General features: G+C 71.9%; 95 protein-coding genes and 3 pseudogenes (2 of these 98 cut by a window edge). 39 read left to right on the top strand and 59 right to left on the bottom strand.

Annotated elements, in window-relative coordinates:
- From BLV72_RS27535 to BLV72_RS27520, 4 genes are all read right to left on the bottom strand, one after another.
- Window positions 1-398: the 5' portion of a class I SAM-dependent methyltransferase gene (locus tag BLV72_RS27535; protein WP_093465570.1), read on the bottom strand. It extends 322 nt beyond the left edge of the window; 398 of the gene's 720 nt are visible here — the first part of the coding sequence; it begins with the start codon at window positions 396-398; its stop codon lies off the left edge, out of view.
- Window positions 395-2,881, bottom strand: coding sequence for a SpoIIE family protein phosphatase (locus BLV72_RS27530; RefSeq protein ID WP_208905747.1), 2,487 nt, complete (start codon window positions 2,879-2,881; stop codon window positions 395-397). The genes BLV72_RS27535 and BLV72_RS27530 overlap by 4 nt, the downstream gene beginning before the upstream one ends.
- Before the next feature lie 166 nt (window positions 2,882-3,047).
- Window positions 3,048-5,387, bottom strand: a complete 2,340-nt coding sequence (locus BLV72_RS27525; protein ID WP_425288534.1) for an MFS transporter — start codon at window positions 5,385-5,387, stop codon at window positions 3,048-3,050.
- Window positions 5,388-5,799: 412 nt separating this feature from the next.
- Window positions 5,800-6,243, bottom strand: a complete 444-nt coding sequence (locus tag BLV72_RS27520; RefSeq protein ID WP_093465567.1) for an SRPBCC family protein — start codon at window positions 6,241-6,243, stop codon at window positions 5,800-5,802.
- Window positions 6,244-6,401: 158 nt separating this feature from the next.
- Here BLV72_RS27520 and BLV72_RS27515 point away from each other — a divergent pair, with 158 nt between their 5' ends.
- On the top strand, window positions 6,402-7,445 hold the full coding sequence (locus tag BLV72_RS27515; RefSeq protein WP_093465565.1) for an Rv2578c family radical SAM protein: 1,044 nt from the start codon (window positions 6,402-6,404) through the stop codon (window positions 7,443-7,445).
- A gap of 115 nt (window positions 7,446-7,560) precedes the next feature.
- On the opposite strand, the gene BLV72_RS27510 is transcribed toward BLV72_RS27515, so the two are convergent.
- Entirely contained in the window at window positions 7,561-8,241 is a 681-nt protein-coding gene (locus tag BLV72_RS27510; RefSeq protein WP_093465564.1) for a HEAT repeat domain-containing protein, read from the bottom strand.
- 391 nt (window positions 8,242-8,632) lie between these two features.
- On the opposite strand from BLV72_RS27510, the gene BLV72_RS27505 reads away from it, so the two are divergent.
- Together BLV72_RS27505 and BLV72_RS27500 are read left to right on the top strand one after the other, a co-directional pair.
- The gene (locus BLV72_RS27505) at window positions 8,633-10,471 is read left to right on the top strand and encodes a 3-hydroxyacyl-CoA dehydrogenase family protein (protein ID WP_093465562.1); all 1,839 of its coding nucleotides are present in this window, start codon (window positions 8,633-8,635) and stop codon (window positions 10,469-10,471) included.
- A gap of 115 nt (window positions 10,472-10,586) precedes the next feature.
- On the top strand, window positions 10,587-11,411 hold the full coding sequence (locus BLV72_RS27500) for a TetR family transcriptional regulator (protein WP_059141918.1): 825 nt from the start codon (window positions 10,587-10,589) through the stop codon (window positions 11,409-11,411).
- A 288-nt stretch (window positions 11,412-11,699) separates the two neighbouring features.
- Here BLV72_RS27500 and BLV72_RS27495 read toward each other — a convergent pair whose 3' ends face one another.
- Window positions 11,700-13,550: a glycoside hydrolase family 97 protein gene (locus tag BLV72_RS27495; protein WP_093465561.1), complete on the bottom strand. Its 1,851-nt coding sequence runs from the start codon at window positions 13,548-13,550 to the stop codon at window positions 11,700-11,702.
- Window positions 13,551-13,698: 148 nt separating this feature from the next.
- On the opposite strand from BLV72_RS27495, the gene BLV72_RS27490 reads away from it, so the two are divergent.
- The 8 genes from BLV72_RS27490 to pssA all read left to right on the top strand — a co-directional run bounded on the left by BLV72_RS27490 (window position 13,699) and on the right by pssA (window position 24,808).
- A complete protein-coding gene (locus BLV72_RS27490; RefSeq protein ID WP_093465560.1) occupies window positions 13,699-16,566 on the top strand; it encodes a glycosyl hydrolase family 95 catalytic domain-containing protein in 2,868 nt (955 codons plus the stop codon).
- Window positions 16,567-16,933: 367 nt separating this feature from the next.
- Window positions 16,934-18,415 carry a crotonyl-CoA carboxylase/reductase gene (gene ccrA, locus BLV72_RS27485; RefSeq protein ID WP_093465558.1) on the top strand — a complete coding sequence of 494 codons (1,482 nt, stop codon included), beginning with the start codon at window positions 16,934-16,936 and terminating at the stop codon, window positions 18,413-18,415.
- Window positions 18,415-20,433, top strand: coding sequence for a protein meaA (locus tag BLV72_RS27480; RefSeq protein WP_093465557.1), 2,019 nt, complete (start codon window positions 18,415-18,417; stop codon window positions 20,431-20,433). Before ccrA ends, BLV72_RS27480 begins: the two co-directional genes overlap by 1 nt.
- Window positions 20,430-21,410, top strand: a complete 981-nt coding sequence (locus tag BLV72_RS27475; protein WP_093465555.1) for an HpcH/HpaI aldolase/citrate lyase family protein — start codon at window positions 20,430-20,432, stop codon at window positions 21,408-21,410. The genes BLV72_RS27480 and BLV72_RS27475 overlap by 4 nt, the downstream gene beginning before the upstream one ends.
- Window positions 21,411-21,413: 3 nt before the next feature.
- Entirely contained in the window at window positions 21,414-21,920 is a 507-nt protein-coding gene (locus BLV72_RS27470; RefSeq protein WP_014055723.1) for a MaoC family dehydratase, read from the top strand.
- A gap of 1 nt (window position 21,921) precedes the next feature.
- A complete protein-coding gene (locus tag BLV72_RS27465; RefSeq protein WP_093465554.1) occupies window positions 21,922-23,124 on the top strand; it encodes an acyl-CoA dehydrogenase family protein in 1,203 nt (400 codons plus the stop codon).
- A 180-nt stretch (window positions 23,125-23,304) separates the two neighbouring features.
- Complete coding sequence (locus BLV72_RS27460; protein WP_059141911.1) at window positions 23,305-23,961, top strand: phosphatidylserine decarboxylase; 657 nt, start codon at window positions 23,305-23,307, stop codon at window positions 23,959-23,961.
- Window positions 23,948-24,808, top strand: coding sequence for a CDP-diacylglycerol--serine O-phosphatidyltransferase (gene pssA / locus BLV72_RS27455; RefSeq protein WP_185929962.1), 861 nt, complete (start codon window positions 23,948-23,950; stop codon window positions 24,806-24,808). The genes BLV72_RS27460 and pssA overlap by 14 nt, the downstream gene beginning before the upstream one ends.
- A gap of 233 nt (window positions 24,809-25,041) precedes the next feature.
- On the opposite strand, the gene BLV72_RS27450 is transcribed toward pssA, so the two are convergent.
- Window positions 25,042-26,175: a glycerate kinase gene (locus BLV72_RS27450; protein WP_093465553.1), complete on the bottom strand. Its 1,134-nt coding sequence runs from the start codon at window positions 26,173-26,175 to the stop codon at window positions 25,042-25,044.
- 243 nt (window positions 26,176-26,418) lie between these two features.
- On the opposite strand from BLV72_RS27450, the gene BLV72_RS27445 reads away from it, so the two are divergent.
- On the top strand, window positions 26,419-27,537 hold the full coding sequence (locus BLV72_RS27445) for an ADP-ribosylglycohydrolase family protein (RefSeq protein ID WP_093465552.1): 1,119 nt from the start codon (window positions 26,419-26,421) through the stop codon (window positions 27,535-27,537).
- 147 nt (window positions 27,538-27,684) lie between these two features.
- On the opposite strand, the gene BLV72_RS27440 is transcribed toward BLV72_RS27445, so the two are convergent.
- A complete protein-coding gene (locus BLV72_RS27440; RefSeq protein ID WP_093465551.1) occupies window positions 27,685-28,533 on the bottom strand; it encodes a TetR/AcrR family transcriptional regulator in 849 nt (282 codons plus the stop codon).
- 92 nt (window positions 28,534-28,625) lie between these two features.
- On the opposite strand from BLV72_RS27440, the gene BLV72_RS27435 reads away from it, so the two are divergent.
- A complete protein-coding gene (locus BLV72_RS27435) occupies window positions 28,626-29,489 on the top strand; it encodes an NAD(P)H-binding protein (protein ID WP_093465549.1) in 864 nt (287 codons plus the stop codon).
- A gap of 45 nt (window positions 29,490-29,534) precedes the next feature.
- Here the strand turns inward: BLV72_RS27435 and BLV72_RS27430 are convergent, their stop codons facing one another.
- Window positions 29,535-30,326, bottom strand: a complete 792-nt coding sequence (locus BLV72_RS27430; RefSeq protein ID WP_244320993.1) for a hypothetical protein — start codon at window positions 30,324-30,326, stop codon at window positions 29,535-29,537.
- Between the two features lie 106 nt (window positions 30,327-30,432).
- Here BLV72_RS27430 and BLV72_RS27425 point away from each other — a divergent pair, with 106 nt between their 5' ends.
- Window positions 30,433-31,176: an SIR2 family NAD-dependent protein deacylase gene (locus BLV72_RS27425; RefSeq protein WP_093465548.1), complete on the top strand. Its 744-nt coding sequence runs from the start codon at window positions 30,433-30,435 to the stop codon at window positions 31,174-31,176.
- 38 nt (window positions 31,177-31,214) lie between these two features.
- On the opposite strand, the gene BLV72_RS27420 is transcribed toward BLV72_RS27425, so the two are convergent.
- Together BLV72_RS27420 and BLV72_RS27415 are read right to left on the bottom strand one after the other, a co-directional pair.
- Window positions 31,215-31,718, bottom strand: a complete 504-nt coding sequence (locus BLV72_RS27420) for a methylated-DNA--[protein]-cysteine S-methyltransferase (protein ID WP_093465546.1) — start codon at window positions 31,716-31,718, stop codon at window positions 31,215-31,217.
- Between the two features lie 161 nt (window positions 31,719-31,879).
- Window positions 31,880-33,355: a DNA-3-methyladenine glycosylase 2 family protein gene (locus tag BLV72_RS27415; protein WP_093465545.1), complete on the bottom strand. Its 1,476-nt coding sequence runs from the start codon at window positions 33,353-33,355 to the stop codon at window positions 31,880-31,882.
- A 152-nt stretch (window positions 33,356-33,507) separates the two neighbouring features.
- Here BLV72_RS27415 and BLV72_RS27410 point away from each other — a divergent pair, with 152 nt between their 5' ends.
- The 5 genes from BLV72_RS27410 to hemC all read left to right on the top strand — a co-directional run bounded on the left by BLV72_RS27410 (window position 33,508) and on the right by hemC (window position 42,726).
- A complete protein-coding gene (locus BLV72_RS27410) occupies window positions 33,508-33,942 on the top strand; it encodes a CU044_2847 family protein (RefSeq protein WP_244320992.1) in 435 nt (144 codons plus the stop codon).
- Window positions 33,943-33,944: 2 nt separating this feature from the next.
- Complete coding sequence (locus BLV72_RS27405) at window positions 33,945-36,137, top strand: VMAP-C domain-containing protein (RefSeq protein ID WP_093465542.1); 2,193 nt, start codon at window positions 33,945-33,947, stop codon at window positions 36,135-36,137.
- A gap of 64 nt (window positions 36,138-36,201) precedes the next feature.
- Entirely contained in the window at window positions 36,202-37,233 is a 1,032-nt protein-coding gene (locus tag BLV72_RS27400; protein WP_093465540.1) for an AAA family ATPase, read from the top strand.
- 24 nt (window positions 37,234-37,257) lie between these two features.
- Complete coding sequence (locus tag BLV72_RS27395) at window positions 37,258-41,763, top strand: SAV_2336 N-terminal domain-related protein (RefSeq protein WP_244320988.1); 4,506 nt, start codon at window positions 37,258-37,260, stop codon at window positions 41,761-41,763.
- Between the two features lie 30 nt (window positions 41,764-41,793).
- A complete protein-coding gene (hemC, locus tag BLV72_RS27390; RefSeq protein WP_093465539.1) occupies window positions 41,794-42,726 on the top strand; it encodes a hydroxymethylbilane synthase in 933 nt (310 codons plus the stop codon).
- Window positions 42,727-42,776: 50 nt separating this feature from the next.
- Here the strand turns inward: hemC and BLV72_RS27385 are convergent, their stop codons facing one another.
- The 10 genes from BLV72_RS27385 to BLV72_RS27340 form a co-directional block, all read right to left on the bottom strand.
- Complete coding sequence (locus tag BLV72_RS27385) at window positions 42,777-44,189, bottom strand: phytoene desaturase family protein (protein WP_208905745.1); 1,413 nt, start codon at window positions 44,187-44,189, stop codon at window positions 42,777-42,779.
- Window positions 44,190-44,234: 45 nt separating this feature from the next.
- Window positions 44,235-45,062 carry an inositol monophosphatase family protein gene (locus tag BLV72_RS27380; RefSeq protein WP_093465536.1) on the bottom strand — a complete coding sequence of 276 codons (828 nt, stop codon included), beginning with the start codon at window positions 45,060-45,062 and terminating at the stop codon, window positions 44,235-44,237.
- Between the two features lie 271 nt (window positions 45,063-45,333).
- Complete coding sequence (locus BLV72_RS27375; protein WP_093465534.1) at window positions 45,334-46,830, bottom strand: MFS transporter; 1,497 nt, start codon at window positions 46,828-46,830, stop codon at window positions 45,334-45,336.
- 103 nt (window positions 46,831-46,933) lie between these two features.
- A complete protein-coding gene (locus BLV72_RS27370; protein WP_093465532.1) occupies window positions 46,934-47,971 on the bottom strand; it encodes a methyltransferase in 1,038 nt (345 codons plus the stop codon).
- A gap of 87 nt (window positions 47,972-48,058) precedes the next feature.
- Window positions 48,059-49,609 (bottom strand): NCS1 family nucleobase:cation symporter-1, encoded by a 1,551-nt coding sequence (locus BLV72_RS27365; protein WP_093465531.1) that lies wholly within the window; start codon window positions 49,607-49,609, stop codon window positions 48,059-48,061.
- Between the two features lie 141 nt (window positions 49,610-49,750).
- The gene (locus tag BLV72_RS27360; RefSeq protein WP_093465530.1) at window positions 49,751-50,752 is read right to left on the bottom strand and encodes a TIGR03842 family LLM class F420-dependent oxidoreductase; all 1,002 of its coding nucleotides are present in this window, start codon (window positions 50,750-50,752) and stop codon (window positions 49,751-49,753) included.
- 14 nt (window positions 50,753-50,766) lie between these two features.
- Window positions 50,767-52,170, bottom strand: coding sequence for a dihydropyrimidinase (gene hydA, locus BLV72_RS27355; RefSeq protein WP_093465528.1), 1,404 nt, complete (start codon window positions 52,168-52,170; stop codon window positions 50,767-50,769).
- The gene (locus tag BLV72_RS27350; RefSeq protein WP_093465527.1) at window positions 52,167-53,516 is read right to left on the bottom strand and encodes an aspartate aminotransferase family protein; all 1,350 of its coding nucleotides are present in this window, start codon (window positions 53,514-53,516) and stop codon (window positions 52,167-52,169) included. The genes hydA and BLV72_RS27350 overlap by 4 nt, the downstream gene beginning before the upstream one ends.
- 17 nt (window positions 53,517-53,533) lie before the next feature.
- A complete protein-coding gene (locus BLV72_RS27345) occupies window positions 53,534-54,376 on the bottom strand; it encodes a nitrilase-related carbon-nitrogen hydrolase (RefSeq protein ID WP_093465525.1) in 843 nt (280 codons plus the stop codon).
- A gap of 591 nt (window positions 54,377-54,967) precedes the next feature.
- Window positions 54,968-56,485 (bottom strand): hypothetical protein, encoded by a 1,518-nt coding sequence (locus BLV72_RS27340; RefSeq protein ID WP_093465524.1) that lies wholly within the window; start codon window positions 56,483-56,485, stop codon window positions 54,968-54,970.
- Between the two features lie 161 nt (window positions 56,486-56,646).
- Between BLV72_RS27340 and BLV72_RS27335 the strand changes: the two genes are divergently transcribed.
- From BLV72_RS27335 to BLV72_RS27325, 3 genes are all read left to right on the top strand, one after another.
- The gene (locus BLV72_RS27335; protein ID WP_208905743.1) at window positions 56,647-57,216 is read left to right on the top strand and encodes a MarR family winged helix-turn-helix transcriptional regulator; all 570 of its coding nucleotides are present in this window, start codon (window positions 56,647-56,649) and stop codon (window positions 57,214-57,216) included.
- On the top strand, window positions 57,213-58,685 hold the full coding sequence (locus tag BLV72_RS27330; RefSeq protein WP_093465522.1) for an MFS transporter: 1,473 nt from the start codon (window positions 57,213-57,215) through the stop codon (window positions 58,683-58,685). The genes BLV72_RS27335 and BLV72_RS27330 overlap by 4 nt, the downstream gene beginning before the upstream one ends.
- A gap of 91 nt (window positions 58,686-58,776) precedes the next feature.
- Entirely contained in the window at window positions 58,777-59,334 is a 558-nt protein-coding gene (locus tag BLV72_RS27325) for an isochorismatase family protein (protein WP_093465521.1), read from the top strand.
- 83 nt (window positions 59,335-59,417) lie between these two features.
- On the opposite strand, the gene ggt is transcribed toward BLV72_RS27325, so the two are convergent.
- Window positions 59,418-61,199 carry a gamma-glutamyltransferase gene (gene ggt, locus BLV72_RS27320; RefSeq protein ID WP_093465519.1) on the bottom strand — a complete coding sequence of 594 codons (1,782 nt, stop codon included), beginning with the start codon at window positions 61,197-61,199 and terminating at the stop codon, window positions 59,418-59,420.
- Between the two features lie 276 nt (window positions 61,200-61,475).
- On the opposite strand from ggt, the gene BLV72_RS27315 reads away from it, so the two are divergent.
- Window positions 61,476-62,231: a hypothetical protein gene (locus BLV72_RS27315; protein ID WP_093465518.1), complete on the top strand. Its 756-nt coding sequence runs from the start codon at window positions 61,476-61,478 to the stop codon at window positions 62,229-62,231.
- Between the two features lie 20 nt (window positions 62,232-62,251).
- Here the strand turns inward: BLV72_RS27315 and BLV72_RS27310 are convergent, their stop codons facing one another.
- Window positions 62,252-63,004, bottom strand: coding sequence for an ABC transporter permease (locus BLV72_RS27310; protein WP_093465516.1), 753 nt, complete (start codon window positions 63,002-63,004; stop codon window positions 62,252-62,254).
- A gap of 55 nt (window positions 63,005-63,059) precedes the next feature.
- Window positions 63,060-63,839: an ABC transporter ATP-binding protein gene (locus BLV72_RS27305; RefSeq protein ID WP_093465515.1), complete on the bottom strand. Its 780-nt coding sequence runs from the start codon at window positions 63,837-63,839 to the stop codon at window positions 63,060-63,062.
- Between the two features lie 91 nt (window positions 63,840-63,930).
- Here BLV72_RS27305 and BLV72_RS27300 point away from each other — a divergent pair, with 91 nt between their 5' ends.
- The 3 genes from BLV72_RS27300 to BLV72_RS27290 all read left to right on the top strand — a co-directional run bounded on the left by BLV72_RS27300 (window position 63,931) and on the right by BLV72_RS27290 (window position 66,938).
- Window positions 63,931-64,584, top strand: coding sequence for a TetR/AcrR family transcriptional regulator (locus tag BLV72_RS27300; protein ID WP_093465513.1), 654 nt, complete (start codon window positions 63,931-63,933; stop codon window positions 64,582-64,584).
- Window positions 64,572-64,877 carry a DUF6204 family protein gene (locus BLV72_RS27295; protein WP_093465512.1) on the top strand — a complete coding sequence of 102 codons (306 nt, stop codon included), beginning with the start codon at window positions 64,572-64,574 and terminating at the stop codon, window positions 64,875-64,877. The genes BLV72_RS27300 and BLV72_RS27295 overlap by 13 nt, the downstream gene beginning before the upstream one ends.
- 435 nt (window positions 64,878-65,312) lie before the next feature.
- Window positions 65,313-66,938 (top strand): alpha/beta fold hydrolase, encoded by a 1,626-nt coding sequence (locus BLV72_RS27290; protein WP_425288401.1) that lies wholly within the window; start codon window positions 65,313-65,315, stop codon window positions 66,936-66,938.
- Window positions 66,939-66,975: 37 nt separating this feature from the next.
- On the opposite strand, the gene BLV72_RS27285 is transcribed toward BLV72_RS27290, so the two are convergent.
- The 5 genes and pseudogenes from BLV72_RS27285 to BLV72_RS27265 all read right to left on the bottom strand — a co-directional run bounded on the left by BLV72_RS27285 (window position 66,976) and on the right by BLV72_RS27265 (window position 70,799).
- Window positions 66,976-67,845: an amino acid ABC transporter permease gene (locus BLV72_RS27285; RefSeq protein WP_093465510.1), complete on the bottom strand. Its 870-nt coding sequence runs from the start codon at window positions 67,843-67,845 to the stop codon at window positions 66,976-66,978.
- Entirely contained in the window at window positions 67,842-68,486 is a 645-nt protein-coding gene (locus BLV72_RS27280; protein WP_093465508.1) for an amino acid ABC transporter permease, read from the bottom strand. Before BLV72_RS27280 ends, BLV72_RS27285 begins: the two co-directional genes overlap by 4 nt.
- A gap of 10 nt (window positions 68,487-68,496) precedes the next feature.
- Window positions 68,497-69,410: pseudogene (locus tag BLV72_RS27275) on the bottom strand (glutamate ABC transporter substrate-binding protein).
- 16 nt (window positions 69,411-69,426) lie between these two features.
- Complete coding sequence (locus BLV72_RS27270; RefSeq protein ID WP_093465506.1) at window positions 69,427-70,173, bottom strand: amino acid ABC transporter ATP-binding protein; 747 nt, start codon at window positions 70,171-70,173, stop codon at window positions 69,427-69,429.
- A gap of 185 nt (window positions 70,174-70,358) precedes the next feature.
- Window positions 70,359-70,799, bottom strand: coding sequence for a DUF6278 family protein (locus tag BLV72_RS27265; RefSeq protein ID WP_093465503.1), 441 nt, complete (start codon window positions 70,797-70,799; stop codon window positions 70,359-70,361).
- Window positions 70,800-71,005: 206 nt separating this feature from the next.
- Here BLV72_RS27265 and BLV72_RS27260 point away from each other — a divergent pair, with 206 nt between their 5' ends.
- Window positions 71,006-72,832: an SGNH/GDSL hydrolase family protein gene (locus BLV72_RS27260; RefSeq protein WP_093465502.1), complete on the top strand. Its 1,827-nt coding sequence runs from the start codon at window positions 71,006-71,008 to the stop codon at window positions 72,830-72,832.
- A gap of 84 nt (window positions 72,833-72,916) precedes the next feature.
- On the opposite strand, the gene BLV72_RS27255 is transcribed toward BLV72_RS27260, so the two are convergent.
- From BLV72_RS27255 to BLV72_RS27185, 15 genes are all read right to left on the bottom strand, one after another.
- A complete protein-coding gene (locus BLV72_RS27255; protein ID WP_093465500.1) occupies window positions 72,917-73,696 on the bottom strand; it encodes an exodeoxyribonuclease III in 780 nt (259 codons plus the stop codon).
- Between the two features lie 76 nt (window positions 73,697-73,772).
- The gene (locus BLV72_RS27250; RefSeq protein WP_093470571.1) at window positions 73,773-74,420 is read right to left on the bottom strand and encodes an MBL fold metallo-hydrolase; all 648 of its coding nucleotides are present in this window, start codon (window positions 74,418-74,420) and stop codon (window positions 73,773-73,775) included.
- An 87-nt stretch (window positions 74,421-74,507) separates the two neighbouring features.
- Window positions 74,508-75,794, bottom strand: coding sequence for a bifunctional 3-oxoadipate enol-lactonase/4-carboxymuconolactone decarboxylase PcaDC (gene pcaDC / locus BLV72_RS27245; RefSeq protein ID WP_093465499.1), 1,287 nt, complete (start codon window positions 75,792-75,794; stop codon window positions 74,508-74,510).
- 65 nt (window positions 75,795-75,859) lie between these two features.
- Complete coding sequence (locus BLV72_RS27240) at window positions 75,860-76,489, bottom strand: hypothetical protein (protein WP_244320987.1); 630 nt, start codon at window positions 76,487-76,489, stop codon at window positions 75,860-75,862.
- Complete coding sequence (locus tag BLV72_RS27235; RefSeq protein ID WP_059141815.1) at window positions 76,486-77,640, bottom strand: ROK family glucokinase; 1,155 nt, start codon at window positions 77,638-77,640, stop codon at window positions 76,486-76,488. The genes BLV72_RS27240 and BLV72_RS27235 overlap by 4 nt, the downstream gene beginning before the upstream one ends.
- 226 nt (window positions 77,641-77,866) lie before the next feature.
- On the bottom strand, window positions 77,867-78,706 hold the full coding sequence (locus tag BLV72_RS27230; protein WP_093465497.1) for an ATP-binding cassette domain-containing protein: 840 nt from the start codon (window positions 78,704-78,706) through the stop codon (window positions 77,867-77,869).
- Complete coding sequence (locus BLV72_RS27225) at window positions 78,703-79,752, bottom strand: ABC transporter permease (protein ID WP_093465496.1); 1,050 nt, start codon at window positions 79,750-79,752, stop codon at window positions 78,703-78,705. Before BLV72_RS27225 ends, BLV72_RS27230 begins: the two co-directional genes overlap by 4 nt.
- Window positions 79,749-80,738, bottom strand: coding sequence for a sugar ABC transporter substrate-binding protein (locus tag BLV72_RS27220; protein WP_093465494.1), 990 nt, complete (start codon window positions 80,736-80,738; stop codon window positions 79,749-79,751). The genes BLV72_RS27225 and BLV72_RS27220 overlap by 4 nt, the downstream gene beginning before the upstream one ends.
- A 286-nt stretch (window positions 80,739-81,024) precedes the next feature.
- Window positions 81,025-81,792, bottom strand: coding sequence for a GntR family transcriptional regulator (locus BLV72_RS27215; protein ID WP_093465492.1), 768 nt, complete (start codon window positions 81,790-81,792; stop codon window positions 81,025-81,027).
- 140 nt (window positions 81,793-81,932) lie between these two features.
- Complete coding sequence (locus BLV72_RS27210; protein ID WP_093465491.1) at window positions 81,933-82,535, bottom strand: HAAS signaling domain-containing protein; 603 nt, start codon at window positions 82,533-82,535, stop codon at window positions 81,933-81,935.
- Window positions 82,536-82,690: 155 nt separating this feature from the next.
- The gene (locus tag BLV72_RS27205; RefSeq protein ID WP_093465489.1) at window positions 82,691-83,380 is read right to left on the bottom strand and encodes a TetR/AcrR family transcriptional regulator; all 690 of its coding nucleotides are present in this window, start codon (window positions 83,378-83,380) and stop codon (window positions 82,691-82,693) included.
- A 141-nt stretch (window positions 83,381-83,521) separates the two neighbouring features.
- Complete coding sequence (locus BLV72_RS27200) at window positions 83,522-84,370, bottom strand: transporter substrate-binding domain-containing protein (RefSeq protein WP_208905741.1); 849 nt, start codon at window positions 84,368-84,370, stop codon at window positions 83,522-83,524.
- A 206-nt stretch (window positions 84,371-84,576) separates the two neighbouring features.
- Complete coding sequence (locus BLV72_RS27195; protein ID WP_093465487.1) at window positions 84,577-85,230, bottom strand: bifunctional 4-hydroxy-2-oxoglutarate aldolase/2-dehydro-3-deoxy-phosphogluconate aldolase; 654 nt, start codon at window positions 85,228-85,230, stop codon at window positions 84,577-84,579.
- A 216-nt stretch (window positions 85,231-85,446) separates the two neighbouring features.
- Window positions 85,447-86,415, bottom strand: a complete 969-nt coding sequence (locus tag BLV72_RS27190) for a sugar kinase (RefSeq protein WP_093465485.1) — start codon at window positions 86,413-86,415, stop codon at window positions 85,447-85,449.
- 229 nt (window positions 86,416-86,644) lie between these two features.
- A complete protein-coding gene (locus BLV72_RS27185) occupies window positions 86,645-87,073 on the bottom strand; it encodes a ribonuclease (protein WP_093465484.1) in 429 nt (142 codons plus the stop codon).
- A 192-nt stretch (window positions 87,074-87,265) separates the two neighbouring features.
- On the opposite strand from BLV72_RS27185, the gene BLV72_RS27180 reads away from it, so the two are divergent.
- Window positions 87,266-87,943: a helix-turn-helix domain-containing protein gene (locus BLV72_RS27180; protein WP_244320986.1), complete on the top strand. Its 678-nt coding sequence runs from the start codon at window positions 87,266-87,268 to the stop codon at window positions 87,941-87,943.
- A gap of 17 nt (window positions 87,944-87,960) precedes the next feature.
- Window positions 87,961-88,143, top strand: coding sequence for a DUF6126 family protein (locus tag BLV72_RS27175; protein WP_244320984.1), 183 nt, complete (start codon window positions 87,961-87,963; stop codon window positions 88,141-88,143).
- A 27-nt stretch (window positions 88,144-88,170) separates the two neighbouring features.
- Here the strand turns inward: BLV72_RS27175 and BLV72_RS27170 are convergent, their stop codons facing one another.
- Window positions 88,171-89,001, bottom strand: a complete 831-nt coding sequence (locus tag BLV72_RS27170; protein ID WP_093465481.1) for an AIM24 family protein — start codon at window positions 88,999-89,001, stop codon at window positions 88,171-88,173.
- 241 nt (window positions 89,002-89,242) lie between these two features.
- Here BLV72_RS27170 and BLV72_RS27165 point away from each other — a divergent pair, with 241 nt between their 5' ends.
- A complete protein-coding gene (locus BLV72_RS27165; protein ID WP_093465479.1) occupies window positions 89,243-90,100 on the top strand; it encodes an SCO6745 family protein in 858 nt (285 codons plus the stop codon).
- Between the two features lie 138 nt (window positions 90,101-90,238).
- Here BLV72_RS27165 and BLV72_RS27160 read toward each other — a convergent pair whose 3' ends face one another.
- Window positions 90,239-90,454, bottom strand: a complete 216-nt coding sequence (locus BLV72_RS27160; RefSeq protein WP_425288533.1) for an EF-hand domain-containing protein — start codon at window positions 90,452-90,454, stop codon at window positions 90,239-90,241.
- A 153-nt stretch (window positions 90,455-90,607) separates the two neighbouring features.
- Between BLV72_RS27160 and BLV72_RS52085 the strand changes: the two are divergent.
- A pseudogene (locus BLV72_RS52085) lies at window positions 90,608-91,141 on the top strand (MerR family transcriptional regulator).
- On the opposite strand, the gene alc reads toward BLV72_RS52085, so the two are convergent.
- On the bottom strand, window positions 91,138-92,283 hold the full coding sequence (gene alc, locus BLV72_RS27150) for an allantoicase (RefSeq protein WP_093465476.1): 1,146 nt from the start codon (window positions 92,281-92,283) through the stop codon (window positions 91,138-91,140). The pseudogene BLV72_RS52085 and the gene alc overlap by 4 nt on opposite strands.
- Window positions 92,280-93,641 carry an allantoinase AllB gene (gene allB, locus BLV72_RS27145; RefSeq protein WP_208905739.1) on the bottom strand — a complete coding sequence of 454 codons (1,362 nt, stop codon included), beginning with the start codon at window positions 93,639-93,641 and terminating at the stop codon, window positions 92,280-92,282. Before allB ends, alc begins: the two co-directional genes overlap by 4 nt.
- A gap of 294 nt (window positions 93,642-93,935) precedes the next feature.
- Here allB and BLV72_RS27140 point away from each other — a divergent pair, with 294 nt between their 5' ends.
- The gene (locus tag BLV72_RS27140) at window positions 93,936-94,727 is read left to right on the top strand and encodes an IclR family transcriptional regulator (protein WP_093465473.1); all 792 of its coding nucleotides are present in this window, start codon (window positions 93,936-93,938) and stop codon (window positions 94,725-94,727) included.
- Window positions 94,728-94,772: 45 nt separating this feature from the next.
- On the opposite strand, the gene BLV72_RS27135 is transcribed toward BLV72_RS27140, so the two are convergent.
- The gene (locus BLV72_RS27135) at window positions 94,773-95,090 is read right to left on the bottom strand and encodes a DUF5955 family protein (RefSeq protein WP_093465471.1); all 318 of its coding nucleotides are present in this window, start codon (window positions 95,088-95,090) and stop codon (window positions 94,773-94,775) included.
- A gap of 274 nt (window positions 95,091-95,364) precedes the next feature.
- Here BLV72_RS27135 and BLV72_RS27130 point away from each other — a divergent pair, with 274 nt between their 5' ends.
- Together BLV72_RS27130 and aceB are read left to right on the top strand one after the other, a co-directional pair.
- Entirely contained in the window at window positions 95,365-95,973 is a 609-nt protein-coding gene (locus BLV72_RS27130) for a nucleotidyltransferase family protein (RefSeq protein WP_093465470.1), read from the top strand.
- Between the two features lie 126 nt (window positions 95,974-96,099).
- Window positions 96,100-97,719: a malate synthase A gene (gene aceB / locus BLV72_RS27125; protein WP_093465468.1), complete on the top strand. Its 1,620-nt coding sequence runs from the start codon at window positions 96,100-96,102 to the stop codon at window positions 97,717-97,719.
- A gap of 63 nt (window positions 97,720-97,782) precedes the next feature.
- Here the strand turns inward: aceB and BLV72_RS27120 are convergent, their stop codons facing one another.
- The 7 genes from BLV72_RS27120 to BLV72_RS27090 form a co-directional block, all read right to left on the bottom strand.
- On the bottom strand, window positions 97,783-99,624 hold the full coding sequence (locus BLV72_RS27120; protein WP_093465466.1) for an alpha-L-fucosidase: 1,842 nt from the start codon (window positions 99,622-99,624) through the stop codon (window positions 97,783-97,785).
- Window positions 99,625-99,793: 169 nt separating this feature from the next.
- Window positions 99,794-101,164 carry an 8-oxoguanine deaminase gene (locus BLV72_RS27115; protein ID WP_093465465.1) on the bottom strand — a complete coding sequence of 457 codons (1,371 nt, stop codon included), beginning with the start codon at window positions 101,162-101,164 and terminating at the stop codon, window positions 99,794-99,796.
- A 76-nt stretch (window positions 101,165-101,240) separates the two neighbouring features.
- A complete protein-coding gene (gene pucL, locus BLV72_RS27110; RefSeq protein WP_093465463.1) occupies window positions 101,241-102,122 on the bottom strand; it encodes a factor-independent urate hydroxylase in 882 nt (293 codons plus the stop codon).
- Window positions 102,123-102,127: 5 nt separating this feature from the next.
- Entirely contained in the window at window positions 102,128-102,466 is a 339-nt protein-coding gene (gene uraH, locus BLV72_RS27105; RefSeq protein WP_093465462.1) for a hydroxyisourate hydrolase, read from the bottom strand.
- Window positions 102,466-102,996, bottom strand: coding sequence for a 2-oxo-4-hydroxy-4-carboxy-5-ureidoimidazoline decarboxylase (uraD, locus tag BLV72_RS27100; RefSeq protein WP_093465460.1), 531 nt, complete (start codon window positions 102,994-102,996; stop codon window positions 102,466-102,468). Before uraD ends, uraH begins: the two co-directional genes overlap by 1 nt.
- A 73-nt stretch (window positions 102,997-103,069) precedes the next feature.
- Entirely contained in the window at window positions 103,070-103,441 is a 372-nt protein-coding gene (locus BLV72_RS27095; protein WP_093465458.1) for a helix-turn-helix domain-containing protein, read from the bottom strand.
- A complete protein-coding gene (locus BLV72_RS27090; RefSeq protein ID WP_014055635.1) occupies window positions 103,438-103,689 on the bottom strand; it encodes a hypothetical protein in 252 nt (83 codons plus the stop codon). Before BLV72_RS27090 ends, BLV72_RS27095 begins: the two co-directional genes overlap by 4 nt.
- A 136-nt stretch (window positions 103,690-103,825) precedes the next feature.
- On the opposite strand from BLV72_RS27090, the gene BLV72_RS27085 reads away from it, so the two are divergent.
- Both BLV72_RS27085 and BLV72_RS27080 read left to right on the top strand, forming a co-directional pair.
- Complete coding sequence (locus BLV72_RS27085; RefSeq protein ID WP_093465456.1) at window positions 103,826-104,530, top strand: hypothetical protein; 705 nt, start codon at window positions 103,826-103,828, stop codon at window positions 104,528-104,530.
- Window positions 104,531-104,634: 104 nt separating this feature from the next.
- Window positions 104,635-105,396, top strand: a complete 762-nt coding sequence (locus BLV72_RS27080; protein WP_093465455.1) for a neutral zinc metallopeptidase — start codon at window positions 104,635-104,637, stop codon at window positions 105,394-105,396.
- Window positions 105,397-105,535: 139 nt separating this feature from the next.
- On the opposite strand, the gene BLV72_RS27075 is transcribed toward BLV72_RS27080, so the two are convergent.
- Both BLV72_RS27075 and BLV72_RS27070 read right to left on the bottom strand, forming a co-directional pair.
- Window positions 105,536-107,260, bottom strand: coding sequence for an AMP-binding protein (locus BLV72_RS27075; protein WP_093465453.1), 1,725 nt, complete (start codon window positions 107,258-107,260; stop codon window positions 105,536-105,538).
- Window positions 107,261-107,333: 73 nt separating this feature from the next.
- Window positions 107,334-109,031 carry an AMP-binding protein gene (locus BLV72_RS27070; RefSeq protein ID WP_093465451.1) on the bottom strand — a complete coding sequence of 566 codons (1,698 nt, stop codon included), beginning with the start codon at window positions 109,029-109,031 and terminating at the stop codon, window positions 107,334-107,336.
- 94 nt (window positions 109,032-109,125) lie between these two features.
- On the opposite strand from BLV72_RS27070, the gene BLV72_RS27065 reads away from it, so the two are divergent.
- The 3 genes and pseudogenes from BLV72_RS27065 to BLV72_RS27055 all read left to right on the top strand — a co-directional run bounded on the left by BLV72_RS27065 (window position 109,126) and on the right by BLV72_RS27055 (window position 112,591).
- Complete coding sequence (locus BLV72_RS27065) at window positions 109,126-110,055, top strand: helix-turn-helix transcriptional regulator (RefSeq protein ID WP_093465450.1); 930 nt, start codon at window positions 109,126-109,128, stop codon at window positions 110,053-110,055.
- A 306-nt stretch (window positions 110,056-110,361) separates the two neighbouring features.
- Window positions 110,362-111,548, top strand: a pseudogene (locus BLV72_RS27060) (magnesium and cobalt transport protein CorA).
- 149 nt (window positions 111,549-111,697) lie between these two features.
- Window positions 111,698-112,591: a phosphatidylinositol-specific phospholipase C gene (locus BLV72_RS27055; protein WP_093465448.1), complete on the top strand. Its 894-nt coding sequence runs from the start codon at window positions 111,698-111,700 to the stop codon at window positions 112,589-112,591.
- Between the two features lie 10 nt (window positions 112,592-112,601).
- Here the strand turns inward: BLV72_RS27055 and BLV72_RS52080 are convergent, their stop codons facing one another.
- A protein-coding gene (locus BLV72_RS52080) for a glycoside hydrolase family 6 protein (RefSeq protein ID WP_425288400.1) crosses the window boundary here: on the bottom strand, window positions 112,602-114,117 show its 3' portion. 137 nt of this gene lie beyond the right edge of the window; the window shows 1,516 of its 1,653 coding nt (coding positions 138-1,653); the start codon falls outside the window, past its right edge; the stop codon is at window positions 112,602-112,604.

Raw genomic sequence — 114,117 nt, 5'->3', positions numbered from 1 at the left:
TCGGCGGCGTCGCTCTGGTGGATGACGGCGCGCATATACACATTGGCGTCGCCGAGCCGCCGGGCCAGCTCCGCCACCCCGGCCGCGTCGGTCAGGCTCAGGTGCCGGTACTCCGCCGCGCCCGCCGGATCGGCGCGCCGCGCGTGCTCCACCGCGGCGCGGGACAGGTCGACACCCACCGCCTGCCCGAAGCGGGAGGCCAGATAGCGGGTCTGGGTGCCGTTGCCGCAGCCCAGGTCGACGATCGGCAGCGAGGGGTCGGCGTACGGCGCCAGCAGGTCCAGATGCGGGGCGGCGCTCAGCGAGGGGTCCGCGTCCCAGATGGCGTCCCCCGGGGCATCCGAGGTCTGCTGCCAGTAGCTCTCCCACGCCTGCCGGTAGCGCTCCGAGACGCTCATCGCCGCTCCCCTGAGTGTGCCAACGCCTGCTCGAACCACACCGTTTTACCGCGCCCCGTGCGACTCGTACCCCACTCGCGGGCCAGTTTGCTGATCACCCGCAGCCCACGCCCGCTCTCGTCGTCGCGGTCCGCGCTCAGCAGCGCCGGCAGTCCATGGTCGTCGTCGGTGACCTCGCACAGCAGGGCGTCGGCGCGGACCAGGCGCAGCCGCACATGGTGGGTGTGGGCATGCCGTATCGCGTTGGTCACCGCCTCGCTCACCAGAAGCTCGGCGGTCTCCACGGACTCCGGCAGCCCCCACCGCAGCAGCCGCTCGCGGACGAGCCGGCGGGCCCGCCCGACCTCGCTGGGGTCCAGCGCCAGCCGCCACTGGGCGACCTGCTCGGCCGGTATGCCGCCCAGCCGGGCCATCAGCAGCGCCACGTCGTCCTTACGGCCGCCACGGCCGTCCTTGTCGCGGGAGGCTGCGGCCAGCGCCCGGATGATGGTGTCGCACGCGTCGTCCATGGACGCCGCCGGATGCGCCGCGGACTCGCACAGCGCGGCGATCCCGGCGCCGATGTCCTGGCCGCGCACCTCGACCAGGCCGTCCGTGCACAGCACCAGCCGGTCCCCGGGCTCCACCCGCACCGTCACCGTCTCGAAGGGCACCCCGCCCACGCCGATCGGCGCCCCGGTCGGCAGGTCCAGCAGTTCGCTGCGGCCGTCCTGGGCCCGTACCAGCACGGGCGGGATATGGCCCGCGTTGGAGAGCACCAGCTCGGAGCTGACGGGGTCGTAGACGGCGTACAGACAGGTGGCCAGATAGTGCTCGCCGAGCCGCTGGGCCAGGTCGTCGAGGGCGCGCAGCAGCTGGGCGGGCGGCAGATCGAGCGCGGCCATGGTCTGCACGGCGGTGCGCAACTGCCCCATCATCGCCGCCGAGGTGAGCCCGTGCCCCATGACGTCGCCGACCACCAGTGCGGTGCGCGACCCGGGCAGCTTGATGGTGTCGAACCAGTCTCCGCCGACCCGGCCGAGCCGGGTCCCGGGCAGATAGCGGGTCGCGGTGTCGCAGCCCGCCATGCGCGGGGTCACCTGGGGCAGCATGCTGTCCTGGAGCGTCTCGGCGACGTTCTCCTGGTAGGTGTACATCCGGGCGTTGTCGAGGACGAGCCCCGCGCGGGCGGCCAGTTCGGCGCCGGTCGTGCGGTCCATGTCGTCGAACGGCTCACGCCCGGGGCGCCGCAGCAGCACCATGAAGCCCAGCACCACATCGCGCGCCTTGAGCGGCACGATCAGGATCGACCGGCCGTTGATCAGCGGTCTCAGGTCGCGCTTCTCGAACTGCCCGGCGATCCGGTCGCCCACCTCGTCGCTGATGGAGGGGATCAGCACCGGCTCGCCCGTGACCATGCACTGGAAGAACGGGGTGTGCTCGGGAAACGCGATGCTCTCGCCGACCGGCACGGTGTCGTCCCAGCGGCCCGGTTCGTCGTTGTGCTCGACCCAGACGCGGTGCCAGACGGTGGTGACGTCGGGCGGGCCGTCGGGGAACCCCTCGCCCGCCAGGACCTGGGCGCGCAGATGGGTACCGGCGAAGTCGGCGAAGCGCGGCACGGCGGCGCTGGTCACCTCGCGGATGGTGCGGGCGAGGTCCAGGGAGCTGCCGATGCGGCCGCTGACCTCGTTGAGGAACTCCAGCCGCTCACGGACCGCCGCGTACTCCAGGTCCACCTCATCGGGGTCCAGCGACCGCGCGGAGGCGTGCGCGCGATCCGGTGCGCCGTCCGCCGTGACCGCGCGCCGCAGTACGGCCTCCTGGCGCGCCCGGCGCTCGCGGTAGCGCGGCATCCCCCAGTCCGGCGTCACCGGGACGCGCTCATGGTGGCTGATCTCCAGTACCGGATAGCCCAGTTCCAGCACCTGGGCGACGATCCGGCCGGCCGTGGCCGGGCCCATGTTGGGCAGGATGTCCGGCAGGCGGCCGGCCAGCCGCTCGGCGCCGGGGAACTCGGTGTGCAGCGCGAATCCGGGTGCGATCCGCTCGTCCCGCCCCAGCGCGTCCCCGCCCACTCCGTTGGCGTCCGCCGCCAGTACCAGCAGCCGCTCCGGCCCGGGGCCCACCAGCGGGTACGCCCACCACAGGACGTCCGCCTGGCCATGTGCCGGATCTGCCATACGGGCCCGGCCCGCGGTGGGGTAGTACATGGTGCCGGGCAGCGAATCGTCGAGCTCCGGGTGGCCCGTCGCGTCGGTACGCACCTCCGCGCCGCGTAACGCCCCCGAGACCGGCATCAGATCGACGGCGGGGCAGCCGACGGCCTGTTCGCGCGTGGGGCCGAAGAGCCTGCGGGCCCCCGAACTCCAATGCGTGACGCGCCCCTCGGCATCGATGACGACGACCGCGAGCGGCATCCTTCCGTGGACACCCCTGCGCTGCTCCGGCACCGCGGGCGGCTCGCCCTGGCCGTCGTCGCAGCGCGACGTGCCGTACTCCATAGGCGGAAGACTCCTTCGCACGCAAGATCTGCGACAGCGCTACCCACGGTACGGCTGTCGCGAGGGTCCGTGGGAGGCAATACCCGAATAGGTGTCATGTGTGTGCAGGTGCGAATGAGTTGCCGCCGGGAGGTGCGCCGCGGCGCGCCTCCCGGCGGGGCTGGGCCTAGTCCTCGTAGCCCAGTTGGAGATCGCGCTCCGTACGGCCGCCGCCCGCGACCTGGAGGACCGTCGCCACCGGCGGATAGCCGGCCGCGATGACCGTGTACTCGCCCGCCGACAGGTCGATGAAGCGGAACGCGCCGTCCGGGCCCGTCGTCGCCGTGTCGACCACATTGCCCGCCGCGTCCAGCAGCGTGACCCGGGCGTCCTCCACCACTCGGCCGCCGGTGGCCCGGACGACCCCGCGCAGGACCGCGCCACCGGCCAGTTCGATGTCCTGCCGGGTCTCGCGGGCGGCCTGGACGGAGACGGGGAGGGCGGCGGGGCGGAACGCGGGGGCGCTGGCGGCGAGGGTGTACTCACCCGCCACCAACTCGTCCATCACATAGCCCCCTTCGCGGCCGCTGCGGGTGGCCGCGACGACCTCGCCACGCACATCGGTCAGGGTGACGGTCGCCTCCCTTACGGGCGTGCCGTCCGCCGTAAGGACGACACCGGCGAGCCGCCCCGCCCCGCCGAGAACCACGTCCAGGTCGACCGGCCGGTCTCCGACGGTGACGCTGACCGCCCGCGGCTGGTGGCCGCCGGCCGCCGCGATCAGGACGTACGACCCGGCGCCGGGCGTGCTCAGCGCGTACCGCCCGTCCTCCCCGGTGGCACCGCGCCCGATCTGGCGTCCGCCGATGTCGATGAGGGTCAGGGCCGCCCGTGGGACCGAGGTGCCGTCGTGGTGCTGGACCGTGCCGCAGACCGGGACGCCCGCGGAGGGTGGCGGCGCGGAGGGCGCGGCCGCCGCGGCGTGCCGGGCGCCCGTGCGCGCGGCCGGCACCACGGGGTCTTGCAGGTCTTGCTGGACGGCATAGTCGGTGTGGGACACCAGAGGTTTCTCCTTCAGGAGGAAGGCGAGCAGGAAGCCCAGGACGAGCACCGGCACGAGATAGAGGAAGATCCGCGGCATGGCGTGGGCGTACGCCGCGATGTAGCCGTCCCGCAGGGCGCCCGGCATCGCGTGCACCATCTGCGGGGTGACCGAGTCGGGGTCGGGCAGACCGGATCCGTCGCTGCCGCGCCCGTACGCCGCCCCGGAGGGCAGGTCGACCTCGAGGCGGTCGGCGAGCCGGTTGGCGAAGAGCGTGCCGAAGACGGCCGCGCCGACGCTGCCGCCGATCTGCCGGAAGTAGTTGTTGGCGCTGGTGGCCGAGCCGAGGTCGGCCGCGGGCACGGCGTTCTGCACGGCGAGGATGAGGACCGGCAGGACGAGCCCGAGGCCGAGCCCGAGGACGCCCATCCACAGGCTGTAGTCCTGGCGGGAGGTGTCCTCCTCCAGCCGGGAGAGCAGCCACATGCCGACGACGGAGATCAGCCCGCCGACGACGGGGAAGACCTTGTAGCGGCCGGTGGCGCTGATGAGCTGGCCGGAGATGATCGAGGCCAGCACCATGCCGCCCATCATGGGCACCATCAGCAGCCCCGACTCGGTGGCCGAAACCCCGTCGACCATCTGCAGGAAGGTCGGCAGATAGCTGGCGGCGCCGAAGAGGGCGACGCCGATGACGGCGCCGATCAGCCCGCTGACGCAGAAGACCGAGTCGCGGAACAGCCGCATGGGGATGATCGGTTCGGGGACGACGCACTCCACGACGACGAAGAGGATCGCCGAACCCGCCGCGCCCAGGGCGAGCCCGAGGATGACGCGGGAGCCCCATGCGTACTCCGTGCCGCCCCAACTCGTCAGCAGCACCGCGCAGGTGGAGAACAGCGACAGGAACAGCGCGCCCAGATAGTCGAAGCGCGCCCGCCGCGGCGGCTCCGGCACCTTGAGGACGGCGGCCACGACGGCGAGGGTGACCAGCCCGAAGGGGACGTTGACATAGAAGCACCAGCGCCAGGAGGCATGGTCGGTGAAGAACCCGCCGAGCAGCGGCCCGGCAACCGAGGCGAGGCCGAACGCGGCGCCGATGAGCCCCATATAGCGGCCGCGTTCCCGGGGCGGAACAATATCGGCCATGATCGCCTGGACACCGATCATCAGACCGCCGGCGCCCACGCCCTGTACCGCGCGGAAGGCGATCAGCTCGTCCATCGTGCGGGACCAGCCCGCGAGCGCGGATCCGGCGATGAAGACGACGATCGCGAAGACGAAGACGCTCTTACGGCCGATGAGGTCGCCCAGCTTGCCGTAGACCGGCAGCACGATGGTGACCGCGAGGAGGTAGGAGGTGACGGTCCAGGACATCTTGTCCAGGCCGTGGAGCTCACCGACCACCTCGGGGAGGGCGGTGGCGACGATGGTCTGATCGAGGGCCGCGAGCAGCAGCGCGAGCATCAGCCCGAAGAAGACCATCCGCACCCGGGCCGGGCTGAGCGGGGCGGGCGCCGGGGCGGCGCCCTCCGCCGGAGGCGGCGCCGCGCCCGCGCCCCCGGCCCCGTCGGTTCCGTCGCCGGTCGCGTGGGCGGGAGGGCCCGCCGGTTCGTACCCCCCGTGCCGCTCGTGGCTCTCTCGCCGCTTCGGCACGGTGGCCCCGGTGGTCCCGGTGGTGCCGCCCACGTCCTTCTCCCCTCGTCACGCCTGCGCCGCCCATTTCTCGCATCACGCGCAACCAGGGGCAAACAGCGACGAATCACCGACGAGGGGCTGTAGACGGCATTCCCCCGGTGGGAGTGTGTGCGGGGGGTATGCCGGACCGCGGAGAAAACCACCCGAACCGGTGAGTGCGACGTTCGGTCCGGGGGAGGGGATCAGGACGTGCCGAGCGCTACTTGGCGGTCTCGGCGGCGAGCTTGGCCAGCAGCTCGTCGTAGATCCGGGCCAGCCCCTTGGGGGCGAAGGTCCGCTCGAAGAAGCCGCCGATGCCGCTCGCGCCGGTCCAGATCGAGGTGACGACGACCCGCGACGTGCCCTCACCCGCCGGGGTGACGGTCCAGGTGGTGACCATGGAGGAGTTGCGGTCCTTCTCGATCAGCTGGCCGTCGCTCGGCTCGGAGACCTCCAGCAGGCAGTCGCGCACCCGCTTGCTGGTGGCCTGGAGCTTCCAGTGCACGACGGTGCCCTCACCGTCGCCGCCCTCGCGCACCTCGTACTCGCTGAACTGCTGCGGAAGCAGCCGGGGGCGGGTCTCGCGGTAGTCGGCGAGTGCGTCGAACACGTCCTCGGGCTTACCCGTGACGATCCGCTCCGTAGTGGCCTCGACCTGACCCATCGCATTCCCTCCGCGCTCGACGTGGCGCCCCCAGCCCGTGACGCCTTGACGAGAGCAAGCCAACCACCTCAGGGTCACCCGCCCAAATCGGGGGTTGACGAAAACCAATCAAACATGTGTTCTATTGTGGTAACGAGCGAGACCCGGAGGTGCCTGCGATGCGCTGGGACAACCTGACCCGAGACGACACGTCGGCCACCCCGGCCCTCTTCGCCGCGGACGCGGTGACCACCCGTACCTTCGACACCCCGGAGTTCCGCGGGATCACCTTCCACGAGATCCGGGCGCGCTCGATCATCAACCGGGTGCCCGGGGCCTCCCGGATGCCCTTCGAGTGGACGGTGAACCCATACCGGGGCTGCACCCACGCCTGTGTCTACTGCTTCGCGCGCAAGACGCACAGCTATCTCGACCTGGACACCGGGATCGACTTCGACTCCCAGATCGTGGTGAAGACCAACGCGCCGGAGCTGCTCCGCCGCGAGTTGGCCTCCCGCCGCTGGGCGGGTGAGCACATCGCCATGGGGACCAACGTGGACTGCTACCAGCGCGCCGAGGGCCGGTACCAGCTGATGCCCGGCATCCTTACGGCGCTCGTGGAGCGCGCCAACCCGTTCTCGATCCTCACCAAGGGCACGCTGATCCTGCGCGATCTGGAGCTGCTGCGGCGGGCTTCGCGCGTCACCGACATCGGCGTCTCGGTCTCGGTCGGCTTCACCGACGGCGAGCTGTGGCGCACCGTCGAGCCGGGCACGCCCTCGCCCGAGCGGCGCCTGGACGTCGTACGGACGCTGTCCTCCCACGGGATCCCGTGCGGCGTGCTGATGGCCCCGGTGATCCCGTTCCTCGGCGACTCCCCCGAGCAATTGCGCGCCACCGTAAGGGCGATCGCCCAGGCCGGAGCCACCTCCGTGACCCCGCTGGTGCTCCATCTGCGCCCGGGCGCCCGCGAGTGGTTCACCACCTGGCTCACCCACCACCACCCCCGGCTGCTGCGACGGTACGACGCGCTGTACGAGGGCGGCTCCTACGCCCCGAAGTGGTATCAGCGGCGGATCACGGGGATGGTCCATGACTTCGCCGCCGAGTACGGCATCGGCCCGTACGCGGCGGGCGCGCACCGCAATGTGCCCGACGAGCCGGAGGAGCCGGACGCCCGGGCCGACTCACCGCCGGCGCCCGCCCAGCTTTCCCTGCTGTGAGCACGGGCGTATGAGCACGGGCGTATGAGCATGCGCGTGTGAGCATGCGCGTGTGAGCATGCGCGCACCGCCGTGAGCACACGCACCTCCCGCCGGGCGGTGTCCCTGCTGTCCCTCACGGCACGCGCGCCTCACCGACCTGCTCCGCCGCGCCGCCCTTGCCCGCCGGCTCCGGGGCGCCCCCGCCCGTGACGGCGCCCTCGCCGGTGATGCGGGCCAGGGCGGCGGCGGCCGCCGCGCTGAGGCGTATGTGCTGGGCGGCGGCGGTCAGTGCCGGGATGGCGCGCTCGTCGCCGATCGCGCCCAGGCCCTCGACGCAGGCGCGGGCGATCGCCCAGTGGCGGTCACGGGCCCCCAACTGCCGTTCCAGCGCGGCGACCAGGGCCGGTACGGACTCGGCGGCCCGCAGCTCCACCAGCAGCCGGATGGGGTGCAGGGAGTACGCGGTGCGCAGCGGGTTGGTGGCCAGGGCGGCGGCGGCCCGCGCGGTGCGCGGATCGCCGAGGCGGGCCAGCACCCGGGCGGCGGTCGCACAGCGGGCCGGCTCACGGTAGTTGAGCAGGAGGACAAGGGTTTCGAAGGCCCGGCGGTCTCCTGCGCTGCCGAGCACGAAGGCGGCCGTCTCACGCGCCCACAGCGGCTGCTCCGGCGCGACCAGGATGCGGGCGAGCTGTTCGCGCGCGGCGGGGGTGCCCTGGCGTACGAGCGTGAGCAGCGAGGCATGGGCCGCCGTTTCCTGCGGGGTTGAGAGCGAGGCCCGTACCCGCTCCGTCAGCGTCCGGAATTCTTCGTCCATACGAGGTCTCCCCTCCCCGGTGGGCCGCGCCCGGGCACGGCCGCACTTTGAGCTCTGGCATCTTGGTTACCCGCGAGTTAATATGGCGACACGAGCAGCACCCCTGCTCCGGCGGCCTGGTGACGCAGCCGCCTTGTGTGACGTCGGTTCGGTTCCAGAAAAGCGAGTACGGCATGGCCCCGGGACAGGGCCGGCCACGTGTCTCCCACGGGCAGTTTCCTCCGTGCGGCGCTGTCCGTAAGGGAGCGTGCAAGCCCTTCCATCGGGGATTTGTGTCAGCCGCGTCAGCCCCCCGCGCATGCGTGGTGTGAACGGCAGCAGTGGCATGGCACGAACTCCCCTCAGTCGTCACTTCATCCCCGTCTACGGGGAACACCCTCTGGAGTCCGCGATGGACCGTCTCCCACACACCGGCGTCAGCACTACGTCCCCCTCTGATCTCTCCCCCTCCCGGGCCCCGCTCACTACTGTCGCCGTCGTCGGGCTCGGCACGATGGGCACCGGCATCGCCGAAATCCTGGCCCGGGCGGGCCGCGAGGTGATCGGCATCGACGTCAACGAAAGCGCCTGCCGCCGAGCCGTCACCGCGCTCGAGGTCGCCACCGCCCGCGCCGTGCACCGCGAGCGGATCACCGAGCGGGAGCGCGCCGGGATCCTGGACCGCTTCCGCATCTCCACCGATCTGCGCGCCGCCGCCGACGCGGAGCTGGTGATCGAGGTGGTGCCCGAGGACTACGACACCAAGCACGAGGTCTTCGCCGCGCTGGACACCGTCATCAGCCCCACGGCGATCGTCGCGACCGGCACCAACGCGCTGTCGGTGACCCGGCTGGCCGCCGAATCCGCACATCCGGAACGGGTCTTGGGCCTGCACTTCTTCAATCCGGCGCCCGCGATGAAACTCGTCGAGATCGTCTCCAGCGTGCTGACCGCCCCCGCGGCCGTCGAGGCGGTCACCGCCCTCGCCCGCGATCTGGGCAAGGAGCCGGTGGCGCTCGGCGACCGGCCCGGATTCGTCGCCGACGGCCTGCTGTTCGGCTATCTCAACCAGGCCGCCGCGATGTACGAGGCCAAGTACGCGGCGCGGGAGGACATCGACGCCGCGATGCGGCTCGGCTGCGGGCTGCCGATGGGCCCGCTGGCCCTGCTCGACCTGATCGGCATCGACACCGCCCGCACCGTCCTGGAGGCCATGTACGCGGCCTCCGGCGACCGGCTGCACGCGCCCGCGCCGATCCTGGGGCAGCTCTCCGAGGCCGGTCTCACCGGCCGTAAGGCGGGCCGCGGCTTCTACACGTACGAGGCGCCGGGCAGCGCCACCGTCGTCCCGGACGCCGCGACGGCCGAGGTGCGGCACTCCACGGAGGGCGCGCGCCCGGTGCGCGCCGTGGGCGTCGCCGGCTCGGGCACGATGGCCTCCGGGATCGCCGAGGTCTTCGCGAAGGCGGGCCTGGACGTGGTGCTGGCCGGCCGGACCCTGGAGAAGGCCGAGCGCGCGAAGGCCCGCATAGGGAAATCCCTGGAAAGGTCGGTGTCCAAGGGGCGGATGACCAAGCAGGCCCGGGAGCAGGCGCTGGGGCGGATCACCGCGGCCGACGCACTCGACGCGTTCGCCGAGGTGGATCTGGCCGTGGAGGCGGTGGCCGAGGACCTCGTCGTCAAGCAGGAACTCTTCAAGGTGCTCGACAAGGTCTGCAAACCGGGTGCGGTGCTGGCCACGACCACCTCCTCGCTGCCGGTCGTGGCCTGCGCGCGGGCGACCTCCCGCCCGCAGGACGTGGTGGGCCTGCACTTCTTCAATCCGGCGCCCGCGATGAAGCTGGTCGAGGTGGTGCGCACCGTGCTGACCGCGGACGATGTGCGCGCGACCGCGCACGCGGTGTGCGCGGCGGTGGGCAAGCATCCGGTGGACTGCGGCGACCGGGCGGGCTTCATCGTGAACGCCCTGCTGTTCCCGTACCTCAACAACGCCGTGAAGATGGTGCAGGAGCACTACGCCACCCCGGACGCCATCGACGCCGCGATGAAGCTGGGCGGCGGTTATCCGATGGGGCCCTTCGAACTGCTCGATGTCGTGGGGCTCGATGTGTCGCTGGCCATCGAGCGGGTGCTGCACCGGGAGTTCCGTGAGCCGGGCCTGGCGCCGGCGCCGCTGCTGGAGCATCTGGTGGCCGCGGGGTGCCTGGGGCGCAAGACCGGGCGCGGCTTCCGCGAGTATGCAAAAGCCTGAATTCTGCTCCGGGTGGGGCGGACCGTCTGAGTCCGCTTCCGGGTGGGGCGGGCTGCTGGAGCCTTCCGTCGGTCTGCCCCCGCACCGGCACTCACAAGCGTGTTACGTTCCCCACATGTCCCAGCCCGTGAAGGCCACACGTACGGAGCGTACGAAGCGATCCCCCTCATCCGGTGGCGGTGAGAGCGCGGGAAGTCGCCGCGCCGCGGCTCAACGTCTCTCCATGCGCCGCAAACTCGCGGCCGCGGCGATGGAGTTGTTCGCGACGCAGGGGTACGAGGCGACGACCGTCGATGAGATCGCGGCCAGGGCGGGAGTGGCCCGCCGCACCTTCTTCCGGCACTTCCGCTCCAAGGAAGAGGCGATCTTCCCGGACCACGACGACACTCTGGTGCGGGCGGCGGCGGTGCTGGACGCGGCACCTCCGCATGAGCACCCCCTGGACACCGTGTGCCGCGGGATCAAGGAGGTCATGCGGATGTACGCGGCCGCGCCGACCGTCTCCGTGGAGCGCTACCGGCTGACCCGTGAGGTACCGGCGCTGCGGGAGCGGGAGATCGCCTCGGTGGCCCGCTACGAGCGGCTGTTCACCCGCTATCTGCTGGGCCACTTCGACGAGGGCGCCCACCACGACGGCGACGACGATCCGCTGCTGGCCGAGGTCGCCGCGTCGGCCGTGGTCACGGCCCACAACCATGTGCTGCGGCGCTGGCTGCGGGCGGGCGGTCAGGGTGATGTGGAGACCCAGCTCGACCACGCCTTCGCGATCGTCCGCGAAACCTTCGGGAGCGGCATCGGGGCCCGCCCCCTCCCGTCCGGCAGCCGCCCCGCAGCGACGGTGTCGGCGACGGACGAGGACGAGGTGGTGGTGATGGTGGCGCGGACGGATGCGCCGCTGGCCGAGGTGATGCGCACGATCAAGGAAGCCCTCAAGCGGTAGCTTTGGCGGTCGTCCGGGGGCGCCGGTCCGGGGCGCGCCTCCTGGGTCGGGTGACCCGCGTCATGGGCTGGAGTGGCCGCCGGTACGGACGGTTCGGCACCGCCGGACTCCGCCGTCGGGCGTCTCGCCGTCGCGGCGGGGACGAGGGGCGGGGGCCGCCCCCGCTTGCGGGCCCAAGGTCGGACACTGAGGGGCGGGACCCGCCCCCCACAGGCAGGTCCCGCCCACGCCGGGCCTCGGGCCCGGCTCGGCGCCGCCCCGGTGCCGGGCCGGGGCGGCGCGGGCGCGTCAGTCGGTCTTGGTCAGCTTGGCGGCGAAGCCGCCGTTCTTCGGGACGTCCACCGAGAGCCGCGAGTCCGGTGTGACCTCGTGGGTTTCGGTGACGACCTTGCCGTCCGGACCGTCCTTCCACACCTCGATCCGCCAGCCGCCCTTGCCGAGGAAGCTCAGCGGCTCGTCCAGCGTGCGGGCCTCGCCCGAGGTGATCGCGCCCAGGTACCAGGTGTCGCCGGAGCGGCGGGCCAGGACGGCGCGGTCGCCGGGGTCGCCGTCGACCAGTTGCGTCTCGTCCCACACCGTGGGCACCTGGTTCAGGAACCTCAGCTCCAGCGGCCGGCTCTCGTACGACTCCACGCTGTCCGCGAAGTGCTGCACCCCGGACTCGTAGACGACCGAGAGCGCGAGTTCGGCCGCGTCACTCGTGGGCCGCACGCCGGTGAAGGTCACCGGTGTGAAGTCCATGGGCCCGATGAGGTTCCGGGTGAAGGGCAGGGTCGTGTAGTGCGCCGCCGGGAAGGGCTGGCGGCCCGGCTTGGGGCGGGTGCCCTCGGCGCCCTTGACCGCCTCGGTGCTCATCAGTTGCGGCCAGGTCCGCTCCTGGCCGCGCGGGATGGTGGCGCCGTGGAAGTTCAGCATCAGCTGGTTCCGGGCGCTGTCCTTGAAGACCGCGTCATACCAGCGCATCCGGTCCTGGCCGTCCGACTCCAGGAAGTCGATCTTCAGCCCGGCGACCCCCCAGGACTTCCACAGCGGGAACAGCCGGTCGCGCTCGCTCTGTGCGTCGATGGTCTGCCAGCGGGCCCACAGCCAGACGCCGACGCCCCTCTCCTTGGCGTACGCGGTCAGCTCGGGCATCCAGGAGTCGCTCCAGCCGGAGTCCACCAGGATGTACTCCCAGCCCTCGCGCGCCGCGAAGTCCACGAACTTCTTCTGGGCGTCCAGGCTGGTCGGGCTCTGTCCGTCCGACCACCAGGACCACGCCGCCCGGCCCGGCTTGATCCATGAGGTGTCGGCGACCTTCGAGGGGGCGGCCAGATCGGTGGGCAGATCGCTCTCGGTGACGGTGGCGAGATCCCCGATGACCATGGTGCGCCAAGGGGTGGTCAGCCCGGGGCCGCTCACCTCGGCGGGATCGGGGAGGGTGAGCCGGAAGCGGTCGGTGGCGGAGTCGAGGGCGAGCCGGGAGCCGCCGTACGAGCTGTTCAGATCCGCTTCCTCGATCAGCATCCAGCTCTTGCCTACGTGGAAGAGCGACGGATAACCGTAGTCGCCCGCCTTCGCGTCGGCGACCGTCCCGTGGTCATGGGCGGATTCGTAGTCCTGGCGGCCGTTGTCGTACGGCAGGAGGAAGGAGTCGGCGGACGGCGGGACGGCGAACTCCGAGTGCTCGCCGAGGACGGTGACCGTCCCCTTGTCCGGCAGCACATAGCGGTAGGCCAGCCCGTCGGCCGCCACCCGGATGACCACCTTCAGCGTCCGCCCGTCCTTGCGGAAGGTGAAGGTCGACTCGGAGGCGTCGGAGCTGTGATGGGTGCGGCGGCCGGTGGTGGTCGTATAGGTCTCGTGGACCTTGCGGTCGCTGCGCCCGGCGAACCGCAAGCCCTTGCTGAAATCGGTCTCCGCGGTGCGGATACCCAGGCCCGACGGACGCAGCACGGTGGTGGCGCCATGGCGCGCGGCCAGCGTAAGACCGCCCTCGTTGCTCAGTCTGAGCTCGCCGCTGACCTGCCCCTTTCCGGTCAGCCTCCAGCCCTGCGCACGACCGTCCGATGCCGCCGCCGCCCGGAGCGGCACCAGCACGGCGGCCGCGCAGGCGAGCGCGGCCACGGCTCTGGTGACCTTTGATCGTGCCGTATGCATCGTTCCTCCTCGTACACCGCATCTCGATGCGGCGCTCGATACATCAGAGCAATCGCCTGCCTTGACGCATCATTAGCCCGTTCCTACGCTCCCGTCTAGCCAAATCATCGGATCAATCTGATCGCTTCGGGGACGGGAGATGATGGGGATGCCAGTCAGCAGACGTGGGTTCCTGGGCCGGGTGGCGGCGGGCGCGGCCGCGAGCACGGCCGTCGGTGCGGCCCTCCCCGAACAGGAGGCGGCCGCCCAGCCACAGCAGTCGGTGGCCCTGCGGGGCATGCGCACCGACCGGGAGTGGGAGCGCTTTCTGGGCGGGCAGGATCTGATCTGGAAGCGCTTGCCGAGAACCTGGTACGAGGGGCCCTTTCTGGGCAATGGGCTGCTCGGCTCGATGATCTATCAGGAGCCCGGCGAGAACGCGCTGCGCTTCACCATCCACCACAGCGAGGTACAGGACCACCGGCCCACCGAAGGCGGCAGCGACTGGGGCGTGGCACGGCTTCCGGTCGGCAATCTGCTGCTGCGCCCGGTCGGCGCCATCACCGGCGTCGATCTGCGGCTCGATCTGTGGAACGCCGAACTGCGCGGCACGATCACCACGGACAAGGGGAAGCTGAAGCTCCGCGCCCTGGTGCACAACGACCGCACCATGCTGCTGGCCACCGTCGAGGCGAGCGCCGGCGAGGAGGGGTTCCGCTGGGAGTTCAAGCCGTCACCGGCGGTCAGCCCGCGTATCGTCCGCGAGGATCCGCCGAAGGGCTTCGAGCCCAACCCGGCCCCGGCCACCCGCACCGAGGACGGGCTCGGCATCACCGTCCAGTCGCTGGTGGCGGGCGGGCAGACGGTGAGTGCGTACCGGCAGCGCGGCAGCGGCCGGGAGCGCACGTACTACCTGGCCGTGGCGCACTCCCACCCCGGTACGGACGCGGAGGGCCGGGCCCGGACCACCGTGCGCAAGGCGTCGGCGCTGCCGGTCTCCAGCCTGCGGCGCACCCACTACGAGTGGTGGCACCGCTTCTACCGCAAGAGCTTCATCTCGGTGCCCGACGGGATGCTGCAGAGCTTCTACTGGATCCAGCTCTACAAGCTGGCCTGCGCGGCCCGTGAGCACGCGCCCGTCATGGCCACCACCGGCCCGTGGGTGGAGCCCACCCCCTGGCCCGGTGTGTGGTGGAACCTCAACGTCCAGCTCGAGTACTGGCCGGTCCACGGCTCCAACCACCTGGAGCTGGACGCGATTCCGCGCACCCTCGCCGAGAACACCGATGTGCTCATCGGCGCCCTCAAGCCCGAGTACCGCGCCGATTCGGCCGGGCTGCGCCGCTCCACGGACGCGCAGTGCGAGGACAACGGCACGGTCCCGGTGCCGGGTGTCGGGGACTCCCCCGAGGTCGGCAATCTGCCCTGGGCGCTGCACAATGTCTGGCTGACCTACCGCCACACCATGGACCGGGGCGTGCTGGAGGATGTGCTCTATCCGCTGCTGCGCCGCTCCACCAACTACTACCTGCACTTTCTCACCGAGCAGTCGGACGGCAGGCTGCATCTGCCGAAGACCTTCTCGCCCGAGTACGGCGCGGCCCCGGACTGCAACTACGACCTGGCGCTGCTGCGCTGGTCCTGCCAGACCCTGCTGACGACGGTCGAGTTGCTGGACAAGGACGATCCGCTGGTGCCCAAGTGGCGCGAGGTGCTGGAGAAGCTGGTCGACTATCCGGTGGACGAGAACGGCTTCATGGTCGGCACCGGGGTCCCCTTCGCCAAGTCCCACCGCCACTACTCCCATATGCTCTCGGTCTACCCGCTCTACCTGGTCAATTGGGACCAGCAGGAGCACCGGGACCTGATCGCCCGCTCGCTGAAGCACTGGATCAGCTTCGAGGGCGCGCTGCGCGGCTACAGCTTCTCGGGCGCGGCCTCGATCTCGACCCAGATGGGGCGCGGCGATGACGCGCTGACGTATCTGCGGGAGCTGGTGGCGCGGTTCATCCAGCCCAATACCCACTACTACGAGGCGGGTCCGGTGATCGAGACCCCGCTGTCGGGTGCGCAGGCGATCCACGACATGCTCTGCCAGAGCTGGGGCGGGACCATCCGCTTCTTCCCCGGGGTGCCCGGCGAGTGGCGGGACGTCACGCTGCACGACTTCCGTACCGAGGGCGCGTTCCTGGTCAGCGCGGTGCGCACGGGCGGCAGGACGCGCTGGGTGCGGGTGCGCAGCCTGGCCGGGGAGCCCTGCCGGGTCCGCCACTCGATCGGCGGCCGGGTCACGGTCGCCGGGGTCGGCGGCCCCGCGCCGAAGTGGCGTGACCTGGGGAACGGCGAGATCGAGCTGGAGCTGGACCGGGAGGACGAGGCAGTGATCTATCCGGCGGGCACCCGGCCGGACTTCCGGGTCGCCCCGGTGAAGGTCACCACCCCGGCCGAGCCCTGGGGCCTGCCGGAGCTGCCGCAGGCGGGCGCGGTCACCCAGGTCGACCTGACCGGGCACTTCGACAACGACGCCATCACCACCGAGATGTACTACGGGGACGGCGACTTCGACGGCACGGGCCGCACCTACCCGATGGCGCAGCTGCCGCAGACCGGGCAGACCGAGGACGACGGGATCACCTTCGCGTTCACCAACGGCAGCGAGGGCTCCGACAACAATGTGATCGCGGCGGGCCAGAAGGTCGCGGTCCCGGCGGGTGGCTACGCGAAGCTGCATGTGCTGGGCGCGGGCGACACCGGCAATGTGTCCGTGCCCGCCGAGGCCACGTACGCCGACGGCTCCACGGGCACGCTGACCATCCAGCTCACGGGCTGGATGTCGGGCCCGGCGTACGGCGAGACGGAGGCGGTGCGGACCAGCCAGATCCACACCCGCACCGGCCCGTTGGGCACCAAGGCCGCGATCTTCCACCAGGTGGTGGAGCTGGACCCGGCCAAGGAGCTGTCGGCGATCACGCTGACCGCCCCCTCGGGCACCGCACGGGCCCATGTCTTCGCGCTCTCGCTGGAGAAGAACGACTGACGAGACGCACCTCACCGCACACCCACAGTGACGGCCGCCCCACCCCGGGGCGGCCGTCATTGCTCATGTGTGCAGCGGAGATGACAACTGAGGGAATTTGTTGGCACGCAGTGTCTTGCGAGGTGGCACAGCGTGCCATACGGTGAGTGGAGTCCGGGCGGCCGGCGCACTGCCAACCTTCGTGCGCCGGCTGTCCCCGCAACCCGCTTTGTGCGCCCGGACAACGCCTGCGTCACCAGGCAACCGGCGCCACCCGCGCCGCATCGAGCACCACCTCCGCCGAACCGACGGCACCGCATCAGCATCACCCGTCACGAGCCCAGCGTTCCCTCAGGCGTCCCCCCTGGACGCCTCGCCGGAGGCACCGATGAACGAGATACTTGACGCGATCCTGGCGTCGGACACAGCACCCGAGGACTTCGCGGCACTGCGCATCCCCGAGTCGTACCGCGCGGTGACCGTGCGCAAGGACGAGGCCGAGATGTTCGCGGGCCTCACCACCCGGGAAAAGGACCCCCGCAAGTCGTTGCACGTGGACGAGGTGCCGGTGCCGGAGCTCGGCCCCGGAGAGGCACTCGTCGCCGTGATGGCCAGCTCGGTCAACTACAACTCCGTGTGGACCTCGATCTTCGAGCCGCTGCCGACCTTCGGTTTCCTGGAGCGGTACGGCAAGCTCTCCCCCCTGGCCAAGCGGCACGACCTGCCGTACCACATCATCGGCTCCGACCTCGCGGGCGTCGTGCTGCGCACCGGCCCCGGTGTGAACGCCTGGCAGCCGGGCGCCGAGGTCGTCGCGCACTGTCTGTCGGTCGAGCTGGAGAGCTCCGACGGCCACAACGACACCATGCTCGACCCCGAGCAGCGCATCTGGGGCTTCGAGACCAACTTCGGCGGGCTCGCCGAGATCGCCCTGGTCAAGTCCAACCAGCTGATGCCCAAGCCCAAGCACCTGAGCTGGGAGGAGGCGGCCGCCCCGGGCCTGGTCAACTCCACCGCCTACCGGCAGCTCGTCTCCCGTAACGGCGCCGGGATGAAGCAGGGCGACAACGTCCTGATCTGGGGCGCGAGCGGCGGACTCGGCTCCTACGCCACCCAGTTCGCGCTGGCCGGCGGGGCCAATCCGATCTGCGTGGTCTCCTCGCCGCAGAAGGCCGAGATCTGCCGGCGGATGGGCGCCGAGGCGATCATCGACCGCACCGCCGAGGACTACGCGTTCTGGAAGGACGACGGCACCCAGGACCCGCGCGAGTGGAAGCGGTTCGGCAAGAAGATCCGCGAGCTGACCGGCGGCGAGGACGTGGACATCGTCTTCGAGCACCCGGGCCGCGAGACCTTCGGCGCGTCCGTCTATGTCACCCGTAAGGGCGGCACCATCGTCACCTGCGCCTCGACCTCCGGCTACACCCACGAGTACGACAACCGCTACCTGTGGATGCAGCTCAAGCGGATCATCGGCTCGCACTTCGCCAACTACCGCGAGGCGTGGGAGGCCAACCGCCTGATCGCCAAGGGCAAGATCCACCCGACGCTGTCCAAGACCTACCGGCTGGAGGACACCGGACAGGCCGCGTACGACGTCCACCGCAACCTCCACCAGGGCAAGGTCGGCGTGCTGTGCCTGGCCCCCGAGGAGGGCATGGGCGTGCGCGACCAGGCGATGCGCGAACAGCACATCGACGGCATCAATCTGTTCCGCGACGACTCGTCGGAGCGGACCATCAAGCACAGCCGCGACGACTCGTCGGAGCGGACCATCAAGCACAGCCGTGACGACTCGTCGGAGCGGACCATCAAGCACAGCCGCGACGACTCCTCGGCGCGCGCCGACAAGCACAGCCGGGACATCTGATGAGTGGCACACCCCGCCCCAAGGACCGGCCCTGGCTGATGCGCACCTACGCCGGGCACTCCACCGCCGAGGCGTCCAACGAGCTGTACCGGCGCAATCTGGCCAAGGGCCAGACCGGGCTCTCGGTCGCCTTCGACCTGCCCACCCAGACCGGCTACGACCCCGACCACATCCTCGCCCGCGGCGAGGTGGGCCGGGTCGGGGTCCCGGTCTCCCATCTGGGCGACATGCGGCGGCTGTTCCAGGAGATCCCCCTGGAGCGGATGAACACCTCCATGACCATCAACGCGACCGCGATGTGGCTGCTGGCGCTGTATCAGGTCGTGGCGGAGGAGCACGGCGCGGACACCGGCAAGCTCCAGGGGACGACGCAGAACGACATCGTCAAGGAGTACCTCTCGCGCGGTACGCATGTCTTCCCGCCGGGCCCGAGCCTGCGGCTGACCACGGACATGATCGCGTACACGGTGAACCACATCCCCAAGTGGAACCCGATCAACATCTGCAGCTACCACCTGCAGGAGGCCGGGGCCACTCCGGTGCAGGAGATCGCCTTCGCGATGTCCACGGCGATCGCCGTCCTGGACGCGGTGTTCGCCTCCGGCCAGGTTCCTGAGGACCGTAAGGGCGACGTGGTGGCCCGGATCTCCTTCTTCGTGAACGCGGGCGTCCGCTTCATCGAGGAGATGTGCAAGATGCGCGCCTTCGGCCGCATCTGGGACCGGATCACCCGTGAGCGGTACGGCATCGAGAACCCCAAGCACCGCCGGTTCCGCTACGGCGTCCAGGTGAACTCGCTCGGCCTGACCGAAGCGCAGCCGGAGAACAACGTCCAGCGCATCGTCCTGGAGATGCTGGCCGTCACTCTCTCCAAGGACGCCCGCGCCCGCGCCGTCCAGCTCCCGGCCTGGAACGAGGCGCTGGGCCTGCCCCGCCCCTGGGACCAGCAGTGGTCGCTGCGCATTCAGCAGGTCCTCGCACTGGAGAGCGATCTGCTGGAGTACGACGACATCTTCGAGGGCTCCCATGTGATCGAGTCCAAGGTCGCCGCGCTGGTCGAGGAGACCGAGGCCGAGATCGAGCGGATCGAGAAGATGGGCGGGGCGATGGCCGCCGTCGAATCCGGCTACCTCAAGGCGCAGCTGGTGGCCTCCCACTCGGAGCGCCGGTCGCGGATCGAGGCGGGCGAAGAGAAGATCATCGGCGTCAACTGCTACGAGTCCACCGAGCCCAATCCGCTCACCGCCGATCTCGACACCGCGATCATGACGGTGGACCCGGAGAACGAGGCGCGGGTCGTCTCGGCCCTGCACTCCTGGCGCGAGCAGCGCGACGAGGGCCCCGCCCAGGAGGCCCTCACCGCTCTCCGTAAGGCCGCCGCGGGGACCGAGAACCTGATGCCGGCGACCCTGCGCTGCGCCCGCGCGGGCGTGACCACCGGGGAGTGGTCCTGGGCGCTGCGCGATGTCTTCGGCGAGTACCGCGCCCCCACCGGAGTCGGCGGCGCGCCCCTGGCCGTCGCCACGGAGGCGGGCTCCCTGCTGTCCACCGTCCGCGAGAAGGTCGAGAAGACGGCGGCCGAGCTCGGCGGCGGCAGGCTGCGGCTGCTGGTCGGCAAGCCCGGTCTGGACGGGCACAGCAACGGCGCCGAGCAGATCGCCGTACGGGCCAGGGACGCCGGTTTCGAGGTGGTCTACCAGGGGATCCGGCTCACCCCCGAGCAGATCGTCTCGGCGGCCGTGGCCGAGGATGTGCACTGCGTCGGGCTGTCCATCCTGTCCGGTTCGCATGCCGAGCTGGTGCCGGACGTCCTGGAGCGGCTGCGCGACGCGGGCGCCCCGGAGATCCCCGTCATCGTGGGCGGGATCATCCCGGCCACGGACGCGGCCGCGCTGCGCGCCGCGGGTGTCGCCGCCGTTTTCACCCCCAAGGACTTCGGTATCACGGAGATCATCGGCCGTATCGTCGATGAGATCCGCGCCGCGAACACGCTTCCCCCTCTGGAGGTTCTCGTATGACCGCCCCCGACCGCGCAGCTGCCGCGACCCGTCTGCGACCCCGCCGCTCCTGCCTGGCCGTCCCCGGCTCCAATCCGCGCTTCCTGGAGAAGGCCCAGGGGCTCGCGGCCGACCAGGTCTTCCTGGACCTGGAGGACGCCTGTGCGCCGCTGGCCAAGGAGGACGCCCGGCACACCATCGTCAAGGCGCTGAACGAGGGCGACTGGACCGGGAAGACCCGTGTGGTGCGGGTCAACGACTGGACCACCCACTGGACGTACCGGGACGTCATCACGGTCGTCGAGGGCGCGGGCCCCAACCTGGACTGCATCATGCTGCCCAAGGTGCAGGACGCCCAGCAGGTGATCGCGCTGGACCTGCTGCTCACCCAGATCGAGAAGACGATGGGCTTCGAGGTCGGGCGGATCGGCATCGAGGCGCAGATCGAGAACGCCAAGGGCCTGGTCAACGTGGACGAGATCGCGGGCGCCTCGTCGCGTCTGGAGACCATCGTCTTCGGCCCGGCCGACTTCATGGCGTCCATCAACATGAAGTCGCTGGTCGTGGGCGAGCAGCCGCCCGGCTATCCGGCGGACGCCTATCACTACATCCTGATGCGGATCCTGATGGCGGCCCGCACCCATGACCTCCAGGCGATCGACGGCCCCTACCTCCAGATCCGGAACGTGGACGGCTTCCGCGAGGTGGCCGGGCGCGCGGCCGCCCTCGGCTACGACGGCAAGTGGGTGCTGCACCCCGGCCAGGTGGAGGCGGCCAACGAGGTCTTCTCGCCGTCCCAGGAGGACTACGACCACGCCGAGCTGATCCTGGACGCCTATGACTACTGCACCTCGGCGGAAGGCGGCATGAAGGGCTCGGCGATGCTCGGCGACGAGATGATCGACGAGGCCAGCCGCAAGATGGCCCTGGTCGTCGCGGGCAAGGGCCGCGCCGCCGGGATGACCCGTACGTCCGCCTTCCAGCCCCCGGAGGCATGAGCCATGCAGTTCGGCCGTACCTATGAGGAGTTCACGGTGGGCGACGTCTACCGGCACTGGCCGGGGAAGACGGTCACCGAGTACGACGACCACCTGTTCTGTCTGCTCACCATGAACCACCACCCGCTGCACATGGACAGCAACTACGCCGAGAAGACGACCGATTTCGGCAAGAACGTGGTGGTCGGGAACTACATCTACTCACTGCTCCTGGGGATGTCCGTCCCCGATGTCTCCGGAAAGGCCATCGCCAATCTGGAGGTCGAGTCGCTACGGCATGTCGCACCCACCTTCCACGGCGACACGATCTACGGCGAGACGACGGTCCTCGACAAGACGCCGTCGAAGTCCAAGACGGACCGGGGCATCGTGCAGGTGGAGACCAAGGGCTACAAGCAGGACGGCACCCTGGTCTGCATCTTCCGGCGCAAGGTGATGGTGCCGACCGCCACGTACATCAAGGAGCGGGGCGGCGAGCAGCCGGGCCGCCCGGAGCTGGGAGAGCAGTGATATGAGCCGCCTGGCGCAGACCGAGGGCCTGACCGACATCCAGCGGGAGATCCTCTCCACGGTCAGGGATTTTGTCGACAAGGAGATCCTGCCGGTCGCGACGGAACTGGAACATCGCGATGAATATCCGACCGCGATCGTCGAGGGGCTGAAGGAGCTCGGCGTCTTCGGGCTGATGATCCCGGAGGAATACGGCGGCCTGGGTGAGTCACTGCTCACTTACGCGCTGTGCGTGGAGGAGATCGCACGCGGCTGGATGAGCGTCTCGGGCATCATCAACACCCACTTCATCGTGGCCTACATGCTCAAGCAGCACGGCACCGAGGAACAGAAGGAGTATTTCCTTCCCAAGATGGCGCTGGGCGAGATCCGGGGCGCCTTCTCGATGTCGGAGCCGGGGCTGGGCTCGGATGTGTCGGCCATCACCAGCAAGGCAGTTCAGGACGGCGACGAGTACGTCCTGAACGGGCAGAAGATGTGGCTGACCAACGGCGGCACCTCCACTCTGGTGGCGGTTCTGTGCCGGACCGGTGACGCCCAGGAGGGGGTCGCGCCGCACAAGGCGATGACCACCTTCCTGATCGAGAAGGAGCCGGGCTTCGGCGAGGTCCGGCCCGGTCTGACCATCCCCGGCAAGATCGACAAGATGGGCTACAAGGGGGTCGACACCACCGAGCTCATCATGGACGGACTGCGCATTCCGGCCGATCGGGTGCTCGGCGGGATGCCGAACCGAGGTTTTTACCAAATGATGGACGGGGTCGAGGTCGGCCGGGTGAATGTCGCCGCCCGCGGCTGTGGTGTGGCGCAGCGCGCTTTCGAGCTGGGCGTTGCATACGCGCAGCAGCGGCATACCTTCGGCAAGCCGATCGCACAGCACCAGGCCATCCAGTTCAAACTGGCCGAAATGGGAACAAAGGTCGAGGCGGCCCATGCGATGATGGTCAATGCGGCCCGGAAGAAGGATTCCGGCGCACGCAACGACCTCGAGGCGGGAATGGCCAAGTACCTCGCGTCGGAGTACTGCAAAGAGGTCGTGGAGGACGCCTTCCGCATCCACGGCGGGTACGGCTTCTCCAAGGAATACGAGATCGAGCGCCTCTACCGGGAGGCACCGATGCTTCTCATCGGCGAAGGTACCGCTGAGATTCAGAAAATGATTATTGGACGGAGGCTCCTGGAGGAATACCGAACCCAAGACTGAACGTCCCTTTTGGGGTGGTATCCGAGAGAAGAAGGTCACACCGCGCCACGGGTCTTCGGTCACTGACCAGCCACCGACAGGCCCCGGCGCTTGCCCAGTTACCGCTCGCAACCGATACCATCCGGGAAAGCCGCCGTCCCCAGTCTTGCGTCGCGGCATCCTCCGCTACGAAGGTCATCCATGCCCCACAGCCAATCCTCTGCACAACGCGACAGCCCGTTCGGTGTACGCCTCGCGCGCGGAGCATCGCCGTGGCTCCTCCCGACCGTCGCCACCGCGGCGGTCAGTCTCGCTCGGGCCCGCCGCTCCGGACGCTGGGCGGCGGTCGCCGTGCCCGCCACCGCGCTCGCGGCGGGCATGCTGTGGTTCTTCCGCGACCCCGAGAGAGAGATCACGCAAGGCCGTGTGATCTCCCCGGCCGACGGTGTGGTGCAGAGCATCATGCCGTGGAAGGACGGGCGCACCCGCGTCGCCATCTTCATGAGCCCGCTCAATGTTCACGTCAACCGCGCCCCGCTGGCCGGCACCGTGACCTCCGTGGAGCACATCCCCGGCGGCTTCGTTCCCGCGTTCAACAAGGAGAGCGAGAACAACGAGCGGGTCGTCTGGCACTTCGACACCGAGCTCGGCGACATCGAGATGGTCCAGATCGCCGGTGCGGTCGCCCGGCGTATCGTGCCCTATGTGCCACAGGGCACGAAGGTCGAGCAGGGTGAGCGGATCGGTCTCATCCGCTTCGGCTCGCGGGTCGACATCTACCTTCCCGAGGGTGTCGATGTCGCGGTCGAGGTCGGCCAGGCCACCACCGCGGGGGTGACACGCCTTGACCGTGATTGATCCCGACACACAGGCCGCCTGGGTCCCCGAGGCCGAGGTGGACGCCGTCGACGAGACGGACGACATGCCGCTGTCGACGCGACTGTCGATAGCCGACACGCTGACCCTGGGCAACGCCACCTGTGGCTTCCTGGCGGTCTACTTCACCACCACCGGCGTCCTCATCCCGCACCTGACGGGCAGCGAGGACGGCGGGATGACCCGGCACAGCGCGGCATCCGCCGTGATGCTGATGCTGCTCGCCTCCGTCTTCGACCTCTTCGACGGACTGGTCGCGCGGAAGCTGCGCAGCTCGGCGATGGGCGCGGAGCTGGACAACCTCTCCGACCTGATCAGCTTCGGGCTGGCCCCCGCGTACTTCGTCCTCGTCTGGGGCATGGTCTCCGACGACGCGTATCAGCGGGTCTCGGTGGTGGGCGCGATCGTGGTGCTGCTGGCGGTGGTGCTACGGCTTGCCAGATTCTCCTGCGTCACGCTGCGTGACGGAGTCTTCCAGGGCATGCCGAGCCCCTTCGGCGCGCTGACGGTGGTCTCGGTGGTCCTGCTGGGCCTGCCGTTCGTGCCGACGCTGCTCGCGATCATCGGCGTCGCCTGGCTGATGGTGAGCCGGGTGGAGTACCCCAAGCCGCGCGGCCGGCTCGCGGTGGCCATGCTCGGCTGGATCGTCACCAGCATGGCGCTGCTGGCGGCCTGGGCCTTCGAGGCCCCCGGCGGCGAGCTGCTGCTCCAGTCGGCCTGCGCCCTGCAGGTCGTCATGGGCGCGGTGATCCCCCTCTTCGCCACGGCCCGCCGGGTGAACGCCTTCCGCGACAACCGCCGCGAGGCGAGGGCAGCACAGCTGCCGTAGCGGCCTTCGGCCGCGCCTGCCGAATGGGGTGGGCCCGAGCATCGCGCTCGGGCCCACCCCATTCGCCGTTCCCGGTGCGTTGCGCTCCGCGGCGGGAGCTTGAGGCACGACGAGGCCGGGTGGGCCGGGCGCGGCCCGGTGGCGCGGCCCGGCGCAGTCCCGCTGGGGTCCGGGGGCTTCCCCCGGTTCGGGGTGGGGTGGGGTGGGAATGGCCCCAGCGGCCCCGTGCGGCGTCAGGTCAGGAAGTCTGCCGCCAGGCGTTCTGCTGCGCGTTCCAGGAGGGGGCCGGCTTCGGCGATGCAGCGGGCCGGGTCCGGTTCCAGGTCGGTGAGGGGGTAGGCGCGGCGGATGCCCGCGTTGCCCAGGGCCACCGGGGCGAGGGCCAGGCGGCCGCAGACCGCGACCACCTCGATGCCCCGCGCCCGGGCCGCCGCCGCGACGCCCGCCGGGGCCTTGCCGTGCAGGGTCTGCTCGTCCAGCGAGCCCTCCCCCGTGATCACCAGGTCCGCGCCCTCCAGCGCGGCGGGGAAGCCGAGGACGTCGAGCATCACCTCGATGCCGGGGCGGAAGGCCGCGCCCAGGCCGACGAGGGCGCCGAAGCCGATGCCGCCCGCCGCGCCCGCGCCGGGCGCGAGGGCGTACTCGGCGGCCGAGGCCCCGACCGCGCGCTCCAGGACGCGTACGTAGTGGGCGAGGGCGGCGTCCAGGGCCGCCACATCGTCCTCGCCCGCGCCCTTCTGCGGGCCGTAGACCGCCGCCGCGCCCTTCGGGCCGGTCAGGGGGTTGTCGACATCGCTGGCCAGGACGGTCTCGGTGTCGGCCAGGCGCGGGTCGAGGCCGGACAGATCGGCCGTGGCGAGGTCGCGCAGCGGGCCCCCGCCCGGCCCCACGGGGGTACCGTCCTCGCGCAGGAAGCGCGCGCCGAGCGCGCTGAGCATCCCCGCGCCGCCGTCCGTCGTGGCGCTGCCGCCGACGCCGAAGACGATCGTGCGGGCGCCCGCGTCGAGCGCCGCGCGCAGCAGCTCGCCGCTGCCGTACGTGGTCGCCGTGAGCGGGGCGAACACCCCGTCCGGCAGATGGCGCAGCCCGGACGCCTCGGCCATCTCCACCACGGCCGTGGTCCCGCGCAGCGCGTACGCCGCCGTCACCGGCGCACCCAGCGGCCCGGTGACCCGCGCCTCGCGCCGTTCGAACCCGGCCGCGACCGCCGCGTCCACCGTGCCGTCCCCGCCGTCGGCGACGGGCAGCGCCGCGATCCGCAGCCCCTCGCCGCGCTGGGGCGCGCCGCGGCGCAGCCCCGCCGTGACGCGCTCGGCGACCTCCACCGCCGTGAGCGAGCCCTTGAACTTGTCCGCGGCGATCAGCACGCGCTTCGGAGGCGTCGCCTGCCCCTCCGCCCACGTCTTGGTCTCTGTCTGGGTCTCGGTCTCTGTCTGGGTCTGGGTCTCTGTCGCGGCCTCTGCCTTCGAAGCGCCCGTAGCGCCCGAAGTCTCCGTCGAAGCGTCCGTCACCTTCGTAACTCCTCGCATTCGCACAGGCGGTCGCGCCGCTGTGACCCTATCCGGCGCCGGCTCACCGGTACACCCACCTCATATGGGTACACCTGACCCATGGCCCTCAGCGGGAGCGCACTCGCGGACCGGATCCACGGCGGCTGGCTCGGCCGGATCGCCGGGAACATGCTCGGCAAGCCCATCGAAAACGGCGACCACTGGACCCGCGACCGCATCGACCGGTATCTGCGCCGCGCCGACGCCCTGCCGCTGACCGACTACCTCCCCGCGCTGGAGCCGCCGCCCGACCCGGTGGAGTTCGCGCTGCGCCCCGAGTGGCAGAGCTGCGTCCGCGGCCGGATCCACGGCAGCTGCCGCGACGACGACGTGGACTACTCCGTCCTCGGCCTGCACCTGCTGGAGACCCACGGCCCCGGCTTCACCACCGAGCAGGTCGGCGAGGTGTGGCTGCTGCGACTGCCGTATCTGCAGACCTTCACCGCCGAGCGGGTCGCCTACCGCAACCTCACGGCCGGGGTGAAGCCGCCGCTCAGCGCGACCCTCGACAACCCCTACCAGGAGTGGATCGGCGCCCTGATCCGCGCCGACGTCCACGGCTGGGTCAACCCCGGCGATCCGCAGCGGGCCGCCGCGATGGCCCGCCGGGACGCCGTCCTCTCCCACACCGGCAACGGGGTGTACGGGGCGATGTGGGCGGCCGCGCTGATCGCGGCCGCGTTCACGGCGGACGGCCCGCGCGCCGCCGTCGCGAGCGCCCTGGACCGGATCCCGCCGCGCTGCCGACTGGCCCGTACGGTGCGCCGGGCCGCGTCCCTGCACGACGCGGGCGTGGCGTGGGCGGACGCGCTCGCCCAGCTGGAGCGGGAGACCGCAGGGCTGCCCTGGATCCATGTGGTCCCCAACGCCGCCGTTCTCACGGCCGGGCTGCTCTACGGCGCCGGCGACTTCACGAAGACGATCGCCCTGACGGTCCGCGGCGGCCTGGACACCGACTCCAACGGCGCCACGGCCGGGTCGGTCGCGGGGGTGCTGTGCGGCGCGGCGGCCATCCCGCCACAGTGGACCGAGCCGCTGGAGGACCGGGTGCGCAGCGCCGTCTTCGGCTTCGACGGCGCCCGCATCAGCGACCTTGCGGCCCGCACCCACCGGCTGGCGGTCTCGGCGGGGCGCCAGGGCCTGTCCGTCGGATCTTCGCCCTGTGACACCAGCAGCTGACACCGCGGTGCCCGCGGTACCCGCGGCGTCCGCGGCGTCGGGCACGAGGCCACCTCCCAGCGGTAGCCGGGGCGCCTGGGGCACCGTGCCAGGCGTCGCGGGCCCGCGAAGATCCGCCGGACAGGGCCCAGGGCGGGGAGGCGGTGATCAGCGGGCCGGATCGGCGATCCGGTCGAGCCACTCCCGCAGGAGGCCGCGTTCGGACGCGGTCAGGGCGTCGGTCCGGGGCAGGGCGGCGCGGAGGGTGACGGCGGCCGCGACGGGGCCGGGTTCGGCGGCGGCGGGGACGTCCGTGGTGATCGCCGCGATGGCCGCCTCACGGGCGGTGCGGGACAGCTCCGGATCGCGGCGGTCCTCGGGCGTGGCGATGAGCGTCAGAGTCGTACCGCAGCCCGCCGCGTGGACGAGGGCCGCCGCGCGCTCCTCGGGGATGGCGAGCCGTCCCGCCTCGGCGATGCGCCGGATGAGCCGGGCGAGCATCTCGAAGGCGGCGACGGAGGCCGGCGAGGACACCCCGGGGCGGTGCCCGCCGTACATCAGCGAGTACAGCGCCGGGTTGGCCAGGCCGAGGCCGATGTGCAGATCCCAGCCGGCGCGCAGGTCCTCGACCGGGTCCTCGGTGGGTTTCTCGGCGGTCTTGCTGCTCAGGTACTCGGTGAAGCCGTGGGCGACGACCGCGTCGAGCAGGCCCTGCTTGTCGCCGAAGAGCCGGTAGATGGTCGGCGGCTGGACCCCGGCGGCGGAGCTCACCGCCCGGGTCGAGACGGCGTCGGGCCCGCCTTCGGACAGCAGCCGGGCGGCGGCCACGACGATGCGGTCGCGGTTGCCGTCGCGGTCGCGGTCGCGGTTGCCATCTCGATCGCGGTTCGCGTCGTGCTCGCGGTTCGCGTCGTGCTCGCGGTTCGCGTCGTGCTCGCGGTTCGCGTCGTGGTCGCGGTGCGCGTCCTCGGTCCCGTCGCGGCTCCCGTCCGCCGTGATGACGTCCTCGCTCTCCATGCTTCCGACGATAACAGAATCGCGTTAGCGGTCATTCGTTTCCGATGATACGTTGTCGGCGATATCACTGGAAACAGCGAGGGGAGATCGCCATGATCATCGTTACCGGAGCCAACGGCCAGCTCGGCCGGATGGTCGCCGAGCGGCTACTGAAGCGCGTCCCGGCCGGGGAGATCGGCGTCAGCGTGCGCGACGTGGAGGTGGCACGGGACCTCGGCGCGCAGGGCATACGCGTCCGCCGGGGCGACTTCGACGACCCGGAAACCCTCCCCCACGCCTTCGAGGGCGCCTCGCAGGTCCTGATCGTCTCGACGGGCACCACGGGCGAGGCCGCCGTCCGAGGCCACCGCGCGGCCATCGACGCCGCGGCGGCGGCCGGGGCCAAGCGGATCCTCTACACGAGTCACATGGGCGCGAACCCGTCCTCCCCCTTCCACCCGATGCCCGACCACGCCGCCACCGAGGAGGCGCTGCGGCGGTCCGGTGTCCCCTTCACCTCGCTGCGCAACGGCTTCTACGCCTCATCGGCCCTGGAGTTGGTCAGGGCCTCGCTCGAAACGGGCGTCCTGGCCGTGCCCGAGGACGGCCCGGTCGCCTGGACCGCCCATGCCGACCTCGCCGACGCGGCGGTCCTCGCCCTCACCGGCGAGGTACTGGACGGCCTGAGCCCCGCGCTCACCGGGCCCGAGGTGATCGACATGGCCGGTATCGCGGAGATCCTCACGCGGGTGACGGGCCGCCCGATCCGCCGCGTGGTCGTCTCCGACGACGACTATCGCGCCCAGTTGGTCACCCATGGCGCGCCCGAGTCGGCGGCCGACATGCTCATCGGCCTCTTCGCCGCAAGCCGCCGGGGCGACTTCGCACCGGTCGACCCCACGCTCGCCGAACTGCTCGGCCGGCCCGCGGTGCGCCTGGAGGACTATCTGAAGTCGGCTGTCACGCCGCCCCGGTGACGTAGCGAACGAAACCGGGCCCGCTCGCCCCCGCCTCCCCCGGCGTCAGCGCTCGGCGGTGTCCCACTGACTGCCCAGCCAGCCGCCGTGGCTGTCGAGGAGGGCGACCAGGGAGGCGGCCACACGGTCGTCCCACCAGTCCGCCACGGCCGTGAGCTCGAAGGCGGCTCCGGGGCCGCTGTGGAAGTCGAGGACGATACGGCGGTCCAGCCGCCATCGGGTGCGGCGCGGGGTACGGGCGGGGTCGCCGCCGCCGTTGAGGATGCTGCCGATCACGATCAGCAGTTGGAGGGGCAGGGACAGCCACCACACGCCCCACCAGATCGGCCGCCCCTTGAAGCCGACGGCGGGCCGGGAGCCGGTCTGCTGGACGGTCCAGCGGGTGCGGAGGCCGCCCTTCATCGCCGGGCGGCGGGTGACGAGGGCCAGGGGTTCACCGGCGGCGCCCAGGACTTCATAGGCCGCCGGGCCGCCCTTGGTGGCCGACTTGGTCACCACCTGCGCGAACACCTGCCCGCGATGGGGGTCTGCCCAGAGGGTGAACGCGCGGGTGCCCTCCTTACGGGCGGCACGGTATTCGGGGAGGCCGCCGCCGGGTGGGTTCCACCGCTCGGGGAAGGCCAGTGGGCGGCTGGTGCGGCCCCGGTGGGCGGGGCCGTCGGACATCCGTATCGCCCAGGGGACGCCGCCGTCCTGGGCGTGGCTCTCCGGGGCGTGGGCCTCCGGGGCAGGGGTCTCCAGGGCCTGCGTTTCCTGCGCCTGGCCCTCCTGGGCATGCCCTTCCCGCGGTTCGTCCTCCTGTGCGTCGTGGCCGGTCAGCCACAGGAAACGCGCCATTCCCCCACTCTCCCCGTCCGCCGCTTCCGTCCCGGTGCCGGGCGGACTTTACCCGTCAGGGGAAAGCCGCTCGCCGTCGGCCGCGCGGCGTGCGTACGCTCGCCGCATGAGCAGCGAGACAACGCACCGGCCACTGGTGGCGATCCTGAGCGGGGCGGGCATCTCCACCGACTCCGGGATCCCCGACTACCGCGGCCCGCAGGGGCTTTGGCGGCGCGACCCCGAGGCCGAGAAGCTCGTGACGTACGAGTACTACATGACCGACCCGGAGATCCGGCGCCGCTCCTGGCAGATGCGGCGCGACAGCGAGACGCTGCGCGCCCGGCCCAACGGTGCGCACGAGGCCGTCACCCGGCTGGAGCGCTCGGGGGTGCCGGTGCGGGTGATCACCCAGAACGTGGACGGGCTGCACCAGATCGCCGGGATGCCCGCGCGCAAGGTGCTCGAACTGCACGGCACCGCGCGGGCCGTGCTGTGCACCCACTGCGAGGCGCGCTCCGGGATGGAGGAGGCGCTGGAGCGGGTCGCGGCGGGTGAGCCGGATCCGACGTGCGGGGACTGCGGCGGGATCCTGAAGTCGGCCACGGTGATGTTCGGGGAGAGCCTCGATCCGGAGGTGCTGACCGAAGCGGTCGCGGTGGCGCAGGCGTGCGAGATCTTCATCGCGGTCGGCACCAGCCTCCAGGTCCAGCCCGCGGCCTCGCTCGCCGGGCTGGCCGCCGAGCACGGCGCCCGGCTGATCATCGTCAACGCCGAGCCGACGCCGTACGACGAGCTCGCGGACGAGGTCGTCCGCGAGCCCATCAGTACGGCTCTGCCCGCCCTGCTGGACCGCATCGCCGCGGGCTGATCACTGACTTCGGCTTCGGCTGATCACTGACTTCGGCTTCAGAAGAGGCCGGGCAGTTGCTGCCGTGCCTCGAACTCCAGCAGCCGCCGCTTGCGGTCCAGGCCGCCGCCGTAGCCGGTGAGGCTGCCGCTGGAGCCGACGACGCGGTGGCAGGGGACGATGATGCCGACCGGGTTCTTGCCGTTGGCCAGGCCCACGGCACGGGACGCGGTCGGCTGCCCGATGTGGTCGGCCAGCTGCCCGTACGACCACGTCTCGCCGTACGGGATGCGCCGCAGCTCGGCCCAGACGCGGCGCTGGAAGGGCGTGCCGTCCAGGTGCAGCGGCAGGTCGAACGCGGTCAACTCGCCCTCGAAGTAGGCCGCGAGCTGGCGGACGGTCTCGGCGAAGGGCGCGTCGTCGCGGTCGCCGGGCGCGCCGAAGGTCTCCTCGGGCGGACGGTGGCGCTGCTCGACCATGTAGAGGCCGGACAGCTCCGGGCCGGTGGCCACGAGGGTGAGCGGGCCGTAGGGGCTGTCGACGACGGTGTGGGTGCGATTCACGAAATCCTCTCGGGTGCGGGTGCGGGTGCGGGTTGGGCGGCTTCCCCGGTAACGGGCTGCCGTTTCGTTGCCGGGTGCGAGCCGGTGGCCGTTTGTGCCCACCCGTGCCTCCCCCAGCTACCGCTGGGGGTGCCCCCTGCGGGACGATTGCCCGCAAACGGTCAGGCCGCGGGCAGGCGGTTGATGGCGTGGGCGGCGTCCGTTGCCCAGAGGTACTGGACGGCGTACGCGCGCCAGGGGCGCCAGCGCGTCGAGTGGCGGGTGAGGGCGCCGGGCGTGGCGGGCAGCCCCAGTTCGGCGGCGGCGCGCCGCACCCCGAGGTCGGTCGGGACGAAGGCGTCCGGGTCGCCGAGGGCGCGCATCGCGATCACCTCGACGGTCCAGGGGCCGAGCCCCGGCAGCGTGCCCAGGGCCGCGCGGGCATCGTCCCAGTCGCTGCCGACGCCGAGTGCGACCCGGCCCTCGGCGAGCGCGCCGACCAGCCCGGTGAGGGTGGCGCGGCGGGTGCGGGGCATGGCCAGCGTCTCGGGGTCCAGCCCGGCGAGGGCCTGGACGGACGGGAAGAGGTGGGTCAGGCCGCCCGCCGGGTCCTCCACCGGTTCGCCGTGCGCCGCCACCAGGCGCCCGGCGTGGGTGCGGGCGGCCGCCGTGGACACCTGCTGGCCGAGCACGGCGCGCACCGCGAACTCGTCCGCGTCCACCGCGCGCGGCACCCGCCGCCCCGGGGCCTTGTCGACCAGCGGGGCCAGCATAAGGTCCGTCCGCAGCAGGTCGTCCACGGCGGCCGGGTCCGCGTCGAGGTCCAGCAGCCGCCGGCAGCGGCTGATCGCCCCGGCCAGGTCGCGGAGGTCGGCCAGGGAGAGCTGGCAGGCGATGTGGTCCGGCCGCGGGCTCAGGGTGACCACCCCGGGCCCGTACGGCAGCCGCAGCGTCCGCCGGTAGGCGCCGTCGCGCCACTCCTCGACCCCGGGGACGGCGGTGGCGGCCAGATGCCCGAAGAGGTTGTCCGGGCACAGCGGCGCCCGGAACGGCAGCCGCAGCGTGAGCGCCCCGGGCACGCCGGCCCGCGGCCCGCGGCCGGCCCGCTGCCGCAGCTCGGTCGGGGAGAGCGCGAAGACCTCCCGTACGGTCTCGTTGAACGCGCGGACGCTGGCGAACCCGGCCGCGAAGGCGATGTCCGCCATCGGCAGCGCGCTGGTCTCGATGAGCAGCCGGGCGGTCTGCGCCCGCTGCGCCCTGGCCAGCGCGAGCGGGCCCGCGCCGAGCTCGGCGAGCAGCTGCCGCTCGACCTGCCGGGTGCTGTATCCCAGCCGGGCCGCCAGGCCCGGCACCCCGTCCCGGTCCACCACGCCGTCGGCGATCAGTCGCATGGCCCGCGCGACGAGGTCGGCGCGCTCGTTCCACTGCGGCGACCCGGGGCTGGCGTCCGGACGGCACCGCTTGCAGGCCCGGAAGCCCGCCTGCTGGGCGGCCGCGGCGCTGGGGTGGAACCGCATGTTCTCGGCCTTGGGCGCGACGACCGGACAGCTCGGCCGGCAGTAGATCCCGGTGGTCACGACGGCGACGAAGAACCACCCGTCGAAGCGGGCGTCCTTCGCCTGGGCGGCGCGGAGGCAGCGGTCGGTGTCGGTGTGCATGGGTCCAGCATCCGTCAGCGGGCGGGTGCGTTCTCGCGGGAATCCGACATTGACCTCACCGGGCCACGCCCGCCCGCGGCGCCCCGCGCCACCTCCCCGTTCCGGCGGTGTTTGGTGCGAAGGGGCAGACCGGGGGCCTGATGATCGGCATGATGAGGAATGTGACGGAACACCGTGAGATACCCCTGGCGAACGGCACCACCGTACGGCTGGAACTGGCTCCCGTGGGGGACGCCTCCCTCGAGGACGCGTACGGCGGCGTCGGTGGCGTGACCCCGGTGGGGCGCGGTGCGCAGGCCGCGGCCGCCCTCGCCAACGCCGGTCTGAGCGTCATCCTCCAAGGGCTGGGACAGGTGCTGGAGGAGGTGCACGACGCCGTCCGCACGACTCCCCATCCGCCGCAGGAGTTCACCGTGCAGTTCGGGGTGCAGATCGGCCAGGACCTCAAACTCGGCATCGTGGGGGCCAATGGGAACGCCAACTTGACGCTCTCGGCCACCTGGAGGCCGTCGGAGCAGCCCGAGCCGACCGTGCCGCCGCAGATGCCACAGCCGCCGCAGCCGTCCCGGCCCGGCTCCTCGGCCTGACCATGGGGTGGTTCCACGCACACGGGTCCCTGTCACGGCCCGCCGTATCCATTCTCGCCAAGGCCGACGGAAGACCGGCGGGCGCGGGCGTCCTGCTGCCCCGCCGCCATCTGCTGACCTGCGCTCATGTCGTCAACAGCGCCCTCGGAAAGGACCGGCTGGCCCCGGATCACCCGGGCCCGATCGCCGTTCCCGTACGGCTCCACGGACCGGAGCACACCGTCGAGGCCGAGGCCGAGCTGGCGGTATGGATACCGCCCCGGACCGACGACGGCGGCCTGGGCGCCTTCGAGTGGAACGGCGACCTCGCCGTACTGCGGCTATCGGCCACTCTGCCGCCGGCGATCGAGCCGCCGCGCTGGCACCCGATGGCCCAGCGGCAGCTCGTACGGGCCTGGCACGGCAGCGGTGAGCCAGGGGTCTTCGCCGATGCCGAAGTGAGCGAATGTGACGGGCGGTTCGGCTACTTCGACGGCGCCGAGCGGGCCCTGGACATCGAACCCGCCTACAGCGGCGGCCCGTTGTGGTCCAACGAGGAGGGCGCCGTCGTCGGGCTCGTGACGGCCAAGCTCCGCATCCAGGGGACGCTGCGCCGCGCCTGGGGGATCCCCTGGCAGCGCGTGGCGCGGGAGCTGCACGACGCCGGGGCGGGCCATCTGCTGCCCCGCCAGCCCGAGGAGGACGTACGCGACCACCCGGGCTACGCGGAGCTGGTCTCCCTGCTGGACGGGCCGCTGCCGCTGTCCGAGGGCTGGCTACGCTCCTGCCGGACGGTCGCCCGGCAGTGCGGCCTCGGCCATCGCGCGGACGGCGTGCCCTCCGCCGACGAGTTCGCCCATCTGCTGCTCACCCGGGGGCGTGCGCTGCCCGCGCTGGTGGAGGCGGTGCGCGGCACGGCCGGCACGGTGGCCGACGACCTGCTCGCCATCGGACGGCGTTGCGGTCTGCCCAAGCTGCTCTCGCCGGGTGAGCACGGGCGGCTGCTGGTCCTGCTGCGCGCACTGCCCACGGGCGCCGCGGCCGGTGTCCCCGGGGCCGTACGGGCGGCGCTGCCGCTGGCGGCCCTGCCCGCGGCGCTGCTCACCGGCCACGACGGCAGCGAGGGCGGCCACGGTGATGAGGACAGGAACGGCGCCGGCCCCGGCGGGCGGTTCGAGGCTCTGATCGCCCATCTGGAGGGGCTGCACGGCGACAGCTCGCCGATCGACGACGGGGTCATGGCCGTGCCGGGCCTGCTGCGCGCCGTGGAGTTCGTGGCCGCCGGGTGCTGTCCGACGGACCAGCGCATCGCTCTGCGGCGGTGGAACACGGCGGTCGCCCGCCGCCTCGGCGTCCATGACGCCGCCATGACCGAACGCCGCCTCGAGGCCGAGCAGTGGGCCCAGAGCGCCTCCCGGGATTCCGCGCCCCGCGTCGTGGCGAAGCTGGACCCCTACGGGGCCCCATCGGGCGGCACGTCGGCGACGGCGCGCGAGGAGCCGGAGCGGTACCGGCTGCGGCTGTGGTGCGACGACGGGGACGGGCTGCGCCAGGTGTCGGACGACAGCGAACGGCCGCGCGGCGCCGAGGAGGTGGCCCAGGAGATCTTCGCCGCCGTGGGCTCGCTGCGCCGCCCCGACCCGTCGGGGCCACGGCCCGTCATCGAACTGATCGTGGACCGGGACGCCCTGGAGGTGCCCGTCGACCGCTGGAAGGCCGCCGGGCCGGGCGCGGTGCTCCCCATGCGGCTCGGCACTCCGTACCCCTTGGTCGTCAACTGCCCCGAGCTGCGGGAGCTGAACGGCGGCACGATGCTCGACCAGTGGCGGGAGCGCTGGGTCCGGCTGGACGCCGAGGAGCCCGTGCACATCGACGACGCCACGGCCCCGGACCCGGAGGCGGTGTGCGGGCTGGTCATGGAGCGGCTCACCGCCCGCGTCACCATCGATGTGGCGGCCCACCGGCGCACCGGTGTGGTGCAGATGTGTCTCGCCGCGGGCATTCCGGTGGTGCTGTGGGACCGGAGCGGGGAGGAGGGATCCCCGGCCGTGCGCCACGCGGCGGGGGTGAGCGCCCGTGAACTGCCCGAAGCCGTACGGACCTACCGCACGAAAACCCTGCAGAGACCCGAGGAGTACAGCGGGCGGCCGGTGCTCGCCTGGGCCGACGCCGGGCGGGAGCTGCCACGGCTGGACCTCGCGGACCCGACCGAGTGACGGTGGGACGCGATGGCGGTGCTGGGCGGGGACGGCGGGGCGTGATGACGGCAGGAGGCGCGCGATGTCCGCTGAGGCGGGCCGAAAGGGAGGTTCCCCGATGAATCCACGGGAACGGCACGACTGGCGGCTGTTCCGGGGGGATGGCGTGCCCCGGCGCGTGGAGATGCCACCCGCCCCGCCGTGGCGCCGCTTCGGCGGCGGGGAGCAGACGGTCCCCAGCGGAGACGGGGAGCAGGCGCCGTCCGCTTCCGGTTCCGCGGGCCCGGCGCCGTATCTCATCTCGCCCGAACACGCCGACGTGGTCAACGCCGCCCTCCACCTCCGGCGCCCACTGCTCGTCACCGGCAGTCCGGGGACCGGCAAGTCCTCGCTCGCGCGGGCGGTCGCGCATGAGATGGGGCTGGGCGAGGTGCTGCGCTGGCCGGTCAACAGCCGTTCCACCGTGCAGGACGCGCTCTACCGCTACGACGCGATCGGGCGGCTGCGCGAGACGGCCCTGACGCGCGACCGTGGCGAGACCGAGCCCGACATCGGCAGCTTCGTACGGCTCGGGCCGCTGGGCACCGCGCTGGTGCCGGACGAACGCCCCCGGGTGCTGCTCGTCGACGAACTCGACAAGGGCGATGTCGACCTGCCGAACGACCTGCTGACCGTCTTCGAGGAGGGCGAGTTCGAGATTCCCGAGCTGGCCCGGCTGCCGGAGGGCCAGTCGGTGGTGGAGGTGCTCACCGCACGGGCGGGCGAGCGGGCCACGGTGCGTCGGGGCCGGCTGGTGTGCGAGGAGTTCCCGGTCGTGGTGATCACCAGCAACGGTGAGCGCGACTTCCCGCCCGCCTTCCTGCGCCGCTGCGTACGGTTGGAGCTGCCCACCCCCGACGAGGGGCGGCTGCGGGCGATCGTCACCGCGCATCTGGGGGACGACGCGCTGGAGGAGGTCGATCAGTTGCTGGACGCCTTTCTCCGTCGGCGCGCGGCCCGCGAGCTGGCGACCGATCAGTTGCTGAACGCCGTGTTCCTGCGGGCGGGCGGCATGGACGTGACGGCGGACGGGCTTCTGGAAGCGGTGCTGCACCGGCTGGGCGGGGCGGTGTAACGACGCATGAGCGGGGGTGGCGCTGTGCCGAGCGGCGCGGGGCAGGGCGGCGCAGAGCGGTTGGGGCGGCTCGATGAGGCCATCGCGCTCCTCGCCTCCAGCGGTCTCGAACTCTCCAGGGAGGAGCTGCTCGACGCGCTCTGGCTGGCCGGCCGGCTGCCCGAGGACGATGCGGAGCGGGCGCCCCTGGCCCGCGCGGCGACACGCGGCGGGGCGGCGCTGCCCACCGTACCCACCCGCTCCTCCACCGCCCCGGTCTCCCCCGCCACGCCCGCCCACCGGACCCCCGAGCCGACCGCCCAACCGGCCACGCCCGCCCCTCTCCCCCCTCAGGCAGATCACGCCGCACCCGGCGCCCAGCCGTCCGGCCCCGCCGAGGCGCACCCGGACGATCCGCCGGACCAGCCCCGCCCCCGCCCCCGTGGCGATCAGCGGCTGCGCGGCCTGTACGGCGGAAGCCAGGGCCCCGATACGGAAGGGGCGCTGGACGCGCGGCGCGCACTGCCGCTGCGCGTACCCGAGGACAAGGCGCTGCGCCGGGAGCTGTCCATCGGCCGTGCCCTGCGCCCGCTGAAACAGCACCGCCCCAATCCGCTCAAGCGGGAGTTCGACGAGGCGGCCACCGCCACGGCACTCGCCGAGACCGGTCTGCCGGACGTGGTGACCCGCCCCGCCCGTGAGCGCTGGCTCGATCTCGCGCTCGTCATCGACGACGGGATGTCGATGCTGCTGTGGCGGCGGCTCGCCGTCGAGCTGCGCACCGTCCTGCAGCGCTCGGGCGCGTTCCGCGTCGTACGCGTCCTCGGGCTGCACACGCGCGGCACCGGCGCCCCCGCGCTGCGCGCCCGGCCCTACGCCCCGGACGCGCCCAGGCTCGCCACGACGGCGCTCTCGGATCCCTCCGGGCACACGCTGGTGCTCGTGGTGAGCGACGGGGTGGGAGCCGCGTGGCGCGACGGGCGGATGGGGCAAGTGCTGGCGCGCTGGGCGGGGGTCGGCCCGACGGCGGTGGTGCACGCGCTGCCGCCCCGGCTGTGGGAGGGCTCCGGGATCCGGGCGCGGCGCCGGCAGGTGCGGACCCGCAGACCGGGCTCGGCCAATACGGACTGGACGGTCGCGGATCCGGTGCTGCCCGCCGCCCTGGCGCGTTTCGAGGGGGTGCCGGTGCCGGTGCTGGAACCGGACGCCGGGCCGCTCGCCGACTGGGCCCGGCTGATCGCCTCGGCGAGCGGTACGGCCGTTCTGCCGCTGCTGGATCCGGGGCGCGGCGGCCCCCGCCCCGCCCCGGCCGCCACCGTCCCCAGCCCGGCCGCCGCTCCGGCACCGGCCGATGAGCTGAGCCGTGTCCAGCGCTTCCGGGACGCGGCGTCCCCGGAGGCCTACCGGCTGGCGGCCCATCTGGCCGCCGTGGCCCCGCTGCCGGTGCCGGTGATGCGGATGGTGCAGAAGGCGGTGGACGGCCGGACGGACACCGGACGTCTCGCCGAGGTGTTCCTGGGCGGCCTGATGCGCCCCGTCGCACCGCCCGCCTCGGCGGGACCGGACCCGCTGCCGCCCGAACACCGTCCCTTCGCCTTCGCCGACGCGGCGCAGCGGGCCCTGCTGGGCGCGGTGCCGCTGTCCGAACTGGTCGCGACCAGCAAGCTGATCGGCCGCCGTCTCGAGCAACTGGCGGGCCGCTCCCCCGACTTCCCGGCCTGGCTGGCCCACACTGCCGGCAGCGACCGACTCCCGCCCGGTGCCCGCCCCTTCACGGCGGTGGAGCAACGCTTGGCGGCCCGGCTGGGGGCACCGCCGCAGCCGTCGGTGTTCACGACCCCGACGGCGGCGGTGCAGTGGCGCCGTCTGGAACCCCGCGACCCGCGGGTGATCGGTCCGTACCGGCTGCGGAGGGCCGGGCCCTGGGGCGCGCGCGTCGTCCCCTATCTGGGCCGGGACGCCTACGGCGAGGAGGCCGTCGTCACCGTCCTTCCCGGGCTTCCCGCGCCGCAGGCCGCGGCCTTGCTCGGGGTACAGGCCGAAGCACTGCGCCGGATGGACGGGCGCCATGCGCCCCGGCTGCTGCGTGCGGGGCTGGACGAGGACGTTCCATGGGTGTCCGAAGAAGCGTTCCTCGGCCAGCGGCTGCACGATGTCCTTTTCGAGGACGCCGATCGATGGGACGGGCACACCGCCCTCGCGTTCGCCCGGCGGATCGCGGACGCGGTGCGGGTGTGCGCGGCCGAGGGGATGGCGCACGGCGACCTCACCGTCCACACCGTGCATGTCGTCGGTGAGGACATCTTCGTGACCGGCTGGTCCTCGGCCTGCATCGACGGCGCCCCGTCCCCGTCGTCCCTCGGGCACCACCGGCCCACTCCCGAGGACAACGTCGGAGACCTGGGCGACATCCTGCTGTGCCTCGGCGGCGGGGGGCTGATGTATACGCACGGCCGGGACACCTATGACATGCCGCGCTGGAGCGGCGCCGCGTGGCAGCCGGTCCGGGACATCGTGATGGCATGCCTGGAGAGGCAGGGCCGCCCCACGGCCGCACAGGTCTGGGAGCTCCTCACCGACTTCCGGCCGGACGCCGGGACACCGGAGCCCCGCGCCCGACACCCCCGGACCGAGCGGCCCATCGTCTGCGCGCAGTGCGGCAGCCCGCCGGCCCCGGACGACCGCTTCTGCGATGTGTGCGGTGGGGATGTGCTGACGACCCCACCATCGCCGACGCCGCCCGACTCCGCTCGCGCCTCCCGCCCGGAGCCCGAGAGCGGCCTGCCGTCTCTCGACGGGTATCGGGCCTACCGCAGGCTGGGCGGCAGTCGGGGCTACGGCGTCTATCTGGCCCATCGGCCGGGCGCGTCGAACGACGTGGTGATACGCCACGCCCCCGGCGGCACCGCCCAGGGCATCGGGCGGCGACTGCGGACCGAGGCGGAGGCGCTGCGGCGGATGTCCGGGCACTACGCCCCCCGGCTCCTCGTCGACGCCTCCTCTTCCGACGCTCCATGGCTCGTGGTGGAATGCGTCCGGCTCCCCGATGGCTCACCGGCCCCACCGCTGTCCTCGCTCATGGGCCGAAGGCCCGACGGCTCGCCCCGGTTGGACGCCGAGCGGGCCGCCACCATCGGCCTCCGCATCGCCGAAGCGGTGAACATGTGCTCGCTCAAGGGCGTCGTGCCCGGGCCCCTGACGGCGGACACCGTGCTCGTCACCGACAGCACGGTGAAACTGATCGGCTGGAGCGACGCGAGCATCGGCGACCGCCTCCCGGGAGCTCCCACCGCCGCGGACAGCGTCTACGCCCTGGGCCAGATCCTCCGCGATCTGAGCGACGCGCAGCCGACCGGTGAGCTCATCCGCACCATGGACCTGTGGCGCAATCCCCAACTGCTCTCGACCATCTCCGCCTGTCTGGACGACCGGCCGGGCAGGCGCCCGTCGGCGGGGCGGGTGGCGGACGTCTTCGTCCAGTGCCTGACGACCATGTCGACGTCGACGTCGATGCAGATGCCGATGCAGATGCCGATGTCGTACGAGGCCGAGACCTCGGACACCCTTCAGCCGGCGGCCGAGACGTCGGATGATGCCGAGCCCGAGTCCCCGGCGGACCCCGGGCCCGCCCCCACGACCGCCCCCACGGCCACTCCCGAGCCGTCGCCGAAGCGGTCCGGGCCCTCGTTCACCCGAGCCCTGCGGTCCCTGTTCCAGCGCGGCGGGAGCGGCCCCGAGGCCGCCATGGGGCATCTGCTGGAGCAGGTGCGCCTCCCCCGCACCGAGAGCTGCCACCTCGCGGTCATCAGCCGTGCGGTAGGGGCCGGTCGCACCACCACGGCCATCGCGCTCGGCGATGTCCTCGCGAGCGCGCACCGGGGCAAGGTCATCGCACTCGACGCGATCCCCGGCGGGGACGCCCTCGGCCGTCGCGTTCAGCGTGAGAGCGAGGCGACCATCCAGGATGTGGTCCGGGCCGTCCTCGACACCGACAACAGCGACTTCAGCTCCGTCCGGCGCTTCACCTCTCAGACGCCCAGTGGGCTCGAGGTCCTCGTCGGCGACCCGCGCCCGTTCATTCTGCGGGACCGCACACCCGAGGTGAACAACCGCGAATACCGCGCTGTCATCGCCGCTCTGCGCCGGCGCTATCCGGTCATCCTGTCCGCTTCGGACACCGGTGGGCTCCGCGACTTCGTGCCCGAGCTCCTCGACCTCACCGACCAGCTGATCATCGTCACCAGCCCCTCCGTGGAACGCATGAGGAGCGCGCACACGACCCTGGACCGGCTGATCCAGGGCGGACGCGGGGACCTCGTGCAGCGCGCCATTGTGGTGCTCAACACACATCGCGAATACCCGCTGGCAGACCCCGAGCGCCTCGCGGTGGGCTTCCGGGTCCGCTGCCGCGGCGTGGTCGTCGTGCCATACGACCAGCATCTGGCAGCTCCGGGCGAGATCGACCTCCAGCGACTGGCGCCCAGGACCCTCGACGCCTACCTCGACATCGCGGCACTGGTCGCCGAGGGCTACCCCGGGGCCGGGGATTGAGCGGGCCGCGGAGGGCCTATCCTCTACGCCATGTCCGCCGATTTGATCCGCATCGTCTCCCGCTCCTCCCCCATGGCCCTCGCCCAGGTCGAGCGGGTCCGCGCCGAGCTGGCCGCGCTGCGGCCGGGCATCCGTACGGAGGTCGTGCCGGTCACCACCTCCGGGGACCGCTGGATGGGCGATCTGTCGAAGCTGGGCGGGAAGGGGGCGTTCACCAAGGAGGTGGACGCCGCGCTGCTGGCGAGCGAGGCTGACCTCGCGGTGCACTGCATCAAGGACGTGCCCGCCGACCGCCCGCTGCCCGCGGGCACGGTCTTCGCGGCCTACCTCAAGCGGGACGACATCCGTGACGCCGTGATCCACCCCGAGGGGCTGACCCTCGACGAGATGCCCGCGGGGGCCCGGATCGGCACCTCCTCGGTCCGCCGCATCGCCCAGCTGGCCATCACCCACCCGGAGCTGGAGTGCGTGCCGATGCGCGGCAACGCCAACCGCCGGCTGGAGAAGCTGGACGCGGGCGAGTGCGACGCGCTGATGCTGGCCGTCTCGGGGCTGGAGCGGATCGGCCGTACGGACCGGATCAGCGAGATCCTGCCGGTGGACACCATGTGCCCGCCGATCGGGGCCGGGGTGCTGGGGCTGCAGTGCCGCGAGGACGATACCGAGACGATCGAGGCGGTGGCCGGGCTCGGCGACGCCGACGTCTGGAAGGAAATCAGCGCGGAGCGGATGCTGCTCCATGTGCTGCAGGGGCACTGCAACTCCCCCATCGCGGGCTACGCCAAGGCCGAGCGCGACGGCCGGCTCTCGCTGCGCGCCCGGGTCTTCAGCCCGGACGGCAAGACGGTGCTGGACGCCCACGAGTGGGCGGGCCCGCTGGACCCGGCCACCCTGGGGACGTCGGTCGCGGTGGCGCTGCTGCGGCAGGGCGCCCGCGAGGTCATCGACACGATCCCGCACTGACGCGGCCGCTGCCCCCTCCCGGGGCTTTCCGGGCCCAGGGCTCCAGGGCCCTACCGCGCCCGCAGCCTCCGCCACACCGCCCGCGCCGCATGGTGCCCCGACATGCCGTGGACGCCGGGCCCCGGTGGGGTGGCGGAGGAGCACAGGAAGACCGCCGGGTGGGCGGTGGCGTACGGGACGCGGGCGAGCTTGGGCCGTATGGCCGCCTGGATGCCCTCGAAGGCACCGCAGGCGATGTCGCCGTCGATGTAGTTGGCGTTGCGCGCGGCGAGTTCGGGCGGTCCGGCCACCGCACGGGCCAGGACCAGATCGCGGAAACCGGGGGCGAAGCGCTCGATCTGACGCTCGATCACCTCCGTGGCGTCGCCCTTCCACCCGCTGGGCACATGGCCGTACGCCCAGAAGGTGTGCTGGCCCTCCGGGGCCCGTGAGGGGTCGAGCAGGGTCGGCTGAGAGGTGATCAGGAACGGGACGGAGGGGTCGCGCCCCTCGACCGCGGCCCGCAGCGCCGCGCCGATCTCGCCCGAGGTGGGGCCGACATGGACGGTGCCCGCGCGCCGGGCCTCGGGCGCGGTCCACGGCACCGGGCCGCAGAGCGCGTAGTCGACCTTGAAGGCGCTGGCCCCGTAGCGGTAGCGGCGGTAGGCGTTGCCGAGACCGGCGATACGGGCCAGGGCGCGCGGCGAGGTGTCGAAGATGTACGCGCGGGCGGGCGGCAGCTCGTCGAGCCGCTTGACCTCGGTGGAGACGTGGATCGTCCCGCCGTTCTCGCGCAGATACGCCCCCAGCGCGTCCACGATCGACTGGGACCCGCCGCGCGGAATCGGCCAGCCGACCTCATGGGCCGCGACGGCGAAGATCAGGGCGGGTCCGCCGGTGGCCAGCGCGCTGGTCGGCGCGATGGCATGCCCGGCCAGCCCGGTGAACAGGGCGCGCGCCTTCTCGTCACGGAAGCGCAGCGGCCCGGCGAGCAGCGAGACCGGCTGCAGCGCGTGCAGCCCGAAGCGGGCCCAGGTGATCGGGTCACGGGGCACCCCGTCCCAGGGGGTGCGCAGCATATCGGGGGCGAGGGTGGCCCATTTGCCCAGATAGGGCGCGAGCAGCCGGCGGTAGGTACCGGCGTCGCGCGGGCCGAGCGACCTGGCGGTCTCGCCGACCGAGCGGGCCAGCACCGCGGCCGAGCCGTCCGGGAAGGGGTGGGCCAGCGGCAGTTCGGGGTGGAGCCACTCCAGGCCGTGCCGGGCGAGCGGCATCCGGTCGAAGGCCGGGGAGCCGATGGCGAGCGGGTGCACGGCGGAACAGGGGTCGTGCCGGAAGCCGGGAAGGGTCAGCTCTTCGGTGCGGGAGCCCCCGCCGATGGTGTCCGCGGCCTCGAAGATCTCCACCGCACAGCCGCGGCGGGCGAGTTCGACGGCCGCGGTCAGCCCGTTCGGCCCGGCACCCACAACGACCGCGTCGAGCATGGACGGCACCTCGGCCCCCTCGTCCTTGAGGAATCAGTGGAACGATCAGCCGGCGGCGGCCAGCAAGCCCAGGATATGCGCAACGGCCGCCTCGTCCCTGGCCGCCGTGAAAGGAAGGGCATTGCCCCCGCTGATCCGGAACGGCTTGCCGTCGAGCGTGGCATGTGCCCCGCCCGCCTCGCCGACCAGCAGCAGACCGGCGGCGTGGTCCCAGGCGTTCTCCCAGGTGAAGGCGACGGCGTCGAGCAGCCCCCGGGCCACGTTCAGATATTCCAGACCGGCCGAACCGCAGGGGCGCACCTCAACTCCCGGCACCTGCAGGCCGGACAGGGCGCGCTTCTCCGCGTCGGTGGTGAAGTCGTAGTGGGAGACGGCGACGTGGAGGACCGCGCCGGGCTCCGGGGAGCCGCAGTGGATCGGCTCGCCGTTCAGCAGGGCGCCCCCGCCACGGCGGGCGATGGCCATCTGGTCGAACACCGGCGCGTAGGTCCAGGACGCGAGGAGCTCTTCGCCGTGGGCGAGGGCGACCAGCGTCGCGAAGCCGGGGTCGCCGTGGACGAACTGCCGGGTGCCGTCGACCGGGTCGACGATCCATACGGGCGCGTCGCCACCGAGGGCGGTGAGCACGGCCGGATCGGCGTGCACCGCCTCCTCGCCCACCACCACGGAGCCGGGCAGCAGCTTGGTGAGGGCGTCGGTCAGATGCTCCTCGGTCTGCCGGTCGGCGATGGTCACCAGGTCGTGCGGACCGTTCTTCTCCACGATCTCGTGGGCGGCGAGCTGCCGGTAGCGCGGCATGACCTTGTCGGCGACCGCCGTGCGGATCGCCTCCTCCACCGCGCCGAGATCACCGGCGAGAAATTCATCGATCATGCGTTCATCGAATCATGTCTCAGCGACGGCAGGTGGCATACCGGCTGCCAGACGATGTCATCGAGGTGAAGGGAGCGACCGCCGCAAATCCCCTTTCGCCCGGCATCCCGGTCCACCCCGCCGACCCGCGGTGCCGCGGGGCGCGGGAACGGGAACGGAGCCAGGCGCCGCAGGTGCGCAACGGGCCCGCTGCAGGGCACCCGGGGCCCGGAACGGACGCGCCGCCGCACGCCAGGCGCGGCGCAGGAACGCGCGCGGCGCCTGGCAGGGATCAGGGCACGCGCTCGGTGGGACGGTCCGCGGTCGGTTCGGGGCTGGGGGCTGCCGGGCCCCGGGCCCGGGGGCCGGTGGTGAGGAGGCCCAGGGTCACGATGGCGAGACCGCAGCCCGCCATGATCGCCCAGCCCAGATGGCTGGCCTCGGGGAAGCCGGAGGCGAAGGGACCGTGCACCCGGGCGGTGGAGACCGAGCCGAGGACGGCGACGCCGAGGGCCGCCCCCACCTGGCGGCCGGTGGAGGTGACCGCGGCGGCCACCCCCGCCTGGGAGCGCGGCATCCCGGACACCGCCGAGTAGGTCAGCGGGGCGTCGAGCATGCCGAAGCCGATGCCGAACGCCACATAGGCGATCACGAGGTACCAGATGGGGGTGTCCGCGCCCACCTGGGTCAGCAGCAGCCCGCACCCCGCCGTACCGGCCCCGGCGATCACCATGGGGATACGTGGGCCGCGGGCGCCGACGATACGGCCCGCGAGCGGTGAGGAGACCAGGGTCATGGCCGCCATCGGCAGCGTGAGCAGCCCGGTGTGCAGCGGGGAGAAGTCCCGTACGTCCTGCAGATACAGGGCGTTGAGGAAGAGGAACCCGGCGAGCGCGGCGAAACCGCACACCGCCGAGGCGATGGCGCCGCTGAAGGAGGGGCTGCGGAAGAAGCGGACGTCCAGCAGCGGTTCGGCGCGGCGCAGTTCATAGCGGATGAGGGTGGCGGCCGCGATGGCCGCGACCGTGAAGCAGCCGACGATCTGCGCCGAGCCCCAGCCCCGGACCGGGCCCTCGATGATGCCGTACGTGAGCGTCGCGAACAGCACGATCACCAGCAGCTGTCCCACCGGATCGAGCCGGCGCGGCCGCGGGGCCTTGGACTCGGGGACGAACAGCGCGGTGAGGACGAGGGCGAGCGCGGCGACCGGGAGGTTGACCCAGAAGACGGCCTGCCAACCGGTCGAGTCCACCAGCGCACCGCCGACGACGGGCCCCAGCGCGATGCTCACCCCCGCGACCGCACCCCACAGCCCGATCGCCCTGGCCCGCTCCTTGGGATCGGTGAAGGTGTTGGCGATGATCGAGACCGCGACGGGGTTGAGCATCGCCCCGCCCATGGCCTGCACCATCCGGAAGGCGATGAGCGAACCGGTGTCGGTGGCGAGCCCGCACAGCAGCGACCCCAGGCTGAACAGCAGCAGCCCGGTCTGGAAGGTCCGGCGCCTGCCGAACCGGTCGGCCATGGAGCCGGAGAGCATCAGCAGGCCGGCGAGCACCACGGTGTAGGAGTCCACCGTCCACTGCAGTCCCGAGGACGAGGCGTCCAGATCCTTCTGGATGGACGGCAGGGCGAGATTCACGATGGTGGTGTCGAGACCCACCATGAACAGGCTGATGCAGCAGATCCCCAGGATCGGCCACTTGTGGCGGTGGTGCGGCGGCGGACCGTCTCCCTCGCTGTCGCTGTCCGCGTCGCCCGGGGCGGCTTGGCTCATGGAGCCGGCCATGGTTCGCCTCCTGGTCGGGGCGGGTCATGCCCCGGCGCACGGACCGCTGCGACCTCCGCATCGAAGGGTCCGCCCGCCGGGGGTGCCTCGCCTGGGTTCCGGACTATGCCTTGCGGCCGGTGATCACGACGGTGTCCGCGCCGAGGGGCAGCCGTCCGGTGGGCTCGAAGCCCACCGCGCGGAACCACTGCTCGTACTCGGCGCCCGTGTAGACCATGCCCTCGCCGGAGGCGATGGTGTGGAAGTAGGCGGACAGCATCGCCGCCCGCTCGGGTCCGGTGCCGTCGTCGTCCTGGCGCGGGGTGACCACGTAGATCCGGCCGCCGGGCGGGAGGGCGCGGGCGGCCTTGGCGAGCAGTTCCTGGATCCGCTCGGAGGACCAGATCTCCAGGAAGTGGGCGAAGAGCACTCCGTCGCAGCCGGTCGGGAACTCGTCGTGGAAGGCGTCGAGGCTCACCGCCCGCACCCGGTCGGCCAGCCCGAGCTTCCCGATCTTCTCGTTGGCGGCGGTGGCCACGGAGGGCAGATCGGCGATGGTGATGCGCAGGTCCGGCCAGCGGTCGGCGAGGTTGGCGGCGTTGATGGCCGTTCCGCCGCCGATGTCCAGGAGATGGCCGCACCCCGAGAGGTCCAGCTTCTCCCCCAGCTCGGCGCCAACGAGCCTGCTCACCGACGACATCATGGTGTGGAATGTGGTCTCCAGCTCGGGATTTTCGGCGAGCCGCCCGTAGAGGGTGGGTGCCGTTCCCGGAATTTCCCGCCGCAGACCGAGGTTGGTGTCTTCCTTGAGGGATTCACAGAACCAGGCCATCGCCCGGTAGATACCGTGCTGTTCCCAGGGAATGTTGGAGGCGGGCGCCTCATCGAAGTTTGCGGTCAGCGGCTTCGAGAGCGGGGTGGTGTGGTAACCCTCGCCGTCCTTGCGCAAAAGGCCGAATACCGTACAGCCGAGAAGGAGGATGCGGGTGGGCTGCTCCTTGAGGTCCAGCCGTGCGGCGATCTCCCGCACGGCCAGACCGGGCTCCTTCTCCACCAGCGCGAAGAGCCCCAACTGGAATCCCGCGCTCAGGAACTGAAACCGATAGTGGGCCTTGTAGAGCCCTCTGAGCTCCACGTCTATCGGTACCTCGGTTTGCGTCATGCCCAACCCTTCTCTGACAAGGAGTCGTTCAGCCGACGGCACATCAGAGCACAAAATCCGAGGTGATTGTAACCATGTTCGAAGGTTTCAGGGGGCGGTAGTGCCTTTTGTTCTCCGGGCCCCGACGGGCAGCATCAGGGCCGTATACAGCGCCAATGAAGCCCCGAGTCCGACCGCCCATCCATAGTCGGCGAGCGGCCGCAGAAACGGAATTAACCCTTCCTTGGGAAAAGGCCCTTTGCCGGGCTGGGAGGCGGAACCGCCCACCGCGAGCACGCCGCCCACCACGAAGGCGACAACCGCCCGCCAGTTCCAGCCGGATGCATACCAATAGCGCCCTTTGGGCCGATACAGATCGGCCAGATCGAGAACGGTACGGCGAATGATCCAATAGTCGGCGATCAGGACGCCCGCGACCGTGCCGAGCAGTCCGCCGACCACCCCGAGCCAGGTGAAGATGTACAGCTCGGGGGTGGAGGTGAGCTTCCAGGGGAAGATGAGCACCCCGACGATGCCGGTGATCAGCGCCCCGGTACGGAAGGTGATGAACTTCGGCGCGAGATTGGCCAAGTCGTACGCGGGCGAGACCACATTGGCCGCGATATTGACCGAGACGGTGGCGATCAGCACCGTGACCAGTGCGAAGAGCAGGCCGAAGACATTGTCGGCCTTGCCCGCGAGCGCCACCGGGTCCCAGATCGGCTCCCCGTAGACCGCCTCGGAGCCGGAGGTCACGAAGACCGACAGCAGCGCGAAGGCGGTCATGGTGGTGGGCAGCCCCAGCGTCTGGCCCCACACCTGGGCCCGCTGGCCCGCGCCGAAGCGGGTGAAGTCGGGGATGTTCAGCGAGAGGGTGGACCAGAAGCCGATCATGCCCATCAGGGCGGGGAAGAAGACCGGCCAGAAGTCGCTGCCCCAGCCCAGCCGGGAGGGCTGGTCGAGCAGCGAGCCGAAGCCGCCCGCCTTGTCCGCGATCCACACCAGCAGCACCACGGCTCCGACGAGAACGAAGGGCGCGGCCCAGTTCTCGAAGCGGCGCAGGGTCTCCATGCCGCGGTAGATGATGGCCAGTTCCAGCACCCAGAAGACCAGGAAGCACAGCCACAGCGTCCAGGGGTAGCCGGCGATCTCCCCGGCCCTCTCCCAGCCGCCCCCGACGACCTTGCCCAGCAGGATGTAGATGCCCTGCCCGCCGATCCAGGTCTGGATGCCGAACCAGGCACAGGCCACGGCGGCGCGGATCAGCGCCGGGAGGTTGGCGCCGCGCAGCCCGAAGGAGGCGCGGGCCAGCACGGGGAAGGGGATGCCGTACTTGGGCCCGGCGTGGCCGGTGAGCAGCATCGGCAGCAGGACGACGACATTGGCGACGGCGATGGTGAAAACGGCCTGCTTCCAGTCCATGCCGAGCGCGACCAGACCGGAGGCCAGCGTCCAGGAGGGGATGTTGTGGGCCATGCCCACCCACAGCGCGGTGAAGTTGTAGGTGCTCCAGCGGCGTTCGGCCACCGGCACCGGGCGCAGGTCCTCGTTGCTGAAGCGGTTGTCGTCCAGGGTCACACCCGGCGGCAGCTCCACCCGGCCGTCGGGGCGGGAGGTGACCGGGTCCGGCTCGGCAGGGGGCGGTGCGGTAGCGGTCATGAGGACCCTCTTCGTTCGTACGGAAGATGTCGGGGAGTGCGGAACGAACGAGGGCCGTGCGGGGCCCGGGTGCCGGCCGGTGGTGGGCCGGCCGGCGGATGTGGTGTTCGGGCGTACGGGTGCGGGCGCGCGGCTGAGCGGTCAGCCGGTCAGCGCCGGGATGACCCGCTCGCCGTACGCGTCGAGCGTGCGCTCCTTCGCGTCATGCATCGCGTAGACCGCGAACTGCTCGACCCCCAGGGCGCGCAGCCGCTCCAGCTTCTCGATATGCGCCTCGGCCGGGCCGAGCAGGCAGAACCGGTCGACGATCTCATCGGGGACGAAGGCCGTGTCCGGATTGCCGCTGCGGCCGTGGTGCGCGTAGTCGTACCCCTGCCGCTCCTTGATGTACGTGGTCAGGGACTCGGGCACGGCGCCGGAGTGCTCGCCGTAGCGAGAGACCAGGTCGGCCACATGGTTGCCGACCATGCCGCCGAACCAGCGGCACTGCTCACGGGCGTAGGCCAGGTCGTCGCCGACATACGCGGGGGCGGCGACGCAGATGGTGACCGCGTCCGGATCGCGCCCGGCCTCGGCGGCGGCGGTGCGCACCGCCTTGACCATCCACTCCGTCAGGAAGGGGTCGGCGAGCTGCAGGATGAAACCGTCGGCCTTCTGCCCGGCCAGCGCGAGCGCCTTGGGGCCGTACGCCGCCATCCACACCGGCAGCCTGCTGTTCTCGATCCAGGGGATGTGCATCGGGCTGCCGTCCACGACGGCCTCCCTGCCCTCCGCCAGCTCGCGAATGGCGTCGATGGCCTCGCCGAGGCGGGCGAGGGTGTTGGGCTTGCGCCCGGCCACCCGCAGCGCGGAGTCACCGCGGCCGATACCGCAGACCGTGCGGTTGCCGTACATCTCGTTGAGGGTGGCGAAGGTGGAGGCGGTCACCTCCCAGGTGCGGGTGGACGGGTTGGTGACCATGGGGCCGACGATCAGCCGCTCGGTGCGGGCCAGGATCTGGCTGTAGATGACGAACGGCTCCTGCCACAGCACGGCGGAGTCGAAGGTCCAGCCGTAGCCGAAGCCGTTGCGCTCGGCGCGGCGCATCAGCTCGACGACGGCCGAGGCGGGTGGATCGGTCTGCAGGACGAGTCCGAAGTCCATGCTCGCTCCCTGGCTCAGCCGAGGTACTGACAGGTGTCACGGACGAGGAATTGGCCGTGCCCGGCACGCCCGGTGTATTCCCGCCGGTCGATGACGGGGACACCGCGCGACAACACGGTCTCGACCTGCCCGGTGATCCGCTTGCCCTCGTACGCCGAGTAGTCGACGTCCATGTGGTGGGTCTCGGCGGACAGGGTCTGCTGGGCCGCCGGATCGTAGACGACGATGTCGGCGTCGGTCCCGGGCGCGATGGTGCCCTTCCGCGGATAGAGGCCGAACATCCTGGCCGGGGTGGCGCAGGCGATCTCGATCCAGCGGCGACGGGAGATATGGCCGTCCACCACGGCCTGGTGGAGCAGGTCCATCCGGTGCTCCACGCCCGGCATCCCGTTGGGGATCTTGGAGAAGTCGCCCCGGCCCAGCTCCTTCTGCCCGGTGAAGCAGAACGGGCAGTGGTCGGTGGAGACCACCTGGAGGTCGTTGGTCCGCAGCCCCCGCCACAGCGCGGCCTGGTGCTCGACCGGCCGAAGCGGTGTGGAGCAGACGTACTTGGCGCCCTCGAAGTCCGGCTCGGCGAGGTTGTCCGTGGACAGGAACAGATACTGCGGACAGGTCTCGCCGAAGACCGGAAGCCCCAGGTCACGCGCCTGTGTCAGCTCCGCGAGGGCCTCCTGGGCCGACACGTGGACGACATACAGCGGGGCGCCGGCCACCCGGGCGAGCTGAATGGCGCGATGGGTGGCCTCCGACTCCAGCAGCGCCTTGCGGACCTCACCGTGGTAGCGGGGGTCGGTCCTGCCCTCGGCCAGGGCCTGTTCCACCAGGACGTCGATGGCGATGCCGTTCTCGGCGTGCATCATGATCAGCCCGGCGTTGGCGGAGGCGCGCTGCATGGCCCGCAGGATCTGCCCGTCGTCGCTGTAGAAGACCCCCGGGTAGGCCATGAACAGCTTGAAGCTGGTCACGCCCTCCCCCACCAGGAGATCCATCTCCTTGAGCGCGCTCTCGTTCACATCGGAGAGGATCATGTGGAAGCCGTAGTCGATGGCGCAGTTGCCCCGCGCCTTGAGGTGCCAGGCGTCCAGCCCCTCGCGCAGGGAGTGGCCCACCGTCTGGATGGCGAAGTCCACGATGGTGGTGGTGCCGCCCCAGGCCGCCGCCCGGGTGCCGGTCTCGAAGGTGTCGGAGGCGAAGGTGCCGCCGAACGGCATCTCCATATGGGTGTGCCCGTCGACCCCGCCCGGGATGACGTACTTGCCGGTGGCGTCGATCGTACGGTCGGCCGTCCAGCCCTGGGCGTACGCGCTGCCGGACGAGGCGAGGGCGGCGACCTTCCCGTCCTCGATCAGCACATCGGCCAAGGTCTCCTCGGCGGCGGTGATGACCAGCCCGCCGCGGATCACGGTACGGGACATCAGCTCACGCTCCTTCCGGACCGGGTGCTCTTCAGAGCGGCCTCGAGGATCTCCGCGCCCTCCTCGGCCTCGGCCACGGTGAGGCTGAGCGGCGGGGCGATCCGCAGCACGCTGCTGTTGTGCCCGCCGCCCTTGCCGATGAGCAGCCCGCCCTCCCGGGCGGCCTCCAGAACGGCGGACGCTCCCTCGGGATACGGGTCGCCGGTGCCCGGTTCGACCAGCTCGATGCCGATCATCAGCCCCCGGCCGCGGACCTCGCGCACGGTGTCCAGACCGGCGCAGGCGGCGCGCAGCCGCTCGGTCAGCAACCCGCCGACCCGGCGGGCGTTGCCCTGCAGATCGTGTTCGACCAGGTGGGTGAGGTTGGCCAGACCGGCGGCCATCGTGATGGGGCTGCCGCCGAAGGTGGAGATGGAGTTGGCGCCCAGGCAGTTCATGACCTCGGCGCGGGCGACGACACCGCCGATCGACATGCCGTTGCCGATGCCCTTGGCGAAGGTGAGGATGTCGGGCGGCCCGGAGCGGTCATGCGCCTGCCAGCCCCAGAAGTGGTCGCCGGTGCGGCCCCAACCGGTCTGCACCTCATCGGTGATCCACAAGATGCCGTGCCGGTCGAGCACCTCGCGGAAGGCGGCGAACAGCCCGTCGGGCGGGGAGGTGAAGCCGCCGACGCCCTGGATCGGCTCGGCGATCAGCGCGGCGACATTGCCGTGCGCCTGGCCGAGGACGTCCTCGAGATCGGCGACGCACGCCTTGATGTACTCCCCGTCGGACAGCCCGGCGAACGGCCCCCGGGTGCGCACCCCGCCATGTACGTACAGCGTCTGCAGCGGGGACAGGCTGGTCGGCGACCAGCCGCGGTTGCCGGTGATGCCGACGGCCGAGAAGGAGCGGCCGTGGTAGCTGTTGCGCATCGCCAGGATCTGGTTCGAGCGGCGGTAGGTGGTGGCGAGCAGCAGGGCCGTGTCATTGGCCTCGGTGCCGGAGGTGGTGAAGAAGACCCGCGCGTCCGGGATGCCGGACAGGGTGGCGACCCGCTCGGCCAGGTCGACCATGGGCCGGTCGAGGTAGAGCGTGGAGGTGTGCAGGATCCGGCCCGCCTGCTCGCTGATGGCCTTGGTGACCTCGGGGAGGGCGTGCGCGGTCATGGTGGTGAGGATGCCGCCGAAGAAGTCGAGGTAGCGGTTGCCCTCGGCGTCCCAGACGTGGCGGCCCTCGCCGTGGGTGATCTCGATGGGGCGCTGGTAGTAGACGGCGAGCCAGTCGGGGAGCACGGCTTGGTGCCGTGCGTAGAGGGCCGCGTGGGGACCGCGGTCGGCATCGCTCCCGGCACCACTGCTGCTGCTCATGGCATCGCTGCTGTTGCTCATGGGTTCACCAGCCCCTCGTAGGCGTCGGGGCGCCGGTCGCGGTAGAACGCCCATTGCTGCCGCACCTCGTCGATCAGACCGAAGTCGAGGTCGCGGACGATCAGCTCCTCCTCCTTGTCACTGGCCACGTCACCGACGAACTGGCCGCGCGGATCGACGAAGTAGCTGGTGCCGTAGAAGTCGTTGTCGCCGTACTCCTCGGTGCCGACGCGGTTGATCGCGGCGATGAAGTACTCATTGGCGACGGCCGCGGCGGGCTGTTCCAGCTGCCAGAGGTAGGCCGACAGCCCTCGGGAGGTGGCCGAGGGGTTGTAGACGAGCTGCGCCCCGGCCAGGCCCAGCGCGCGCCAGCCCTCGGGGAAGTGGCGGTCGTAGCAGATGTACACCCCGACCCTGCCCACGGCGGTGTCGAACACCGGCCAGCCCACGTTTCCCGGCTTGAAGTAGTACTTCTCCCAGAACCCCTTGACCTGCGGGATGTGGTGCTTGCGGTACTTGCCCAGATAGCTGCCGTCCGCGTCGATCACGGCCGCGGTGTTGTAGTAGAAGCCCGACTGCTCGAGCTCGAAGACCGGCACCACGATCACCATGCCGGTCTCCCGCGCCAGCTCCCGCATCCGCCGCACGGTCGGCCCATCCGGCACCGGCTCGGCCCACCGGTAGTGCTCCGCCTCCTGCACTTGGCAGAAGTAGGGCGCGTTGAACACCTCCTGGAAGCCAATCACCTTGGCGCCCTGGGCGGCCGCCTGCCGGGCGTACTCCTCATGCTTCGCGATCATCGATTCGGTATCGCCGGTCCAGGTGGCCTGGACGAGAGCGGCACGTACGAGGTTGGCCATGATCAGCTCCTCAACCTGTGTCTACGCACGTAGAATCCGGCTGTGAAGAACGTAAGAGCGCACTGACCACTCTGGCAATACCGCCGCCGTTACTCAACGAAGACGATCACGTTTCCTGTTTTGTCGGGTTGCGGGGTGGGGCTGATCGGGGCGAGGGCCGGTGGATGGATGTGGGTTTCGCCTCGCGCCTTCGGCGCAATTGAGCAGCGGCGGCGGGAGTGGGGGCGCGGGCCGCGCCGCCGACCGCCGGGGGGCTGATCCATCCGGGCTAAGGGCCCCTCGGGGTACCCCCCGAAAAAACGCTTGACCTGAAGCAACTAATTGGTCAAACGATTTCGAGAGGGGTCCCCCAACCCCCTCCCGGCTGCCCGGCACCAACCCCAATCACCGACCAGCGGAGCCGCCACCGGCGCCCACACCCACCGACCCGGCGCCCGGCAGCGGCGCCGCGCCCCCCACCACCGCCGCCGCTGCTCAAATGCGCCGAAGGCGCGAAACGGCGCCGCACCCAACCACGCCGACCGGCCCGAACGAGCCCCCACCCGAGACTCACGCCCAGACCCACGCACAGGCCCAGGCTCACACCCAGGCTCAGACCAGGCCGGGTACGCCCGGCAGCCCCGCAGCGCGCAACGCATGGGCTAGGTCGTGGTGACTGCTGGAGGACACACCGGCGGCGGCGTCGAGCAGCAGGGGCACCAACGTGGCGGGGTCCTCCGCCGCCGCCCGCGCCGCCTCCTCCGGCGTACGGGCCCGTACGAGCGCCTCCAGCAGAAACGCCGCCCTGTGAGGTGCGCCCACCGCGAGGAGTGCCTGGGCGGTGTGGGCCACCTCGGGGGCGGGGCGCGAGACGCTCTGCCGTAACAGCCGCTCGCCATCGGCCGCACGTTCCGCCGCGACCAGCGCCTCGGCGGCTGCGGCGAGCCGTGTGGGCGGCAGACACGCCATCTCCCACAGCAGCGTGGACACATCGGCCCCGAGTCCGGCGCGCTCCAGCTCCTCCGCGAGGACGGGCAGCCGTGGGGCGGGCCAGGCGGCGGCCTCGTAGAGCACGACGTGGGCCTCGCCGGAGCGGCCCGCCGCCCGGAGTCGGCCGAGCCGCGCGACGGCCTCCTGGGCGGCACGTCGCGCGGCGGCGCGCTCCGCCGCCTCCCGGGCGAGCCGTCGCCCGTCGTCCGCCGCCCTGTCCCGCTTACGGCGCTTGCCGCCGCCCTCGCCGTCGTACGCCCCGGCGAACCGAGCACCGCGCGGAGTCGCGGGAACCTCCGTTCCCCTCTCGGCCAAAGACGGGGCGGGTGAGGCCGGCGTCGGCGCCGCCGTACCCCCGCCTCCGGCCCCGGCAAACCGCGCCCCGCGCGGCCGAGGTCCCGCGGGGCCAGGGGCAGGCGCGGACGCTGTCGACGCGGGCCCCGAGCCCTGCGCGACGGGCTCGGTAGACGTGTCCCTGTCCGGCCCCGCAGCAGACGCGGAAGCGCCCGCGGAGGTGCCCGGCGGCGGGGGCAACGGCCGGGGCGCCGGGGCGGGCGCGGTTGGCGTAGGGCCCGCCGTCGGGGTCGCCGCGGCGGCGGGGGGCCCGGTCCTCGGGGCCGAGGGCCCGGAGGGGCGGGGTGTGAGGGCGATGAGGCGGGCGTGGAGTTCTTCGGTACGGGCCGTCGCGCGACGCCAGTCGTCGTAGGCCCAGGCCAGCTCCGCGCCGAGGCGTTCGCGGTCGGCCGCGCCCTCGGCGGCGGATATCGCCGCCTGGAGGTCGCGCTCGCGACGGGCGGCGCTCCGCTGCTCGCGGAGCATGCCGTCCAGGCGGTCCCGGAGCGCCTCGCGGCTGCCGGGTCCGGTGTCGTGGGCCGCGACCGAGGCACGGTAGAGCGTCGCAGCGCGGGCCGCCGCCTCCTGCGCGGCGTCGGCGCCGCGCTGGGTGGAGAGGTCCTGCAGCAGGGACTGGACGACGTCCCACGGCGGCACCTCCAGGCCGTCCAGACAGGCCCGCAGCCCCTCGGGGTCGCGCAGGGCGAAGACGCCGTACCAGCCCGTCCCCGCGTCCAGCCGCCTCGTCAGCGCCCGCAGATATCTCGCGAACTCCTCGACCTCGGCCGGGAGTTGTCCGCTCGCCATGGCCCCCTCCCCTCCCCCTCGGACGATGCACGGCCCAAGGCCACGCATTCGACACCCTGCGTGTTACGGAATCGGTTACGGCTGCGCTACGAGCGCTTTTCCTGCTCCGCACACAACAGGCAAACTTGCAAGTTTGTCTGTCGAACTCCTAGGGTGAGCGCATGGCCACGCCTGATCACCCGCCCACCGAGCCCGCCTCCCGGCCGGAGACCGGGCAACGGCCGGAGACCGGGCAACGGCCAGAGACCGGGCAACGGCCAGAGACCGGGCAACGGCCAGAGACCGGGCAACGCCCGGAGCGCGGCCCACGGGCCGAGGAGCGCATCGCCGTCGACCTCGCCGCGGTCGTCAGCCAGCTCATGCGCCGTATGCGGGCGGCCTCCTCGCAGGGGGCGCTCACGCCCTCCCAGCGCGCGGTCATCAGTCGGCTCCACACCGAGGGGCCGACCACCACCGCCGCACTGGCCCGCGCCGAGCTGGTGCGGCCGCAGTCGATGCGCATGATCCTGGCCGCGCTGGAGGAGCAGACGCTGGTGGAGCGGGCGCCGCATCCCACCGACGGACGGCAGGTGGTCTTCTCGATCACCGAGCGGGGCCATGAGGCGATCGCATCCGTACGGCAGGCCAAGCAGAGCTGGCTGCTCGACGCGATCGACACCCGCCTGGACGCCGATGAGCGCCGCACCCTCGCCGAGGCCACCGATCTACTCAAGCGGCTGGTCCAGGAATGACCGACACCGTGGGCAAGCCCGCCATGCCCCTGCGGGCCGGGACGGCGGGCGCGAGGCCCGTCCCGGGCGAACCAGTCGGCCCCGGCGACACAGCCGACCCCTTTGGCCCCCGGCTGATGGCCCCGCTGCTCATCGGCTCGGTCCTCAATCCCGTCAACTCCACGATGATCGCCACCGGACTGGTGGCCATCGGCCATGACTTCGGTGTCGGCGCCGCCCAGACCGCCTGGCTGGTCGCCTCCCTCTACCTCGCCAGCGCCGTGGGACAGCCCGCGATGGGGCGGCTCGCCGATCTGCTCGGGCCGCGCCGGATCTTCCTCTGCGGGCTGCTCGTGGTGTGCGCCGCCGGGCTGGTGGGCGCGCTGGCGCCCGCGTTCGGCTGGCTGATCGCCTCGCGGGTGCTGCTCGGCATCGGTACGTCCGCGGCGTACCCCGCGGCGATGGCGCTGCTGCGCGCCCAGTCCGTCGCCACCGGGCGCGAGACACCGCGCCCCGTGCTCGGCCGGCTCTCGCTCGCCGCGCTCGGCAGCGCGGCGGTCGGGCCGGTGCTGGGCGGGGTGCTCACCGCGACGGCCGGATGGCGGGCGATCTTCGCGGTCAATGTGCCGCTGGCCCTCCTCGGCATCGCCCTCGCGCTGCGCCGGCTCCCGAGGACCCGGATGGCGAGCGCGGACGGCGAGGACGCCGGGGCGCGGACGGCGGGCGCGGCCTTCGATCCGCTCGGGATCGCGCTGTTCACCGGCACCCTCACCACCCTCATGATCTTCCTGATGGACCTGGGGCGGCCCCACTGGGCGCTGCTGCCCGTCGTCCTGGTCCTCGCGGCGGCCCTGACCTGGTGGCAGCTGCGCCGCTCCCGCCCCTTCATCGATCTGCGGATGATCGGCCGCAACCGCTCCCTCGCCCTCACCTACCTCCGCCATGGCACGGCGTACCTGGTCATCTACATGGTCATGTACGGCTACGCGCAGTGGCTGGAGGAGGGCCACGGCTACTCCGCCTCCCGGGCGGGACTGATCATGCTGCCCATGTCGGGCGCGGCCGCCGTGTGCTCACTGCTCGGCGCCCGTACGAAGGGCATCTACGCACCGCTCGTCCTCGCGGCCGTCCTGCTCGCCGCGGGGAGCGGGGTGCTGCTGCTGGCCGACGAGTCCACCCCGCTGCTCGCGCTGCTGCTGGCCGCGGTCCTCTTCGGGCTGCCGCAGGGGCTGTCCTCGACCGGCAACCAGGCCGCCGTCTACACCCAGGCCCCGCCGACAAGCGTCGGTGCCGCGGCCGGGCTGCAGCGCACCTCGCAGTACCTCGGCGCGATCACCGCCGCCGGGCTGATCGGGCTCTTCTACGAACAGCGGGCGACCGCCGCCGGGCTGCACGACATCGCCATGGTGGCGAGTGCGCTCAGCCTCGCGGTGCTGCTGCTGACCGCCACCGACCGGGCCCTGCGCGGCCGCGCCCGTACCCGCACCTGACCACCCCCCTTCTCCCATACGACCCACAGGCCCACGGACCCATAGGCCCACAGACCCACAGACCCACAGGCCCAGACCCCCAGGAGGCACCATGCCCGCCACCACGCTCGACCCGAACACCGCCCTGGTCCTCGTCGACCTCCAAAAGGGCATCGCCGGACTGCCCACCGTCCACCCCACCGCCGAGGTCATCGAGCACGGTGCCCGGCTGGCGGCCGCGTTCCGCAAGCGCGGGCTGCCGGTCGTCCTCGTCCGGGTCGTGGCCGGGGCGCCGGGCCGCACCGAGGCGCAGGGGGGCGGCGGAGGCGGGCAGTTCCCGGCCGACTTCGCCGACCTCATGCCGGAACTCGGCCACGAGGACGGCGACGTCGTGGTCACCAAGCACACCTGGGGCGCCTTCCACGGCACCGACCTCGACCTCCAGCTGCGCCGCCGCGGGGTGACCCAGGTGGTGCTCGGCGGCATCGCCACCAGCATCGGTGTGGAGTCCACGGCCCGTGGCGCCTACGCGCACGGGTATCACGTGACCCTGGCGACCGACGCCATGACCGACATGGACGCCGAGGCGCACCGCAACAGCGTCGAGAAGATCTTCCCCCGGCTCGGGGAGACCGACTCCACCGACGCGATCATCGGCCTGCTCGGCTGAGAAGCTGCTGGCTGAGAAGCCACGGAGCTTGGGGTCGGCGGGCTCTGGGATCACACCAGAGCCCGCCGACCCACCGCGTCGGATCAGCGCTTCGGGCTGACCACCATCGCCGAGCCGCCGCCCCGCCGTTCCGTCTCGGCCGCCGCCAGCCACCGTCCGCCGGACAGCCGCTGCACACCGGTCGCCGCCCCGATCTCGGGGTTCTGCTTGAAGGAGTGGCCGAGCGCCTCCAGCTTGGCGCGCTCCGGACCGTTCCACAGCCCCGGTTCCAGCTCCGTCTGGGCCGCGTTGCGCTGGCTGGCACGCGGTGCGGCGATCGCGTCGACCAGCGGCATGCCCCGGTCGAGGTGGTTCAGCAGGGTCTGCAGCACGGTGGTGATGATGGTCGCCCCGCCCGGGGAGCCCAGCGCCAGCACCGGCTTGTGGCCGTCCAGCACGATCGTCGGCGACATGGACGAGCGCGGCCGCTTCCCCGGGCCCGGCAGGTTCGGGTCGTGGACGGCGGGGTCGGCGGGCGCGAAGGAGAAGTCGGTCAGCTCGTTGTTGAGCAGGAAGCCACGGCCGGGGACGGTGATCCCGCTGCCGCCGGTCTGCTCGATGGTGAGGGTGTAGGCCACGACATTGCCCCACTTGTCGGCGACCGTGAGATGCGTGGTGTTCTCGCCCTCGTACGTGGTCGGGGCGGCGTGGCCGCGGGTGTCGCAGGAGCCCGGCGCGGACGGGCTGTTCGGGTCACCGGGCGGTACGGGGCTCTTGAGCACCGCGTCGTCCTTGATCAGGCAGGCCCGGGAGTCCGCGAACCGCTGTGAGGTGAGCCCCTCGGTGGGGACGTCCTCGGCGGCGGGGTCGCCCACCCAGCGGCCCCGGTCGGCGAAGGCGATGCGGCTGGCCTCGATATAGCGGTGCAGATAGTCGAGGTCGCTGAGCTTGGAGAGGTCCGTCTTCTCCAGGATGTTGAGCGCCTCGGCGACGCTGGTCCCGCCGGAGGACGAGGGCGCCATGCCGTACACGTCCAGCCCGCGGTAGGCGGTCCGGGTCGGGGCCTGCCGCTTCGTTCCGTAGACCCGCAGGTCCTCGGCCGTCAGATCGCCCGCGCGCACGACGCGCTGCGCCTTCGGGTCGACGGGCGGCTTGCGCACGGTGTCGACGATGTCGCGGCCCAGCTCGCCCTTGTAGACGGCGCCGACCCCCTTCTTGGCCAGCAGCGCGTACGTACGGGCGAGGTCGGGGTTGCGGAAGGTCGAGCCGACCTTCGGGAGCTCGCCGCCGGGCAGGAAGAGCTTGGCGGTGGCCGGGAAGTCCTTGAAGCGGGCCTGGTTGTCGGCGGTCTGCTGACGGAAGGTGCTGTCGACGGTGAACCCGTCACGGGCCAGCCGCTCGGCGGGCCTGAGCACCTGCCCCAGCGAGCGGGTGCCCCAGTCCTTCAGGGCGTCGTTCCAGGTGGCGGGGGTGCCGGGGGTGCCGACGCTCAGTCCGCTGGTGACGGTGTCGGCGAACGGCAGCGGTTTGCCGTCCTTGCCGAGGAAGAGTTTCTGGTCCGCGCTGCGGGGCGCGGTCTCGCGGCCGTCGAGCGTGGAGACCTTGTGCCGCTTGGCGTTGTAGTAGACGAAGTAACCCCCGCCGCCGACACCCGCCGAGTACGGCTCGGTGACCCCGAGCGCGGCGGCGGTCGCCACCGCCGCGTCCACCGCGTTGCCCCCGTGCCGCAGTACGTCGATCCCGGCCGCCGAGGCGTCGGCGTCCACGCTGGAGACCGCGCCGCCGTAGCCGACGGCCACGGGCGTCTTCGCGGGAGCCGGCTTCGCGGTGTCGTCCTGCTCCTGCCCGGCGGCGCCGGCCGGGACGACGCCCAGCACCGCGACCATTCCGGCCGCGGCCGCCAGCGCGGGCAGTCGGCGCCGGACGGCCGCCGCGGCGGACGCGCGAGTGGTGGACGTGGTTGACGATGCGGCTGGTCGTACGGCGTGCCCCATCCGTGACCTCCAAGCGAAACGACAGGGAGCGGAGCCTACCCGCGAGCCTCATGCCCACGACAGGGGTGGATCGCCGATCCGTCCCGCCATCCGTACATGTGTCCGTTCCCGCGTTCGTTCACCCGTACGCTCGAACGCGTACCCGATCGGCCGCTACGATGCGCGGCCATGACAGACACCCTGCAGGACCTGATCGCCTCCGCGGCGGCCCTGATCGTGGGCCTGGCCGCCGGCTGGGCCGTGCACTCGGCCTTCGGGCGCCGCAAGCGCGCCCGCGAGCAGCGCTTCTTCGGTCTGCCGGACGGTTCGGAGTGTGTGCTGGTCACCCACCGGGACAGCACCTCGGCCCATTGGAGCATCCCCCGCCATGACGCGCTCGCGCTGCTCGGTCTCGCGTCGATCGTGGAGAACTGCGGGGCGCACACCGAGGTGGCCCCGCATGACACGGGGCTGCAGGGCTTCGGCGCGCGCACCGAGTTCTGCGTCGGCGATCCGACCGCGCACCGCAGGCTCGCCGCCCATATGACCAATCTACTGCCGGGCGTCACCGTGCACCCGGGGGACGACTCCGGCACGGACCGGGGGATGTTCACCATCGCCGGTACGCACTACCGCCCGGAGCCGGGCACGGTCGAGTATGTGCTGCTGGCCCGGCTGACGGCGGGCGACGGCAGCCGGCCGGTCTTCCTGGCGGCAGGTCAGCGGCCGGTCACCCATCGCGCCGCCGTCCGCCATCTCGTCCGCAACCGCGCCCGGCTGGCCCGGAAGTACGGCACCCAGGGCTCCTTCTGTCTGCTGCTGAAGGTGGTCAACTCCCAGGCGTACGGCCCGGATCTGGTGGAGCTGGTCGCGGATGTGACCAAGCCGGCGACCGCCCCGGCGGGCCCCCGCGCCGCCGCGAAGGCGGCCGCGAAGGACGACTGAGCCGGCCCGGAGCCACCGACTCAGCCGCGGACCCGGCCGAACAGGCGCGCCCCGCCCATCAGACACAGCGCCGCCAGGGCCAGGGTGACGGCCGCCCCGACGGCGACCGTGGTGTTGGCGTAGTGCCCCAGGAACACCTGGCGCACCGCGTCGACCGTGTAGCGGAACGGCACCGCGCGCGAGGCGCCCGCCAGCCATCCGGGGGCCAGGGCCATCGGCAGCAGCAGGCCGGAGAGCAGCATCAGCGGCATGGCCGCCGTGTTGGCGATGGCGGCGAACTCCGGGGCTGTGCGCACGTTCATGGCCAGTCCGTAGGAGAGCGCGGACAGCGCTGCCGCGAGCACGGCCACGAAGAGCAGGCCGAGCAGCACACCGGGGAGCGGGGCGCGCAGCCCGAAGGCCAGGCCGAGCAGCACCAGCAGCACCGACTGGGCCACCAGCTGGACGACATCGCGCAGGGTGCGGCCGAGCAGCAGCGCCAGCGGGCTGACCGGGGTGACCCGCATCCGGTCCAGAACGCCGAGGTTGCGGTCCATCAGCAGTCCGAGTCCGACATACGACCCGCCGAGCAGGGCGAGCTGGACGAGCACACCGGGGACCAGCGTCTGCCAGGACGATCCGCTGACGCCCATGTCGAGTCCGGTCAGCAGCGGGCCGAAGAGGGCGAGCAGGAGCAGCGGCTGCAGCATCCCGAAGAAGAGATTGGTCTTCGAGCGAAGCGTGGAGCGCAGACTGCGGCCGAAGACGATGCCGGTATGGGCGAGAAGAGTCATGAGAGGGCCTTGGGTGGTCGGGGCGGCGTCGGATGGCTCAGACGGCTCGGGTGGCTCAGATGGCAAGGGGCTCATCGGCCGTGGACCGGCCGGTGATGGCGAGGAAGGCGTCCTGGAGGCTGGCGGCCGGATCGCCCGCATAGCGGCTCTTGAGCTCGGCTGAGGTGCCCTCGGCGACGATCCGCCCGGCGTCCACGACCACGATCCGGTCGGCGAGCGCATCGGCCTCGTCCAGGTAGTGGGTGGTGAGGAAGACCGTGGTGCCGTGCTCGGCGCGGACGCGCCGCACCAGGTCCCACAGCTCGGCCCGGCAGCCGGGGTCGAGACCGGTGGTGGGCTCGTCGAGGAAGAGCACCTCGGGCCGGTTGACCAGGCCCAGCGCGATCTCCACCCGGCGCCGCTGACCACCGGAGAGGGCGGCGGTCGGGCGGTCCATGAGGCCCGACAGGCCGAGCTCACCGGCGAGTTCATCGGCGCGCCCGGCCGCCGCGCCCCGGGACATCAGATGCAAGCGGCCCTGGGTGACCAGTTCCTCGCGTACGGGGCAGGCGGGGTCCAGGCCGCCCGACTGGGCCACATAGCCGATCCGCCGCCGCACGCCCGCCGGATCGCGGAGCAGATCGCGCCCGGCGATCTCGGCCTCGCCTCCGCTGGGCGGCAGCAGGGCGGTGAGCATGCGCAGGGTCGTGGTCTTACCGGCCCCGTTGGGGCCCAGGAAGCCGAGGATCTCGCCGCGGCCGACGGTCAGATCGATACCGCGGACGGCGTACACGGGGCCGCTGCCCAGCGAGAAGGTCCGGGTGAGGCCGCGAACGCGGATGACGGATGAGGACATGCCATCGATCAGAGCACAACGCGCTCCAAACTTGCAATCGACTTAAAATTCGGACGCGAGAGCAAGTTTGCAACGGGCTACACTGACGGTCATGAGTGAAGGACTGCGGGAACGGCACAAGCGCCGTACGCGCCAGCGGATCGCGGACGTGGCCACCGGCCTGTTCCTGGAGCGGGGCTTCGACCGGGTCACGGTCGCCGAGGTCGCCGCGGCCGCGGAGGTGTCCGTCAACACCGTCTACAACTACTTCCCGGCCAAGGAGGATCTGGTCCTGCCGCCCGACCAGGCGTCCCCGCGGCGGATCGCCGACATCGTGCGCGAGCGCCCGCCCGGCCGGTCCGCCGCCCAGGCGGTGCTGGACCGGCTGCGCGAGGAGGTGGCGCGCCGCGATCGCTCGCTGGGGCTGACCGAGGGCTTCGGCCCGTTCTTCGCGATGATGCGGGCCGCTCCCACGCTGGTCGCCCGGCTGGAGGAGCTCGGCCACCGGATGAACGACGAACTGGCCGCCGTGCTCGCCGAGGAGACCGGCACGGCACCGGAGGATCCGCTGCCACGCGTGGTGGCCGCCCAGATCAGCGGCTATCACTCACTCATCTTCGGCGAGATCGGCCGGCGCGTCACGGCGGGCGAGCGCCCCGACGCCATCGCCGAGGCCGTGACGGAACTCCTCGACGCCATCGAGGAGATGCTCGGCGCGCCGATGCTCGGCTACGCCGTACGGGAGGAGCGACCGTGTTCCGAGTGACCATCCGCGGGGCGTTCGAGGAGCTTGGCGAGGACGATCGTGAGGCACTGCGCAGCGCGGTCGGCTCCTTCCAGGTGGGCTTCACCGAGGCGGGCACCTTCACCTGCGACCAGAGCTTTTCGGCGTTCACCTTCCGCTGCCAGGTTCCAGCGGAGCCGGACGACGGCGAGCACGAGGCGACCGAACGGGCCATCGCGGCGCTGACGGCGCATGGTCACCCCCATCGGATCCTGCGGGTCGGGGTGATGGACATGCGGGACATCAAGATCCGCCGCAAGGGCAAGCGGCGCTGAACGACCGCGGGTCGACCGGGACTCGGCGCGGAGCCGGGGGCTCGGCCAAGACGCGGGGCTCAGCCACCGGCAGGGGTCGCGCGCGAGCGACGCCAACCGCGGGCGGCACTCCGCGCGGGAGTCAAGGCTCAGCCCGGGGCCAGGACTTCAGCCGCGGGCGGGACCCGGCGACGAGCGGGGTTCAGCAGGGGTCGGGCTCAACGCGAGGCCAAAACTCAGCGGCACACGGGACTCCGCATAGGCGGGGCCGGACCCTTGCGGATCCGGCCCCCGGATAGCGCCCCGGGCCGGGCCGGCCCCGGCAGCCGACCACGACCTCTATCGTTACCCATGCGTAACTTACCGCGCTATTACCGCCGGTAAACCCCCGAGTTACCGTCAGGTCACCAGCATCGGTGCTCCCCTGCCCCCACGGCACCCCCACCAGGAGCCACAGTGACCCCTGCCCGCAAAGCCCTGCGCCCCACGATGGCCGCCGCCGTCTCGGTGACCGTCCTGGCCGGCACGGCCTTCGGCCTCGCACCCTCCGTCCAGGCCGCGGCACCGGCCCCGACCGCCGCCACGGCCGCCTCCGCCACCTCCACTTCCTCCTCGGGCGTCTCCATACGGTTCGTCGACATCCCCGGCGACGGCGGCATCAAGCTGGCCGCCAACGTCGTGGCCCCGGCGGACACCGACGCCTCCCGCCGCCTGCCCCTCGTCGTGCTGCCCACCAGTTGGTCCCTCCCCCAGGTCGAATACCTCGCCCAGGCCAAGAAGCTCGCCGAAGCCGGCTATGTGGTGCTCACCTACAACTCCCGCGGCTTCTGGCAGTCCGGCGGAAGGATCGAGACGGCCGGGCCGCCCGATATCGCCGACGCGTCCAAGGTCATCGACTGGGCGCTGGCCAACACCCCCGCCGACCCCGACCACATCGGCATGGCCGGGCTCTCCTACGGCGCCGGGATCAGCCTGCTCGCGGCCGGTGCCGACCCGCGGATCAAGGCCGTGGTGGCCATGAGCGGCTGGGCGGATCTGGTCGGCTCGATCTACAGTGGCCGCACCCAGCACGCCCAGGCCGCCGGGCTGCTCGCCGGGGCCGGGGAGCTGACCGGCCGGCCCAGCGATGAGCTCCGGCAGATCCTGGACGACTTCTTCTCCTCCGACCTCGCCAAGGAACCGGATCTGATCGCCTGGGGCAAGAAGCGGTCCCCCGCCGCCCAGCTCGACCGGATCAACGCCCATGGCGCGGCCATCATGCTGGGCAACTCCTGGAGCGACTCGATCTTCCCGCCCAACAGCTACGCCGACTTCTTCGAGAAGCTGACCGGCCCCAAGCGGCTGGAGCTGCGGCCCGGCGACCATGCCACCGCCGAGCTCACCGGGCTGCTCGGACTGCCCAACGCCACCTGGAGCCACGCCCGGCAATGGCTCGACCGCTACCTCAAGGGCGAGCGCAATGGCATCGACACACAAGCGCCGGTGCAGCTGATGTCCCGTACGGCGCGCGGCGACGACTACGAGGGCTACCCCAGCTGGTCGGCCGTCCCCTCCGAGCAGCGCCGCGTCCCGCTCGCCGGCACCGAGAAGATCACCGCCAACCATGACTCCGGTGCCAACGCCGGAACGGTGCTGCTGGGCGGCGCCCTCGACCAGTTCCTGAAGGTCCCGCCGCTGGCCTCGATCCCGCTGCTGCCCCGGTCCCGCGCGGCCGTCTGGCAGACCGGAACCTCCGCGCGCGAGCAGCGCGTCCGCGGCACGGTGAAGCTCCACACCACCGTGACCAGCGACCGCTCGGACGGTACGGCGGTCGCGTATCTCTACGACGTGGGCCCGCTGGGCGTCGGCAAGCTCATCACCAACGCCCCGGTCACCTTCCACGACCGGACCCCGGGCACGCCGTTCGGAGTGGACCTGGAGCTGTTCTCCACGGCGTACGACGTCCCGGCGGGCCATCGGCTGGCGCTGGTCGTCGACACCGTCGACCCGCTCTACATCGAGCACAACCCCGACGGCGCCCATCTCACCTTCTCGTCCCCGGCCGCCGACCCGTCCTCCCTCACGGTCCCGGTCCGCGATTGAGACGACTCGAGCGACGCAAGCCTCCGGCCGCCCCGGTTCAGCCGCGGGTGTCCCCCGGCATCGGGGCGGCCGGTTCGGCGGCGGCGACCTCGACCTGGCGGGTCTTCACACTGCGCCGCTCCCGCTTGGCCACCCAGTTGGCGAACCACGACAGCAGCATGCACATCCCGATGTAGATGGGCGAGATCACCATGACCACCGGGATGAACGGCAGGTCGTAGTCGAGATTGGACGCGATCAGCTTTCCGGCGTGCAGAAACTCCTCATAGGTGATGAGGAAGCCGAGCGAGGTGTCCTTCAGGGCCACCACCAGTTGGCTGATGATGGCCGGCAGCATCGCCCGCACCCCCTGCGGCACCAGTACGGACGTCATGACCTGGGTCTTCCGCAGCCCGAGCGAGTACGCCGCCTCGCGCTGGCCGCGGTCCACCGAGTTCACCCCGGCCCGGAACACCTCGGCCAGCACCGAGCCGTTGTACAGCGTCAGCCCGGTGACGAGGGCGGGCAGCGGCTGGACCTTCAGCGCCACGAAGACGAAGAAGATCATCACCAGGACGGGCATCGCCCGGAAGAACTCCACCAGCAGCGTGGCCACCCAGCGCACCGGGCGATGCTCGGAGAGCCGCCCCGCGGCGAGCACTCCGCCGAGGGCGAGCGAGAGGACCGCGGCGATGCCGAACGCCTTGAGGGTCCCCGCGAGCCCGTTCAGCAGCAGCTCCTGGATGCCCTTGTACTCAAACGGCATCCACTTGCGGTAGGTGAACTGGCCGGTGTGGATGAGGAGGTAGATGATCCAGCCGAGCAGGACCAGCAGCACGGCGGTCCCGGCCAGCGCGTAGATCCGGTGCCGGCGCCGGGTGTGGGGCCCTGGAACGTCGTAGAGGGCGGTGGTCGAGGGGGCGGTCATCGCTGCACCCCCCAGTGCCGCTCCAGCAACCAGAAGATCGCGCTGATGGCGAGGGTGACGATCAGATACCCGGCGGCGATCCAGACGAAGGACCAGATGATGCTGTAGCCCCGCTCGTTGAGGGGTTTGTAGGTGCCGAGGAGTTCGGTGACGCTGAACGACCCGGCGATGGCCGAGTTCTTGGCGAGCGCGATCAGGGTCGATCCGATCGGCGGGATGACCGAGCGGAACGCCTGCGGCAGCACCACCGCGCTCAGCGTCTGGTCGAACGTCATGCCCAGGCTGCGGGCCGCCTCGCCCTGCCCCACCGGGACCGTGTTGATCCCGGCGCGCACCGCCTCGCAGATGAACGCCGAGGTGTAGCAGCCGAGCGCGATCACCGCGAAGACGGTGAACGGCAGCACAAGACCGAAGCGCGGCAGCCCCAGCATCACCGCGAAGAACAGCAGCGTCAGCGGGGTGTTGCGGAGCACCGTGACCCAGGCGGTGCCGAAGGCGCGCAGCGAGGCGACCGGTGCCACCCGGAAGGCGGCCATCAGGATGCCGAGCGCGAGGGCGAGCAGCGAGGCGTAGACGGTCAGCTCCACGGTGCCGAGGAAGCCCTGGCCGTAGAGCGAGAAGTTCTGGGTGAGCACGTCCATGGGAGGGCCTTCAGCCGGTGCGGTAGCGGTCGATGGGGGGCGGCTTGGGGGCGGGCACACCGGAGAGGCCGAGGGTCGCCTCGTACGCCTTCCTCCAGTTGCCGTTGCGCTCATGGACCTGGATCGCGTCGTCCAGCGCGAAGCGCAGCGCGTTGTCCCGCTTGGGCACACCGATGCCGTACGGCTCCTTGGAGAAGGGCCGGCCCACCACCTTCAGCTCCTCGGGGGCCTTGGCCGCGTAGCCGAGCAGGATGGTGTTGTCGGTGGTCACCGCGTCGACCTGGAAGCTGAGCAGATTGTCCACGCACACCGAGTACGTGTCGTACGCGACCGCGCGGGCCTTGGGGTAGTCGGCCTCGATGCGCTGCAGCGGGGTCGAGCCGGCCACCGAGCAGACCGTCCTGCCCGCGAGGTCGGCGGGGCCGTGGATGTCGTCCTCGTCGGTGCGCACCAGCAGCGACTGTCCGGCCATGAAGTACGGCCCGGCGAAGCCGACCAGCCGTTTGCGCAGCGGATTGATGGTGTAGGTGCCGACGTAGAAGTCGATCTGGCCGCTCTGCAGCGCGGTCTCGCGGTTGGCGGAGGCGATGGTCTGAAACCGGATGGTCTTCGGGGGAAGCCGAGGGAGGCGGACATCATGCGGGCGATCTCGATGTCGAAACCGGAGTAGCGGCCGGTGGCCGGGTCCCGCTCGCCCAGATAGGGCTGGTCCTCCTTGACCCCGACGGTGAGATGGCCGCGGCGCTCGGCCCGGCGCCAGGTGGGCGAGGAGGGCAGCCGGAAGCCGGTCGCCACCTTGTAGGTGGGCAGCTTCTCGGCGCGGGGTCCCTTGGCGGGCGGGCTGCCCTCCTTGCCGCAGCCGGCCATGAGCAGCAGGGCCAGGGCCGTTGCGAGGGCGGCGGTCGCGCGGCGCAGACGCCTCATGTCCGTCATCACCGGCTCAGTGCTTGAGGATCTTGGACAGGAAGTCCTTGGCCCGCTCGCTCTCCGGGGCACTGAAGAACTCCTCCGGCGGACGGTCCTCGACGATCCGGCCGTCGGCCATGAAGACCACCCGGTTCGCGGCGGAGCGGGCGAAGCCCATCTCATGGGTGACGACGACCATCGTCATCCCTTCCTGGGCGAGCTGGCGCATCACCTCCAGCACCTCGTTGATCATCTCCGGGTCGAGGGCGGAGGTCGGCTCGTCGAAGAGCATCACCTGCGGATCCATCGCCAGCGCGCGGGCGATGGCCACCCGCTGCTGCTGGCCGCCGGAGAGCTGGGCGGGGAACTTCCCGGCCTGGTCGGCGAGTCCCACCCGGTCCAGCAGCTCCAGGGCGCGCCGCTCGGCGTCCTGCTTCCCGCGGCGGCGGACCTTGGTCTGACCGAGCATCACATTGGCCACCACGGTCCGGTGGGCGAAGAGGTTGAACGACTGGAAGACCATGCCGACCTCGGCCCGCAGCCGCGCCAGCTCCTTGCCCTCCGCGGGCAGCGGCCGGCCGTCGACGACGATGGAGCCGGACTGGACGGTCTCCAGCCGGTTGATGGTCCGGATCAGGGTGGACTTGCCGCCGCCGGACGGGCCGATGATCACGACCACTTCGCCGCGTCCGACGGTGAGCTCGATGTCCCGCAGAACGTGCAGCGCGCCGAAGTGCTTGTTGACGCCGTGCAGCTCGATCAACGGCTCACCGACGGCCATGCCCGGCCCCACCCACCTTCCGCTGTGTCCCGGTCAGCGCAAGCTATCCGGGCAATCGCGGAGTATCGGGTACGGACACGCATCGATGGGCGGATACCGCCCAACAGGGTCTACGGGGTGTCGGCCCCGCCGGGGCTCCGCCCGGGACCCCGCTCCTCAAACGCCGGAGGGGCTGGATACCCCCCCTACGCCTCGGCGACCTCTGCATAGCGCCGGGAGAGTTCGGGGGCGCCGTCGGCGGCCCACTGCTGGCCTGCCTCCACGACGTCGACCTCCCGGCCGGAGGCCAGCAGGACGACGGGCCGGCCGTTGGGCCACACCTGCCAGACGGCCCCGGGGACGGTGCGGACGATGACCGTGCCGAGGTAGAGACCGGCGTCGTTACCGAGCCAGGGGAGCTCGTCCGGGTCGTCGCGCCAGCGCGGCGCCATCTGGTCCAGTGCCTCCAGGGAGGCTGTCGAGTCATCAAGTCCGATGCCCGCGGCCGCGGCCCGCGCGCGCAGCAGTTCGCATTCGGAGAGCAGTTGGGCGACGCCCTGGGGATCCTCCTCCTGGGCGCCCATCAGGGCCGTGCCCGAGGCGGGGCCGCGTCGCTTGCGCCAGTTGCCCAAGAAGGAGATGTTCATACGACTCAGCGTGGCATCCGCGCCACCGGCGCACCACAGGGCGCGCGGTGTGAGCTGTGACCCGATGCTGGGAGGGCGGCGCGTACGCGGCGCGACGCGGCGCGAGACGTGACCCGTTGCTTGTCTTGACGACACCCAACCGTCTTTCTACGTTCTTCCCGCGCCTGTCGAATCACCGGTCAGGTTGGTTGCGAGAGGGGACACTTATGCGCGTCGCGAGACCCTGGACAGCCGCCGGGATCGTCGCGGGAGGTGTCACTCTCGCACTCCTCGCGCCTTCCTCCGCCGCATCGGCCGGCGTGCCGACCCAGGCGACCCGGCCGACCCAGAAGCCGCTCCCTTTGGAGCGGCTTTTCGACAACCGGGCGGTCAGCGATGACGCCCGGCCGGGTGACGCCGACTTCGACGGCGCGGGCGCCTCGCTCTCCGCACAGGATCTGCGGGCCGCCGGCTGGACCCCGGGGCGTGACATCGCCCTGGACGCGGCGCGGCTGACCTGGCCGAGGAGTGCGGGGGCACGGCCCGACAACGTGATCGCCGATGGACAGGCGGTGCGGCTGCGCGGGCGGGGCGAGGCGCTGACCTTGCTGGTGGCGAGCAGTTCACCGGACGGGCCCGGCGCCGGGGCGAGCGGGGTCGGCACGGTGCGCTACCGGGACGGGTCGAGCCGTCCGTACACGCTGAGCGCGCCGGACTGGCGGGCGGGCCCCGCCGCCACCAAGGCCGTCGGGCTCCCCCATCTCAACACCGCCGCCGGGCAGCGGCAGGAGACGGCCCGGCTGTACGCGGTGACGGTGCCGCTGGAGCGCGGCCGGGATGTCGCGTCGGTGGTGCTGCCGAGGGATCCGGGCCCGGCGGCCGATCTCCATGTCTTCGCCGCGTCGCTGCGCCAGCCCGCGGACGGCTGGACGGGGAGCTGGGCGGCGAGCACCGCCGGGTACACCAAGGTCGGGCCGTGGACCGACCAGACGCTGCGGCTGGTGGTGCACACCAGCGCGGGCGGGCCGAGGGCCCGGGTCCGGCTGGAGAACACCTTCGCCGCAACGCCCGTGGAGATCGGCCATGCGACGGTCGCGCTCCAGGCGGGCGGCGCGGCGGCGCAGGGCGCACCGGTGCCGCTGACCTTCGGCGGGCGGCCGGGGACGTCGGTCCCCGCGGGTGCGCAGGTGTTCAGCGATCCGGTGGACTTCCCGGTTCCGGCGGACGCCAATCTGCTGGTGAGCATTCATCTGCCGGGTCCGGTCGGGGCGGTGCCGGTGCACAGCCAGGCCACCCAGCGGTCGTATCTGAGCGCGGCGGGCAGCGGTGACCGGACCGCTGAGCCGGGCGCCGAGTCCTATACCGGCACCCTCACCACCTGGCCGTTTCTGACCGGGATCGATGTGCGGGGCGGGCCGGGTTCGGTGGTGGCGCTCGGCGACTCGATCACCGACGGCACCAAGTCCACCAATGACGCCAACCGCCGCTGGCCCGATGTGCTCTCGCGCCGGCTGCGCGGCCAGTCCGAGATCCCGGCGTACGGCGTGCTCAACGCGGGCATCTCCGCCAACCGCGTGGTCGCCGACCGCTATCCGGGCGAAGGCGTCTCCACGGACACCGGCGGGGTCAGCGCACAGCACCGGCTGGAGCGGGATGTGCTCGCCCAGACCGGGGCCCGTACGGTCGTCGTCTTCCAGGGCATCAACGATCTGCGCTGGGGGAGCTCGGCCGAGGAGCTGATCGCGGGGCTGCGGTCGCTCGCGGCGCGCATGCATGAGCGCGGGCTGCGGGTGGTCGGGGCGACCATCGCCCCGTGCGAGGGCGAGTCGCTGTGCACGGCGGACGCGGACGCGCGGCGCTCGGCCGTCAACGCCTTCCTCCGGGACAGCGGCGGGGCCTTCGACGCCGTGCTGGACTTCGACGCGGTGGTGCGGGACCCCGAGCATCCGGCGCGGATCCTGCCCGCCTACGACAGCGGGGACCATCTGCACCCGGGGGACGCGGGGTTGCGGGCGATGGCGGACTCGATCGACCTGCGGAAGCTGGTGGGGTAAGGGGCGCGTCGGGGGCTCCCGCGTCAGGGGACGCCTCGGGGGGCTCCCGTGTCAGGGGGCTCCCCGTACAGCGCGTCCCCCGGGTCACACCTCCAGGTCGACGACGACCGGGGCGTGGTCGGAGGCGCCCTTGCCCTTGCGCTCCTCGCGGTCCACATACGCGTCGCCGACCGCCTTGGCGAACACCTCATTGCCGTAGACCAGGTCGATCCGCATACCCCGGTTCTTGGGGAAGCCCAGCTCCCGGTAGTCCCAGTAGGTGAAGGGGCGGTCGTACTTCAGCGGCCGCGGCACCACGTCCGACAGCCCCGCCTCGCGCAGCGCCGCCAGGGCCTCGCGCTCCAGGTCGGTCACATGGGTCAGCCCGTCGAAGGCGGACCTGTCCCAGACGTCCTCGTCGGTCGGCGCCACATTGAAGTCGCCGAGGACCGCGAAGGGGCGCTCACCGGCCGCGTCCCCGGCGACGGTCGTGCGCAGCGCCTCCAGCCAGCGGAGCTTGTAGTCGTAGTGGGGGTGGCCGATCTCCCGGCCGTTGGGCACATAGACCGACCAGAGGCGGACCGGGCCGCAGGTGGCGCCTATCGCCCGCGGCTCCTGGCCGCCGTCGTACTCCGGGCCGCCGGGGAGGCCCACGGTGACGTCCGTGAGACCGGCCTTGGAGATCAGCGCCACTCCGTTCCACCGCCCGGTGGCGTTGACCGCGGCCTCGTAGCCGAGCTCGCGCAGCGGCTCGTGGGGAAAGGCGGACTCGGCGCACTTGGTCTCCTGGACGCACAGGACGTCCGTGCCGCTGCTCTCCAGCCAGGCGAGCAGCCGGGGCAGCCGGGCGGTGATCGAATTGACGTTCCAGGTCGCGATGCGCATAGGGGACAACCTACATCCCGGCTATGACAGCTCCGCCCGGCCCGCACAGGGCGCCGCTCCTCGCGAGCCCCGGCCCTCAGAGGGTGAGGGATTCGCCCGGTGCCAGCCGCAGGTGCTCGGCGCCGCCCGTGCCCGGTCCGTCGGGGCCGAGCATGCGGCCGTAGACCATGTGCGCGAGGTCGGACAGCAGGGCGTCGTGGACGTCGACGGCCCGGCGCGGGTCGACCGCGCGGACGTAGTCGAGGACCTCGGCGAGCTTGTTCCAGGGGGCGTGCACCGGCAGCATCAGCGTGTCCACCTGCCGCCCGGCGGGCACGGTGAGCGCGTCGCCTGGGTGGAAGAGCGTGCCGTCCACCAGATAGCCCACATTGGTGATCCGCGGGATGTCGGGGTGGATGACGGCGTGCAGCTGGCCGTGCACCTCGATGTCGAATCCGGCGGCGGTGAAGGTGTCGCCCTCCCCGACGGTGTGCACCCGCCCGGGGAACGCCGCCGAGATCTGGCCGGAGACGCTGGAGAGCGTCCAGATGTGGGCGGCGGGGTTGGCGTCGAGCGCGGTGCGCAGCCGCTCCTCGTTGAAGTGGTCGAAGTGCTCGTGGGTGACCAGGATCGCGTCCGCGCCGACCGCGGCGTCCTCTTCGCTGAAGGCCCCGGGGTCGATGACGAGCGCCTGCCCGTCCTTCTCGATCCGGACGCAGGCATGGCCCTTCTTGGTGAGCTTCATGGAGATCATTGTGCTACCGGGACCTCCCTGGCCGTACTCAGCGGGTCGCAGGAAGTCGTGACGCATCGCAGCACTTCCGGCGGAGCGCTAGCCCTCCGGGCTTGTCTCCTCGCGGATGATCCGCTGGGCCACGGCGAAGGCGGAGTTCGCGGTCGGCACCCCGCAGTAGACGCCGGTGTGCAGCAGCACCTCCTTGATCTCGGTGGGGGTCAGCCCGTTGCGCAGCGCGGCGCGGGTGTGGAAGGCGAGTTCGTCGAGGTGGCCGCGGGCGGCGAGGGCGGTGAGGGTGACCACGCTGCGGGTGCGCCGGTCGATGCCGGGCCGGGTCCACACCTCGCCCCAGGCGTAGCGGGTGATGAAGTCCTGGAAGTCGCCGGTGAACTCGTCGGTCAGGGACTGCGCGCGGTCCACATGGGCGTCGCCGAGCACCTCGCGGCGCACCTTGATGCCCTGGTCGTACGCCTCGGAGCGGGCGTCCACCAGCGGCTCGGGCGCATGCTGGCCGTACTCGACGACCTCGGCGCCGGGCGGCATGGGCGAGAGCACGGGCTTGAGCGGGGGCGCGGGGATCGCGGTCATCCCGGTCGGGTGGTCCGGGGACTGCCAGGAGCTGGAGAAGTGGCGCATCAGCAGATCGGTGACGGCCATCGGCTGTTCGACGGGGGTGAGATGGGAGGCGCCGGGGACGAGCGCGAGCCGGGCGTCGGCGATGCCGGCGACCAGGACGCGGGCGTCGGCGGCCGGGGTGACCTGGTCGTCGGCGCCGACCACCACGAGGGTGGGGATGCCGATCCGGCTCAGCTCGGCGCGGATGTCGAAGGCGGCGAGGGCCTCGCAGGCGGCGATGTAGCAGCCGGGGTCGGTGGTGCGGACCATCTGGACGGCCCAGTCGACGATGGCGGGCTGCGAGGCGGCGAAGGCGGGGGTGAACCAGCGCTCGGGGGTGGCGCGGGCGATCGGGTCGAGGCCGTTGGTGCGGACCACGACGCCGCGCTGCCGGAAGGAGTCGGCGGTGCCGAAGCGCGGTGAGGCGGAGACGAGAGCGAGTGAGCCCACTCTCCGGGGATGTCGGAGCGCGAGTTCGGCGCCGATGGCCCCGCCGATCGAGCAGCCCGCGTAGCCGAAGCGCTCGACCTCGAGCTGGTCGAGGGTGGCGAGCAGCCGGGCGGCGAGCTCGGCCACGGAGGGGGCCGGATGGGCGGGCGCACCGCCGTGGCCGGGGAGGTCGAAGCGGAGGACGCGCCAGTGGCGGGACAGCTCGGGTATCTGGCGGTCCCACATATGCCAGGTGGTGCCCAGCGACGGTCCGAGGACGAGCACGGGCCCGTCCTCGGGTCCGTCGGTCCGGTACTGAAGTGTCTTCGTCTCGCTCACCCGAAAACGGTATCCGACAGAGGTGGCGGGGGTTTCGGGCGTGATGCACCCAGGATGTGAAGGACCTACGGAGTGACCGTGGAGACCACGTAAACCTTGGGATGCGCCGGATTGTCGAACTTGACCGTGATCCTCAACTTGGGTTGCGGATCCTTCTGCTTGAGCTCCATTCCCGCCCAGTCGTGACCGGCCTCGCCGACCTGCCAGCCGACCTTCTTCGCCTGGTCGCCGGTGATGGTCACCTTGCCCTTGTCCAGGGCGGAGCGGGCGGTGCCGATCCGGTGCAGGAAGGAGTCGAGTCCGTCGCGGTCCGTGACGAACTGCACGTACAGCGAGCTGACCTTCCAGGAGTTGGTCTCGTAGAACGCGACCTTCTTGGAGTGGGGCGGCACCGGCACGTCGTATATGCGCCGCTGCACCCGGGTCGGATAGCCGGCGCTGAGGCCCTTGGCCGACGCCGCCTCCGCCTTCTCCTCACCGCCGTTGCGGCTCTGGATGGCGGAGATCACCAGATAGCCCGCCGGGATCGCGATCAGCAGGAAGACGATCACGGCCTTGAGCCAGCGGCGGGACGGACGGCCGCCACCGGACGTGGACCCGCCGGACGTGGGGCCACCGGACGTGGGCCCGTCGGGGTGTCTGCCGTCGGCGGCGGGGGGCATCGGGGCGCCGGGGCGCTGCTCGGCGGCGGTCATTCGCGACCTGCCTGACCGCGCGGCGCCAGCCGCAGCGGGGAGGAGGACCCGGCGCGCTCGTACCGCTCGACGCGGCGGCGGTTGGCGCGGCGGAAGCGGCGGGCCACCAGCCGGGCGAGGTCGGCGGCGCCGACCATCCCGGCCTCGGGACCAAGCTGCGCCTTGACGATCCGGGCCTCCGGCCGGTAGCCGCGGCCGGTGAGGGTGCGCCGGAAGGCGTCCCGGGCGGGGCCGATCAGCAGATCGTCGGCGGCGCTGACGCCGCCGCCGATCACGAAGCAGGAGGGGTCGAGGGCGGCGGCGAGATTGGCGATGCCGACGCCGAGCCACTGGCCGATGTCCTGGAGCAGTTCGACGCACATGGCGTCGCCCTGCCGGGCCAGTTCGGTGATCAGCGGCCCGGTGATCTCCTGGATGTTGCCGCCGACCCGGTCGGTGATCCCGTACGCCACCGGCGATTCGGCGGCGGCCAGTTCGCGGGCCTCGCGGACGAGGGCGTTGCCGGAGCTGTACTGCTCCCAGCAGCCGCGGTTGCCACAGGGGCAGCGGTGGCCGGCCGGGACGACCTGCATATGGCCGAACTCCCCCGCGACCCCGTACTTGCCGCGCTTGACCTGGCCGTCCTCCAGGATCGCGCCACCGATTCCGGTGCCGAGGGTGATCATGACGAGATGGTCCTCGCCGCGTCCGGCGCCGAACCGCCACTCCGCCCACGCGGCGGCGTTGGCGTCGTTGTCGACCATGACCGGGACGTCGAGCCGCTCCGCGAGCCGGTCGCGCAGCGGTTCGTTGCGCCAGGACAGATGCGGGGCGAAGAGCACCCGGTTGCGGTCGGCGTCCACCCAGCCCGCGGCGCCGATGCCCACGGCGTGCACATCGTGCCGGTCGGAGAGGTCCAGCACCAGTTCGGTGATGGTGTCCTCGACGACCTTGGGGCTCTTGGACTTGTCCGGGGTCTCGGTGCGCAGCTTCTCGAGGATGGTGCCGTCGGCGTCGACCACCCCGGCCATCACCTTGGTGCCGCCGATGTCGATGCCGACCGTGGGCACCCGGGGCGCGCTGAGATGCGAGCGGCGCTCACGGGTGCCGACGGTCCGCAACACGGTGGCCCGGGCCGAGCCCCGGTGCACTCGTTCGCGGTAGATGCTCATCGGCCGGCCCCCTCGCCGGTGTGGGGGGTACGGTCGCTGCGGGTACGTGCTCGCAAGAGTTCGTCGTCCCTGCGGGGGTATCGGGAGGCCGCGCGGCCTCGGGTGCGTCGGTCGTGGCGGGTGGGGCCCGCCGTGCGATTGTGCCTCACCCGCGCCTCACGCCGCATGGCGAGCCTACGGCGCGCGGCCCGCCAAGGGGCCGGAACACGGCCGTCGGCCCGGCCGCTCAACCCTTGGCGACCCCTTCCGAGAGATCGGGGGCGGGGGTGCGGGCCAGTTCATGGCTGAGCTGTTCCAGCTCGCTGCCGCCCGCCATCTGCCGGGTGAGCTCCTCCAGCGCGATCTCGTCCTTGGCGTGGCTGCCGGCCATGGCGCCGCGCTTGAGCAGCACGAATCGGTCGCCGACGAGATAGGCGTGGTGCGGGTTGTGGGTGATGAGGACCACGCCGAGGCCCGCGTCCCGGGCGGCCGCGACGTACTTGAGCACGACCCCGGACTGCTTGACGCCCAGCGCCGCCGTCGGCTCGTCCAGGATGAGCACCTTCGCGCCGAAGTGGACAGCGCGGGCAATGGCGACGCACTGGCGCTGACCGCCGGAGAGGGTACCGATGGGCTGGTCCACATCGCGCAGATCGATGCCCATGCGCAGCAGTTCACGGTGGGTCGTGGCGCGCATCGCCGCCACGTCCAGGCGCCGGAGCGGCCCGCGGCCCTTGTGGATCTCGGAACCGAGGAAGAAGTTCCGCCACACCGGCATCATCGGGACCACGGCGAGGTCCTGGTAGACCGTGGCGATCCCGCGGTCCAGGGCCTCGCGCGGGGAGCCGAGCCGGGTCTCCTCCCCCTCGATGGTGAAGCTGCCGCCGTCGTGCTGGTGCAGCCCCGCGACGATCTTGATGAGGGTGGACTTGCCCGCGCCGTTGTCACCGAGGACGCAGGTGATCTCCCCGGCGTGCACCTCCAGCGAGACGCCGTCCAGCGCCTGGACGTTGCCGTAGTACTTGCTGATGTCGCCGAGCGCGACCAGAGGCGTCCCGGATGCCCGGGGTATCTGGGACGTACTCATTTACTCTCCTCCGCCCGCTTGCGGACCCACCAGTTGAGCAGCGTGGCGAGCAGCAGCATCGCCCCGAGGAAGAACTTGAACCAGTCGGCGCCCCACTGCGCGTAGACGATGCCCTTGTTGGTCATGCCGAAGATGAACGCGCCGACGGCCGCGCCGACCGCCGAGCCGTAGCCGCCGGTCAGCAGGCAGCCGCCGATGACGGCGGCGATGATGTAGAGCAGCTCATTGCCCACGCCCTCGCCGGACTGGACGACGTCGTAGTTGAACAGCAGATGCTGGCCGGAGATCCAGGCGGCCAGCGCGACGCCCAGATAGAGGCCGATCTTGGTGCGCTCCACCGGTACGCCGACCGCGCGGGCCGCCTCCTTGGCGCCGCCCACCGCGAAGATCCAGTTCCCGGCGCGGGTGCGCAGCAGGATCCAGGTGGCGAGCGCGATCAGGGCGAACCACCACAGGACGGTGACCTGCACCTCGACGTCCCCGATGGCCAGATGCGAGGCGAAGACCTTATGGGCGGAGGGGAAGCCCTCCATGTCGGCGATGCTCTTGGTGGAGACGGTGTCGCTGATCAGCTTGGTGAAGCCGAGGTTGCAGCCCTGGAGGATCAGGAAGGTGCCGAGCGTGATGATGAAGCTCGGCAGATTGGTACGGACCAGCAGATAGCCGTTGAAGAAGCCGATCGCGAGGGTGGCCAGCAGGGACACCCCGGCGCCGACCCATACGTTCGCCGTCATCTGGTACGAGAACATCGACGAGATCAGCGCCGAGCTGGTCACCAGGACGCCGGTCGACAGATCGAACTCGCCGCCGATCATCAGCAGCGCGACCGGCACCGCCATGATCCCGATGGTCGAGGAGGCGTACAGCACGGTGCTGAAGCTGGACCACTGGAGGAAGGCGTCGGCGACGATCGAGAAGAAGACGAAGACGGCGACGGCGCCGACGACCGCGCCCAGCTCCGGCCGCCCCGCGAGCCGGCGCGGCAGCGAGCCGCGCACCGGCTGCCGGCTCGCGAGTTCCTCGACGGGCGGTGCCTCCGCGCTCATCGGGTGCCCCGCTTCGTGTACGACGCGAGCTCGGCGGCGTCGTCCTTGGTGATGATCTGCGGACCGGTCAGCACCGGCCTGCCGCCGCCGAGCACATCGGCGTTGTAGCGGTTGAGCCACAGCAGATCCACGGCCTCATAGCCCTGCAGATACGGCTGCTGGTCCACGGCGAAGCCGAGCGTGCCGTCCTGGAGCGCCGCGGCGACCTTGGCGTTGAGGTCGAAGGTGTCGATCTCGGCCTTGCTGCCCGCCTGGTCGGCGGCCTTGGCGGCGGTGTCCGCGAACGGCGCGCCGAGAGTGAGCACGGTGTCGATGCCCTTGTCCGACTGGAGCTTGGCCTCGATCGAGGACTGCACATCGGGCATGTTGGTGCCCTCGACGTAGATCTTCTCCATCTTGCCCTCGAAGGTCTTGGCCGCGCCGTCGCAGCGCTGCTCATGGCCCACGTTGCCCTGCTCGTGGAGCACGCACAGGGCCTTCTTGCGGTCCCGCTTGTTGAGCTCGTCGCCGACGGCCTCGCCCGCGATGGTCTCGTCCTGGCCGACGTGGGTGAGCGCGCCGAACGCCTTGGACACCTCGGAGCCGGAGTTGACGGTGATCACCGGTATCCCGGCCTTCTGCGCCTTCTTCACCACGGCCTTCATGGCGTCGGGCTTGGCGAGGGTGACGATCAGGCCGTCGACCTTCTGGTCGATGTAGGACTGGACGAGCTGGGACTGCTCCTTGCCCTCCTCGTTGTGGGCGTAGAGGAACCGGATGTTGTCCTTGACCGCGGCCTGCTTGGCGCCGCTCTGGACGATGTCCCAGAAGGTGTCGCCGTCGCCGGAGTGGGTGACCATCGCGAAGGTCCACTTCGGGGTGTTGACCGCCGCCCGCCCCCCGGCGGCCGCCTCCCTCGCGGCCCGCTCCTCGGCACGCTTGCCGCCCGTACTGCTGCAGCCCGCCAACACCGTACCCAGCACCGCCGCCAGCACGGCGGCGGTCATCGCACGTGCCCCTCTCCGCACCTTCGCCACGAAGACCCGCCCTTCTCACTGTGTGTTCGTCCCGCTGTCACCTTCGCGGCCGGGTACCGCATGATCGGGCCCGGCCGCCGCCAAGTATCCGTTACCGGCCCTCGCCGGGGCTTCCGGGGTGCTCGGCGGCGCCGCGTACGGTGAAAGCCGTGGCGGGCCCGGTGCCCGTCCGGCTGGAGGACTTGTAGCGGGGGACGCGGGACACGTCAAGGACAGCGGCCGGGTGCGACGGCCTTGTAGGGCGGGAGCGAAGGGCTCAGGGGCGTACGAGGAGCTGGAATTCGAAGGCGTAGCGCGAGGCCCGGTAGGTGTGCGAACCGAACTCCACGGCCCGGCCGGTGTCGTCGTAGGTCGTGCGCTCCATGGTCAGCAGCGGCGCACCCTCCGGCTCCCCGAGCTGCTCCCCCTCCTCGGCGGTGGCCGCGCGGGCGCCGACCGCCTGGCGGGCGCTGTGCAGGGTGATCCCGGCCGCGCGCATCAGCCGGTAGAGCCCGGTGTCCTCCAGCTCGGCGCTGTCCAGCTTGAGCAGGCCCACGGGGAGGTGGTTGCGCAGATGGGCCATGGGCTCGCCGTGCGCCAGCCGCAGCCGCTCGATCAGCACCACCTCGGCGCCCTCGGAGATGCCGAGCGCGGCGGCGACCTCGGCGGTCGCGAGCTCGGTCGTGTTCCGCAACACCTGGGTGGCGGGGCGCTGACCGGCCGCCTCCAGGTCGTCGTAGAGGCTGCTCAGCTCCAGCGGGCGCTTGACCTGGCTGTGCACCACCTGTGTGCCCACGCCCCGGCGGCGCACCAGCAGCCCCTTGTCCACCAGCGACGAAATGGCCTGCCGGACGGTGGGGCGGGACAGCCCGAGCCGCCCGGCCAGCTCGATCTCATTGCCCAGCAGACTTCCGGGCGCCAGCCGCCCCTGCTCGATCGCCGCCTCGAGCTGCTGGGACAGCTGGAAATACAGCGGGACCGGACTGCTGCGATCGACGCTGAGCTGGAGCGCCTCAGCCCCGCCCGAAGAGTCTTCTTCCTCCATAGCCACGGGGCGAGGGTATCCGGATGAGCACATGACGGGAAGTCGTGAAGTTCTGTTGTCCGGACAAACTGGGCACAGTCGACCCGCCGGGGCCGACAACGCTGTCAGCCGACGCGCCGGCCAAGGGGCCGTCCTGCCTCCTACGGGGCCTGCTCGCGCAGTCGGGCGGCGGACCGGGCCAGCCGTATGGCACCGACCACCGGCAGGGCGAGCGCTATCAGGAGGGAGGCCACGAACGCGGGAGCGCTGATCCCGTCGAACGCCAGGGAGAGGGCGGCCGCCAGCACCGGCACCGTCACCAGGGGCGACAGGACGAACAGCGTGGCCTGCCGCTTCTCGCGCCGCGCCCACGGCGCGGACCGCCACAGCCGGACGAGCGCGCCGAAGGCGGCGACCAGCCCCAGCGGTATGCCGACACCCGGGATCAGGCACAGCGGCACCGGCAGTACGGCCAGGCCGAGCGTCAGCCAGGTGCCGCCGGGGTTCTCGGGCTCCGGTGGAATGCTGCCGGACTCCTCGGCCAGCGCGTCCGCCGCGATCTCCTCCGGGGTTCCGATCCAGTCGAGCGCCCGCCGGACCCGCTCCTCGCTGATCGCCGGGCCGCCGTCCGCGGCGGGGTCCTCGGTGCGGTCGTCCGCCAGGGCCGCCGCGATCTCCTCGCGCAGATCCTCGAGCAGTTCCTCCCGCCACGCGGCGGGAAGCGCCGCGGTCCGCCGCTCGACCGAGGCCAGAAAGGTCCGCACGAGGGGTGGCTGAGGGGGCTGCTCATATCGTCTCTCCGGATGCGAGGAAACGTTCACCGGTCCGGGCATTACAACCGGCATCCGTCAGGGTGTAGCACCCGCGCAAGGGCCGCGCCCGAATTCGCGCAAATGCGCATCCCGCCGCGGGCGACAGGCTAGTAGGCCGCCCTGTGGCCCCCGCTGTGGGTCATGGCCCGGTCCAGTTCGGCACCGGTGAGCCCGGCGGGGAGCGGGGCGGTGTCGGAGCGGGCGCGCAGTCCGTCCAGGACGAGCGCGGCGATGCGGCGGGCGGCGCGGTCCCAGGCGTCGGACGGGAGTTGGGCACGGGCGAGCGTGGCGACGGTGACGACGAGGTCGGCGGCGGTGGCGTCGCGGCGGATCGAGCCGTCGCCGATGCCCCGCTTCAGGACCGCGGCCAGCGACCGGGAGATCCGCGGGCCGAGGGGGTCGGCGCCGTTGCTCGAATGCGGGCCGAGGGGGTCGGCCCCGTTCCACGGACGCGGGCCGGGGGCGCTGAGCAACGGCAGGGCGAGACGGCGGCGTTCGGCGAGCAGCCGGTCCAGGAAACCGGCCAGCGCGTCCAGCGGCGGCGCCGCGCTGGCCTCGGCCTCCTGGGCGAGGTCGGCCACGAGCTGGTGGGCGCGGTGGACGACGGCCGCGTATAACTCGTCCCGGTCGGCGAAGTTCCGGTACAGCGTGGCGATGCCGACCCCGGCCTCGCGCGCCACCACGTCCAACGGCACGGCGGGCCCATCGCGGAGCAGGACCCGCTCGGCAGCGTCGAGGAGGGCGGCGCGGTTGGCGACGGCGTCCGAGCGGCGGCGCACGGGCTGGGCGGGACTCATGGGGCCATCTTCCCGCCCCGGGCGCCGAGGGAGGGCGACGGACGCGAGAGTCCTACGGCGATGCCCAGCTTTTCAGCCGCCGTCCGTCCGCCGCCAGGTCACCGCCCCAACCGCCCCTCGCGTCTCCATCGCGTCACCGCGTCACCGCTTCATCCATTCATCCTCGTACTTCTCGTACGTACCGTCGTGCGTGGCCAGATGGACCCACTGGTCGACGTACTCCTTGAACTGCGCATCGCCGCGCGGCAGGGCGTACGCCTTCTCGGAGAAGGAGAACGGCTCGTCGGGGTGGACCGCGCACAGCTCCGGGTGGATCGCGGACTGATAGCGGGTCTCGCTGGCGTCCGTCATCATCACATCGGCACGGCCCGCGATGATCTCGTCGAAGATCGTGGTGTTGTCCGGATGGACGGTGAGAGTGGCCCGTTTGACATGCGCCCGGGCGAACTCCTCATTGGTGCCACCCGGGTTGACCACCACCCGCACGCCCGGTTGGTCGATGTCCTCCAGCGTGCGGTACCTGTCCTTGTCCTCGCAGCGCACGATCGGCGTCTTGCCGTCGGTGAGATACGGCTCGCTGAAGGACGCCTTACGGGCGCGGGCCAGGGTCACCGACACCCCGCCCATGCCCACGTCGCAGCGTCCGGCGGCAAGGTCGTCCACCAGCTCGGCCCAGGTGGTGGGCACGAACGCCGGTTTGGCGTCCAGGCTCTCGGCGAGGTCCCCGGCCATCTTGATGTCGATGCCGGTATAGGCGCCGGACTTGGGGTCGCGATGGCTGAAAGGCCGGTAGTCGCCCGTGGTGCACACCCGCAGCACCCCGCGCTCGGGCACCCGGTCGAGCAGGGTGCCGCGCTGCTGCCGGGCGTGCTCGGCGGCGGACGTCCGCGGCGACTCGGGCTTGGACGTGGAGCCGACGGCCAGCGCCGAACCGGCGGCGGTGGCGGCGAGCACGGCGGCGAGGGCGGACAGCGTGACGGTACGTCTCACGGCACCTCCTGGGCGCGGGCGGGCGGCCGGTACGAGCCGCATGATCACAGCGCGCTCAGGGTGGCAGAACTCCCGGCCCACGGGAAGCCGTTGACCGCCCGCTGGGATACGCGGACGTACGGCCCACACGCACCGCCAGGCGTACGACCCGCGCGCAGCGGTCAGTGCGGCCCGGGCCCCGCCGTCCGTACGGCCCCACACCCCCGTCAGTACAGCTCGGGCGCCGAGTCCAGCGGTGGTGCCACATCCGCGAGGCGGGCCAGCAGCTCGGCGGCACGCTTGCCCACGGTGTCCCGGTCGCCCTCGGACAGCGCCGAGCCCATCCCGCAGGCGACGGCCCCGGCCGCGATCCAGTCCGGGGCCTCGGCCAGCGTCACCCCGCCGGTGGGAACCACGGCGGCCTGCGGCAGCGCGGCCCGTACGTCGCTGACCCAGCGGGGCCCGTAGGCGGAGGCGGGGAAGAGCTTCAGGGCGTCCGCGCCCAGCTCCATCGCGTGCACCGCCTCGGTGGGCGTGGCCACGCCGGGGAAGACCGGCAGACCGTAGCGGTGGCCGGTGCGGATGACCTCGGGGTCCAGGCTCGGCGAGACGAGGAAGCGGGCGCCCGCGTCCACCGCCATCCGGGCCGAGGCGGCGTCGAGCACCGTGCCCGCGCCGATCACCGCGTCATCGCCGACCTCCCGGATCAGTGTGGTGACCGCCTCCAGGGCGAAAGGCGTGGTCAGCGAGATCTCCAGGCTGGTGATACCGGCGGACAGCAGGTTGTCCGCCGTGGCATGGGCGTGGTCGTAGCTGTCGCTACGGACGATGGCGAGAACGCGCTGCGCGAGCGCGGCCCGGGTGATCTCCCAGCGGTACACGACGGTCGCCGCCTTCCTCTCCCAAGTGCTGCTGGCGATGCCGCCCCGGATTGCCTCCGGGATATGCGGCGGTTTCGGTGTGCGATGGACGATATGCGGTGCGGTGATGCTTGGTGGATCGATATCCGGCTTGTCGGTGTTACCGGCGCTGTCCGCGCCGTCTGTGCTGCCCCCGTTATCCGTGGTGCCCGTGTTGTCTCTGCTGCCTGTGTCGGCTCAGCGGTACACCGTGTCCCCGCCCTTGGAGAGCTCGGCGAGCGCCCGGTCCCGCGCGGCGGCGGTGGGCAGCCCGTCCGTATCGGTGGCGGCCTGGACGACGAGGGCGGCCACGCATGCCGCCTCGGCGAGCGCCTGGTGCTCGTGCAACCCGCGCAGGCGGGCCGACAGATAGCCGGCCGCGAAGCCGTCACCGGCCCCGATGGGGTCGACGACCGGCACCGCGTGGGGCGCCTGGTCCCAGCCGCCGTCGGCGGTGAGGACGGTCGAGGAGTGGTCAGCACGCTTGATCACGACCTCGTCGGCCGCACCGCGCAGCAGCTCCCGCGCGGCCTCGTCGGCGGGTCGGGCGGTCAGCAGCTCCAACTCGTCCTCGCCCGCGAGGACGATGTCGGCGTCGCGCAGCAACGGGCCCGCCGTCTGGGCCCACTGCGCCGCGCCGCCCAGCTTGTGCCGTACGTTCGGATCGAAGGAGACCTTGGCCCCGGCCGCACGGGCCAGCTCCACCAGGCGCCGGCTCGCGGCCGCCGCGGTCGGCGAGAGCATCGGCGTGATCCCGGACAGATGCAGCAGCCGGGTGCCTTCGAGGGCCTCGGGGCGTATCTGCTCGGGCGTCAGCCGGGAGGCGGCCGATCCCATGCGGTAGTACTGCACATCGATGGCGCGGTGCGCATGGCTGTCCCGCATCAGCAGCCCGGTGGGGGCGTGGTCGTCCACGATCGCGTGGGCGACGTCCACACAGTCGGCGCGCAGCTCGCGCAGCACCGCCTCCCCCGCGGGGTCGGCGCCGACCCGGCCGAGCCAGCGCACCCCGTGGCCGAGCCGGGCGAGGCCCACGGCCACATTGGACTCGGCCCCCGCCACCGACCGGCGGAAATGCACGGCCCGGTCCAGCGGAACCCCGGGCTCGGCGAGCAGCAGGAGCATCGCCTCCCCGCACGTGACCACTTCCGGACCGTTCGCCACCATGCCTCCCCACACGTCCGCTGCTAACCGAGACGGTATCGGGAAGCAACGACAACGACCCGCGCGGGGTTCCCGGGGCGGTGACCGCTGTTCGGTGCGGCGGCGGGGCGGGGGCGGGCCCGAGGGCGGACGGAGGGCGGGTCCCGGGCGGGCGCGGACAGCGCTGCGGCCGCTGCCCTGATGAGGGGCAGCGGCCGCGCCGCGGGGGGTGGCGGTCTTCGGTGGGGCCGCGTCAGCAGCCGCGGTCGACCAGGTCGAACGAGGCGTAGTGGTCCGAGGTGTAGTAGTCCTCGTCCGTCTGCTCACCGGTGACGATGCGCCGGGCGCCACGGTCGTCGGAGCCCGGGGTGATCACGGTGTACTCGTGGTAGTAGCCGGAGGACTGGGACGGAAGGACGCCTTCACGGTTCTGGAAGACGGTGCCGTCCTGCGGGAACGGGTAGGGGCCGCCCTGCTCGATCAGGTCCAGGGTGTCATGGGCCTGGGACGGCAGATCCGAGTAGCAGATGTCGCCGACGGCCGCGATGACCTGCGACGACACAACGGTCTGCGATGCCGCCGGGGCGAGCGCGGTGGCCGCGGTGGCCGTACCGCCGATGATCAGCGTCGAGACGAGGGCGCCGAGGGCACCGATGCGAGCGATCCGTGGGGGGATTGTCATAGACATAGCATGACGCGCGTAGACGCTGTCGTGTCAATGCCAAGTGACCCCCGTTCGCCGGGAGTTCACAAGAACTGCGCGAAGCGCCAGAGGAGGTAACGAAAGCGTAACCTCGCGCCCGCATCGCCCGCACTTCTTGCCTCTCAGGCAAATCTTTTGCCCGAAAGGTTCAGGTCTGGCTATACCGGAGACATGCACCCGCTCCCCCACGGGCCCGACGAGGGGCCCACGGACGGACCGGCCGACGGTCACCCCGGCGGACCGGCAACCGAGCTGCCCACCGTCGCTCCCCGCCTGCGTGACCTGCGGCGGCGCAGCGGTCTGACGCTCGAGGCCGCCGCCCATCGCGTCGGGCTCTCCCCCGCGCATCTGTCGCGGCTGGAGACGGGCCGCCGCCAGCCCTCGCTCCCGATGCTGCTGACCCTGGCCCGTACCTACGGAACCACGGTATCCGACCTGTTGGGCGAGGAGACCTCGGAACGGGACCCGGTCGTGCGGGCCGACCGCATGGAGGCACAGGAGGCCGGCGGCTGGACCTACTGGCAGGCCGGCGGCTCCGGCCGGGCCATGCAGGCGCTCCGGCTGCATGTGCCGGAGCGCTCCGGCGCCCAGGAGGGCCTGGTGCGGGTCCACCCCGGCGAGGAATGGCTCTACGTCCTGAGGGGCCGGCTGCGGCTGACCCTCGGCGAGACCGTGCACGCCCTCTCGCCGGGCGACGCGGCCCATTTCGACTCGCTCACCCCGCACCGCATCGCCGCCGCCTCGCCCGGCGGCGTGGATCTGCTCTTCGTCCACACGCTGCTGCAGAGCGGCGCGGCCGAGCTGTGCCTCGGCGACGCCGCTCGCCGAGGAAGGCCCGGAATGCCATGAAGGAGGACGGGAACGACATGACCGCGCACCAGATGAGCCCGAGCGACACCCGGTCGTACCCGGCGCCGCGCGCCCGGACCGGCCCGAACGAGGAGGACCGGGCGCCGATGAGCTTCACGGTCCGGGTCTTCATCTACCTCGTGGGCGTCCACTTCATCGCCGCTTTCCTCTTCTTCCTCTTCTACGTCGCGGGCGGGTGAGAAGCGCGGGGCCGGCCCACGGGCTCGTCACCCCGCGTGGGTGGAGAACATCCCGCCCGTCGGCCCCTGCTTGTCGCCGCCCTGCGCCTTCTTCAGGGCGTTCGCCAGGCCCTCGATGGTGAGCGACTGCAGGATCACCCGCCCATTGCCCTCCAGCGTGGCCAGCGAAAGACCCTCACCGCCGAAGACCGCGTTCATCAGCCCCTGGCGGTTGAGCCCGCCGATGCGCTCCACGCCGTAGCGGATGCCTTCCTCGAAGGCCACGATGCAGCCCGTGTCGACCTCGATCCGGCCGCCGAAATCGGCCGGATTCAGGTCGATGAAGTTGCCCGCACCACAGATGATCACGGTGCCGTGCCCGGTGAACTTCTCCAGGATGAATCCCTCGCCGCCGCTGCGCCCGGTCTTCCCGCCCTGGAAGGCGATCCCGAACTCCACGGTGGACTCGGCGGCCACGAAGGCGTCCTTCTCCGCGAACCAGGCCCGCGCCCCGTCAAGCTCCAGCGCCCGCATCTCACCGGGCAGCACGCCGGCGAAGCCGACGGTGCCCTCACCGCCGGTGGCGGTGAAGTACTGGAACGCCAGCGACTCCCCGGCCAGCGCCCGCTGCCCCACCTGCATGGCGGTGCCCATGGCCTGGCGCAGCATCCCGCCCATCCCGCCGCCCCCGGCGCTTGCGCCACTGCCCCCGGCGGCCTGGCCGCCGCCCCCGCCGGGCCCGGACAGCCGGGTCTCCATCGTCACGTTCGCCGTCTTGAACAGGAACTTCCCGGCCTCGCAGTAGACGGTCTGCCCCGGCTGCAGGGTGCAGACCGCCATTTGCATGGCGTTGCCGACGATCTCTTGCCGCAGGGTCACAGCCGATCTCCTCGAAGGTCGTATTCAGGCGCGTCGGTTCGTGACGGTCGTCCCGGCGGTCGCATCGCTCGCGTCCGTCCCGTCCGTCCGGTCCGCCGCGCCCGGTGATGCCAGATGGTGTCAGGTGATGCCGTAATCGGACATCCGGGTCAACGTCCGACCCGGATGTCCGGGTTCCGGGAGCTTGGCACAATGCCGGTCGTGGTCCGGCCCCGGGGGCGATGCTGAAGGGAGCATGGCAATGAACACCAGCGCTGCGACGACGGCCCGCACGATGTGGGCCCTCTTCGAGCCGATCCACGCGGTGGCGTACTTCGCACCGGAGGCCGAGGCGGCGTACGAGGAGGTGGGGCTGCGCGGCTTCTGGCGCGGCTACTTCGCGGGCCGCGCGGCGCCCCTCGGACCGGTCGGGCCGGAGCCCGTCGTGGCGGCCTTCTTCACCTTCGCGCCCGCCATGGGCGCCCGCGCCCTGCCCGACGTCTGGTCCCTGACCACGCCCGCACGGGCCCTGGAGCTCCGCCGTACGGGCGCCGCGGCCGCCCTCGCCCGGCTGCTCGCCGGGCACGAGCGCGAGGTGGAGCGCGCCGCCGAGGCCCTGGTCCCCCGCGCGGCGGGCCTGGAGGGGTCCGGCCGGGTGCTGGCCGCCGCGAACGGCGCGCTGGACTTCCCCGACAAGCCGGTCGAGCGGCTGTGGCACGCGACGACCCTGCTGCGCGAGCACCGCGGCGACGGCCATGTCGCGGCCCTGGTCGCCGCCGGTATCGACGGCTGCGAGGCCCTCGTCCTCCGTTCCGCCGTCGACGTCCCCCGCACCGAACTCCAGCCCCACCGCGGCTGGACCGACCAGGAGTGGGACGCCGCCGCCCGGCGCCTGACCGACCGCGGCCTGCTCACCCCGGACGGCACCGCGACGCAGGACGGATACGAGCTGCTCCGGACGGCCGAGACCGCGACGGACCGGGCGGCGGAACGCCCTTGGCGGCCGCTGGGCCCCGACGAGGTGGCGACGCTGGTGCGGCTGCTCACCCCGCTGGCCACCGCCTGCGCCGCCGCCCTGCGCTTCCCCAACCCGATCGGGGTCCCGAAGCCGACAGGGTGAGCGGTCATGCCAGGGGCGGCACCCCGCGCGTCCCGGGCGAGAATGCCGCCGGGTGCTGGCCGCTCCCTGGATCTCCGAGAGCCACGGAGGGGCCAGAGGGCCACGACGAGGGCCTCCGGGTGGCCGGAGCGCCCGTGGTCAGTCCGCGACGCCCTGCATCGGGGCCCAGAACTCCTCGAACGACATCGTGCCGTCGCCGTCCGTGTCGAGTACGTCGATGAATTGTTGCGCCTGCTCGTCGGTGAGGTGCTCGCCGCGCAGCTCGGCGACGACCTGCTGATATTCCTCGGCGGTTATCTGCCCGTCGGCATCGAGGTCGTATGCCTCGAAGACCTTGCGCGCGGCCGCCTTCATGTCCACCACGTGACTTCGCCCTCCCTCGCTGGATGTTGTGCGATGTTACTGCGCATTGATCACCCGCAGCTCGCCGAAGCGGTGGCGAGTACCTGTAGGCGGCGAGCCTAAGGGCTTGAACCTCTCGTTACGGCCGGTTCTGGCGTGGGCGGCGTGATCGGAAAGGACGCCACCGGAGGTCGGTGGAGCATCGGTGAGCCGGCGCGGGCGAGTGGAGTGACCGTGCGGGCGCTGCGGCACTACGACGAGGTGGGGCTGGTGCGGGCCAGTGGACGACCAGGGCCGGGCACCGTCGGTATACGGCGGAGGATCTGCGGCGGCTGTACCGGGTGCGGGCGCTGCGCGGGTTGGGGCTGTCCCTGGAGGAGATCGGCGACGCGCTCGCGGCCTCCGCGGACGGTCCGGAGGCGCTGCGTGCGTCGCTCGCCGGGCAGCTGGACCGGCTCACCGCGCAGGCCGAGCGGATCCAGCAGCGTACGGGAACTTGTGCGGCGCTGGGAGGCGGTGGGCGAGTCCTTCCACGGCGGCGGCGAGCGGGCCCGGGCAGAGACCGAGGCGGCGGCGCGGCGCATGTGGCAGGGCCACCGCGAAGAGCTCAGCGCCCGGCTGCCCTGGCCCGGCGAACGGATGGCCGAGTTGGTCGGTTATGTGGAGCGGGTGCGGGAGGTCCGTCGGGGAGGGAGCTAGCCGCTCAGCTCCGCATGGCGTGCGGCGAGCCGTTGCGCGCCGTGCTCGGTCAGCGTCCCGTGCAGCCGCAGCCGGGCGACGCCGCCGTCCGGGTAGATGTCGATACGGACGTGGGTCACCGGCGGGGCGGCGTCGAGGACGAGGCGGTGGACCGTATCGGGCTGGAGGCGGGTGCGGGGCAGGAGTTCGGTCCAGGCCGGGGAGGTGTGGTCGGCCGGGTCCGCGCCGGAGGTGGCGTCGAGGCCGTACAGCGCCGCCCACCCCGGCGCGTTGCCCTTGTAGCAGCCGGTGTCGATCTCCACGGCGCGCGGCGACGCCTGGGCGGTGAGGCGGTAGCGGACCCAGTCGTGGCCCGTGTCGCGGCGGCGGCGGGTCTCCCAGCCCTCGTCCATCGTGTGGGAGCGGCCGGGCTGGATGGAGTTGGCGGGCGGGGAGTAGAAGCGGTCGGAGGCGTCCTCGGCCGCGCCGCCGTGCTCCAGCGCCACCACGTCGAAGGTGCCGAGGACGGTGAGCCACGCCGGGTCCGGGGCCACCTCGCCGTGGACGCGGAGGCGGGCGATGCCGCCGTCGGGGTGCTGCTTGAGGCGGAGGTGGGTGAAGCGGCGGCCCGCGGAGACCGGGAAGCCGTTGGCCGCGTGGCCGCCGATCCGCGTACGGGGGACGAGTTCCGTCCACACGACGTCGTCGGCGAGGAGTTCCTCGGGGGACGGGGTGCCGTCCACCGCCGTCGCCTCGACGCTCACCGCCCGCGGATAGTTGCCGCGGAAGTGGGCGGTGTCGACGACGATGCCGTGGACGACCCCGGGCGCGCCGAGGCGGATCAGGGCCCAGTCGTGGTCGTCCTCGGCCGGATGCGGGGTGTCGGCGCGGGCCCCGCGCCGCCGCCGGGTCTCCCAGCCGTCCATGACCTTGCCCTTGTGGCCGAAGGCCGCGGGGTCGAAGTGCGGGGCCTCGGGCCTCAGCAGACTCTCGCGCTCGGCGAAGAACTCGTCGTTGGCGGCGACCACGCTTCCGCCGAGCCGCCGGTCGGCCAGGTCCACGAGATGGGTGAAGGGGAGGTCGGCGGTCCGGTAGTCGGCGTACGGATCGCCACCGCCGTACGGGGCGGCGTCGCCGGTGAAGCGGGGGATCGGCGCGGTCATGTGCGGGGCTGCCTTTCCAGGAGTCGGCCGGTGGGTTCGCTCGCCGCGCCCCGGTCGGCGATCGCACCATGGTCGGCGATCTTCCGGCCGCGCAGCCAGGTGGACCGTACGACGCCGTACAGCGTCCTGCCCGCGTAGGCGGTGACCTGGTTGCGGTGGTGGAGGGCGGCGGGGTCGACGGTGAAGGTCTCGTCGGGGGCGAGGACCGCGAAGTCGGCGTCGCGCCCGGCCTCGATGGCGCCCTTACGGTCGAGACCGACCAGCGCGGCGGGGCCGGTGGACATCCAGCGGGCCACGTCGTGGAGGGTGTGGCCGCGCCGCCGGGCCGCCGTCCAGACGGCGGGGAGGCCGAGCTGGAGCGAGGAGATGCCGCCCCAGGCCCGCCCGAAGTCGCCCACCTTGAGGTCGGCCGTGCAGGGCGAGTGGTCGGAGACGACGCAGTCGATCTGTCCGGCCGCCAGGCCCGCCCACAGCGCGTCCTGGTTGGCGGCCTCCCTTATGGGCGGACAGCATTTGAACTCCGTGGCGCCGTCGGGGACTTCCTCGGCGGTGAGGGTCAGGAAGTGCGGGCAGGTCTCCACCGTGATCCGCACGCCCTCGCGCCGTGCGTCCGCGATCAGCGGCAGCGCGTCGGCGGACGACAGATGCAGGACGTGGACGCGGGCGTCGAGTGCGCGGGCGAGGGCGATGAGGCCCGCGATGGCCTCGTTCTCGGCGGCGCGGGGGCGTGAGGCGAGGAAGTCGGCGTAGCGGGGGCCGGTGGGCGGCGGAGCGCCGTCGATGAGGTGGGGGTCCTCGGCGTGGACGATGAGCAGCCCGCCGAAGCCCGCGATCTCCCGGAGGGCGGTTTCGAGCTGGTCGGGGTCGAGCTGGGGGAACTCGTCCACGCCGGAGGGGAGCAGAAACGCCTTGAAGCCGAGGACGCCCGCGTGGTGCAGCGACGCCAGGTCCGGGGCGTTCCCGGGTACGGCGCCGCCCCAGAAGCCGATGTCGACATGGGCCGACCGCCGGGCGACGGCCCGCTTGATCTCCAGGGCCTGGACGCTGGTGGTCGGCGGGATGCTGTTGAGCGGCATGTCGACGAGGGTGGTGACGCCGCCGGCCGCGGCGGCGCGGGTGGCGGAGCCGAACCCCTCCCAGGCGGTGCGGCCGGGGTCGTTGACGTGGACGTGGGTGTCGACGAGGCCGGGGAGCAGGACGTCGTCGCCGAGGTCCTCGACCCTCGCGCCGTCCGGGTCCGGGGCGTCGTACGGCCCGACGGCCACGATGCGGCCGTCGGCGACGGATACGGCGGCCGCGCGCAGGCCCTCCGGCGTGACCACCCTGGCCGAGCGCAGCACCAGCTCCACGTCGGGCACCGACACCCTCCTCGCCTCCGCCGTCGTCGATTCCGCGACACGGAATCAACTTTTTGTTGAATGATTCACTCGGTGGACGGCCCGGTCAAGACCTCCCGGCCGGTGCTGGACACCCGCCCGGCCGGTGTTCCACACCCGCCCGGCCGGTCCGGTACACCCGCTGTGACCGGCGCGGACAGTAAGCGCAAGCCCGCTGTGGGCGTCGCCGGGGACCGGTAGGCTGCCCGTGGCCGGTCGGCAGCGGATTGTCACCGTGTGCGGGCCGGTGCCGACCGCTGTGAAAGGAACACCGACGTGCCGTCCGCCGAGTCCAAGACCGCCGCCACCACCGCCGGATCCGGTGGCGTCCAGTCCCTGGAGCGCGCCTTCGATCTGCTGGAGCGGATGGCCGACGCCGGGGGCGAGGTCGGGCTGAGCGAGCTCTCCACCAGCAGCGGGCTGCCACTGCCCACCATTCACCGGCTGATGCGCACGCTGGTGGCCTGCGGCTATGTCCGCCAGCAGCCCAACCGCCGCTATGCCCTCGGGCCGCGGCTGATCCGGCTCGGCGAGAGCTCGTCCCGGCTGCTGGGCACCTGGGCGCGGCCGTATCTGGCGCGGCTGGTGGAGGAGACCGGCGAGACCGCGAACATGGCGCTGCTGGACGGCGATGAGGTGGTGTACGTGGCGCAGGTGCCCTCGCGCCACTCGATGCGGATGTTCACCGAGGTCGGGCGGCGGGTGCTGCCCCACACCACGGGTGTCGGCAAGGCGCTGCTGGCGAGCACGCCTCCGGAGGAGGTGCGCGCGCTGCTGGCCCGTACCGGCATGCCCGCGGTGACCGAGAAGACGATCACCTCGCCGGACGAGTTCCTCGACGCGCTGCGGCAGGTCCACGAGCAGGGCTATGCGGTGGACGACAACGAGCAGGAGATGGGCGTGCGCTGCCTCGCGGTCCCGGTGCCCGACTCCCCCGCACCGGCGGCCATTTCCATCTCCGGCCCGGCGGGCCGGGTGACGGACGAGGCCACGGAGCAGATGGTGCCGATCCTCAAGGAGGTCGCGGCGGAGCTGGCCGGGGCACTGGACAGCACGGGTTCCGCCTGACGGCGGAGCGTCACCGGCGGCGGGCGCGGCACCGGGCCGCCCGGGTCAGTCTCTCCCTCTGCCCGTCTGCGGCACGTTGTTGAACTGGTCGATCGCCGCGCGCACGCCCGTCAGGGCGGAGCCCAGTGCGCTGACCGAGCCCAGCGCGCCTGCGATGAGCAGCAGCGAGCGGCGCAGGCGGTGCAGCTCCGGAGCGCCGGTGCGAGCCATGGCATCGAGCGCGGCCAGCTCGTCGTCCGCGATCGCCCGGTCCGGTAATTCCGCCGGGTGGGCGGCCAGATCACGTCTGAGCCGGGCCACGGCACGGCGCAGCTCGGCCGCCCTCGGATCGTCATCGGTGCCCGCCACTCGCCTGGCTTCCACGACTGCGGCGCCCTCCACTGACAAGGCACCGGGTTCGCCCCAGAGCCTCGCGCCATCGTTGGCCAACACTGCCCTTCTCCCCCTCGCGCCCTCTCGCACGAGCCTGCCCCCTTCCCGCATGGCCGCCCCAACCCTCCACCCCACGTGGATTCGGACACAAGGGGCCGCGGATCAGTTAACGCCACTCAGTGCACGACGCGCTATACGGAGAGCGAAAATCAGACCGGCTGGGATGAAGCCCCCGCACGGCCCCCAGGTGCGGTAAGCAGGGTCCATGGATCGCACAACGGATGACTCCGCGCAGGTCGCCGGGATCGTGCTGGCGGCCGGGGGCGGCCGGCGGCTGGGCGGGCGCCCCAAGGCCCTTTTGACGCATCGGGGGCGGCCGCTGGTGGAGCACGCCGCGCGGGCGCTGCGCGAGGGCGGCTGCGCGCCCGTGCACATCGTGCTGGGCGCCGCGGCCGAGACCGTACGGGCACGGGCCCGGCTGCCCGGGTACGTCCTGGTCGACAACCCCGACTGGGAGCAGGGCATGGGCTCCTCGCTGCGCGCCGGGCTCGGCTCCCTGGCCGGTACGGGGGCGCGGGCGGCGCTGATCGCGCTGGTGGACCAGCCGGGGATCGGCGCCGAGGCCGTGGCGCGGGTGGTAGCCGCGTATCGCTCGCCGTCGACCCTGGCGGCCGCCGCGTACGGCGGGGAGCGGGGGCATCCGGTGCTGTTCGGTGCGGACCGCTGGGCGGACATCACGGCGAGTGCGGAGGGCGACCGGGGGGCACGCGCCTATCTGCGGGCGCATCAGTCCGCGATCACGCTCGTCGACTGCTCGGATATCGCCCGTACGGACGACATCGACACCCCCGAGGACTTGGCGCTGCTGGAATGAGACATCGAGGGGGCAACGGGCGTGGCGTTCAACTGAAGATTGAACTTCCACCATGAGAAACTTACTATCCACGAAACAGAAGCATCGCGAGCGTCCAGCTGAGACTCGTCCAAGGAGTGACAGCCCATGTCCGCACCAGCGCCGTCCCCGCTGGCCATCGTCGACGCCGAACCGCTGGAGCGTCAGGGGGAGGTGCTGACCGACGCGGCGCTGGCCTTCCTGGCCGAGCTCCATCACCGCTTCACCCCGCGCCGGGACGAGCTGCTCGCGCGCCGTGCGGAGCGCCGCGCCGAGATCGCCCGCACCTCCACCCTGGACTTCCTCCCGGAGACCGCCCATATCCGCGACGACCCCGACTGGCGTGTCGCCCCCGCGCCGCCCGCCCTCGAGGACCGCCGGGTGGAGATCACCGGCCCCACCGACCGCAAGATGACCATCAACGCCCTCAACTCGGGCGCCAAGGTCTGGCTCGCCGACTTCGAGGACGCCTCCGCCCCCACCTGGGCGAATGTGATCGGCGGCCAGCTCAATCTGATCGACGCCTATGAGCGCCGGATCGACTTCACCTCCCCCGAGGGCAAGAGCTACGCGCTGCGGCCCGACGATGTGCTGGCCACCGTCGTCACCCGGCCGCGCGGCTGGCATCTCGACGAGCGCCATCTGCGGACCGCCGACGGCCGCCCCGTCCCCGGCGCCCTCGTCGACTTCGGGCTGTACTTCTTCCACAACGCCCGCCGTCTGCTCGCCCAGGGCAAGGGGCCGTACTTCTACCTCCCCAAGACCGAGTCGCATCTCGAGGCCCGCCTCTGGAACGACGTCTTCGTCTTCGCACAGGACCATCTCTCGCTTCCGCAAGGGACGATCCGCGCCACCGTTTTGATCGAGACAATCACGGCGGCGTACGAGATGGACGAGATCCTCTACGAGCTCCGCGACCATGCCTCCGGGCTCAACGCGGGCCGCTGGGACTATCTCTTCTCCATCGTCAAGAACTTCCGCGACGGCGGCCCCGGTTTCGTCCTCCCGGACCGCAACGCGGTCACGATGACCGCCCCGTTCATGCGCGCCTACACCGAACTGCTCGTCCGCACCTGCCACAAGCGCGGCGCGCACGCGATCGGCGGCATGGCGGCCTTCATCCCCTCGCGCCGCGACCCCGAGGTCAACGCGGTCGCGTTCGACAAGGTCAAGGCCGACAAGGACCGTGAGGCGCACGACGGCTTCGACGGTTCCTGGGTCGCCCATCCGGATCTGGTCCCGGTCGCCCGGGCCTCCTTCGACGCGGTCCTCGGCGACCGGCCGCACCAGAAGGACCGGCTGCGCGAGGACGTCCGGGTCACCGCGGCCGAGCTGATCGACGTCGCGTCGCTCGACGCCAAGCCCACGCATCAGGGCCTGCGCAACGCCGTGCAGGTCGGCACCCGCTATATCGAGGCGTGGCTGCGCGGCCTCGGCGCCGTCGCGATCTTCAACCTGATGGAGGACGCGGCCACCGCCGAGATCTCCCGCTCCCAGATCTGGCAGTGGGTCAACGCGGGGGTCGTCTTCGAGAACGGCGAGAAGGCCACCGCCGATCTTGTCCGTAAGGTCGCCGCCGAGGAACTGGCGGCGATCCGCGAGGAGGTCGGCGAGGACGCCTTCGCCGCGGGCAAGTGGAGCCAGGCGCACGATCTGCTGCTGAGGGTCGCGCTGGACGCGGACTACACGGAGTTCCTGACGCTGCCCGCCTACGAACTGCTGGGCTGAGCCGGTCCGTTCGGCCCAAGGGGCCCCGGACCGTACGGATACGGTCCGGGGCCCTCTTTGCCCCTATGGCGTGTAGAGCTGGGAGCGCGGCACGATCTGCTGGGGCACGCTGGGGCTGGACCACAGCAGCTTCATATGTGCCTCGCCGGTCTGCTCGGTGTACTCGATCTTGATGGCGTGTTTGGCTCCGGCGCGCAGCGCGACGGTCGCCTTGTCGACCTGTGGTTCGTGCGGGGTGGTGTTGTCGATGACCAGACGGCCGTCGATCCACACTCGCGCGGTGTCGTCGGAGACGGTCGTGAGCGTGTAGGTCTCGCTGTGGCGAGGCTGGAGGAAGCCGGTCCAGCGGACGCCGAAGTGGTCGGCGGGGACGTCGGCGGCCGGAGAGCCGGCAAACCTCCAGGTGTGGTTGACGGTGGGGTCGGTGCGGGTGACGGCCGGCGGCCCGGTGAAGGTCTCATTGGCGAAGACCTCCTCCCGCAGCCCCTGGCCCCGGCCCTGGGGCGCGGCCGGGGCCGGTTTCACCGTCAGCTCGATCACCGAGGCGGTGGGGTCGGCCGGGCCTCCGGAGGGGGTGAGATCGAAGCCGTCGCCCGCCTTGGCCACCTCGACCCGCTGTCCGCTGCCCAGCACCCGGGCGCCGGTCACCGTGAACGGCGCCCTGGCGGTGAGGTGGAGGGGCTGCCCCGCGGCGGGCCAGGAGGTGACGGACGCGTACAGCCGGTCACCCGACCGGCTGACCGCGCCCCAGGACGGCTCGTCGACCAGCCCGGTGGCCCCGGCCCCGTACACCGCGCGGTCCTGGCCGGAGGCCCGCAGCCAGGAGCCGATCTCGCGCAGCCGGTCGACGGAGGGCTGGGGAACGCGGCCCAGTTTGTCGGGGCCGACGTTGAGGAGGTAATTGCCACCGCGGCTCGCGATATCGAGGAGGTTGCGGGTGAGGGTGGCGGGCGACTTCCAGTCCTGGTCGTACTTGGCGAAACCCCAATGGCCGTTGAGGGTCATGCAGCTCTCCCACAGCTGCCCGGCCACGGGCGCGTCCGGGATTTCCTGCTCGGGCGTTCCGTAGTCGCCGTCGACCACGCGCCGCTTGCCGACCCGGTTGTTGGTGATCAGATCGGGGTCGAGCCCGTGCAGATACGTCTGCAGCCGCTCGCCGTCCCGCGCCGACCAGGTGTTGGTGGGGTTGTCCGCGTCCCATTCCCCGTCGAACCAGAGCAGCGCCGGATGGTAGCCGTCGATCAGCTCCTTGAGCTGGGCGTACATCCGCTTCTCATAGCGGGGGAAGGTGGCGGGGTCGGCGAAGTCGGGGTCGTGCCAGTCCCAGATCGAGTAGTAGAAGCCGAGTTTGATCCCGGCGGCGTCCGCGGCGGTCTTCAACTCGGCCAGGATGTCCCGCCGTTGGTCGAAGGAGGAGTGGTCGCGCAGATTCCAGGTGTTCTGCTTGGTCGGCCACATCGCATAGCCGTCGTGGTGCTTGGAGGTGATGACGATATAGCGCTGCCCGGCGTCCTTGGCCGCCTTGACGACGGCCTTGGCGTCGAAGGACGCGGGGTTGAAGTCCTGGGCGGCGTCCTCGTACTCGTTCATCGGGATCTGGCAGCTTCGCTTGATCCACTCCGCGTCGCGGCAGACGGTCCCGTCCGCCCGTTGGTATTCGCCCTCCAGCTGGGAGTAGGCGCCGAAGTGGATGAACATCCCGAAGCGGTCCTGCCGCCACCAGCCGGTGCGGTCGGAGGTGAACGGATCGTCGGTCGCGTAGTCGGTACCGGGCCCGGGCTCCCGCGCCGCCGTCGGCGCCGCGGTGGCGGCGGAAGGGCCACTGAGGATCGTCGCCAGCACCAGGCCGAGCAGAAGGCTGAGCGCTCGGAGGGGGATGACGGCCCGTCGTCTGGACGTACGCATGGCGGCTCCTGTGCTCATGGGTGGTCGAACAGGAGGGCTGGCCAGCCGCGTACGGGAACCTAGAACGGTAAAGATGGGATGTCAACGGGGCCCGAACGCACCGATGGGCCGCCGATGGCCGCGAGAAGCGGCTCGTCATGGCAACCCATCCGATGAATCGACGCGGCGTTCAGTCGTCCGCCGCGATACGGGCCAGGCGTCGCGCCTCGGTGCGCGCCTCCCGCGCGATCTCGTCCTCGTCCACGGTGAGCAGCCGGCCCGACTCCACCACCGCGGCGCCGTTCACCAGCGACAGGGTCACCGGGGCCGGGGCGCCCAGGACGAGGGCCGCGACCGGGTCGGCGATCGACGAATGGCCGAGGCCGTCCAGCTTCCAGAGCACCAGGTCGGCCAGTTTGCCCGGCTCCAGCGAGCCGATCTCGTCCTGGCGGCCGAGCACCCGCGCACCGCCGTAGGTGCCGAGGCGCAGCGCCTGACGGACGTTCAGCGCCTTCTCGCGGTGGCCGCCGAGCCGGTTGACCAGCAGCGCGTTGCGCAGTTCGGTGTGCAGCTCACCGGATTCGTTGGAGGCGGTGCCGTCCACGCCGAGGCCCACCGGTACGTCCGCGGCGAGCAGATCGGGGACGCGGGCGATCCCGGCGGCGAGCCGGGCGTTGGACGAGGGGCAGTGGGCCACCCCGGTGCCGGTCCGGCCGAACGCCTGGATGTCGGTGTCGCTCATGTGGACGCAGTGGGCCATCCACACGTCCTCGCCCAGCCAGCCGGTGGACTCGAAGTAGTCGGTCGGCCCCATCCCGAACCGCTCATGGCAGAAGTTCTCCTCCTCCACCGTCTCCGAGCCGTGGGTGTGCAGCCGTACGCCCTTGCGGCGGGCCAGCACCGCGGACTCGCGGAGCAGTTCGGTGGAGACGGAGAACGGCGAGCAGGGCGCGACCGCGATCCGCAGCATGGCGTCGAACCCCGGGTCGTGGTGAGTGTCGATGGCCTGCTCGGTGGCGGCCAGCGCGTCCTCGGTGGACTCCACGGCGAAGTCCGGCGGCAGCCCGCCGTCGGAGGTGCCGAGGTCCATGGAGCCGCGGGCGGCGGTGAACCGCACGCCCAGCTCGCGCACCGCGCGGATCTCGGCGCCCAGCAGATCGCCGCTGCCGCGCGGAAAGACGTAGTGGTGGTCCATGGCGGTGGTGACCCCGCCGCGCACCATCATCGCGAGCGAGCCGCGGGCCGCCGCGTGGACCATCGGCTCGTCGATCCGCGCCCAGACGGGGTAGAGCGCGACCAGCCAGTCGAAGAGGTTGCTGTCCTGGGCCAGGCCGCGGGTGAGCCACTGGTAGAAGTGGTGATGGGTGTTGACCAGGCCCGGGGTGACCAGGTGTCCCGTGCCGTCGATCCGGCGGACGACGCCCTCCAGCCCCTGCGGCGCGCGCCCCTCGCCCACCGACTCGATGCGGTGGCCGGCGACGACGACATGGCCGGACGCGTACTCGGTGTCCTGCGCGTCCACGGTGGCGACGGCGCAGTTCTCGATGACGATGCGGTGCACGGGGCGTGGCCCTTCCGTCAGATGAGTCAAGGGGGATCCCGGTCGGTCGGCGGGAAGCCGGTCGGTCGGGAGCCGTTCAGTCGGTGGGGATCCGGGGCTCGGCGCCGTCCCGCAGCACGGTGGCCTCGATGAGCCCGTACGGCCGGTCGGCGGCGAAGTAGACCTCGTTGTCGTTGGTGAGCCCGAAGGGTTCCAGATCGACCAGGAAGTGGTGCTTGTTGGGCAGCGAGAGACGTATCTCGTCCACCTCGGGGCGGCACTCGATCACCCGCGCGCCCATCTCGTAGAGCGTCTGCTGAAGCGAGAGGGAGTAGGTCTCGGCGAACGCGCTCAGCAGCTGGCCGCGCGCCTCCTTGTGGCCGTGGTCCCAGTCCGGCATCGGCCGGGTGTCATCGCTCCAGCCGTAGCGCCAGCGGGCGTGCACATCGGTGGCCAGGACGCGGTCGCGGGTCTCCGGCAGCGTGGTGTACCGGTCCTTGACATAGCCCCAGAACTCGGAGTCCGTGGTGTTCAGGACGGTGAGGCCGGTGAGCCCGGAGACCACCTCCCAGCGCTCGCCGTCGTAGGCGATCTGGGCGGTGCGGACCTCCTGGCCGCGGCGGACGAAGGAGTGCTGGGCGCTCCCGGCCGTCCGGATCCGGTCCCAGGCGTACTCCTCGATACGGATGCGGGCGCGGTGGATGGGCTCCTGACCGGTGACGAAGTGGCGGGCCAGCCGGATGCCGAACTCCTCGGCCGTATCGATGCCGTGCTCCTTGGCGAAGGCGTACACGGTGTTCTTGGTGGCGTCGGTCGTCAGGACGTTGGCGTTACTGCCGGAGACGTGGACCTCGTCCATCTCTCCGGACAGCGCCACCGAGACATTGAGGTCCTTGAGGTGGTGCACGGCGCCGTCGCGCACCACCCGCACGACGCGGGTTTCGGCTTTGCCGTAACTGTTCGGGCCGAGCGTGGGCATGGGTGCTAGCTCCCTCGGTAGACGGAGTAGCCGAACGGGGTGAGCAGCAGCGGTACGTGGTAGTGCTCGCCCGGCTCGACGGCGAAGGCGACCGCGACCTCCGGGAAGAAGGCGTGGGTCAGATACGGCCCGGTCTCGAAGCGCAGCCGGGCGTGGGTGGTGCCCTCGGGGAGGCCGGGCAGATCCTTGCAGCGCCCGTCGGCGTCGGTGAGGGAGTCGGCGTGCGCCGTCCACCGCGCCCCGGGCCCGGAGCGGACGGACAGCTCGACGACCACGCCCACGGCGGGGCGCCCGATGCTGGTGTCCAGGATGTGGGTGGACACGGAGGTGGCGCCGCTCGCCATCACCGCTCTCCTTCCGCCGGGGCCCGCGGGGCCTGGAGGGTTTCCGTCAGCCGGGTCAGCCGGATGCGGTTGATCTTTCCCAGTTCGGTGCGGATGATCTCGCGCTCGGTGTCGGCGTCATGGTGGATCCGCTCGCGCAGCGCCGCCAGCATCTCCTCGCCGGTGCGGCCGGTGGCGCAGATCAGGAAGACATGGCCGTGGCGCTCCTGGTACGCGAGGTTCAGCTCCAGCAGCTCGGCGCGCTCCGCGTCCCGTACGCCGCTCTGCTCGCGGGCCGAGGCGGCGCCGCCCGGCGCCGGCCGCCCGATGGGCGGATGTGCGGCCATCGCCTCGGCGAGGTCGGCGGCGGTCAGCCCGGCCATGGCCGCGTCGGCGGCGTCGAGCAGCTCCGCGACCGTGGCGTACGGCCGCCCGCCGGCGACCGCCGCGCCCCAGGCCCGGCTGGCGCACACCTCGTGCAGCAGCCCGGCGGCGTCGCGGTCGTCCACCGCGTTGAACCGGGCCAGCCCCGGTGGAGCACTGGAAGTCACTCTCGCAAGCTAGGAGGCGCCCTCGCCGGGCGTCAACACTTTGTTGAAAAATGCGCGGAACGACGGGGCGCGGTCAGTCCCCGCTCTTCTCACGGTTGAGGTAGTTGTAGACGGTGAAGCGGCTCACGCCGAGGGCTCCGGCGACCGTTTCGACGCCGTGGCGCACCGAGAAGGCGCCGCGCTGTTCGAGGTGGCGGACGACGGACTGCTTGGTCTTGCGGTCGAGGGCCGAGAGCGGCACGCCGTGGCGGCGCTGCAGGTCGGCGAGGATGTGGTCGAGCGAGTCCGAGATATGCGGCAGCCTTACGGCGACCACCGGGCGGCCCTCCCAGGAGAGCACCACATCGTCGCCCCGGGCCCGGTCCGGGGCGATCATCTCGCCGCCCATGGCGTCCACGAGCGGCCGCACCGCGGCGGCGAAGGGGTGGTCGGCCGGTACGCTCACGCCTCGCCCTCCCCGATCACATTGACCTGGAGCGAAATCCGGGTGGCACCGGCTTCGAGGGAGCTGCGCAGCAACCGGTCGACGGCCGCCAGCACCGCTTCCGCCCCGCCTTCGGCGGTGTTGCCGAAGGGGCCGACGTCGACGGCGTCCAGCGGGGCGGCCTGGACGGTCTCGCGGGCCGCGACGGCGTGCGGCGGCACCTCGTCGAGGTCGAACGGTTCGGTGGTGAACTCAACCCTCAATCTCACGCCGCAAACCTACTGCGTCAGCCGTAACACGGCGCCCCCACTGCGGGGGACAGAACACCCAAGTCCCTCGCCGCGGCCGCCCGCTTCGGGGAGCATGGACCCATACCGCATCCGCCCCCGTCCACGGAGCGCCCCGATGACAGACAACGTGCCGGTGCGTTGTCCCGCGTGCCGTCGCGAGCAGTCGTTCACACCGCCCACCTTCCCCTGTTCCTGCGGCGCGCCGGTCACCCTGCCCGTCCTCCGCGACGGCGCCCCGGAGGAGGTGGGCCACCGCACCTGGGAGAACCTCTGGGTGGCGGTGAACTGCCCGTCCTGCGGCCATCGGGGCCACTGGCCGCAGCCGGAACTGGGCTGCGACTGCGGCGCGGTGGTCCGCGTCCCCGTCGCGGCCGCGCCGCCCCCGGCCGGCCCGGGCGCGGTGTCCGGGCACGGCGGCCCGGTCGTGCGGCGCCCGGCCTTCCGGCCGGTGACGATCCGTACGGCGCGGGACGCGGTCACCGCCGCCTCGCTGTATCTGAAGTGGCTCGGCTTCCACAGCCTGCGGCCCTCGGAGGACCGGGCCGCGTCCGGGGTGGACCTCTACGGGACGGGCGTCGTCGCCCAGGTCGATCCGACCACCCGCCCCACCGGGCCGCGGGACATCGAATGCCTGTGGCTGAACGGGCTCCAGAAGTCGGCGATGAGCGTGTTCTTCTCGCTCGCGGGCTATGCGCGGGAGGCGCGGGCGCGCGCCGACGCGCTCCATCTGCCGCTGTTCATCATGGACCTCACCGGCACCCCCCAGCCCGTCAACGACCCGGCGGACGTGCTGATCCGGATGGGGCCGCCGGACGGCTGACCCCGGTCGGCTCTTGCGCTCATGACCGGGGAACGCTTCCGCCCCGGCACCGCCCTCCACCGTTCACCCCATCCCATCCGCTCGACCGGCCGGAGGCCGAAACGATGGCTGTTCCGTGGTACCCGAGGTCATGGGCTCCGCTCGCCGCCGCCCTGACCCTGCTTCTGGTGACCGGCTGCGCGGGCGGCGATGTGCCGCCGCCCACGGTGGAGAGCTCCTCGGCCGCACCGGCTCCCCCGTCCGGCGCCACACCGGGCACGCCCACCCCGCTCACCAGCCCTGATGGCACCGACGGCGGAAAGGCCGTGGAGCAGGACATCGACGCGGCGGTCTCCGTCACCACCACCTACTGGCAGACCCACTGGCCCGAATTGTTCACCGGCGGCTACAACCCGCCCAGGATCCTGGGGGCCTACGACGGCGACACCCCCGGTACACCGGCGTGCGGAAGTGAGCCGCTCCCCGACGACAACGCCGTCTACTGCCCCGACGGCGACTACATAGCGTGGGACATGGACCTGATGCGCTGGGGCCATGCGCGGGGCGACGCCTGGGTCTATCTGGTGATCGCCCATGAGTGGGGCCACGCCGTCCAGAACCGTCTGGACGCGGGCCTGGTCGACCTCGCCCGTGAGCTGCAGGCCGACTGCCTGGCCGGGGCGGTCCTCTTCGGCGCCGCCCAGGACGGGACGCTGACCTTCGAGGAGGGTGATACCGAGGAGCTGGCGGACGCCCTGACCGCACTGGCCGACCGGACCCCGTGGACCGACATCTCCGACCACGGCGACGCCTCCCAGCGGGTCGGCTACTTCAGCCGCGGCGCGCGATCCGGGGTGAAGTCGTGCCTGCCGAACGTCGTCCAGTGACGGGCCGGGTGTGGGCCCCCGCTGTGGCAGGGGTGCGGCCCCTGCTGTGGTGGGGGTGTGGGCCCTGCTGTGGCAGGGGTGCGGCCCCTGCTGCGGTGGGGGTGTGGGCCCCTGCTGGAGGAGAGGGGCCCGCAACTCATCAGCTGGGCGCGGTCTGCGGCTCGGCCCGCTCGACCAGCGCTTCGGATCTGGCCGGACCGTCCTCGGACCGGGTCTCGGGCAGCAGCTCCCGGGCGGCCGCCTCCCGCAGCTCGACCTTGCGGACCTTGCCGCTGACCGTCATCGGGAAGGCGTCCATCAGACGCAGATAGCGGGGGACCTTGTAGTGGGCGAGGCGGCCCCGGCAGAAGCGGGCGAGCTCGTCGCGGGTGAGGGTCTTGGCGCCCTCGCGCAGGATGACGCAGGCCAGGACCTCCTCGCCGTACTTCTCGTCCGGTACGCCGACGACCTGCACATCCGCGACCTTGGGGTGGGTGTGCAGAAACTCCTCGATCTCCCGCGGATAGACGTTCTCCCCACCGCGGACGATCATGTCCTTGATCCGGCCGACGATCTGGACGTAGCCCTCGCCGTCCATCACCGCGAGGTCGCCGGTGTGCATCCAGCGCGCCGAGTCGATCGCCTCGGCGGTCCGCTCGGGCTCCTGCCAGTAGCCGAGCATCACCGAGTAGCCGCGGGTGCACAGCTCGCCGCGGGTGCCGCGGGGCACGGTCGTCCCGGTCACCGGGTCGACGATCTTGACCTCGACATGCGGCAGCACCCGGCCGACCGTCGAGGTGCGGCGGACGAGGTCGTCATCGGGCCGGGTCTGGGCGGAGACCGGTGAGGTCTCGGTCATGCCGTAGCAGATGGACACCTCCGCCATGTGCATCTCGGCGACCACCCGCCGCATCACCTCCACCGGGCAGGGCGATCCGGCCATGATCCCGGTACGCAGCGAGCTGAGGTCGAAGGTGGCGAAGTCCGGCAGGGCCAGCTCGGCGATGAACATGGTGGGGACGCCGTACAGCGAGGTGCAGCGCTCCCGTTCGACGGCGGCCAGGGTGGCGACGGGGTCGAAGGTGGCGGCGGGGATGACCACGCAGGCGCCGTGGCTGGTGGCCGCGAGGTTGCCCATCACCATGCCGAAGCAGTGGTAGAAGGGCACCGGCACACAGATCCGGTCCTCGGCGGTGTAGCGGACCGTCTCCCCCACGAAGAAGCCGTTGTTGAGGATGTTGTGGTGGGAGAGGGTGGCGCCCTTGGGAAAGCCCGTGGTGCCGGAGGTGTACTGGATGTTGACCGCGTCGTCGCAGCTGATCCGGGCCTCGCGCTCGGCGAGCCGCTCGGGGGGCACATCGGCCCCGGCGCGCACCAGCCCGTCCCAGGTCCGGTCGCCGATGTAGATGACATCGCGCAGCGGGGAGCAGGCCGATCGCACCTGCTCGACCATCCGCCGGTAGTCGCTGGTCTTGTGCTCGATGGAGGAGACCAGGACCGAGATTCCGGCCTGCTGCAGTACGTACCGCAACTCGTGGACGCGGTACGCGGGGTTGATATTGACCATGATGGCGCCGATGCGGGCGGTGGCGTACTGCAACAGCACCCATTCGGGGCAGTTGATGGCCCAGATGCCGACCCGGTCGCCCTTGGCGACCCCCTTGGCCATCAGCCCGAGCGCGACCTCCTCGACCGACCTGCCGAACTCGGTGTAGGTCCAGCGGCGGCCGGAGGGGACGTCGACGAGCGCCTCGCGGTCGCCGTACAGCTCGACGGCCCGGGCCAGATTGGCGCCGATGGTGTCGCCGAGCAGCGGGAGGTCCCCGGCTCCGCTGGTGTAGGAGAGCCCCGCTGGGCTCGGTGGGTCAGACGTGAGGTCGGTCATGGGAGCTCCTTGGGTTCACGTTCACGCACGCCTTCACGTTCGTGCGGGTGGGTCATCATATGAGCGTCAGTCATCAGATCTCCTCATAAAACTCGATACCGCCACCCTGTGCCGTGCGTTCACGCAGCTCGATCCGGCGAATCTTTCCGGAAACCGTCTTGGGGAGGTCGGCGAACTCCAATCGGCGGATCCGCTTGTACGGCGCGAGCACCGCCCGCGAGTGCGCGAACAGCGCCTTCGCGGTGTCCGGGCCGGGCTCCCAGCCCTCCGCCAGCACGATGTACGCCTTCGGCACGGCCAGCCGCAGCGGGTCGGGGGCCGGGACGACGGCGGCCTCGGCGACCGCCTCGTGCTCCAGCAGCGCGCTCTCCAGCTCGAACGGCGAGATCTTGTAGTCGGATGCCTTGAAGACGTCGTCGGCGCGGCCGATGTAGGTGATGTAGCCGTCCGCGTCGCGCGATCCGATGTCCCCGGTGCGGTAGTAACCGCCCGCGGTGGCCTCGGCGGTGCGCTCCCCGTCGCCCTCGTAGCCGGTCATCAGGCCGACGGGACGGCCCTCGGGGCCGGTGAGGTCGAGGCAGATCTCGCCCTCCTCACCGGGCCGGCCGGTCACCGGATCCAGCAGGACGACCCGGAAGCCGGGGGTCGGCCGTCCCATCGAACCGGGCTTGAGCGGCTGTCCGGGGGTGTTGGCCACCTGAACGGCGGTCTCGGTCTGGCCGAAGCCGTCCCGGATGGTCACCCCCCAGGCGCGCCGCACATGCTCGATGACCTCGGGGTTGAGCGGCTCGCCCGCGGCGAGGGCCTCCCGGGGCGGGGTGCGCAGCTGGGTGAGATCGGCCTGGATGAGCATCCGCCAGACGGTGGGCGGGGCGCAGAAGGTGGTGATGGCGCAGCGGTCCATCTCGGCCATCAGGCGGCCCGCGTCGAAGCGCGTGTAGTTGTGGACGAAGACGGTGGCCTCGGCGTTCCAGGGGGCGAAGAGATTGGACCAGGCGTGCTTGGCCCATCCGGGGGAGGAGATGTTGAGGTGGACATCGCCCGGCCTGACCCCGATCCAGTACATCGTCGCCAGATGCCCGATGGGATACGAGATATGGGTGTGCTCGACCAGCTTGGGGCGGGCGGTGGTGCCGGAGGTGAAGTACAGCATCAGGGGGTCGGTGGCGAGGGTCGGCCCGTCGGGGACGAAGGGCTCGTCGTCCCCCGCGGCGTCCGCCGTGATACCCGCGGTCCCGGCGTCCTCGTAGCCGAGCCAGCCCTCGGGCGCGCCGCCGACCGCGATCCGGGTGTAGTCGCCCGGCACCTCCGCGAACTTCTCCGTGTCCGCGGCCCGTACGACCACATGCGCCGCCCGGCCGCGCTCGATGCGGTCGGCGAGGTCGAGCGGGCCGAGCAGCGGAGTGGCGGGGATGACGACGGCGCGCAGCTTCATCGCGGCCAGCGCGGTCTCCCACAGCTCGAACTGGTTGCCGAGCATGACCACGATGCGGTCACCGGCCCGGACGCCGCGGTCGCGCAGCCAGTTCGCGGCCCGGTTGGAGCGGCGGCGCAGCTCCTCGAAGGTCAGCCGGATCTCGCTGCCGTCCTCCTCGACGATGTGCAGGGCGGTACGGTCGCCGCCGCGCCCGGCGATCCCGTCGAACCAGTCCAGGGCCCAGTTGAACCGCTCCGGGCGTGGCCAGCCGAACCCTTCGTACGCCGCCGCGTAGTCCTCCCGGTGGTCGAGCAGGAAGTCCCGTGCCTCGCGGAAGTCGTGAGCCGGATTCATTGCTGTCACTTGTCCTCCTGAAGGGCGTACCGCTCGCTAGCATCGTGCGACGGGTGATCTGAGTCTCACTACCCCCGGACGGGGGTGGCGCTGGATGCGGGAGGTGGCCGTGACGGGATCGGACGGGGCCGTCGACATACGGAACACGCTGCAGCGGATGCGCCGGCGTGGTGGGCTGCCCGTCGCGTTCGGCGGGCTGTTCTCGGGGGCACGGCAGTTCCGGATCTCGGAACTCACCGGCACCACGACCAACTCCCTGCGGGGTCTGGCCATCACACCCGGCAACGGCCTCGGCGGCAAGGTCCTCACCATGTCCCGGCCGATCTCGGTGGCGGACTACCCCGCCTCACGGGCGATCAGCCATGAGTACGACGCGGCGGTGGGCGCGGAGGGGCTGCGCTCGATGCTCGCGGTGCCGGTGGTGGTGCGCGGGCGGGTGCGCGGGGTGCTGTACGGCGCGCTGCGCCAGCCGCTGCTGCTCGGCGACCGGGCGCTGACCGCGGCCGTGGAGTCGGCGCGCGAACTGGAACGCGTACTGGAGAGCGAACTGGCGCAGGAGCTGGCGGTGCGGGAGGAGGCGCAGCGGCTGCTGACGGAGGCGCGCCAGCGCCGTGGGCAGCCGCCGGGACCGCAGTGGGAGCCGTCGGCGGAGGAGACCGATCCGGCGGTGTGGGAGGAGGTGCGCGAGGCCCACGGCGATCTGCGGGCCCTGGCGCACCGGGTGCCCGACCCCCAGCTGCGCGAGGAGATCCTCACCGCCTGCTCCCGGCTGGCCAGGGCCTCCTCGGGGCGCGGCAGGCAGCGGGAGCACCGGAACGGGGGGACCGGGGTGGAGCTGTCGCCGCGCGAGGTGGATGTGCTGGCGTGCGTGGCCTCGGGGGCGACGAATTCGACGGCGGCGGAGCGGCTGGGGTTGCGCCCGGAGACGGTCAAGAGCTATCTGCGCTCGTCGATGCGGAAGTTGGGGGCCCATACCCGTCTCCACGCGGTGGTCGAGGCCCGCCGTGCGGGGCTTTTGCCGTAGCGGACGGCGGGTGCGGTCGCCGGTGGGCCCCGGGGCGGCCCCTCCGGGTACCCCCGCGGAAAACGCTTGGTCCGAGGCAAGTATTGCCTCGCCCACCGCTCCCCCGGGACGCACCACGGTCATATAGGGCGATATCCTGCACTGAGGTCAGTGCTCGCGACAGGAGGTGAGGTCCATGGACAGTGAGCCTCCCAGTCGTATGCCCCGAGGCGCCGCTGCGGCCCGGACGCGCTGAGCGCGCTGCCCGGCTCGGCCCGGAGGCGGCGCCCGTCCGAGCCCGAGCCCGCTATCCGTAAAGGACCCCCTATGTCCGAGCGCCGCCGCACCCCCCGCCCCACGAGGCGGTACCCCTGGCTGCGCCCCGGCGGGGCGAACCGGGCCGCTGCCGCCCCGCGCCCCGCCCCGGCGCCCCCGGGTCCGCCGCGCGACGAGCGGCGGACCGCCGCCGATGGAACCCCGCGTGAGCCGGACGAGCGCAGCGTGGTGGACGCGGCCGTGTACCGCGACGGCCGCCGGGTCGGCACCCCCGGCACCCTGGCCGCCACCTACCGGCGGCTGCGCGAGGAGCCCGGCGCGATGGCGTGGATCGGGCTGTACCGGCCGAGCGAGGCGGAGCTGCTCTCGCTGGCCGAGGAGTTCGATCTGCACAAGCTGGCCATCGAGGACGCGCTGGAGGCCCATCAGCGGCCCAAGCTGGAGCGCTACGGCGAGACGCTCTTCGTGGTGCTGCGCGCCGCCCGCTATCTCGACGCGCCGGAGGAGGTCGACTTCGGCGAGCTGCATGTCTTCGTGGGCCCCGACTTCGTCATCACCGTCCGGCACGGCGCCGCCCCGGACCTGTCCGCGGTGCGCGGCCGGATGGAGTCCACCCCGAGCTGCTGGCGCTGGGCCCCGAGGCCGTGCTGTACGCGATCCTCGACGCTGCCGTGGACGGTTATGCCCCGGTGGTGGCGGGGGTGCAGAACGACATCGACGAGATCGAGACCGAGGTGTTCCGCGGCGACCCCGAGGTGTCGCGGCGCATCTATGAACTCTCCCGCGAGATGGTGGAGTTCCAGCGCGCCACCCGCCCGCTGGTCGGGATGTTGCACGGGCTGATGGCGGGTTTCGACAAATACGGCACCGATGAGGAGCTGCAGCGCTATCTGCGGGACGTCGCCGACCACGTCACGCACACCAGCGAGCGCGTGGACGGCTTCCGCTCGGCCCTCACCGACATCCTCGCGGTCAACGCCACCCTGGTGACCCAGCAGCAGAACGCCGAGATGCGGGCGCTGGCCGAGGCGGGTTTCGAGCAGAACGAGGAGGTCAAGAAGATCTCCGCCTGGGCGGCGATTCTGTTCGCGCCCACGCTGGTCGGCACCATTTACGGGATGAACTTCACCCATATGCCCGAGCTGGACTGGGTGTGGGGGTATCCGTTCGCGATCGTGCTGATGGCGGTGGTCTGCGTCAGCCTGTATGTCATCTTCAAGCGCCGCGGCTGGCTCTGACGGCGCCCCAACTCTCCGGCTGGATCGGCGATTCAAGGGAATTCCTCGATTGAATCGCTGATTCAGCCGCTGTCCATGGCCCCTCCCCCTCGTTTGTGCTTCGATGCCGTCCGGCACGGCACGGGCAGGCGAGCGACGGGAGTACGCGTATGGACCGGCGAGGGTTCCTCAGGGGCGCGGCCGCGCTGTCCACCGCGGGGCTGGTCACCACCGTCGGCGCTACCGCGACGGCCACGGCCGCCGCGCCGCCCCGGCTGCGGGCCGCACAGGACTGGCTGTCGGCCATCGCCGACGCCACCCCGGTCCAGCGGCTGACCCTGCCCGGCACCCACAACTCCGGCGCCCGCTTCGGCGGCCCGTGGACCGAGTGCCAGAACACCACCATCGCCGACCAGCTCAGCAGCGGCATCCGCTTCCTGGACGTCCGCTGCCGCGCTTTCGAGAACGCCTTCCCCATCCACCACGGCGCCTTCTACCAGAACCTCAACTTCGACGATGTGCTCGGCGCCTGCCGCTCCTTCCTCTCCGCGCATCCCTCGGAGACCGTGCTGATGCGGGTCAAGCAGGAGTACTCGGAGGAGAGCGCCGCGGAGTTCCGCCGGATCTTCGACACCTACCTGGACGACAAGGGCTGGCGCTCGCTGTTCCGCCTGGACAACACCCTCCCCGCCCTGGGCCAGGCCCGGGGCAGGGTGGTGCTGCTCGCCGACTCGGACAACATGCCGGGGGTGCGGTACGGCGACGGGGGGCTCTTCGACATCCAGGACGACTACATGGCGGAGCCGTTCGGCAAGTACCCGAAGATCCAGGCGCAGTTCCGCAAGGCGGCGGCCCAGCCCGGCAAGCTCTTCATCAACTATGTCTCCACCGCCGCCCTGCTGCCGCCCCGCTCCAACGCGGACCGGCTCAACCCGCAGGTGAAGTCGTTCCTGGAGGGCGCCGAGGCACAGGGCTGGACCGGGCTCGGGATCGTTCCGATGGACTTCCCGAACACCGCGTCCGGCCTGGTCGACGCCCTCGTCCGGCACAATCCGGCGGGCTGACCGCGGAGCGTCAGCGGCCGTGGGTCCGGCGGAAGACCTTGACCGACGGTTCCGCGTAGCGCACCAGCTCCAGCGCCTGCTCGGGGAACCACTCCCCCGCGTCGGGGTTGACGGTCCCGCGCACCGGGTCCAGGGGCCCGTCGGTGCCGCGCAGGCACCGCCCGTCCGACTCGCCCGGCGTCTTCACCCACAGCGCGGCGTCCAGCAGCGCATCGCCCGTGCGGGTGGTGGGGCGCCGGCCCAGGCCCCGCGCCGGCGGGTTGCACCACGACTGCGCGTCGAGGTGCGCCCCGGCCCTGGGGGCCCAGGGGCCCTGGCCGTTGCGGCTGGTGTCGGTGACGAAGTGCTTCATACGGCCCGGGTCGTCCGGTACGTGGGCGTGCAGCCAGCGGCGGGCGTGCCGCCGTGACCAGCTCTGGTCGGCGCAGTCCTCGGGGTCCCCGCCCTCGTCGGCGTAGGCGAGGCAGGAGGAGATCAGCCGGCCGTACCAGGCGCTGTCGGGGTCGGTCTGGTAGTGGGAGACGTTGAGGGCGAAGCCGGTGGCGCGGTCGATCCCGGCCTTGATGAGCCGGGGCACGATGCTGCTGACGGAGTGCCAGCCGGCGTGGCCCGCGTCCAGGTACACCGACGCGTTGCCGAGTGCGGTGAGGGCGTCGACCGCGTAGTTGATCTCGGAGTAGCGGGCGGCGGTCTCCGGGTCCTCGACCACCGGGGTGTCCAGGTCGCCCGTGTCCTCGGTGTCGGGGGTCACCGGGTCGGGCGTGGGGAGCGGGGGCAGCTCGGGGAGGGTGCCGGGCTGCTCGGCGGAGGGCTCGGGGGCGGGGCTCTGGGATGCGGAGGGCTCGAGGCCGGAGGGCTCCTGGGCCTCGGCGGGCTTGGGCGCCGGGTCCTCGGAGGCGGGGAGGCGCGGGTCCTCGGACTGGGCGTCCGGAGACTGCGCGGCGTCCTGGGCGGCCGATGCGGCGGGCGGGGACGTGGACGCGCCGGGGTCGGGCAGCGGGGGCAGATCGGTGGGCGATGCCTCGGCGGCGGGAGGCTGCTCGACGTCCGTCTGCTGCTCGGCGGCGAGTTGCTCCTCGGCGGGCTGCTCCTCGGCGGGCTGCTCGTCGGCGGGCTGCTCGTCGGCGGCGGTCTGATCGACGTTCGATTCGTCGGCGCAGTCGGAGGGCAGCAGCGACAGCGAATCGGGTTCGAGGACGATCAGCACCTTACGGTCGCCGATGCCCTCGGCGACGGCGTCGATCCACGCCTCGTACGCGGCGAGGCCGTCCGCTCCTCCGCTCGAGTAGCTGCCGCAGTCACGGCCCGGGATGTTGTAGAGCGCGAGGACCGGCAGCCTCCCCTGCACGTCGGCGCTCCGCGTCGTCCTGCGGACCAGCCGCTCGACCCGCTCCGGGCTCTCGTCCCCGTACCAGACCGCCTGCGGCGTCCGCACCATGGCGAGGAGCCCGGCGGAGTCGCGGAAGTCGCCCCGCCAGGCGAGGCGGGCCACCTGGCGGTAGGAGTCCCGGTCGGGGGGCGGGGCG

This window comes from Streptomyces melanosporofaciens, from assembly GCF_900105695.1.
Classification (GTDB): domain Bacteria; phylum Actinomycetota; class Actinomycetes; order Streptomycetales; family Streptomycetaceae; genus Streptomyces; species Streptomyces antimycoticus.
Note: the sequence above shows the minus strand (reverse complement) of the source record. Positions and strands in the feature narration are given on the sequence as shown.

What these genes read in the sequence shown, in the direction of transcription:
- BLV72_RS27530 (WP_208905747.1), bottom strand. Translation starts at nt 2,881, where the DNA reads ATGGAGTACGGCACGTCGCGCTGCGACGACGGCCAGGGCGAGCCGCCC.
- BLV72_RS27525 (WP_425288534.1), bottom strand. Translation starts at nt 5,387, where the DNA reads ATGGTCTTCTTCGGGCTGATGCTCGCGCTGCTGCTCGCGGCCCTCGAT.
- BLV72_RS27520 (WP_093465567.1), bottom strand. Translation starts at nt 6,243, where the DNA reads ATGGGTCAGGTCGAGGCCACTACGGAGCGGATCGTCACGGGTAAGCCC.
- BLV72_RS27515 (WP_093465565.1), top strand. Translation starts at nt 6,402, where the DNA reads ATGCGCTGGGACAACCTGACCCGAGACGACACGTCGGCCACCCCGGCC.
- BLV72_RS27510 (WP_093465564.1), bottom strand. Translation starts at nt 8,241, where the DNA reads ATGGACGAAGAATTCCGGACGCTGACGGAGCGGGTACGGGCCTCGCTC.
- BLV72_RS27505 (WP_093465562.1), top strand. Translation starts at nt 8,633, where the DNA reads ATGGACCGTCTCCCACACACCGGCGTCAGCACTACGTCCCCCTCTGAT.
- BLV72_RS27500 (WP_059141918.1), top strand. Translation starts at nt 10,587, where the DNA reads ATGTCCCAGCCCGTGAAGGCCACACGTACGGAGCGTACGAAGCGATCC.
- BLV72_RS27495 (WP_093465561.1), bottom strand. Translation starts at nt 13,550, where the DNA reads ATGCATACGGCACGATCAAAGGTCACCAGAGCCGTGGCCGCGCTCGCC.
- BLV72_RS27490 (WP_093465560.1), top strand. Translation starts at nt 13,699, where the DNA reads ATGCCAGTCAGCAGACGTGGGTTCCTGGGCCGGGTGGCGGCGGGCGCG.
- ccrA (WP_093465558.1), top strand. Translation starts at nt 16,934, where the DNA reads ATGAACGAGATACTTGACGCGATCCTGGCGTCGGACACAGCACCCGAG.
- BLV72_RS27480 (WP_093465557.1), top strand. Translation starts at nt 18,415, where the DNA reads ATGAGTGGCACACCCCGCCCCAAGGACCGGCCCTGGCTGATGCGCACC.
- BLV72_RS27475 (WP_093465555.1), top strand. Translation starts at nt 20,430, where the DNA reads ATGACCGCCCCCGACCGCGCAGCTGCCGCGACCCGTCTGCGACCCCGC.
- BLV72_RS27470 (WP_014055723.1), top strand. Translation starts at nt 21,414, where the DNA reads ATGCAGTTCGGCCGTACCTATGAGGAGTTCACGGTGGGCGACGTCTAC.
- BLV72_RS27465 (WP_093465554.1), top strand. Translation starts at nt 21,922, where the DNA reads ATGAGCCGCCTGGCGCAGACCGAGGGCCTGACCGACATCCAGCGGGAG.
- BLV72_RS27460 (WP_059141911.1), top strand. Translation starts at nt 23,305, where the DNA reads ATGCCCCACAGCCAATCCTCTGCACAACGCGACAGCCCGTTCGGTGTA.
- BLV72_RS27445 (WP_093465552.1), top strand. Translation starts at nt 26,419, where the DNA reads ATGGCCCTCAGCGGGAGCGCACTCGCGGACCGGATCCACGGCGGCTGG.
- BLV72_RS27440 (WP_093465551.1), bottom strand. Translation starts at nt 28,533, where the DNA reads ATGGAGAGCGAGGACGTCATCACGGCGGACGGGAGCCGCGACGGGACC.
- BLV72_RS27435 (WP_093465549.1), top strand. Translation starts at nt 28,626, where the DNA reads ATGATCATCGTTACCGGAGCCAACGGCCAGCTCGGCCGGATGGTCGCC.
- BLV72_RS27430 (WP_244320993.1), bottom strand. Translation starts at nt 30,326, where the DNA reads ATGGCGCGTTTCCTGTGGCTGACCGGCCACGACGCACAGGAGGACGAA.
- BLV72_RS27425 (WP_093465548.1), top strand. Translation starts at nt 30,433, where the DNA reads ATGAGCAGCGAGACAACGCACCGGCCACTGGTGGCGATCCTGAGCGGG.
- BLV72_RS27415 (WP_093465545.1), bottom strand. Translation starts at nt 33,355, where the DNA reads ATGCACACCGACACCGACCGCTGCCTCCGCGCCGCCCAGGCGAAGGAC.
- BLV72_RS27410 (WP_244320992.1), top strand. Translation starts at nt 33,508, where the DNA reads ATGAGGAATGTGACGGAACACCGTGAGATACCCCTGGCGAACGGCACC.
- BLV72_RS27405 (WP_093465542.1), top strand. Translation starts at nt 33,945, where the DNA reads ATGGGGTGGTTCCACGCACACGGGTCCCTGTCACGGCCCGCCGTATCC.
- BLV72_RS27400 (WP_093465540.1), top strand. Translation starts at nt 36,202, where the DNA reads ATGTCCGCTGAGGCGGGCCGAAAGGGAGGTTCCCCGATGAATCCACGG.
- hemC (WP_093465539.1), top strand. Translation starts at nt 41,794, where the DNA reads ATGTCCGCCGATTTGATCCGCATCGTCTCCCGCTCCTCCCCCATGGCC.
- BLV72_RS27385 (WP_208905745.1), bottom strand. Translation starts at nt 44,189, where the DNA reads ATGCTCGACGCGGTCGTTGTGGGTGCCGGGCCGAACGGGCTGACCGCG.
- BLV72_RS27380 (WP_093465536.1), bottom strand. Translation starts at nt 45,062, where the DNA reads ATGATCGATGAATTTCTCGCCGGTGATCTCGGCGCGGTGGAGGAGGCG.
- BLV72_RS27375 (WP_093465534.1), bottom strand. Translation starts at nt 46,830, where the DNA reads ATGGCCGGCTCCATGAGCCAAGCCGCCCCGGGCGACGCGGACAGCGAC.
- BLV72_RS27370 (WP_093465532.1), bottom strand. Translation starts at nt 47,971, where the DNA reads ATGACGCAAACCGAGGTACCGATAGACGTGGAGCTCAGAGGGCTCTAC.
- BLV72_RS27365 (WP_093465531.1), bottom strand. Translation starts at nt 49,609, where the DNA reads ATGACCGCTACCGCACCGCCCCCTGCCGAGCCGGACCCGGTCACCTCC.
- BLV72_RS27360 (WP_093465530.1), bottom strand. Translation starts at nt 50,752, where the DNA reads ATGGACTTCGGACTCGTCCTGCAGACCGATCCACCCGCCTCGGCCGTC.
- BLV72_RS27350 (WP_093465527.1), bottom strand. Translation starts at nt 53,516, where the DNA reads ATGAGCAGCAGCAGTGGTGCCGGGAGCGATGCCGACCGCGGTCCCCAC.
- BLV72_RS27345 (WP_093465525.1), bottom strand. Translation starts at nt 54,376, where the DNA reads ATGGCCAACCTCGTACGTGCCGCTCTCGTCCAGGCCACCTGGACCGGC.
- BLV72_RS27340 (WP_093465524.1), bottom strand. Translation starts at nt 56,485, where the DNA reads ATGGCGAGCGGACAACTCCCGGCCGAGGTCGAGGAGTTCGCGAGATAT.
- BLV72_RS27335 (WP_208905743.1), top strand. Translation starts at nt 56,647, where the DNA reads ATGGCCACGCCTGATCACCCGCCCACCGAGCCCGCCTCCCGGCCGGAG.
- BLV72_RS27330 (WP_093465522.1), top strand. Translation starts at nt 57,213, where the DNA reads ATGACCGACACCGTGGGCAAGCCCGCCATGCCCCTGCGGGCCGGGACG.
- BLV72_RS27325 (WP_093465521.1), top strand. Translation starts at nt 58,777, where the DNA reads ATGCCCGCCACCACGCTCGACCCGAACACCGCCCTGGTCCTCGTCGAC.
- ggt (WP_093465519.1), bottom strand. Translation starts at nt 61,199, where the DNA reads ATGGTCGCGGTGCTGGGCGTCGTCCCGGCCGGCGCCGCCGGGCAGGAG.
- BLV72_RS27315 (WP_093465518.1), top strand. Translation starts at nt 61,476, where the DNA reads ATGACAGACACCCTGCAGGACCTGATCGCCTCCGCGGCGGCCCTGATC.
- BLV72_RS27310 (WP_093465516.1), bottom strand. Translation starts at nt 63,004, where the DNA reads ATGACTCTTCTCGCCCATACCGGCATCGTCTTCGGCCGCAGTCTGCGC.
- BLV72_RS27305 (WP_093465515.1), bottom strand. Translation starts at nt 63,839, where the DNA reads ATGTCCTCATCCGTCATCCGCGTTCGCGGCCTCACCCGGACCTTCTCG.
- BLV72_RS27300 (WP_093465513.1), top strand. Translation starts at nt 63,931, where the DNA reads ATGAGTGAAGGACTGCGGGAACGGCACAAGCGCCGTACGCGCCAGCGG.
- BLV72_RS27285 (WP_093465510.1), bottom strand. Translation starts at nt 67,845, where the DNA reads ATGACCGCCCCCTCGACCACCGCCCTCTACGACGTTCCAGGGCCCCAC.
- BLV72_RS27280 (WP_093465508.1), bottom strand. Translation starts at nt 68,486, where the DNA reads ATGGACGTGCTCACCCAGAACTTCTCGCTCTACGGCCAGGGCTTCCTC.
- BLV72_RS27270 (WP_093465506.1), bottom strand. Translation starts at nt 70,173, where the DNA reads ATGGCCGTCGGTGAGCCGTTGATCGAGCTGCACGGCGTCAACAAGCAC.
- BLV72_RS27265 (WP_093465503.1), bottom strand. Translation starts at nt 70,799, where the DNA reads ATGAACATCTCCTTCTTGGGCAACTGGCGCAAGCGACGCGGCCCCGCC.
- BLV72_RS27260 (WP_093465502.1), top strand. Translation starts at nt 71,006, where the DNA reads ATGCGCGTCGCGAGACCCTGGACAGCCGCCGGGATCGTCGCGGGAGGT.
- BLV72_RS27255 (WP_093465500.1), bottom strand. Translation starts at nt 73,696, where the DNA reads ATGCGCATCGCGACCTGGAACGTCAATTCGATCACCGCCCGGCTGCCC.
- BLV72_RS27250 (WP_093470571.1), bottom strand. Translation starts at nt 74,420, where the DNA reads ATGAAGCTCACCAAGAAGGGCCATGCCTGCGTCCGGATCGAGAAGGAC.
- BLV72_RS27240 (WP_244320987.1), bottom strand. Translation starts at nt 76,489, where the DNA reads ATGACCGCCGCCGAGCAGCGCCCCGGCGCCCCGATGCCCCCCGCCGCC.
- BLV72_RS27235 (WP_059141815.1), bottom strand. Translation starts at nt 77,640, where the DNA reads ATGAGCATCTACCGCGAACGAGTGCACCGGGGCTCGGCCCGGGCCACC.
- BLV72_RS27230 (WP_093465497.1), bottom strand. Translation starts at nt 78,706, where the DNA reads ATGAGTACGTCCCAGATACCCCGGGCATCCGGGACGCCTCTGGTCGCG.
- BLV72_RS27225 (WP_093465496.1), bottom strand. Translation starts at nt 79,752, where the DNA reads ATGAGCGCGGAGGCACCGCCCGTCGAGGAACTCGCGAGCCGGCAGCCG.
- BLV72_RS27220 (WP_093465494.1), bottom strand. Translation starts at nt 80,738, where the DNA reads ATGACCGCCGCCGTGCTGGCGGCGGTGCTGGGTACGGTGTTGGCGGGC.
- BLV72_RS27215 (WP_093465492.1), bottom strand. Translation starts at nt 81,792, where the DNA reads ATGGAGGAAGAAGACTCTTCGGGCGGGGCTGAGGCGCTCCAGCTCAGC.
- BLV72_RS27205 (WP_093465489.1), bottom strand. Translation starts at nt 83,380, where the DNA reads ATGAGTCCCGCCCAGCCCGTGCGCCGCCGCTCGGACGCCGTCGCCAAC.
- BLV72_RS27190 (WP_093465485.1), bottom strand. Translation starts at nt 86,415, where the DNA reads ATGGTGGCGAACGGTCCGGAAGTGGTCACGTGCGGGGAGGCGATGCTC.
- BLV72_RS27185 (WP_093465484.1), bottom strand. Translation starts at nt 87,073, where the DNA reads ATGACAATCCCCCCACGGATCGCTCGCATCGGTGCCCTCGGCGCCCTC.
- BLV72_RS27180 (WP_244320986.1), top strand. Translation starts at nt 87,266, where the DNA reads ATGCACCCGCTCCCCCACGGGCCCGACGAGGGGCCCACGGACGGACCG.
- BLV72_RS27175 (WP_244320984.1), top strand. Translation starts at nt 87,961, where the DNA reads ATGACCGCGCACCAGATGAGCCCGAGCGACACCCGGTCGTACCCGGCG.
- BLV72_RS27165 (WP_093465479.1), top strand. Translation starts at nt 89,243, where the DNA reads ATGAACACCAGCGCTGCGACGACGGCCCGCACGATGTGGGCCCTCTTC.
- BLV72_RS27160 (WP_425288533.1), bottom strand. Translation starts at nt 90,454, where the DNA reads ATGAAGGCGGCCGCGCGCAAGGTCTTCGAGGCATACGACCTCGATGCC.
- alc (WP_093465476.1), bottom strand. Translation starts at nt 92,283, where the DNA reads ATGACCGCGCCGATCCCCCGCTTCACCGGCGACGCCGCCCCGTACGGC.
- BLV72_RS27130 (WP_093465470.1), top strand. Translation starts at nt 95,365, where the DNA reads ATGGATCGCACAACGGATGACTCCGCGCAGGTCGCCGGGATCGTGCTG.
- aceB (WP_093465468.1), top strand. Translation starts at nt 96,100, where the DNA reads ATGTCCGCACCAGCGCCGTCCCCGCTGGCCATCGTCGACGCCGAACCG.
- BLV72_RS27120 (WP_093465466.1), bottom strand. Translation starts at nt 99,624, where the DNA reads ATGCGTACGTCCAGACGACGGGCCGTCATCCCCCTCCGAGCGCTCAGC.
- pucL (WP_093465463.1), bottom strand. Translation starts at nt 102,122, where the DNA reads ATGCCCACGCTCGGCCCGAACAGTTACGGCAAAGCCGAAACCCGCGTC.
- uraH (WP_093465462.1), bottom strand. Translation starts at nt 102,466, where the DNA reads ATGGCGAGCGGCGCCACCTCCGTGTCCACCCACATCCTGGACACCAGC.
- BLV72_RS27085 (WP_093465456.1), top strand. Translation starts at nt 103,826, where the DNA reads ATGACAGACAACGTGCCGGTGCGTTGTCCCGCGTGCCGTCGCGAGCAG.
- BLV72_RS27080 (WP_093465455.1), top strand. Translation starts at nt 104,635, where the DNA reads ATGGCTGTTCCGTGGTACCCGAGGTCATGGGCTCCGCTCGCCGCCGCC.
- BLV72_RS27075 (WP_093465453.1), bottom strand. Translation starts at nt 107,260, where the DNA reads ATGACCGACCTCACGTCTGACCCACCGAGCCCAGCGGGGCTCTCCTAC.
- BLV72_RS27070 (WP_093465451.1), bottom strand. Translation starts at nt 109,031, where the DNA reads ATGAATCCGGCTCACGACTTCCGCGAGGCACGGGACTTCCTGCTCGAC.
- BLV72_RS27065 (WP_093465450.1), top strand. Translation starts at nt 109,126, where the DNA reads ATGCGGGAGGTGGCCGTGACGGGATCGGACGGGGCCGTCGACATACGG.
- BLV72_RS27055 (WP_093465448.1), top strand. Translation starts at nt 111,698, where the DNA reads ATGGACCGGCGAGGGTTCCTCAGGGGCGCGGCCGCGCTGTCCACCGCG.